At 68.5% G+C, this 99,100-nt stretch carries 92 protein-coding genes and 5 pseudogenes (1 of these 97 only partly in view); 35 read left to right on the plus strand and 62 right to left on the minus strand.

The genetic code is table 11. The features are described from left to right. The 3 genes from ACZ6DL_RS21820 to ACZ6DL_RS21830 all read left to right on the plus strand — a co-directional run. Positions 1 to 460, plus strand: partial view of a TIGR03621 family F420-dependent LLM class oxidoreductase gene (locus tag ACZ6DL_RS21820; protein ID WP_466053621.1) — the 3' end only. It extends 521 nt beyond the left edge of the window; the window shows 460 of its 981 coding nt (coding positions 522-981); its start codon lies beyond the left edge, outside the window; its stop codon occupies positions 458 to 460. 107 nt (positions 461 to 567) lie between these two features. After that, entirely contained in the window at positions 568 to 1,929 is a 1,362-nt protein-coding gene (locus ACZ6DL_RS21825) for an MFS transporter (protein ID WP_466053623.1), read from the plus strand. A gap of 192 nt (positions 1,930 to 2,121) precedes the next feature. Further along, positions 2,122 to 2,742 (plus strand): TetR/AcrR family transcriptional regulator, encoded by a 621-nt coding sequence (locus ACZ6DL_RS21830; RefSeq protein ID WP_466053625.1) that lies wholly within the window; start codon positions 2,122 to 2,124, stop codon positions 2,740 to 2,742. Positions 2,743 to 2,784: 42 nt separating this feature from the next. Here ACZ6DL_RS21830 and ACZ6DL_RS21835 read toward each other — a convergent pair whose 3' ends face one another. Next, the gene (locus ACZ6DL_RS21835) at positions 2,785 to 3,534 is read right to left on the minus strand and encodes an SDR family NAD(P)-dependent oxidoreductase (protein WP_466053627.1); all 750 of its coding nucleotides are present in this window, start codon (positions 3,532 to 3,534) and stop codon (positions 2,785 to 2,787) included. 224 nt (positions 3,535 to 3,758) lie between these two features. Between ACZ6DL_RS21835 and ACZ6DL_RS21840 the strand changes: the two genes are divergently transcribed. Both ACZ6DL_RS21840 and ACZ6DL_RS21845 read left to right on the plus strand, forming a co-directional pair. After that, positions 3,759 to 4,910: a Rieske 2Fe-2S domain-containing protein gene (locus ACZ6DL_RS21840; RefSeq protein WP_466053629.1), complete on the plus strand. Its 1,152-nt coding sequence runs from the start codon at positions 3,759 to 3,761 to the stop codon at positions 4,908 to 4,910. Then, entirely contained in the window at positions 4,910 to 5,191 is a 282-nt protein-coding gene (locus ACZ6DL_RS21845; RefSeq protein ID WP_466053631.1) for a ferredoxin, read from the plus strand. Before ACZ6DL_RS21840 ends, ACZ6DL_RS21845 begins: the two co-directional genes overlap by 1 nt. Positions 5,192 to 5,253: 62 nt before the next feature. Here the strand turns inward: ACZ6DL_RS21845 and ACZ6DL_RS21850 are convergent, their stop codons facing one another. The 3 genes from ACZ6DL_RS21850 to ACZ6DL_RS21860 all read right to left on the minus strand — a co-directional run bounded on the left by ACZ6DL_RS21850 (position 5,254) and on the right by ACZ6DL_RS21860 (position 8,587). Next, positions 5,254 to 5,730: a VOC family protein gene (locus ACZ6DL_RS21850; RefSeq protein ID WP_466053633.1), complete on the minus strand. Its 477-nt coding sequence runs from the start codon at positions 5,728 to 5,730 to the stop codon at positions 5,254 to 5,256. Between the two features lie 9 nt (positions 5,731 to 5,739). After that, the gene (gene hsaA / locus ACZ6DL_RS21855) at positions 5,740 to 6,903 is read right to left on the minus strand and encodes a 3-hydroxy-9,10-secoandrosta-1,3,5(10)-triene-9,17-dione monooxygenase oxygenase subunit (RefSeq protein ID WP_466053635.1); all 1,164 of its coding nucleotides are present in this window, start codon (positions 6,901 to 6,903) and stop codon (positions 5,740 to 5,742) included. A 121-nt stretch (positions 6,904 to 7,024) separates the two neighbouring features. After that, positions 7,025 to 8,587 carry an FAD-binding protein gene (locus ACZ6DL_RS21860; protein WP_466053637.1) on the minus strand — a complete coding sequence of 521 codons (1,563 nt, stop codon included), beginning with the start codon at positions 8,585 to 8,587 and terminating at the stop codon, positions 7,025 to 7,027. A gap of 239 nt (positions 8,588 to 8,826) precedes the next feature. Here ACZ6DL_RS21860 and ACZ6DL_RS21865 point away from each other — a divergent pair, with 239 nt between their 5' ends. Beyond that, positions 8,827 to 9,633, plus strand: coding sequence for an SDR family NAD(P)-dependent oxidoreductase (locus tag ACZ6DL_RS21865; RefSeq protein ID WP_466053639.1), 807 nt, complete (start codon positions 8,827 to 8,829; stop codon positions 9,631 to 9,633). Between the two features lie 27 nt (positions 9,634 to 9,660). Continuing rightward, positions 9,661 to 10,524 (plus strand): MaoC/PaaZ C-terminal domain-containing protein, encoded by an 864-nt coding sequence (locus tag ACZ6DL_RS21870; protein WP_466053641.1) that lies wholly within the window; start codon positions 9,661 to 9,663, stop codon positions 10,522 to 10,524. A gap of 69 nt (positions 10,525 to 10,593) precedes the next feature. Here ACZ6DL_RS21870 and ACZ6DL_RS21875 read toward each other — a convergent pair whose 3' ends face one another. Then, the gene (locus ACZ6DL_RS21875) at positions 10,594 to 12,291 is read right to left on the minus strand and encodes a 3-ketosteroid-delta-1-dehydrogenase (protein WP_466053642.1); all 1,698 of its coding nucleotides are present in this window, start codon (positions 12,289 to 12,291) and stop codon (positions 10,594 to 10,596) included. Positions 12,292 to 12,443: 152 nt separating this feature from the next. Between ACZ6DL_RS21875 and ACZ6DL_RS21880 the strand changes: the two genes are divergently transcribed. Beyond that, positions 12,444 to 12,959, plus strand: a complete 516-nt coding sequence (locus tag ACZ6DL_RS21880; protein ID WP_466053644.1) for a nuclear transport factor 2 family protein — start codon at positions 12,444 to 12,446, stop codon at positions 12,957 to 12,959. A gap of 266 nt (positions 12,960 to 13,225) precedes the next feature. On the opposite strand, the gene ACZ6DL_RS21885 is transcribed toward ACZ6DL_RS21880, so the two are convergent. From ACZ6DL_RS21885 to ACZ6DL_RS21900, 4 genes are all read right to left on the minus strand, one after another. Beyond that, a complete protein-coding gene (locus ACZ6DL_RS21885) occupies positions 13,226 to 13,957 on the minus strand; it encodes an ABC transporter ATP-binding protein (protein ID WP_466053646.1) in 732 nt (243 codons plus the stop codon). Beyond that, on the minus strand, positions 13,954 to 16,731 hold the full coding sequence (locus ACZ6DL_RS21890) for an ABC transporter permease subunit (RefSeq protein WP_466053648.1): 2,778 nt from the start codon (positions 16,729 to 16,731) through the stop codon (positions 13,954 to 13,956). Before ACZ6DL_RS21890 ends, ACZ6DL_RS21885 begins: the two co-directional genes overlap by 4 nt. 37 nt (positions 16,732 to 16,768) lie before the next feature. Then, positions 16,769 to 18,013, minus strand: a complete 1,245-nt coding sequence (locus tag ACZ6DL_RS21895; RefSeq protein WP_466053650.1) for an ABC transporter substrate-binding protein — start codon at positions 18,011 to 18,013, stop codon at positions 16,769 to 16,771. 160 nt (positions 18,014 to 18,173) lie between these two features. Continuing rightward, positions 18,174 to 18,764, minus strand: a complete 591-nt coding sequence (locus tag ACZ6DL_RS21900; protein WP_466053792.1) for a PaaI family thioesterase — start codon at positions 18,762 to 18,764, stop codon at positions 18,174 to 18,176. A gap of 307 nt (positions 18,765 to 19,071) precedes the next feature. Here ACZ6DL_RS21900 and ACZ6DL_RS21905 point away from each other — a divergent pair, with 307 nt between their 5' ends. Next, positions 19,072 to 19,848 carry an IclR family transcriptional regulator gene (locus tag ACZ6DL_RS21905; RefSeq protein WP_396982243.1) on the plus strand — a complete coding sequence of 259 codons (777 nt, stop codon included), beginning with the start codon at positions 19,072 to 19,074 and terminating at the stop codon, positions 19,846 to 19,848. 27 nt (positions 19,849 to 19,875) lie between these two features. On the opposite strand, the gene ACZ6DL_RS21910 is transcribed toward ACZ6DL_RS21905, so the two are convergent. Beyond that, the gene (locus ACZ6DL_RS21910) at positions 19,876 to 20,469 is read right to left on the minus strand and encodes a PadR family transcriptional regulator (protein WP_396982706.1); all 594 of its coding nucleotides are present in this window, start codon (positions 20,467 to 20,469) and stop codon (positions 19,876 to 19,878) included. 163 nt (positions 20,470 to 20,632) lie between these two features. Between ACZ6DL_RS21910 and ACZ6DL_RS21915 the strand changes: the two genes are divergently transcribed. Beyond that, entirely contained in the window at positions 20,633 to 20,980 is a 348-nt protein-coding gene (locus tag ACZ6DL_RS21915) for a hypothetical protein (protein ID WP_396982245.1), read from the plus strand. Beyond that, positions 20,973 to 21,689 carry a Dabb family protein gene (locus tag ACZ6DL_RS21920; protein WP_466053652.1) on the plus strand — a complete coding sequence of 239 codons (717 nt, stop codon included), beginning with the start codon at positions 20,973 to 20,975 and terminating at the stop codon, positions 21,687 to 21,689. The genes ACZ6DL_RS21915 and ACZ6DL_RS21920 overlap by 8 nt, the downstream gene beginning before the upstream one ends. On the opposite strand, the gene ACZ6DL_RS21925 is transcribed toward ACZ6DL_RS21920, so the two are convergent. The 13 genes and pseudogenes from ACZ6DL_RS21925 to ACZ6DL_RS21985 form a co-directional block, all read right to left on the minus strand. Continuing rightward, positions 21,678 to 22,541: an alpha/beta fold hydrolase gene (locus ACZ6DL_RS21925; protein WP_466053654.1), complete on the minus strand. Its 864-nt coding sequence runs from the start codon at positions 22,539 to 22,541 to the stop codon at positions 21,678 to 21,680. The two genes, ACZ6DL_RS21920 and ACZ6DL_RS21925, sit on opposite strands and share 12 nt — an antisense overlap. Before the next feature lie 84 nt (positions 22,542 to 22,625). Further along, positions 22,626 to 22,886, minus strand: a complete 261-nt coding sequence (locus ACZ6DL_RS21930) for a hypothetical protein (protein ID WP_466053656.1) — start codon at positions 22,884 to 22,886, stop codon at positions 22,626 to 22,628. After that, the gene (locus ACZ6DL_RS21935) at positions 22,883 to 23,419 is read right to left on the minus strand and encodes a flavin reductase family protein (RefSeq protein ID WP_466053658.1); all 537 of its coding nucleotides are present in this window, start codon (positions 23,417 to 23,419) and stop codon (positions 22,883 to 22,885) included. Before ACZ6DL_RS21935 ends, ACZ6DL_RS21930 begins: the two co-directional genes overlap by 4 nt. Before the next feature lie 52 nt (positions 23,420 to 23,471). Beyond that, positions 23,472 to 24,738, minus strand: a pseudogene (locus ACZ6DL_RS21940) (NADH:flavin oxidoreductase). Positions 24,739 to 24,749: 11 nt separating this feature from the next. Further along, positions 24,750 to 26,702 carry a flavin-containing monooxygenase gene (locus tag ACZ6DL_RS21945; RefSeq protein ID WP_466053660.1) on the minus strand — a complete coding sequence of 651 codons (1,953 nt, stop codon included), beginning with the start codon at positions 26,700 to 26,702 and terminating at the stop codon, positions 24,750 to 24,752. Next, positions 26,699 to 27,583, minus strand: coding sequence for an SDR family NAD(P)-dependent oxidoreductase (locus ACZ6DL_RS21950; protein ID WP_466053662.1), 885 nt, complete (start codon positions 27,581 to 27,583; stop codon positions 26,699 to 26,701). Before ACZ6DL_RS21950 ends, ACZ6DL_RS21945 begins: the two co-directional genes overlap by 4 nt. Further along, positions 27,583 to 28,470, minus strand: a complete 888-nt coding sequence (locus ACZ6DL_RS21955; protein ID WP_466053664.1) for an SDR family NAD(P)-dependent oxidoreductase — start codon at positions 28,468 to 28,470, stop codon at positions 27,583 to 27,585. The genes ACZ6DL_RS21950 and ACZ6DL_RS21955 overlap by 1 nt, the downstream gene beginning before the upstream one ends. Further along, positions 28,467 to 29,411 (minus strand): alpha/beta hydrolase, encoded by a 945-nt coding sequence (locus tag ACZ6DL_RS21960; protein ID WP_466053666.1) that lies wholly within the window; start codon positions 29,409 to 29,411, stop codon positions 28,467 to 28,469. The genes ACZ6DL_RS21955 and ACZ6DL_RS21960 overlap by 4 nt, the downstream gene beginning before the upstream one ends. Before the next feature lie 33 nt (positions 29,412 to 29,444). After that, entirely contained in the window at positions 29,445 to 31,070 is a 1,626-nt protein-coding gene (locus ACZ6DL_RS21965) for a flavin-containing monooxygenase (RefSeq protein WP_466053668.1), read from the minus strand. Positions 31,071 to 31,242: 172 nt separating this feature from the next. Continuing rightward, positions 31,243 to 32,202 (minus strand): VOC family protein, encoded by a 960-nt coding sequence (locus ACZ6DL_RS21970; protein ID WP_466053670.1) that lies wholly within the window; start codon positions 32,200 to 32,202, stop codon positions 31,243 to 31,245. 26 nt (positions 32,203 to 32,228) lie between these two features. Further along, positions 32,229 to 33,413 (minus strand): acyl-CoA dehydrogenase family protein, encoded by a 1,185-nt coding sequence (locus ACZ6DL_RS21975; protein WP_466053672.1) that lies wholly within the window; start codon positions 33,411 to 33,413, stop codon positions 32,229 to 32,231. A 41-nt stretch (positions 33,414 to 33,454) separates the two neighbouring features. Further along, positions 33,455 to 34,657 carry a Rieske 2Fe-2S domain-containing protein gene (locus tag ACZ6DL_RS21980; protein ID WP_466053795.1) on the minus strand — a complete coding sequence of 401 codons (1,203 nt, stop codon included), beginning with the start codon at positions 34,655 to 34,657 and terminating at the stop codon, positions 33,455 to 33,457. A 115-nt stretch (positions 34,658 to 34,772) separates the two neighbouring features. Beyond that, complete coding sequence (locus ACZ6DL_RS21985) at positions 34,773 to 35,852, minus strand: 2Fe-2S iron-sulfur cluster-binding protein (protein WP_466053674.1); 1,080 nt, start codon at positions 35,850 to 35,852, stop codon at positions 34,773 to 34,775. 244 nt (positions 35,853 to 36,096) lie between these two features. On the opposite strand from ACZ6DL_RS21985, the gene ACZ6DL_RS21990 reads away from it, so the two are divergent. Further along, entirely contained in the window at positions 36,097 to 36,900 is an 804-nt protein-coding gene (locus ACZ6DL_RS21990; protein ID WP_396982271.1) for an IclR family transcriptional regulator, read from the plus strand. A 26-nt stretch (positions 36,901 to 36,926) separates the two neighbouring features. On the opposite strand, the gene ACZ6DL_RS21995 is transcribed toward ACZ6DL_RS21990, so the two are convergent. The 6 genes from ACZ6DL_RS21995 to ACZ6DL_RS22020 all read right to left on the minus strand — a co-directional run bounded on the left by ACZ6DL_RS21995 (position 36,927) and on the right by ACZ6DL_RS22020 (position 42,114). Continuing rightward, a complete protein-coding gene (locus ACZ6DL_RS21995; RefSeq protein ID WP_466053676.1) occupies positions 36,927 to 37,868 on the minus strand; it encodes an AEC family transporter in 942 nt (313 codons plus the stop codon). 31 nt (positions 37,869 to 37,899) lie between these two features. Next, entirely contained in the window at positions 37,900 to 38,865 is a 966-nt protein-coding gene (locus tag ACZ6DL_RS22000) for an alpha/beta hydrolase (protein ID WP_466053678.1), read from the minus strand. 181 nt (positions 38,866 to 39,046) lie between these two features. After that, positions 39,047 to 39,220 carry an SDR family NAD(P)-dependent oxidoreductase gene (locus ACZ6DL_RS22005; RefSeq protein ID WP_466053680.1) on the minus strand — a complete coding sequence of 58 codons (174 nt, stop codon included), beginning with the start codon at positions 39,218 to 39,220 and terminating at the stop codon, positions 39,047 to 39,049. 75 nt (positions 39,221 to 39,295) lie between these two features. Continuing rightward, a complete protein-coding gene (locus tag ACZ6DL_RS22010; RefSeq protein ID WP_466053682.1) occupies positions 39,296 to 40,861 on the minus strand; it encodes an FAD-dependent oxidoreductase in 1,566 nt (521 codons plus the stop codon). 84 nt (positions 40,862 to 40,945) lie between these two features. Continuing rightward, positions 40,946 to 41,359, minus strand: coding sequence for a VOC family protein (locus ACZ6DL_RS22015; protein ID WP_466053684.1), 414 nt, complete (start codon positions 41,357 to 41,359; stop codon positions 40,946 to 40,948). After that, positions 41,356 to 42,114: an SDR family NAD(P)-dependent oxidoreductase gene (locus tag ACZ6DL_RS22020; RefSeq protein ID WP_466053686.1), complete on the minus strand. Its 759-nt coding sequence runs from the start codon at positions 42,112 to 42,114 to the stop codon at positions 41,356 to 41,358. Before ACZ6DL_RS22020 ends, ACZ6DL_RS22015 begins: the two co-directional genes overlap by 4 nt. A 133-nt stretch (positions 42,115 to 42,247) precedes the next feature. On the opposite strand from ACZ6DL_RS22020, the gene ACZ6DL_RS22025 reads away from it, so the two are divergent. Genes ACZ6DL_RS22025 through ACZ6DL_RS22050 form a run of 6 tightly spaced genes read left to right on the plus strand, consistent with a single transcriptional unit; the run spans position 42,248 to position 48,237 of the window. Next, positions 42,248 to 43,048 (plus strand): enoyl-CoA hydratase-related protein, encoded by an 801-nt coding sequence (locus tag ACZ6DL_RS22025; protein WP_466053688.1) that lies wholly within the window; start codon positions 42,248 to 42,250, stop codon positions 43,046 to 43,048. Then, complete coding sequence (locus ACZ6DL_RS22030) at positions 43,045 to 44,202, plus strand: acyl-CoA dehydrogenase family protein (protein WP_466053690.1); 1,158 nt, start codon at positions 43,045 to 43,047, stop codon at positions 44,200 to 44,202. Before ACZ6DL_RS22025 ends, ACZ6DL_RS22030 begins: the two co-directional genes overlap by 4 nt. After that, a complete protein-coding gene (locus tag ACZ6DL_RS22035) occupies positions 44,199 to 45,284 on the plus strand; it encodes an acyl-CoA dehydrogenase family protein (RefSeq protein ID WP_466053692.1) in 1,086 nt (361 codons plus the stop codon). Before ACZ6DL_RS22030 ends, ACZ6DL_RS22035 begins: the two co-directional genes overlap by 4 nt. Next, complete coding sequence (locus ACZ6DL_RS22040) at positions 45,281 to 46,540, plus strand: CaiB/BaiF CoA transferase family protein (RefSeq protein ID WP_466053693.1); 1,260 nt, start codon at positions 45,281 to 45,283, stop codon at positions 46,538 to 46,540. Before ACZ6DL_RS22035 ends, ACZ6DL_RS22040 begins: the two co-directional genes overlap by 4 nt. Continuing rightward, entirely contained in the window at positions 46,537 to 47,265 is a 729-nt protein-coding gene (locus tag ACZ6DL_RS22045; RefSeq protein ID WP_466053695.1) for a GntR family transcriptional regulator, read from the plus strand. Before ACZ6DL_RS22040 ends, ACZ6DL_RS22045 begins: the two co-directional genes overlap by 4 nt. A gap of 3 nt (positions 47,266 to 47,268) precedes the next feature. Beyond that, positions 47,269 to 48,237, plus strand: coding sequence for an alpha/beta hydrolase (locus ACZ6DL_RS22050; RefSeq protein WP_466053697.1), 969 nt, complete (start codon positions 47,269 to 47,271; stop codon positions 48,235 to 48,237). 72 nt (positions 48,238 to 48,309) lie between these two features. Here the strand turns inward: ACZ6DL_RS22050 and ACZ6DL_RS22055 are convergent, their stop codons facing one another. The 5 genes from ACZ6DL_RS22055 to ACZ6DL_RS22075 are packed head-to-tail and all read right to left on the minus strand — an operon-like array spanning position 48,310 to position 53,073. Continuing rightward, positions 48,310 to 49,593 (minus strand): NAD(P)/FAD-dependent oxidoreductase, encoded by a 1,284-nt coding sequence (locus tag ACZ6DL_RS22055; protein ID WP_466053699.1) that lies wholly within the window; start codon positions 49,591 to 49,593, stop codon positions 48,310 to 48,312. Positions 49,594 to 49,596: 3 nt separating this feature from the next. After that, positions 49,597 to 49,917, minus strand: coding sequence for a 2Fe-2S iron-sulfur cluster-binding protein (locus ACZ6DL_RS22060; RefSeq protein WP_466053701.1), 321 nt, complete (start codon positions 49,915 to 49,917; stop codon positions 49,597 to 49,599). Between the two features lie 8 nt (positions 49,918 to 49,925). Next, the gene (locus ACZ6DL_RS22065) at positions 49,926 to 51,155 is read right to left on the minus strand and encodes a cytochrome P450 (protein ID WP_466053703.1); all 1,230 of its coding nucleotides are present in this window, start codon (positions 51,153 to 51,155) and stop codon (positions 49,926 to 49,928) included. 29 nt (positions 51,156 to 51,184) lie between these two features. Next, entirely contained in the window at positions 51,185 to 52,090 is a 906-nt protein-coding gene (locus ACZ6DL_RS22070; protein ID WP_466053705.1) for an SDR family NAD(P)-dependent oxidoreductase, read from the minus strand. 35 nt (positions 52,091 to 52,125) lie between these two features. Next, complete coding sequence (locus ACZ6DL_RS22075; protein ID WP_466053707.1) at positions 52,126 to 53,073, minus strand: SMP-30/gluconolactonase/LRE family protein; 948 nt, start codon at positions 53,071 to 53,073, stop codon at positions 52,126 to 52,128. Between the two features lie 309 nt (positions 53,074 to 53,382). Between ACZ6DL_RS22075 and ACZ6DL_RS22080 the strand changes: the two genes are divergently transcribed. Beyond that, positions 53,383 to 53,754 (plus strand): nuclear transport factor 2 family protein, encoded by a 372-nt coding sequence (locus ACZ6DL_RS22080; RefSeq protein ID WP_466053709.1) that lies wholly within the window; start codon positions 53,383 to 53,385, stop codon positions 53,752 to 53,754. 650 nt (positions 53,755 to 54,404) lie between these two features. On the opposite strand, the gene ACZ6DL_RS22085 is transcribed toward ACZ6DL_RS22080, so the two are convergent. The 9 genes and pseudogenes from ACZ6DL_RS22085 to ACZ6DL_RS22125 all read right to left on the minus strand — a co-directional run bounded on the left by ACZ6DL_RS22085 (position 54,405) and on the right by ACZ6DL_RS22125 (position 63,660). After that, positions 54,405 to 54,626 carry a family 78 glycoside hydrolase catalytic domain gene (locus ACZ6DL_RS22085; RefSeq protein WP_466053797.1) on the minus strand — a complete coding sequence of 74 codons (222 nt, stop codon included), beginning with the start codon at positions 54,624 to 54,626 and terminating at the stop codon, positions 54,405 to 54,407. A gap of 136 nt (positions 54,627 to 54,762) precedes the next feature. Further along, positions 54,763 to 55,098: pseudogene (locus ACZ6DL_RS22090) on the minus strand (alpha-L-rhamnosidase N-terminal domain-containing protein); the annotation flags it as partial. After that, positions 55,095 to 56,567: an FAD-dependent oxidoreductase gene (locus ACZ6DL_RS22095; protein WP_466053711.1), complete on the minus strand. Its 1,473-nt coding sequence runs from the start codon at positions 56,565 to 56,567 to the stop codon at positions 55,095 to 55,097. The pseudogene ACZ6DL_RS22090 and the gene ACZ6DL_RS22095, both read right to left, overlap by 4 nt. Positions 56,568 to 56,720: 153 nt before the next feature. Next, positions 56,721 to 57,455 (minus strand): 3'(2'),5'-bisphosphate nucleotidase CysQ, encoded by a 735-nt coding sequence (locus ACZ6DL_RS22100; RefSeq protein WP_466053713.1) that lies wholly within the window; start codon positions 57,453 to 57,455, stop codon positions 56,721 to 56,723. Further along, on the minus strand, positions 57,455 to 59,383 hold the full coding sequence (cysN, locus tag ACZ6DL_RS22105) for a sulfate adenylyltransferase subunit CysN (RefSeq protein ID WP_466053715.1): 1,929 nt from the start codon (positions 59,381 to 59,383) through the stop codon (positions 57,455 to 57,457). Before cysN ends, ACZ6DL_RS22100 begins: the two co-directional genes overlap by 1 nt. Beyond that, entirely contained in the window at positions 59,383 to 60,312 is a 930-nt protein-coding gene (gene cysD, locus ACZ6DL_RS22110) for a sulfate adenylyltransferase subunit CysD (RefSeq protein WP_466053717.1), read from the minus strand. Before cysD ends, cysN begins: the two co-directional genes overlap by 1 nt. A gap of 50 nt (positions 60,313 to 60,362) precedes the next feature. Further along, a complete protein-coding gene (locus tag ACZ6DL_RS22115; RefSeq protein ID WP_466053719.1) occupies positions 60,363 to 61,106 on the minus strand; it encodes an SDR family NAD(P)-dependent oxidoreductase in 744 nt (247 codons plus the stop codon). After that, complete coding sequence (locus tag ACZ6DL_RS22120; protein ID WP_466053720.1) at positions 61,103 to 62,362, minus strand: alkyl sulfatase dimerization domain-containing protein; 1,260 nt, start codon at positions 62,360 to 62,362, stop codon at positions 61,103 to 61,105. The genes ACZ6DL_RS22115 and ACZ6DL_RS22120 overlap by 4 nt, the downstream gene beginning before the upstream one ends. A 32-nt stretch (positions 62,363 to 62,394) precedes the next feature. Then, on the minus strand, positions 62,395 to 63,660 hold the full coding sequence (locus ACZ6DL_RS22125; RefSeq protein WP_466053722.1) for a sulfotransferase family protein: 1,266 nt from the start codon (positions 63,658 to 63,660) through the stop codon (positions 62,395 to 62,397). A gap of 125 nt (positions 63,661 to 63,785) precedes the next feature. Between ACZ6DL_RS22125 and ACZ6DL_RS22130 the strand changes: the two genes are divergently transcribed. Next, the gene (locus tag ACZ6DL_RS22130) at positions 63,786 to 64,808 is read left to right on the plus strand and encodes a zinc-dependent alcohol dehydrogenase (protein ID WP_466053724.1); all 1,023 of its coding nucleotides are present in this window, start codon (positions 63,786 to 63,788) and stop codon (positions 64,806 to 64,808) included. 56 nt (positions 64,809 to 64,864) lie between these two features. Continuing rightward, positions 64,865 to 65,761, plus strand: a complete 897-nt coding sequence (locus ACZ6DL_RS22135; protein WP_466053726.1) for a helix-turn-helix domain-containing protein — start codon at positions 64,865 to 64,867, stop codon at positions 65,759 to 65,761. Between the two features lie 385 nt (positions 65,762 to 66,146). Here the strand turns inward: ACZ6DL_RS22135 and ACZ6DL_RS22140 are convergent, their stop codons facing one another. The 4 genes from ACZ6DL_RS22140 to ACZ6DL_RS22155 all read right to left on the minus strand — a co-directional run bounded on the left by ACZ6DL_RS22140 (position 66,147) and on the right by ACZ6DL_RS22155 (position 69,200). Further along, positions 66,147 to 67,010, minus strand: a complete 864-nt coding sequence (locus tag ACZ6DL_RS22140; RefSeq protein ID WP_466053727.1) for an LLM class F420-dependent oxidoreductase — start codon at positions 67,008 to 67,010, stop codon at positions 66,147 to 66,149. A gap of 31 nt (positions 67,011 to 67,041) precedes the next feature. Beyond that, positions 67,042 to 67,536, minus strand: coding sequence for a nuclear transport factor 2 family protein (locus tag ACZ6DL_RS22145; RefSeq protein WP_466053729.1), 495 nt, complete (start codon positions 67,534 to 67,536; stop codon positions 67,042 to 67,044). 27 nt (positions 67,537 to 67,563) lie between these two features. Continuing rightward, a complete protein-coding gene (locus ACZ6DL_RS22150) occupies positions 67,564 to 68,358 on the minus strand; it encodes an SDR family NAD(P)-dependent oxidoreductase (protein ID WP_466053731.1) in 795 nt (264 codons plus the stop codon). Positions 68,359 to 68,423: 65 nt separating this feature from the next. Beyond that, positions 68,424 to 69,200: a hypothetical protein gene (locus ACZ6DL_RS22155; RefSeq protein WP_466053733.1), complete on the minus strand. Its 777-nt coding sequence runs from the start codon at positions 69,198 to 69,200 to the stop codon at positions 68,424 to 68,426. 232 nt (positions 69,201 to 69,432) lie between these two features. On the opposite strand from ACZ6DL_RS22155, the gene ACZ6DL_RS22160 reads away from it, so the two are divergent. Next, positions 69,433 to 69,939, plus strand: a complete 507-nt coding sequence (locus ACZ6DL_RS22160) for a nuclear transport factor 2 family protein (protein ID WP_466053735.1) — start codon at positions 69,433 to 69,435, stop codon at positions 69,937 to 69,939. A gap of 103 nt (positions 69,940 to 70,042) precedes the next feature. Here ACZ6DL_RS22160 and ACZ6DL_RS22165 read toward each other — a convergent pair whose 3' ends face one another. Further along, positions 70,043 to 70,408, minus strand: coding sequence for a hypothetical protein (locus ACZ6DL_RS22165; RefSeq protein WP_466053737.1), 366 nt, complete (start codon positions 70,406 to 70,408; stop codon positions 70,043 to 70,045). 260 nt (positions 70,409 to 70,668) lie between these two features. Here ACZ6DL_RS22165 and ACZ6DL_RS22170 point away from each other — a divergent pair, with 260 nt between their 5' ends. From ACZ6DL_RS22170 to ACZ6DL_RS22180, 3 genes are all read left to right on the plus strand, one after another. Then, on the plus strand, positions 70,669 to 72,252 hold the full coding sequence (locus ACZ6DL_RS22170) for an MFS transporter (RefSeq protein ID WP_466053739.1): 1,584 nt from the start codon (positions 70,669 to 70,671) through the stop codon (positions 72,250 to 72,252). Positions 72,253 to 72,449: 197 nt separating this feature from the next. After that, positions 72,450 to 72,752 carry a hypothetical protein gene (locus ACZ6DL_RS22175; RefSeq protein WP_466053741.1) on the plus strand — a complete coding sequence of 101 codons (303 nt, stop codon included), beginning with the start codon at positions 72,450 to 72,452 and terminating at the stop codon, positions 72,750 to 72,752. After that, the gene (locus ACZ6DL_RS22180; RefSeq protein ID WP_466053743.1) at positions 72,745 to 73,080 is read left to right on the plus strand and encodes a hypothetical protein; all 336 of its coding nucleotides are present in this window, start codon (positions 72,745 to 72,747) and stop codon (positions 73,078 to 73,080) included. The genes ACZ6DL_RS22175 and ACZ6DL_RS22180 overlap by 8 nt, the downstream gene beginning before the upstream one ends. 386 nt (positions 73,081 to 73,466) lie before the next feature. Here ACZ6DL_RS22180 and ACZ6DL_RS22185 read toward each other — a convergent pair whose 3' ends face one another. Next, positions 73,467 to 73,916 (minus strand): hypothetical protein, encoded by a 450-nt coding sequence (locus ACZ6DL_RS22185; protein WP_466053745.1) that lies wholly within the window; start codon positions 73,914 to 73,916, stop codon positions 73,467 to 73,469. A 334-nt stretch (positions 73,917 to 74,250) separates the two neighbouring features. Between ACZ6DL_RS22185 and ACZ6DL_RS22190 the strand changes: the two are divergent. Further along, positions 74,251 to 74,712 (plus strand): annotated as a pseudogene (locus tag ACZ6DL_RS22190) (DegT/DnrJ/EryC1/StrS family aminotransferase); the annotation flags it as partial. 28 nt (positions 74,713 to 74,740) lie between these two features. Next, positions 74,741 to 75,202, plus strand: a complete 462-nt coding sequence (locus ACZ6DL_RS22195) for a DegT/DnrJ/EryC1/StrS family aminotransferase (RefSeq protein WP_466053799.1) — start codon at positions 74,741 to 74,743, stop codon at positions 75,200 to 75,202. Here the strand turns inward: ACZ6DL_RS22195 and ACZ6DL_RS22200 are convergent. Together ACZ6DL_RS22200 and ACZ6DL_RS22205 are read right to left on the minus strand one after the other, a co-directional pair. Then, the gene (locus ACZ6DL_RS22200) at positions 75,199 to 76,329 is read right to left on the minus strand and encodes a UDP-N-acetylglucosamine--N-acetylmuramyl-(pentapeptide) pyrophosphoryl-undecaprenol N-acetylglucosamine transferase (RefSeq protein ID WP_466053747.1); all 1,131 of its coding nucleotides are present in this window, start codon (positions 76,327 to 76,329) and stop codon (positions 75,199 to 75,201) included. The genes ACZ6DL_RS22195 and ACZ6DL_RS22200 overlap by 4 nt on opposite strands. Before the next feature lie 343 nt (positions 76,330 to 76,672). Next, a complete protein-coding gene (locus ACZ6DL_RS22205) occupies positions 76,673 to 76,930 on the minus strand; it encodes a helix-turn-helix domain-containing protein (RefSeq protein WP_466053749.1) in 258 nt (85 codons plus the stop codon). A 260-nt stretch (positions 76,931 to 77,190) separates the two neighbouring features. On the opposite strand from ACZ6DL_RS22205, the gene ACZ6DL_RS22210 reads away from it, so the two are divergent. The 4 genes from ACZ6DL_RS22210 to ACZ6DL_RS22225 all read left to right on the plus strand — a co-directional run bounded on the left by ACZ6DL_RS22210 (position 77,191) and on the right by ACZ6DL_RS22225 (position 80,159). Further along, positions 77,191 to 77,637: a hypothetical protein gene (locus tag ACZ6DL_RS22210; RefSeq protein ID WP_466053751.1), complete on the plus strand. Its 447-nt coding sequence runs from the start codon at positions 77,191 to 77,193 to the stop codon at positions 77,635 to 77,637. Next, positions 77,634 to 78,797: a tyrosine-type recombinase/integrase gene (locus tag ACZ6DL_RS22215; protein WP_466053753.1), complete on the plus strand. Its 1,164-nt coding sequence runs from the start codon at positions 77,634 to 77,636 to the stop codon at positions 78,795 to 78,797. Before ACZ6DL_RS22210 ends, ACZ6DL_RS22215 begins: the two co-directional genes overlap by 4 nt. Positions 78,798 to 79,444: 647 nt before the next feature. Then, positions 79,445 to 79,621: a hypothetical protein gene (locus ACZ6DL_RS22220; protein ID WP_466053754.1), complete on the plus strand. Its 177-nt coding sequence runs from the start codon at positions 79,445 to 79,447 to the stop codon at positions 79,619 to 79,621. Positions 79,622 to 79,640: 19 nt separating this feature from the next. After that, positions 79,641 to 80,159: an endonuclease/exonuclease/phosphatase family protein gene (locus tag ACZ6DL_RS22225; protein ID WP_466053801.1), complete on the plus strand. Its 519-nt coding sequence runs from the start codon at positions 79,641 to 79,643 to the stop codon at positions 80,157 to 80,159. Between the two features lie 285 nt (positions 80,160 to 80,444). On the opposite strand, the gene ACZ6DL_RS22230 is transcribed toward ACZ6DL_RS22225, so the two are convergent. The 8 genes from ACZ6DL_RS22230 to ACZ6DL_RS22265 all read right to left on the minus strand — a co-directional run bounded on the left by ACZ6DL_RS22230 (position 80,445) and on the right by ACZ6DL_RS22265 (position 90,278). Then, positions 80,445 to 81,176, minus strand: a complete 732-nt coding sequence (locus tag ACZ6DL_RS22230; RefSeq protein WP_466053756.1) for a DUF6338 family protein — start codon at positions 81,174 to 81,176, stop codon at positions 80,445 to 80,447. Between the two features lie 637 nt (positions 81,177 to 81,813). Beyond that, entirely contained in the window at positions 81,814 to 82,800 is a 987-nt protein-coding gene (locus tag ACZ6DL_RS22235; RefSeq protein ID WP_466053758.1) for a caspase family protein, read from the minus strand. Between the two features lie 9 nt (positions 82,801 to 82,809). After that, entirely contained in the window at positions 82,810 to 83,184 is a 375-nt protein-coding gene (locus ACZ6DL_RS22240) for a TIR domain-containing protein (protein ID WP_466053760.1), read from the minus strand. Positions 83,185 to 83,725: 541 nt separating this feature from the next. Continuing rightward, a complete protein-coding gene (locus ACZ6DL_RS22245; protein ID WP_466053762.1) occupies positions 83,726 to 84,718 on the minus strand; it encodes an IS481 family transposase in 993 nt (330 codons plus the stop codon). Positions 84,719 to 85,112: 394 nt separating this feature from the next. Continuing rightward, complete coding sequence (locus ACZ6DL_RS22250; protein ID WP_466053764.1) at positions 85,113 to 85,430, minus strand: hypothetical protein; 318 nt, start codon at positions 85,428 to 85,430, stop codon at positions 85,113 to 85,115. A gap of 1,169 nt (positions 85,431 to 86,599) precedes the next feature. Next, complete coding sequence (locus ACZ6DL_RS22255; protein ID WP_466053766.1) at positions 86,600 to 87,958, minus strand: recombinase family protein; 1,359 nt, start codon at positions 87,956 to 87,958, stop codon at positions 86,600 to 86,602. Next, on the minus strand, positions 87,919 to 88,548 hold the full coding sequence (locus tag ACZ6DL_RS22260) for a recombinase family protein (RefSeq protein WP_466053768.1): 630 nt from the start codon (positions 88,546 to 88,548) through the stop codon (positions 87,919 to 87,921). Before ACZ6DL_RS22260 ends, ACZ6DL_RS22255 begins: the two co-directional genes overlap by 40 nt. An 872-nt stretch (positions 88,549 to 89,420) precedes the next feature. Continuing rightward, positions 89,421 to 90,278 carry a DUF4253 domain-containing protein gene (locus ACZ6DL_RS22265; protein WP_466053769.1) on the minus strand — a complete coding sequence of 286 codons (858 nt, stop codon included), beginning with the start codon at positions 90,276 to 90,278 and terminating at the stop codon, positions 89,421 to 89,423. Positions 90,279 to 90,722: 444 nt separating this feature from the next. Here ACZ6DL_RS22265 and mobF point away from each other — a divergent pair. The 3 genes and pseudogenes from mobF to ACZ6DL_RS22280 all read left to right on the plus strand — a co-directional run. Continuing rightward, positions 90,723 to 91,930 (plus strand): annotated as a pseudogene (mobF, locus tag ACZ6DL_RS22270) (MobF family relaxase); the annotation flags it as partial. 90 nt (positions 91,931 to 92,020) lie between these two features. Further along, positions 92,021 to 94,243 (plus strand): ATP-dependent DNA helicase, encoded by a 2,223-nt coding sequence (locus tag ACZ6DL_RS22275; RefSeq protein WP_466053803.1) that lies wholly within the window; start codon positions 92,021 to 92,023, stop codon positions 94,241 to 94,243. Between the two features lie 118 nt (positions 94,244 to 94,361). Next, complete coding sequence (locus ACZ6DL_RS22280) at positions 94,362 to 95,363, plus strand: hypothetical protein (protein ID WP_466053771.1); 1,002 nt, start codon at positions 94,362 to 94,364, stop codon at positions 95,361 to 95,363. Between the two features lie 84 nt (positions 95,364 to 95,447). Here ACZ6DL_RS22280 and ACZ6DL_RS22285 read toward each other — a convergent pair whose 3' ends face one another. Together ACZ6DL_RS22285 and ACZ6DL_RS22290 are read right to left on the minus strand one after the other, a co-directional pair. Then, a complete protein-coding gene (locus ACZ6DL_RS22285; RefSeq protein ID WP_466053773.1) occupies positions 95,448 to 96,344 on the minus strand; it encodes a phosphotransferase in 897 nt (298 codons plus the stop codon). Continuing rightward, positions 96,341 to 97,801: a helix-turn-helix domain-containing protein gene (locus ACZ6DL_RS22290; RefSeq protein WP_466053775.1), complete on the minus strand. Its 1,461-nt coding sequence runs from the start codon at positions 97,799 to 97,801 to the stop codon at positions 96,341 to 96,343. Before ACZ6DL_RS22290 ends, ACZ6DL_RS22285 begins: the two co-directional genes overlap by 4 nt. Positions 97,802 to 98,451: 650 nt before the next feature. Between ACZ6DL_RS22290 and ACZ6DL_RS22295 the strand changes: the two genes are divergently transcribed. Continuing rightward, positions 98,452 to 98,850, plus strand: coding sequence for a hypothetical protein (locus ACZ6DL_RS22295; protein WP_466053777.1), 399 nt, complete (start codon positions 98,452 to 98,454; stop codon positions 98,848 to 98,850). A 24-nt stretch (positions 98,851 to 98,874) separates the two neighbouring features. Here ACZ6DL_RS22295 and ACZ6DL_RS22300 read toward each other — a convergent pair. Beyond that, positions 98,875 to 99,100, minus strand: a pseudogene (locus ACZ6DL_RS22300) (hypothetical protein); the annotation flags it as partial.

A 99,100-nucleotide genomic window follows, 5' to 3' on the forward strand; every position in this document is an offset into this window, starting at 1 on the left:
CGGCGGCGGGCAGCGCATGCTGACGCTGGCCGGGCGGTGCGCCGATATCGTCGGCGTGCACTCGAATCTCAAGCGCGGCACCGCCTACGACGCCGCGGTCATCGAGGACATGCTGCCCGCGGCGATGACGCGCAAGATCGCCTGGGCGCGCGCCGGGGCCGAACGCGCCGGCCGCGACCCGGACACGCTGGACTACCTCTCGATCACCTGGACCTGCCGGGTGGTGGAGCGCCCCGCCGACACCGACGCGGCTCTGCGCGAGGTCTGTGAGCGCTACGGCGTCGACCCGGCGATCGGGCGCCGGTCCACCGGCCTGCTGGTCGGCACCGTCGAGCAGTGTCTGGAGCAACTGCATACCCGCCGTGACGAAGTGGGCCTCAATTACGTCGATTTCGGCGCCGCCGACTTCGATGCGATCGCCCCGCTCGTGGAGGCGCTGCACCCGGCGGCCGCGGTCTGAACCGCTGGTGGCGCAGGAATCCCACTGACCAGAAACCGGCGGCAACATTTCCGCGCCGGACGGTCACCATGATCCGGTCGTCTTCCCGGCGAGGAACGGAGACCTTCATGAGTTCGGTAGTGACGCCGCATTCCGATCCGGCGCTGCGGCGCCGTGTCGCTGTGTCGAGCCTGCTCGGCACAGCCATCGAGTACTACGACTTCCTGCTCTACAGCACCATGACCGCGCTGGTGTTCAACAAAGTCTTCTTCCCGGACTCCGACCCGACGCTGGGCACCATCGCGGCCTTCGGCACACTGGCCGCCGGTTATGTGACGCGGCCCATCGGCGGTGTGCTGTTCGGTCACTTCGGCGACCGGATGGGGCGCAAGTCCATGCTGGTGCTGACCATGCTGCTGATGGGTGCGTCGAGCTTCCTCATCGGCGTATTGCCCACGTATCAGGGTGTCGGCGTCCTGGCGCCGCTGCTGCTGGTGCTGCTGCGCGTGGTGCAGGGCGTCGCGATCGGCGGCGAGTGGGGCGGGGCGACGCTCATGGTCACCGAGCACGCCGAGCCGGGGCGCCGCGGTTTCTGGAACGGCATCATGCAGATGGGCTCGCCCATCGGCTCGCTCCTGTCCACCGGCGCGGTGGCTGTGGTGGCGCTGCTGCCGGAGGAGGATCTGCTGTCGTGGGGCTGGCGGGTGCCGTTCCTGGCCAGCATCGTGCTGCTGGCGGCGGGCCTGTATCTGCGGATCGGCGTCACCGAGAGCCCGGTGTTCCGTGACGCGGAGGCCAAAGCGGAACCCACGGCCCGGATGCCGTTCCTGGTGATTCTGAAGCGCCCGGCTACCCTGCTGCTGGCCTGCGGGATCGGGATCGGACCGTTCGCGCTGACCGCGCTGCTGAGCACCTACATGATCAGCTACGCCACCACCATCGGCTACGACCGCTCGAGCGCGGTGAGCGGCCTGCTATTCGTCTCCACCACCGCGCTCATCGCGATCCCGCTGTTCTCGGCGCTGTCGGACCGGCTCGGACGCCGGCCGGTGGTGCTGGGCGGCGCTGTCGGCATCGTGATCCTGGCCTGGCCGATCTATGCACTGGTCGACTCCCGGTCGGTGCCGTTGCTGTTCGCCGCCCTGGTGTTGGGCCAGATCGCGCAGTCGGCCATGTTCGCGCCGCTGGGGGCCCTGCTGTCGGAGATGTTCGGCACCTCGGTCCGCTATACCGGTGCCTCGATGGGCTACCAGTTCGCGGCGCTGCTCGGCGGCGGCTTCACCCCGCTGGTGGCCAGCGCGCTGCTTGTCGACGGGCCGGACAGCACGCCACTGATCCTGCTGGCCGTCGGCTGCGGTCTGGTGACGGTGCTGTGCATCTCTCGGGTGCGCGAGACCCGCGGCGAGGATCTGCGCCACGCCGTCACCGGTTCGGCCGTCGACACCGCCGCGCCGTGGCCGGTCCCGCAGGCCGATCGTTCCGTGCAATGAAATTGCCTCTCACACAACGTATTCGAGGCTGATACAACAGAGGGCGACCGGCACGACGCCCGCGCCGCCGGACCCGGATCCGGCACGGGCTGCCGGCACGTCATATTCTGACGAATCATGGGTGAACACGCCGATACCGTCCGGAGGACAGCTGCGCCGGCCTCCGGCGCGGCGCGACGAGAGGGAGGCCCGGTGGACCGAGAAGCTCGCCCCACCCTCACCGAGCGCCGGGCAGAGGAACTGCGCCGCACCATCGCCCTCACCGCCCGCGATGTGTTCATCGCCGATGGCAACACCTCGGCCACCGTGGAACACATCTGCGACCTCGTCGGCATCTCGCCGCGCACCTTCCACCGGCACTTCCCGGTGAAGGAGGACGTGCTCTCACCGCTGTTTCGGCAGAGCGAACAGCTGATCGTGGAGATCCTGCGGACCGCGCCCACCGAAGCCGACCCGGTCGAGGTGCTCGCGCACGCTTTCACCACCGAGGTCCACCGGCGCGAGGTACCGGAGTTCGACCGCAAGTTCATGGACCTGATGATCAACACTCCGGCGTACCGGCTGCGCTGGCTGGAGTGGGGCGAGGGGCTGTGCGGGGAGATCACCGAATTCCTGGCGCGGCACTACGACCTCGGTGACGATCCGTTCCTGCGTGCGCTGCCCGCGCAGCTGGCGATGCAGACCATGCGCCAGGCCTACATCCACTGGGTCGACAGCGGACACTCCACCGAGTTCGCCGAAGTCGAGCGGCTGCTGCTGCGCGGCATGCGGATGCTGCTGACCGGGCTCGAGGCGGTCACCCTCGCCCGCTGAGATCCGAGGCTCCCGACGGGCGGCCGGTTCCGGTGTACCCGTTCACGCCAGGGCGCCGCCGTCGATCACGAAATCCTGGCCGGTGCAGTAGCTGCTCGCGTCCGAGGCCAGGAAGGCGACCAGCGCCGAGACCTCGTCCGGACGCCCGACCCTGGCGATCGGCAGGTCGCCCACCGCTCCCCCACCCGCCCGAGTCGCCTCGGACACCATCGCGGTGTCGATGGCGCCGGGGCAGATGGCATTGACCCGGATGCCCAGGGCGCCGAGTTCCTTGGCTGCCGAGCGGGTGGCGCCGCGCAGCCCCCACTTGGCGGCGGCGTAGGCGAGGCCACCCGCATAGCCGGTCATCCCGGCGGTCGAGGCGATGTTGACGATGGAGCCGCCGTGCTCGCGCATGAGCGGCAGCACTGCCTGCATGCCCAGGACGGCGCCGATCAGGTCGACATCGAGCACGAATCGCAATTCCTGCTCGGTCAGTTCGCTCAGCGGAGCCCGCGGCGCGACTCCGGCGTTGTTCACCAGCACGTCGAGCCGGCCGAAGCGCTCGCGGGTCAGCTCCACCGCCGCCCGCCAGTCCGCGGCGCGGCGCACGTCCAGCGCGACGGCCGCGGCCGGGTGCGGCAGCCCGGCCGCCACGGCACCGACCTCCGCACGGTCCAGGTCCGCGAGCACCACCCGGGCGCCGAGCGCCGAGAGCCGGCGCGCGTGCTCGGCACCCTGGCCGCGCCCGGCCCCGGTGACGAGCACGACCTTGGCGTTCAGCTCCAACGAAATTCGCGTCGTCGAGTCCATTCCTGCCTTCCTCCTCGGACGGTTCACGAGGAAGTCTGGGCTCCGGCGCGGCGGTCACGGCGCGGCTCGTCCGTTCAGTGGACGCCTACCGAGCAGAGCATTCCGGTGAGTGAAATCACTCCGCGGCGGGGGCGGCGATCACTGTTAGAACAGGTTCGCAGCGCAGGCGGCCGCACTCCGCGGCCGGTACAGCCTCCTGCGCTTGGCATCCGAGGAGGGTGGACATGAACCCGGTAGAGCAGGACTCGCAGGAGATTCGCCGCATCGAGGCGGCCGCGGCCCCGACGCGTTTCGCGCGCGGCTGGCACTGCCTCGGCCTGATCCGCGACTTCGCCGACGGCAAGCCGCACGCCATCGAGGCGTTCGGCACCAAGCTGGTGATCTTCCGCGGCGAGAACGGCGCGCTCAACGTGCTCGACGCCTACTGCAGGCACATGGGCGGCGACCTCAGCCAGGGCACGATCAAGGGCGACGCCGTCGCCTGCCCATTCCACGACTGGCGCTGGAGCGGCAACGGCCGCTGCACGGAGATCCCCTACGCCCGCCGGGTTCCGCCGCTGGCGCGTACCCGGGCCTGGCACGCCCTCGAGCAGGACGGCATGCTGTTCGTCTGGAACGACCCCGAGGGCAAGGGACCCACCGAAGACGTGGCGATTCCCCGCATCGAAGGTGCCGGGGACGATCGGTGGACCGACTGGCACTGGTACACCACTGTGGTGAACACCAACTGCCGGGAGATTATCGACAACGTCGTCGACATGGCGCACTTCTACTACATCCACGGGTCGCTGCCGACCTACTTCAAGAACGTCTTCGAAGGACACATCGCTACCCAGTACTTCAAGAGCGGCGCCCGCGACGACTTCCCGGCCCCTGAGGGCCAGCCGACGATGCTCGGCACATCCTCGGTGGCCTCCTACTATGGCCCGTCGTTCATGATCGACGACCTCACTTACCACTTCGAGTACGGCGATCAGCGGACCGTCCTGCTGAACTGCCACTACCCGATCGACGCGAACTCCTTCGTGCTGCAGTACGGCATCATCGTCGAGAAGCCGCCCAGCCTGCCGGACGAGGCGGCGATGCAGACGGCTGTGGCGCTGGGCGACTGGGTCAAGATCGGCTTTGAGCAGGACGTCGAGATCTGGAAGAACAAGGCGCGCATCGACAACCCGTTGCTGTGCGAGGAGGACGGCCCGGTCTACCAGCTGCGCCGCTGGTATGAGCAGTTCTACGTCGACGTCGCCGACGTGACGCCGGAGATGGTGGACCGCTTCGAGTTCGAGCTCGACACCAGCCGTCCGCTGGAGGCGTGGCAGACCGAGATCCGGGCCAACGTGGCCGCGCAGGCCGGCTCGGCCGAGGCTCCCGCCTGATGGCGCCGCGTGTCGACGACCGGCTGACCGACACCCCGATGGTGCCAGTCGACTGCGCGCAGTGTGGCGCGCAGGTGCTGGCCCGCAAGAGCAGCTGGCAGCAGACCAGCGTCCAGTGGAACGCCGGCGCGGTCATCCGGTGTCCCGAACTCGGCGACGCCGCGCTGCGCGGCCCCTGGCTACCCGGCTGCAGCCGGATGAGCGAGGCCATCCGCGGGGCGGCGGTCGCCGGGCAGATCCCGATGCCCGCGGAGACGGAGACGGAGACGGCGAACAGCTGACACGGCAAACAACGAGGGCCGCAGCGGAAATCCGCTGCGGCCCTCGCTGTCGTCGGGAGCTGTCAGGGGTGGCCGGGGCAGCGGCGCCGATACTCGCCGCGGCGGGCGGCGAGCCGCTCCGCGGTGGCGCGATTCAACACCTCGATGATCTGCCCGAGCGGGTCGCGGTGGTAGCAGGCCCCGTGTGGGACGCTGCCGTCACCGCCGGCCATCCACAGTGGCGCCCCGCGCCGCTCCAGCTCCGCGGAGACAGCCGCCACATCGTCGGCCACGAACCCGAGGTGGTGGATGCCGGTGCCGGTGGGTTGCCAGATCGGCGAGCCGGGGACAGTGCGCAGCAACTCCACGTGCGGCGGCCCGGCCGACAGGCCCATCCGCTGCACCGTACGCTGCGCGACACCGTCGATCCGGCAAGTGAACTCCGACTCCTCGAAGACGGTGACATCGAGCCCGTAGAGGCGGTTCAGCGCCGCCGCCCCGGCCTCGATGTCGTCCACCACGATCCCGACGTGATGCAGCTCCGCCAAGACGTACAGCATGGACACCCCTCAGTACATGCCCTCGTTGATCGGCATCCCGAATTCGCCGCGCCCGAACATCGCCAGCGCCCGCTCCACGTCATTGATGACGTGCACGGTGCCGGCGTGCACGTCGCGCCAGTGCCGCTCGATCGGGTTGCCGCGGGCGATGGAGTGCCCGCCGGAGTTCTCGAACAGCATCTCGACAGCGTGCACCGACCGCTCGGTGCCCAGCACCTGATCGCGGCGGGCCCGCAGCCGCAGCTGCTCGGGAATCTCCTCGCCGGCGTCCACGTAGCGCATCTGCTCGGAGACGTTCTGATCGAGGGTGAGGATCGCCGCGTCGATCTCGCCTGCCGCTCGCGCGACGCGTACGTGCGCGAAAGCGTCTTCGGCGACCTTTTGTCCGCCGTAGGACAGCCGCACCCGCTCCTTCATCCGCTCCACGTGCGCGGTATAGGCGCCCTGGGCGGCGCCGACGATCGCGTTGGTGATGGTGTAGGAGAAGACCATGCCGAACGGCAGCTTGTACATCGGCGCGGTGTTCACCGCCTGGCCGGGCCCGCGCAACTGGTCCTGTTCGAGCGAGCTGTAGGCACGGTGCGCGGGGACGAAGGCGTCCTCGATGACGATGTCGTTGCTGCCGGTGCCGGATAGGCCGACCACGTTCCAGACGTCCTCGACGATATAGTCGCTGCGCGGCACCAGCGCCGTCAGGTACTCCGGCGCCTGGCCGTCGCGGAAGCAGAGGGTGCCCAGCAGCACCCACTGGCAGTGATCGCTGCCGGAGGAGAAGCTCCACCGTCCCGACAGTCGGTAGCCGCCCTCGACCTCGGTGAGCTTGCCGGTGGGGGCGTAGGACGAGGACACCAGAGCGTCCGGGGTGTCTTTCCACACCTCGTCCTGTGCGCGCTCGTCGAACAGCGAGATCTGCCAGGGGTGCACGCCCACCACCGACGCCACCCAACCGGTGGACGGGCAGGCGGCCGCGATGGCGCGCACCGCCTCGTACAGCGCGGCGGGGCTGTGCTCGTAGCCGCCGTACCGCTTGGGCTGCAGCAGCCGGAAGAACCCGGCCTCCTTCAGCTCCGCGATGGTCTCGGCCGGTACCCGTCGCTGCCGGTCCGCCTCGACGGCGCGGTCCCGGATCCCCGGCAGCAGCGGGCGCACCCGGTCCAATACTTCGTTGCTCATGTCGTTCTCCTGATCTGTCTCCGCGCAGCGGAATGCGACGACGGTAGAGGCCGCCGCCTCGGGCGGAACCGCGAAATCTCAGCCACCGGAACGGGGCGGCCGCCCCGGCAGCACCGCGCGTTCACGGCTGGGTCTCGGCCCCTTCGGCCATGTGCCGGGCCGCGCGGTGCGCGAAGACCATCGACGCCCCGATGGGGTTGCCACCACCCGGGTAGGTGGTGCCGCTGACCGCGGCCATCGAGTTGCCCGCCGCGTACAGCCCGGGGATCGGCGCACCGGCGGTGTCGAGGACGCGGGCGTCGGTGTCGGTGCGCAGTCCGCCCTTGGTGCCCAGATCCGACAGGCCGAAGGCGGCCGCCCGGTAGGGGCCGTTCCCGATGGGCACCAGCGGGTTCGGGCTGCCCGGCACCGACCGGTCGTAGGGTTCGCGGCCGCGCCCGAAGTCGGCGTCCGCACCGTCGCCGGCGAAGCCGTCGTACCGGGCCACCGTCTGCACCAGGGCGTCGGCGGGCACACCGATCTTCTCCGCGAGTTCGGGCAGGGTGTCGGCGGTGTGCCAGAGGCCCGCGTGCTCGTAGTCGGCCGGATCGGCGAGCGGGACGCCGGTGAACAGTACCGGCGGCTGCGTGGCGTCACCGCCGTAGATCATCCAGTAGGGCAACGTGATCCGGTCCTGCTCCAGGCCGGCCAGCACGTAGCGCGCCAGCCGGTCGTAGGGCGCGGATTCGTTGGTGAACCGTTTGCCCGCGCGGTCCACGAGGATGCCGCCGGTGAACCAGAGCGAGAAGGTCGAGGAGCCGTTAGGGTGGGTGAGCCCAGGTGCCCACCACGCCTGGTCCATCAGATCGACGTCGGCGCCGATCGCCATCGCGGCCTCGATCGCGGCCCCGTGATTGCCCGCCGGGGACATCGAGTCGCGGCTGCTGCCCGGCACCCCGAAGCTACGGCGCATGCGGTCGCTGCGCTCGAATCCGCCGGCCGCGATGAGCACTCCGTGAATGGCACGGATGCGGCGGCGACCCTGCCGGGTGGCTACCACGGCCCCGGCCACCGCGCCGCCGAGGTGGACCAGCTCGCGGCACGAGGTCTCGCGGCGCAGCTCGACCCGGGGGAAGTTGCGCAGCGCCAAGAGCATTCGCCCGATCAGCGCCTGCCCGCCGATCAGCTCGTCCGGCGCGGGCTCGCCGCCGCGATCGGTCCCCAGCGGCGGACGCAGCGTCGCGGCCTGCTCCCCCAGCGCCGCGGCGGGCAATGGCACCGGGACGATGTGACGGCCACCGGTCCGCGCCTGCGGCTGGGCACCGAAGTAGTCCGGCCACGGCAGCACCTGGAACTCGAAGGCCGGGTCGCGCTCCAGGTACTCCACCAGCGGAGCGCCACCGGTCACGAAGGTCTCCTGCAGCTCGGCCGGGGTACGGTCGCCGACCACCGCGCGGAAGTAGGCCAGCGCGTCATCGAGGGTGTCGTCGTCACCGGCCCGGCGCAGGACGGGGTTGCACGGGAACCACATGCCGCCGCCGGAGTAGGCGGTGGTGCCGCCGAAGCGGTCGGTCGCCTCGATCACGGTGACCGTCAGCCCTTCGCGGGCCGCGGTGTAGGCGCCGATCAGCCCGCCCCCGCCCGAGCCGATCACCAGCACGTCGCATCGTTCGTCCCACTGCACCGCGGAATCGACCCAGTTCATCGGTCACACCTCCCGTTGTCCCGGGCGACACCGGCGTCACCGGGTGCGCCGATGCTAGGCAGCGGGCGATCTGCTGGATCCGTTCCGTTCCGCTCACCGAGACGCCGGGTGCGGCCACGGGGCGCGGACAGTCCATTCAGCGGGACGCCCACGACGCCGCGCATGCGCGGCGCACCATTCTCATCAGTCGGGCCGTTTCGTCCGGCCGCACCTCGCTCACGGGAAACAGGAGAGATCGCATGTCTCAGCTTCAGCGCTACGAGGGCCGCCGTGTCCTCGTCACCGGTGGTGGTTCCGGTATCGGCCAGGCCAGTGTGCTGCGCATCCTCGCCGAGGGCGGTCGCGTAGTGGCCGCGGACATCAGCGAGGCCGGGCTGCAGGACACCGTCGCCAAAGTCGGCGACGCCGACGAGCGCCTGCACACGGTAGTCATGAACGTCGGGGACGAGCAGTCGGTGCGTACCGCCATCGACGACGCGGTGAGCTGGCTCGGCGGGCTGGACACACTTGTCAACGCGGCGGGGGTGCTGCGCTCGGCGCACTTCGAACAGACCACGATGGCCGAGTTCGAGCAGGTGCTGCGGATCAACCTCGTCGGGACCTTCCTGGTGACCCGGGAGTCGATATCGGCGCTGCGCGCGGGCACCAGCCCGGCGGTGGTCAACTTCAGCTCCACCTCGGCGGTCTTCGCGCACCCGTACATGTCCGCCTATGCCGCGTCGAAGGCGGGTGTGCAGGCGATGACGCACGCGTTGGCATCGGAGTTCAGCGGCGAGGGTATTCGGTTCAACAGCGTGCAGCCGGGCTCGATCTCCTCCGGGATGACCGACGGCACCGGCGAGGCCAAGCAGAGCATCGGGCCCGGCCTCCCCGCCGACGCCGACTTCACCCTGTTCACCAAGATCACGCCGACACTGCCGCTTCCCGGCGGAGCCATCTTCGCCGGACCCGACTCCGTCGCCTCCGTGGTGGCGATGCTCGGCTCCCCCGATGCCTACTTCATCACCGGAACCGAAGTACGCATCGACGGCGGCACACACATGTGATCCTCTCGGATAGGCGAGGAGTTTCCCGTGCCCATCGACCCTGACGTCGCGCTCGGCGCCGAGCTGCCTAGTCGCGAATTCTCTTGGACCCCTTCGGATGTGCAGATCTACCACCTCGGCCTGGGCGTCGGGCACCGCTGGACCGACGCCGTCGAACTGTCTTATCTCGACGACCGCAACCCCCAGGTATTGCCCACCTTCGCCACGGTGGCCGCTGGTGCCCGCAATACCGGAGCGCCGAAAGTGAGCTTGCCCGGAGTCGACATCGACCTGGTCAAGGTGGTGCACGCACACCAGGAAGTGCTGGTACACCGGCCGATTCCGGCCGAGGGCAAGGCGAGCAGCATCGGTCGGATAGCCGAAATCTGGGACAAGGGATCGGCGGCGGTGATCGTGCAGGAACGCACGGTCACCGGGTCGGACGGCCAGCCGCTCTGGACCGAGCGGTCGTCCCTCTTCGCCAAGGGTGAGGGCGGGTTCGGCGGCGAGCGCGGCCCCAGCCCCAACACCGAGATTCCAGGCCGGGCGCCCGATTTCGAGGCGCTCGCCCCGACCCTGCCGCAGCAGGCCCTGCTCTACCGGATGAGCGGCGACCGCAACCCGCTGCACGCCCACCCGGCATTCGCCCAGGCCGCCGGGTTCCCCAACCCGATCCTGCACGGGCTGTGCACCTACGGCATCGTCTGCAAGATCGCGACGGATGTCGGCTTCGACGGGGATGCCTCGCGCGTCGCCGGCTTCCGGGCACGCTTCGCGGGCGTTCTGTTCCCGGGTGAGACACTGTGCGTGCGCGGCTGGCGGGACGGCGACGTGCTCACGCTCGGGGTCACCGTCGTCGAGCGCGACGACGCACCAGTCCTCGCCGACGCGGTGCTGACCGCCGCGTCCTGAGACCGGAGCGGCCCCCGTGCCGGAGCACCCGAGGTGTCTCCGGCACGGGGGGCCGTCTCTGTGCGTCTGCTATCCGTGGATGCCCGCCGCGTGTCGGGCGGCGATGTAGCCGTAGACCAGACCCTGGCCGATGGTGGCGCCGGCGCCGGGATAGGTGGCGCCGAAAGCGTTCGCGGCGGTGTTGCCGATGGCGTACAGGCCGTCGATGACACTGCCGTCCTCGCGCAGCACCCGTGCGTTCCGGTCGGCCACCACGCCACCGCAGGTGCCGAGGTCGCTGAGGACCATCTTCACCGCGTAGAACGGTGCGGTCTCCAGCGGCGCGAGGTTCGGGTTCGGGGAGATCGTCGGGTCGCCGTAGTAGCGGTCGTAGGCACTCTCGCCGCGGGCGAAGTCCGGGTCGGTGCCGCTGTTTGCGTACCGGTTGACGCTGCGGAACGTTTCGGTGAAGGCGTCCTCGGGCAATCCGATCTTTCGTGCGAGTGCCGCGGGATCATCGGCCTGGTAGGCGATTCCGGCCTCGAACCAGGACTCCGGCAACGGCTGCTTCGGAAAGACCCGGCCGGCCATGATGTAGCTGTTGCGGTACCGCTGGTCGAACACCAGCCACATCTGCTCGACCGGATCGCCCGCTCGCTCCCGCTCCAGCAGTGCCTGCCCGAACGACATGTAGTCGGTGGCCTCGTTGATGAAGCGGCGGCCCGTCTGATCGACGACGAACGAGCCCGGCAAGGACCGTTCGGCAAGCATGACCTGGGGGGCGGCTCCGGGCAGCGGCGCGAAGGCGGGGAACCACCATGCCTGGTCCATCAGCGCGATGCCCGCGCCGAGTTCCTGTGCGGCGACGATGGCATCGCCGGTGTTGCCCTCGGAGCCGAGGCTCGCGCCGTCCTCGAGCTTCGGCGACTGGAACTTGTGCCGGGCCGCCATGTCGTGATCGAACCCACCGGCGGCCAGAACCACGCCGCGTCGCGCGGTCACGGTGACCTCCCTGCCGCCCTGGCGCAGCACCGCGCCGGTCACCCGATCGCCGTCCTGGATCAAGCGCACCAGGCTCGTCTCCGTCCACACCGGAATACCGGCCCGCAGCACTCCGGCGAACAGGCCGGCCGCGAGCGCCTGTCCACCGGCCAGGTACTCGCGGCCGATCACCATACCGCCGATGCCGAGCGCCGCCCGGCGCAGGATGCGCGAGAACGCCTTGGCGGGCTTGCGCGCGACCAGGTTCATCCACTTGTAGTCCGCACCGGTCACCGGCATGGGGAACGACGCCTTCATCACGCCCGCCCGCAGCCGCGGACGCTCCGCACCGAGCACTGACGCGTTGAACGGGCGGCACTCACAGGTACGGCCTTCGGCCCGGCCACCCGGCTCCTCCGGGTGGTAATCGGAGTAGCCCTTCGCCCAGAAGAACCGCATCGGGGTGGTGCGCTCCATCATGGCGACGGTGGCGGCGCCGGAATCGAGGAACGCTTGCCCTCGCTCCGTCGGCGCCGAACCACCCACCACCGCCTCGATGTACGTCTGCGCCTCGGCCACCGCGGCGGCCCCATTGTCGGGCAGGATGGAGCTGCCCGGAATCCAGAACGCCCCGCCGGAGCGCGCGGTGGAGCCACCGACGTAGGTGGTCTTCTCCACGACGAGACTGGACAGTCCCAATTCGTGCGCGGCCAGCGCGGCGGCCATACCGGTGCCCGACCCCACGACCAGGAAATCGACTGTCGTATCGCGGGCGGTGGTGAGCGGGGGCATCGGCTTCTTCGCCATGATCGGGAACTCCACTCTCAGAGATCGGGATGGAAAGCCTCACGGTAGGTTCGGCGCGGGTCCCGACCGGCTCGCCTTTCCATTCAGCGGGAGGTCCCGCTCAATGGAATTTCGCGCTGCCCAGCAGCTGCGCGATTGATTAGCGTCCGGGCATGAGCAGCACCTGGAGCAGAGAAGAACTGGAAACCGCCTACGAGAAGTGGCACTCGACGGTCGCGCGCGCCGCCTCGGGTGAGGGCAGCTGGCGCGAATTCGTGGACCTGTTCACTCCCGATGCCGAGTACCACGAGCAGATGGTCGGCGTGCTGAAGGGCCGTGACGCCATCTGGGCCTGGGTCGAGCCGACGCTGGCGAAGTTCCCCGGTGCCGCGATGACCTCGTTCCCCGCCTACTGGCACCTGATCGACGACGTCAACGGCGTGATCGTGGTGAAGCTGAACAACCTGATGCGCGATCCGGGCGACGGCTCGCAGCGAGGCGCGGACAACATCAGCATCCTCACCTACGCCGGGGACGGGAAGTTCTCCAAGGAGGAGGACATCTACGACCCCGCCGAGTTCGTCAAGCTGGTCCCAGAGTGGATTCAGCGCGCCATGGAGCTGGGCACGCTCAGCGAGGACGAACTCGCGTGGTGCACGCAGCAGGCCGCCGCGGCCGGAGCCTCCTGACCTTGTCCTTTGGCGCCGAGGCGGGGCACCGCGAGAAGCGGTGGCCCGCCACGCGCGCGTGTGGGTTCGCGTTCCGCGCGTCGGCTTCCCATGCGGCCAGCTGCTCGTGTGGGGCGGCGTCTCGCGGGCCGGCGTCTCGTGCCGGCCCGGCTTTCCCTTGGGCCGGCTTCTGTTGCCGCCGACACTCCCGCGAGCCCGTGAGCCGACCACGGACAATGGCCGCGAGCCACCGCATGGCGCGGTGACTCGCGGCCGTTATGCCTGCTTCAGGAAGCGACCGGGGCCGCATCGGTGCCGAGGTAGGCGCGCTCGATCCGACCGGGATCATCGCGCAGCTCCACCGCGGTGCCCTGATCGGCGATCCGCCCGTGCACCAGCACGGCGGCGTTGTCGGCGATGCCGAGCGCCAAGTGCACGTGCTGCTCTACCAGCAGCACGCTGGTGCCCTCGGCGGCGGCGAGTCGCTTCAGCACGTCCAGGATCTCGGTGACGATGACCGGGGCCAGGCCCATGCTCAGCTCGTCGATGAGTAGCACCGCGGGCCGCTGCAGGACGGCCCGGCCGATGGCCAGCATCTGCTGCTCACCGCCGGAGAGGCGACCGGCCTCGACCGACAGCCGCTTCTCCAGCGCGGGGAAGTACGCGAGCACCTGCTCCAGCCCGGAGCGCCGCCGCGACCGCTCGGCGATCGCGAGCTGAAGGTTCTGCCGCGTGGTCAGCTGCCGGAACAGCGCCCGGTCGTCGGGAACCAGCACCATCCCGGCGCGCACCGCATCCCGCGGACGGCCGCTGCGCACCTCCCGATCGCCGACCCGGACCTCGCCGCCTGTGCGCGGAAGCAGCCCGGCCAGAGTCTCGAGCAGGGTGGTCTTGCCCGCGCCGTTCGGGCCGAGCAGGCAGGTGATCTCGCCCGGCTCGAGGGTCAGATCGATCTCGCGCACGCAGGGGCGTTCCTTCAGATAGCCGCCGGTGACACCGCGGCATTCCAACGTGGTCACAGCGGAGCCTCCTGCGTGCTGTGCGGGCGGACGTGCAGTTCCGGGACCGCTTCGTGATCGAGGTCGACGGTGTCGGCGGGCACTCCGAGGTAGGCCCGGAGCACCTCGGGATGGGCACGGATCTCCTCGGGTGTCCCGGTGGCGATGACGGTGCCCAGGTCCAGCACGATGACCCGGTCGCACACCGTCAGCACCAGCTCCATGTCGTGATCGACCAGCAGGATTCCGGTGCCGTCGTCGGCGACTGCGCGCAGTTTCTCGCCCAGCCACCGGCTCTCGGCGCTGTCCAGACCGGCCGCCGGCTCATCCAGCAGGGCGACCACCGGTTCGGCCGCGAGGACCCGTGCCATCGACACCAACTGGCGCTGTCCCTGGGACAGCAGCCCGGCGTCCCGATCGGCGAGGTCGCCGAGCCCGAGTACCGCGAGCGTGCGCGAAACACGCTGTGCCACAGACTGTTCCGATCGCGATCGCGCCGCACCGACCCTGACGTTCTCGGCGACGGTGAGATCGTCGTACAACTCCACGTCCTGGAAGCTGCGCCCGAGTCCGGCCCGGCTGCGCGCGTGCGGCGGCTTCTCGGCCAGTACCGTGCCGGCCAGTGTCACCGAACCGGTCGCGGCGGCGAAGCCGGTGACCGCGTCGATGACCGTGGTCTTGCCCGCGCCGTTGGGACCGATGAGCCCGACGATCTCGCCGGGACACACGTCGAAGGTGACGTCCGTGGCGGCCTTGACCGCGCCGTAGGTGACACCGATGTCGCGCACCGACAGGATCGGCTCGGCCCGGTCGGGGACCACCCGCGCCGCGGCGGGCAGGTCCGGGAGGTCGCCCGCCGAGCCCAGGCGCCGGAGTGCGGGCCACGGAATCCGCGGCAGCTTGCTCGCGATGCCGTCCGGGTTTGCCATGACGGTCACGATGAGCAGGATGCCGCTGAAGACCGTGTAGTAGTCGCCGCCGCCCAGAAGGCGCTCGACCAGCAGGAACATAATTCCGCCCGGTGCAAGTACCCCGGCGAGGATCGCGCCGGTGATGGAGGTGATGCCCGCGACGTAGAAGGTGGCGAACAGCGAGATCCCGAGGAAGACCGTGAACGGCTCGTAGGCGGCCTGGGTCTGCTGGTAGCCCATCAGAGCGCCGCACAGCCCGGCGATGAAGGCGCCGATCCCGAAGGTGATCAGCTTGGTCCGGGCCACGTCGATGCCGGCGGCCGCGGCAGAGCGCTCGTTGGCCCGTACCGCGAGCATGTCGGTGCCGAGGCTGCTGAGCCGCAGCCGGGCGACGGCGAGCCCGACGGCGGTGAGCACGGCCAGGCACAGCAGGGCGAAGGCCAGGCGCGGGTACGACTCGCCGGCTCCGATCCCCAGGTCGATGCCGAACGGTCGGGGCGTGTCGATGGGGGCGCCCGCCACGCCGCCGTTGAGATCGGCGTTGCGGAACCAGAACGCCTCGACGAATACCGCGAGCGCGAGGGTCACCACGGTCAGCGGCAGACCTCGCACGCGCAGTGCGGGCAGTCCGACGACCACGCCGATCAGGGTGGCGAACAGCGCGGCCAGGATCGGGGCGAACGGGAAGGAAATGCCGAGGTGTTGGTTCAGCACGCTCAGCATGTAGGCCGATACCCCCGCGAGGGTGAGCTGGGCCAGCGACACCTGGCCGGCGTAACCGGTGACGACCACCTGGGAGAGCGCGAGCACCGCGAAGATGATGCTGCTGACGATCGCGGCCCGGTAGCTGCCCGAGGTTGCCAGCAGCGCGATGAACGTGACGGCGAGCGCGATCACGACCGGCACGAGGATGCGGTCCGGACGCGGGGCCCGGCCCAGCGTCTTGTGTATGACCGAGCCTCGATCGGGCAGCGGGCGGCCCTTCACGAGCAGGAAGCCGAGGATCAGCAGCAGCGAGATCGCCTCGGCGGTCCCCGATCTCGGCCACCAGTCGTAGAGTCCCTGCAAGTTGGTGGCCTCGGCTTGGAGCGCGCCGATGGCCAGGCCCGCGGTCAGGGTCAGCCAGATGGAACTGAAGTTACCGACCAGGGTGGCCGCGAGAGCCGGGACGATGAACAGCGAGTAGGCGATCGGGTTCAGCGCCACAAGCGGGGCGATGAGGACACCGGCGAGACCGGCGACCAGCGATGACAACGCCCAGTTGGCGAACGCGATCCGATCGGGCGACAGCCCGGTCAGGTAGGCGCCCTTCTCGGATTCGGCCGCCGCCTCGGTCGCCGTGCCGAACCGGGTGAAGCGGAAGACCAGCGCCGCTACCACGGCCAGCGCGACGATCGACACCGCCAGGTAGATGCGGTCGGCGGGCACCGTGCGCTCACCGACCCGGAAGGTGTCCAGCGCGAAGATCGGCTGGACGGCGACGAGGTCGGTGCCCGCTTTCTGGGCGATCAGGGCCTGGATCACGATGATCAGGCCGATCGAGGCGACCGCCTTCGCCACCACGGGCGCGGTGCGCAGCGGGCGGAAGACCAGGGCATAGCACAGCACCCCGAGCAGGGCCGAGACGGCCAGAGAGATCGCGATGGCAGGTCCGGCGCCGAGCGGCGACCCGAGGTCGATCGTGTCGGGCAGTCCGGGTATCGGCACCAGCAGCTCACCCTTGCGCAGCAGCGCGTAGGTGTAGGCGGCGTAGAGCGCGACGGTGCCGGTCGCGAAGTTCACCACCCCGGAGCTCTTGAAAGTCATCACGAGCGCGAGCCCGAGCGCGGCGTAAACTGCCCCGTTGCCGAGGCCGAGCACCAGGAACGAAAGATGGTCTGTCATGGCTGATCTCTCCGGCCGAATACTGTTGCGGCGTCGGCTATCCGGTCACCGTGAGGTTCACCGGTACACCCTGGTCGTTGATCTGGCCGTACAGCATCTGACGGGAACAGATCGACGCCATCTGCGGCATGGCGGTGCCGTCGCAGGTGAAGGTGATGCCGCCACCGGCGGGCATTTCGACGTTCCGCGCGGTGCGCAACGCCGCCTTGATGCTCGCCGGGTTCACTTCGCCCTGGATGCCGTCGGCGGCCAAGGCGAAGGCCATCACGACCTGGTAACCGGACGAGGCGGCCCCGGTGATGTTCAGCTCGGGGGCGTAGTTCCGCAGCACCGAGCGGTACAGGACCGAGTCCGGCCGGTCCGACAGATAGTCGGTCGCGGTGATGCCGATGCTGCCCCGCACGGCGTCCATGCCGATGATCTTGGTGACGTTCGGGTCGAGACAGACCGGGATGTAGACCTTCTGCGCGCTCGGATCCGTGGTCTGCACGGCCTTGTACACCGAGGCGCAGGTCGCGGCGTCGGCGATGACGCCGACCCCGTCCGGGTTGCCGGACAGTCCGGAGGTGACCGTCGCCGTGGGATCGGGAATACCGACCGGGAGCGGAACCACCTTCAGTTCGACCTGGGCCGCCTGGAACACCGGCTTGCCGATCGCGTCGACGATCGCGCCGAAGCCGCCGCCGTCACTGGCGAAAAGGGCGAAGCTCCTCATGCCCTTGCCCTTGGCGGCTGCCGCCATCGCGGTGATGGTGCCGGGAAGGCCCGCGGAGAGCGCCGCGGAGTCCGGTGAGGTGAGTTCCTGCGCGGAGACCCCGTTGAGAGTGATGTAGGGAATGCCGGCGCCGGCGACGATCGGCAGGATGGTGCCGCCCTGTCCGGTGCCCGGGGAGAGCACGGCGGCCACCTTCTGCTCCACGAAGTCGTTGGCGCACTTCGTCGCCGAGGTCGGCTCCTCCTGCTGCTTGCACACCACCAGCTCGATCGGCCGGCCCGCGATGCCGCCGCCGTTCTTGTTGATGTACTCGGCGGCGGCCTCGGCGCCTTGGCGCATCTCCGGGATCGACACCGCGGGGCCGCCCTCGGTGGACACGAAGCCGATCCGGACCGGTGCACCGGTCGCCGCATCATCCGGCAGCGATGTGGTCGACGCCCCGGCCACCGCACTGTTCTTCGACTCGTCGTCGCCTGCGCATCCCGTCGCCGCGAGGGCGGTGCACAACACGACGGCGCCGATCGCGGCGGCAGCGCGCCGCTGACGACTCAGACCACCAATTCTCATGATCTGGTTCTCCTTCCGAAGGCGAGGCCGCACCGGGTGGTCCCCGACACAACGAAGGTCCTCGCGTGAGCCACATCACCGATGGATGCGGCGGACGGATTATGTGTTCACCGCGGCGTTGCCTTCGAAGGGCATCTCCCGGTGACTGGGACAAACGCGGCTACGGATGCATCCGGGGCCGAATGAAGACGCCTTCGGCCATCACCGTCACGTCTCCGGCGACGGTGATCTGTCCGGTCGCGAACGTCTTGACTCCCTCGTGCCGCTCCACTCGCGCCATCCCCTGAACCCGGCCGAGGGGTGTCGGGCGCAGATACCGCACGGTGAGGGTGCCGGTGAAGGCGGGCTCTCCGAGCCGGTGCGCCGTGGCGCCGAGCAACTGATCGAGGACGAGCGCGGTGATACCGCCGTGCACGCAGCGGGGCGGGCCCTCGTAGGCGGCGCCGAGGTCGGCCTCGCACCACACCGAGCCGTCCGGCGCCCGGTGGATCACCAGCGGCGGCGCGACCGGGTTGCGCAGACCGATCGCGACATTGCCCCACGGCATAACACGGCCATCGCCGGACTGCCGAACGCCGAACGAGCCGGGGACCAGCTTTTCGGACAGCAGCCGACATGCCTCCTCGATCAGAACGCGTGCCTTGGTCACTGTGTTCTCGTCGACCTCGGTGCGGATGGTGGTGTCGACGAGCCGGCGCACCGATTGCGTCAGAGGTTCGTACGTCCTTCTGGCAACGTCGAATTCGTCCATCTGGTGGTCGTTCACAGGGCTCTCTTTTCCTCTCCGGCCACTTCCGTCCTCTCCGGCCACTTCGGCCACCGACGGCGCCGGGCCGCAACGTGCGGTTGCGGTCGGCGGGTGCCGAACCCATGAAGATGTTCGGCCGCTTCGCACGCGCTGTCCGGTGGCGAGCGCGGGCCCGCGGAAAACGCCGAAGGACCGCCGATAGCCACCATTCCTTCGTGACCTGCTTCACAGACCGCTGCGGGTATGGCAGCATTTCCTATTAGAAATTGCCATGTCAGAGTAGTGGCACGGATGACGAAGGAGTCAGCGCATGACGATCGTGCAGGACATGCGGCCCGATGAGGCGAACACCCCCAGCGCCCTGCTCGACCGGTTGTCGCTCGTCCTCGACGCCTTCGACGGGCGTGAGAGCCTGGGGCTGGCGGAGGTCGTCGCACGGACGGGCCTGCCGCGCTCCTCGGCGCATCGGATGCTGGATCGGCTGGTCCAGCTCCGGTGGTTGCGCCGAGAGGGCCGCAACTACAGCCTCGGCATCCGGCTGGTCGAACTCGGCTCGCTCGCTGTGCACCAGGACCGGGTCCACGCCGCCTCCGTCGAGCACCTACAGCACCTTTACCGCGCCACCGGCATGGTGGTGCACCTAGCGGTGCTCGACGGCGCCGACGTGGTGTACCTCGACAAGATCGGCGGTCGCCTCGCCGCGCATGTTCCGACCCGGGTCGGTGGGCGGCTGCCCGCCTCGAAGTCGGCGCTGGGCAAGGCCCTGCTGGCCGCGGTCGGGAAGGACGAGCCGGGCGACGCGCTGATCCGCGAGCTCGGCTATGCGATCGAACGCAACGGCGCACTGCCCGGTTTCGGCTGTATCGCCGCCCCGATCGGCCCGTCCGGCGAGACGACCACCGCGGTGTCCATCTGCGGGCCGCTGACCCGGATGACCTTCGACAGCCGGATGACCACGCCGGTGCAGCTGACCGCGCATGCCATCTGGCGCAGCATGACCTCCGGGATGCGCGTCACCCCGACCCTGCAGCGCCGCAACATCCTGCGCTCGCTACCCACAGCCCCCAGCGTGCTCGCCGAAGGCTGACCCGCCGCGGACCGCGCCCCGCCGGGCTCAGTCCTCCCCCACTGTGCGCCAGATCCCCGGATGGCGTGGCACCGGCAGATCGTTCTCGTCGCGCACCGCCGACTCCCGGTAACGTGCCGCCGCCGCGTCGATGTCCTCCAGCAACTGCTCGGCCAGCGTGATCTCGGCCTCGAAGTAGCGCTGCGACCACCGCAAACTCATCTGGGTGAACGCCCACCCCGGCTCCGGCTCGGAGCGGTCGGCGTGCCGCGCGGCCCGCTGCGCCTGCTCGCGCAGGTTCTCGATGTGGGTGTGGACGATCCGCTTCAGGTGATCCGGATCGTGCAGATGACCCATCCAGAGTCGCAGCATCACACCGTGCTTCAGCACCGGCATGTCCACCCCGGCGTCCCGGGACCAGTTGCGCAGTGCGCGCAGCCCGACATCGGTGATGCCATACAGCCGCCGGCCGCGCACCCCTTCGTCGGCGACCAGGCGGGACCGCACCAGCGCGAGCTCCTCGAGCTTTTTCAGCTCCGCGTAGACCTGGCTGACCGAAGGGCTCCAGTAGAAGAAGCCGATACTCCAGTCCGCCCACTTCTTCAGGTCGTTGCCCGTCAGTTCCTCACCGAAGGACAGCATGCCCAGCACCGCCCAGCTCGTCGCCGGCAGATTGGGGTAGGAATCCTTGTGGGCGGTCACGATCGGCAGCCTACAAGGGCGGCAACACCACTCGGGGCCACCGTCTCCCGGCCACTGGGACGGCGCGCCGTCGGTCATCGGCCCAGTGCCTACGTTCGAGTGCATGGACGATCCCACCCTCTACATCATCGACCGAGTCGTGCTCAGACCCGGGACCGCACGGGCGTTCATCGACGCCTACCTCGCCGGATACGTCCCCGGCGCGCGGGCCCGGGGCTTGACCCTGGAGCGGATCCTGGTCAGCCCGCCGGTCTGGATCGAGGGTGAGACGAACACCGTTACCGCCACCTGGACCGTATCGGGCACGGCGGCGTGGTGGGCCGCCGCGGTCGGCGGCAGGCACGACCCCGCGCCGATGCGGTGGTGGGAATCGATGGCCCCGATGATCCTCGAGCGCTCCCGCTCGACGGCGAGCCGCTTCGAGGACGTGGAAGGACTGTGCGATGTATAAGGTGACCCGCCTGCTGCATCTGACCGATCCCGGCGACGAGATGACCGCCGCGGTCACCGTCAAGCACATCACGGCGGCCGCGGAGTCCGCCGGCGCGCGGCACACGCTGGCCGCCCGCACCCTGCCCGGCGTGCGCAACGGCGGAGACGTGCTTGCGCACCTGCAATTCGATTCCGAGGCGGAGTGGGCACGGCACCGCGGCGCGATCGACGAGGCCACCTCCGGGCCCGCGATCCGCCACGTCGACGCCGTCGAGTACGAGAGCGCGGCCGACGACCGCGCCGGACGCCGGTGGGACGCAGGCGCGCCGCGGCTCTACCGGACTCTGCTGCTGCGCGTGGACGCCGCGGCCGACCCGGCCGAGGTGCGCCGCTTCGAGCACGCCACGCTGCAGATGCCGGTGCACATCCCGGCCATCCTGGCCTGGCAGCTGAGCCCGGTGCGGCAGGCCACCGGCGCCTCACAGTGGACGCACGTGTGGGAGCAGGAGTTCGCCGACGTGGACGCGCTGCTCGGGCCGTACATGCACCACCCGATCCACTGGGGACACGTGGACCGGTGGTTCGATCCGGAATGCCCGGAGCAGATCGTCAAGGACCGGGTCTGCCATAGTTTCTGCGCGATCCCGGCGCCGGTCATCGACACGGCGCCAGGATCCCGCCGGTCGCCTGGTAGGGCTGGGGCCGTGGGGAAAGGGTCAGCGGGATAGGAAAGCCAGCACCACGGCTTCCCATGCCTTCTTCTGCTCGATCATCACCCAGTGCCCACAGTTCGGGAAGATGTGGATCTCCCCGTTGCGCAGCGTGCGCATAGGCAGCAGTGCCATGTCGACCGGGGAAACCCGGTCGTCGCGGCCCCAGGTGACCAGCACCGGCGCCGTGATCCGGCCCAGCTTCGCCCAGCCCGGCGTCTCCGCGGCCCGGGCCGCCTCCGCCATCCGCGCCAGCGCCGCGCGGCCGTACATGCGGCGCGAGTTCTCCAGCGTCGCCGGATCGGTGGCCTGCTCCCAACGCTGCTCGATCAGCTCCTCGGTCACCAGCGCCGGGTCGTAGACCATCGAGTGCAGCCAGGCGATCAGGGCTTCCCGAGTCGGATTCTCGACGAACTCGCTCAGCCGGACGATCCCCTCGCCCGGGTAGGCACTGAACAAGGGCGTCCCGATCCCGCCGATGGTGACCAGCCGGTCGACCCGTTCGGGGGCGCCCAGCGCGAAATCGGTGGCGACGAAGCCGCCCATGGAATTGCCGACGATCCGCACCCGGTCCAGGCCCAGCCCGTCGAGGAAGGCGCCGACCGCCCGCTGAGCGGACATCATCGGGTGTGGGGCGCCGAAGTCGTCGCTGACCCCGAAGCCGGGGAACTCCAGCACCAGCGTCCGGTAGTGCTGCGCGAAGGCAGGGACATTGTTGCCGAAGTTGCGCCATCCAGTGACCCCCGGGCCGGAGCCGTGCAGCAGGAGCAGGGGCGGGCCGTCGCCGCTTTCGCGGTAACGCAGCACGCCATGCTCGGTGGAAAGTTCCCGCAGCTCGGGAATGACTCGAGTTTCGACCGGTGTACTCATGGCTCGACCCTGCCACCGCGGCGGTCGGCTCCGGACCCGGAATCCCGATGAGCGGCACACCTTTCCAGCTCGCCGCCGCGCGGCTCAGTGCAGCCGCGGGATGGCGTCGCCGGTGGGGAGTTCGATGCGGGACTCGGGCAGCGCCTGCTCGCGCACCGCGCGGTCGATGGTGCGGTGCAGCACCTCGCAGCCGCGTTCCTGGTGCCCGACTCCGCGGTTCTGGGCCGCGATCACCGGGCACCGGCCTGCGTCCCCGGTCCACTGCACCGAGGTGTGGGCGGGGCTGAACTTCTCGATCAGCACGCGCTGGCCGCAGCGCTCGCAGTCGATCGGGCGCATGGTCATCGCGATCCCGCCGCGCCGACACCGCCGTAGCGGCCGCGGAAGAAGATCAGCGGCGCCAGGTCGGAGGCATACAGGTGGCGCACCCGCGAGACCACGATGGTGTGGTCACCCGCCGGATGCTCGGCCTCCATCTCGGCCTCGATCCAGGCCAGGCAGTCGGTCAGAATCGGCGCCCCGGCAGGCGACGGCTGCCACTCGATGCCCCGGAACTTCTCGGCCCCGCGCGCCGCCAGCTGCCGGCACACCGGCTCCTGGACCTCGGAGAGGATGTTCACCGTGTAGTGACCGGCCGCCCGGACCCGCGGCCAGGAGGTGCTGGTCGCGGCCACACAGAAGGCGACCAGCGGCGGGTCCAGCGACACCGACGTGAACGAGTTCGCGGCCAGGCCGGTCGGGGCCGCGGTCTCCGGATCGATGCCGGTGATCGCGACGACGCCGGTGGCGAAGTGCCCGAGCACGGTGCGCATCAGCGCCGGATCGAGTTCCGGAAGGTCCGCAGCCGCCGTTGCGATTCCGCTGCCGATGGAGGTCATCCCCTGCTCCTCATGGGTCGACGAACACACGCGGTGACGGTATCGGCCCAACTCACGCCGGAGCCGGGCCTCTCCCGTTGGCCGGAACACCCGCCGCAGCGCCCACGGCCCGCAGCACCGGGTCGGCGAGGGGAACCGCCCGCGGCTTCGCCAGCACGCAGTGGGTGTCGTAGAAGATCGTGGGCATGCACTTGTTGCAGTGGATGCACAATGACTTCGCGTCGTGATCGGCCTGGATCTTGTTGATCAGGTCGGGCTCGCGCAACAGCGCCCGTGCCATCGCCACGAACCTCGAACCCCTCTGCCATCGCGGTGTCCATCGCGGCCTTGTCGGTGATGCCGCCCAGCAGAACCAGCGGCATCGAGACGGCGGCCCGGATCTGCCGGGCCGCGTCCAGCATGAAAAGGTCGTGGTAGGGGTAGCTGTGCAGGAAAAACTTGCCGGCCATCTTGACGCCGAACTTCATCAACGGCGACATCACCGCGGCGAACTCGGCCAGTGGTGCGTCGCCTTTGAACAGGTACATCGGGTTCAGCAGCGAGCTGCCGATGGTCAGCTCGATGGCGTCGAGGCTGCCGTCTTCCTCGAGCCACCGCGCGACCCGCACCGCCTCGTCGAGCCAGAAGCCACCCGGCACCCCGTCGTCCATGTTCAGCTTGGCCAGCACCGCGATCCGGCCGCCGGATGCCTCGCGGACCTCGGCGGCCACCTCGCGCACCAGCCGAGCCCGGTTGCGCAGCGACCCGCCGTAGGTGTCCTTGCGCTTGTTCAGCACCGGGCTCAGGAAGGAGCTGGCGAAGTAGTTGTGCCCGAAGTGGATCTCCACGGCGTCGAAACCGGACTCGATGGCGAGCCGGGTAGCGGTGCCGTGCGCAGTGCGGATGCGGGCGATGTCGGCCAGGGGGGCGGCGTGGGTGACCTGCGAGCCCATCGGGCTGATCCGCCGAGAGACAGACAGCGCCGACAGGCCGTTGGACTTCGCGCCGGCGGCCGGCCCGGCATGACCGATCTGCGCCGAGGCTGCCGCACCCTCCGCGTGTACCGCGTCGGTGAGCCGGCGCAGGCCCGGCACCGCCTCATCGCGCATCCAGATCTGGTCGGCCTCGGTGCGACCCTCCGGGGCCACCGCGCAGTAGGCGACGGCCGTCATGCCGACGCCGCCCGCGGCGACCTCCCGGTGGAATTCGACGAGCTGGTCGCTGACCAGCGCGCCGGGCGCCATGTGCTCGAAGGTGGCGGACTTGATGATCCGGTTGCGCAGCCGCACCGGGCCGAGATCGGCCGGAGCCAGCACATCGGGGACCTGGGCTGTGGTCACGACCGGGCCTTTCAGTGGGAGATGAAGGTCAGATCTTCGGGATGCGGCTCGCGCAGCATCGTCCAGTAGTCGACGAGGCGCCACGGGCACGGCACGACAGCCCGGCCCGCGCTGTTGCGGTAGTACCCGTTGACCTCCGCGCCCGGATGCACCCAGACCGTCTCGTCGAGTGCCTCGTCGACACGGCGGTTGTAGTCGTCCAGCGCCTCCTGGGTGACCTCCATGGCGGCATGGTCGTTCTCCAGCAGGTACTGCAGGCACTCGATCAGGTAGTGGACCTGTTCCTCGCCGGTGATGTTGTGGCCCGCACCATGATTGGGCGCCGAATTGGGGCCCGCGGTGACGAAAAGGTTAGGGAACCCCGCCACCTGCACGCCCAGATAGGCGCGCGGGTCCTCGCCGCCTTTCCATACGTTGGCCAGCTTCCGGCCGTCCCGGCCGATGATGTCGATGGTGGTGGTGAACTGCAGCTTGAACCCGGTAGCCAGGATGATCACGTCGGCCGAGACGAACTCGCCGTCGGTGGTGTGCACCCCGTCCGGGGTGATCTCGCGGAACGAGGCGCGATGCAGGGTCACGTGCTCGCGGTTCAGCGCCGCGAAGAAGCCGGGATCCTTGACGATCCGCTTGGCGTACGGGCGGAAGTCCGGGGTCAGCTTCTCGATCAGGTCGGGCCGGTCCGGGAAGCTCTTCTGCAGGTACTCCTGCGCGGTGCGCAACACCATGTCGTTAGCCGGTGAGGCGGACAGGTGCGTGGCGGCCCACTCCTTGTCGATCCGCGGCAGCGGATACAGGTTGTCAGAAGCGAACCAGTAGGTGCGCAGCCGGAACCAGCGATCATAAAAGGGCAGGTGGGTCATCGCCCACTTCTCGCCCTCCGGCACGTCGCCGCCGACGGCCTTCTCCGGCACCAGCCAGTGCGGGCTGCGCACAACTACGTCGAGGGATTCCACCTCGTCGACGATGCTGGCCACCACCTGCACCGAGGTGCAGCCGGTGCCCAGCACCACGACTCGTTTGCCGCGCAGGTCGAGCCCGGTGTCCCAGTTCGCGGTGTGCACCACGGTGCCCGCGAAGGTGTCCATGCCCGGTACGTCCGGGATGTTGGGCGCGTTGAGCATGCCCAGCGCGGTGACGACGGCGCGGGCCCGGTGCCGGGAGATGGCGCCGTCGCGGTCCTCGGTCACCACCTCCCAGCGGTTCTCGTTCTCCAGCCAGGTCGCCGACCGCACGCGGGTGCCGAACCGGATGTGCTCGCGCAGGCGGTACTTCTCGACCACGCCGAGCAGGTAGTTCTGGTACTCCGGGCCGGTCGGGTAGTAGCGCGTCCAGTCCGGGTTCAGCTCGAACGAGTAGGAGTAGTAGTGGCTCGGGGTGTCCACCGCGGCGCCCGGGTAGGTGTTGCGGTGCCAGGTGCCGCCGATGTCGTCGCGTTCCTCGAAAACGGTGTACGGGAAACCCGCTTTTCCCAGCTTGATCGCGGCGTTGATGCCGACGATCCCGGCGCCGATCACGATGACCTCGAAGTCGGCGGGTGGCGTCACCGTCACCGGGACGTGACGGCGGTCCTCGGTGAACCCGGCCTGCTCCAGCAGGATAGGGACGAATTCGGCGTCCACTCGCTGTGCGGTGCAGATCGTGGCCATCCGGCGGAACAGGTCGTCATCCGGAACCTTCAGCGCGGCAACAGCGTCCGGCGTCAGCACCTCGCGGGCCCGGGCGCGGATCTCCGCGGCGATGTCCTCGGGGTAGGTGCCCGGCGGCACTGTCGGGCGGGTCCCGGTGCGGTAGTGGTTGCCCGGCTCCTCGATCGTCAGGCGCGCGCCGAACTCGTCGAGCAGCCCGGTGTCGCCGGTCACATGCACCAGCGACATCAGCAGCGGGGCCGGTTCGCACTCCGCGATGGCCTGGTGCAGAGCGGCTTCGGACGTGGCGGAGACGCCGGCGACGGCGGTGTCGGTCATGAGCTACCTTCCGGAAGTGGAACGCCCATCCGGGCGAGCATGTCGCGGGGATTCGCGGGCGGGCTGAGGGTGCGCAGCTGTTCGCTGCGCCGGGTCGCCGAGGCGGTGCACATCGTGTCGTCGGAGAAGACCCAGAAATCGCCGCGAGCGATCTGCTCGATCATGTGCTCGGCGGCCTCGAGCGGGTCGAGTCCCTTCTCCACGTTGTCCCGCTGCATGGCGGCGAACACGGCGTTTGCGGTGGGATTGGTGGTGGGCGCATCGCGCTGGGCGGCGAGGAAGATCTCGCTGCGGATCGAGTGCGGCACCACAGCGCTGACCTGGATGGGAGCGCCGACGACCGACAGATCCTGGTGCAGGCACTCGGTCATCGCCTGCACGGCGAATTTGCTGACGATGTACGGCGACTGCACGGCGACGGTGTTGAGGCCGCCGACCGAGGACAGGTTGGCCACGCAGGCTGGGGTGCCGGACGCGATCATGCGCGGCACGAACGACTTCAGGCAGTAGAAGACGCCGTCCACGTTGATCTGCATCAGTCTGCGCCACCGGGTGGAATCGATCTCCCACAGCAGGCCCGCCGACTCGATCCCGGCATTGTTGATCAGCAGTTCGACGCTGCCGTGCCGGGTGAAGATCGTCGCGGCCATCGCCTCGACCTCGTCCTCGTCGGAGACGTCGACCCCGAATCCTTCCGCGGCGCCTCCGTGCGCGACGATCTCGGCGGCCACCGCGGCGGCGCGGGCGTCGTCGATGTCGGCGACGACCACGGTCATACCGAGTGCTCCGAGGTGCTCGGCCAGACCCCGGCCGATGCCCGCCGCCGCGCCGGTGACGACGGCGGTGCCGTGCGCGAAGCGTTCTCGTGCGACGGCGCCCATCACGCGCCCTCCGGCAGGATGTTCGGGTTCGCCCAGGCGGGCGGTTCCCGCCGCGGCAGCTCGCTGCGGCCGTCGAGTGAGCACACAGGGATGTTCGTCGCGTACGGGTAGTGCAGGCTGAAGGCGACCAGCCCGGTGCGCTCGGCGGCCGGGGCGGTGCACATCTCCAGCACCGTCTGCGCCAGGTACTCCACCGGCTCGGTGTCGTAGCCCTCCGGCAGCAGCGTCGCCGCGCCGGGAGTCATGATCGCCGTCGAGGGCCCCACCGCGTTGACCGCGATGCCGTCATCGAGCAGCTCGGCCGCCAGCCCCTGGGTGAAGCGGTGCAGCGCGGCCTTGACCGAGGCGTACACGACGTCGCCGGAGGTCTTGTTGTACTCGCGGAACGGCCGAATGGGGCTGAGCCCGGTGGACGAGCCGATGTTGACGATCCAGCCGCCGCCCTGCTCCCGCAGGTGCGGGATCGCGGCGCGGGTGAGCACGAACGGCACCTCGAGGTAGTGCGCGACGGTGCGATGGAAGGTCGCGTCGCTCATCTTCTCGATCACGCTGTAATCGGCGAAACCCGCGTTGTTGACCAGGATGTCCAGCCCGCCGAGTTGTCCGGCCACTCGATCGACCAGCGCGGCGCGTTGCTCGGCGTCCTCCAAGTCGGCGGGGACGGCGATCGCCCGGCCCCCGGCCGCCTCGATCAGCTGCACGGTCTCGGCCAGGGTGCCGGAGAGCACATGGGTCTCGCCGTCCCGGACCGACGGGCTCGGGTTCAGCGAGCGCGCGGTGACCGCGACGGTCGCGCCTTCGGCGGCCAGCCGCTGCGCGATGGCCCGGCCTATCCCCCGGCTGCTGCCGGTGACCAAGGCCTTACGGCCCTCGAGTCGCGGTGTCATGACACCTCCAGCACGTCGCGCATCAGCTTCCAGACCAGTTCTCGCGCGGGGCCGGTCAGTGACAGGCTCGGGAAAGTCAGGAATCCATGGAACAGACCGTCGAAGCGGTGCGCGGTGACCGGGACACCGGCGGCAGCGAGCAGGCGGGCGTAGTCCTCCCCTGCCGAGCAGGGTGGGTCCAGCTCGGCAGTGGCGACCACTGCGGGCGGCAGCCCGGCCAGCGATTCGGCCTTACTGGGCACCAGGTAGGGACTGTCGGTGCCGTTCGGCGCGTACTGCTGCCAGTACCAGCGCATCGCCGAGGTGGTGTTGTAATAGCCCTCGCCGTAGCGCTGGTAGGACTCGGTGGTGAAGTCGTCGTCGATGACCGGGTAGAGCATGATCTGCGCGGCGATCCGCGGTCCGCCGCGGTCGCGTGCGGCCAGGCTCACCGTGGCCGCGAGATTGCCGCCCGCGCTGTCGCCGGCCACCGCGATCCGTTCCGGGTCGCCGCCGAACTCGGCCACGTTGTCAGTGGCCCAGACCACGGCCGCGTACACATCCTCCATCGCCGCGGGTCCGGGGCTCTCCGGTGCGCGCCGGTAGTCCACCGAGACGACCACGGCGCCGACCGCGGCGGCCATCGACCGGCAGAACTCGTCGTGGCTGTCCAGATCGCAGAAGACGAATCCGCCGCCGTGCGCGAAGACCACCACCGGCAGCGGGGCACCCTGCTGCACCTCGGGCACGTAGACCCGTACCGCCAGGTCACCACCGGGGCCCTCGATCAGCCGGTCCTCGGCCCGCTGCATCCGCGGCAGCCGGGTCAGCGGGGCGCGCCGGGACACGATGATCTCGCGCAGTTCGGCCGCTTCGTGCTTTGTCACGTCGGGGAACGACTCCAGCGCCGCGAGCATCGCCTCGACGTCCGGGTGCAGGTCGGACCGTCGCTGTCCGCCCATGTCGATCACGTCCTTCTCGTCGTTGGTAGGGAATCAGCCGGCTGCGGGCGCCGGGGCGCCATCCAGTTCGAAGCCCTTGTATCCGGCGGCGGCCACCTCGGCGCAGAACGCGTTGTAATTGCCGAACCCGCCGATGTAGGGCATGAACACGCGCGGCTTTCCGGGGATGTTCGCGCCCATGTACCAGGAATTCGCGGTGGGGAACAAGGTGCCCGCGGCCTTGGCGTTGCACTCGGCCACCCACTCGTCGACGGCCTGCTCGCTCGCCTCGACGGTGTCGAAGCCGTGCTCATCGAGATGGTTCAGGCAGCCCGCGATCCAATCCACGTGCTGCTCGGCCATCAGCACCATGTTGGCCAGCACGCTGGGGCTGCCGGGGCCGGCGAGGATGAACATGTTGGGGAACCCGGCCACCGCGAGGCCGAGATAGGTCCGGGGGCCCGCCGCCCACTGCTCGCGCAGTTCCCGGCCGTCGCGGCCGCGGATGTCGATCCGCGACAGCGACCCGGTCATGGCGTCGAAGCCCGTCGCGAAGATCAGCACGTCGAGGTCGTAGGACTCCGCCGTGGTCCGCACCCCGGTCTCGGTGATCTCCTCGATCGGGGTGCGCCGCAGGTTCACGAGGGTGACGTTGTCGCGGTTGTAGGTCTGGAAGTAGCCGCTGTCGGTGACGATGCGCTTGGTGCCGATCGGGTGATCGTTCGGAATCAGCTGATCGGCGAGCTGCTGGTCGCGCACCATCTCGCGGATCTTGGCCTCGACGTACTCGCGCGCGGTGTCGTTGGCGGCCAGATTCGTCGTCTGGTCCGGGAACGCCTTGGCGAACAGGTAGCCGCCGCGTTGCCACCATTCGTCGTAGATCCGGGTCCGCTCGGCGGCATCGATCTCCAGCGCGCTCTTCGGGTACGGGCTGTTCGGTGTGCCGCCGCCGCTGAGCCGGGAAAGGCGGCGGCGCTCGGCGTAGTTCGCCTTGACCTCGGCGATGAATTGCGGATCCAGCGGGCGGTTGCCGGCCGGAATCGAGTAGTTCGGCGTGCGCTGGAAGACGTAGAGGTGCTCGGCCTGCTCGGCGATCACCGGGATGGCCTGGATGGCGGAGGAGCCGGTGCCGATGACGCCGATCCGCTTGCCGCTCAGATCGACGGGCTCGTGCGGCCATTCGCCGGTGTGGTAGATCTCGCCGGTGAAGGTGTCGCGGCCCGGAATGTCGGGCTTGTTCGTCGCGGACAGCACGCCGGTGGCCAGGATGCAGAAGCGCGCGGTCGCGGTGCGGCCGGTGTCGGTGGAGATGGTCCACCGGCGGGCCTGCTCGTCGTAGAGGGCGGAGGTCACCCGGGTCAGGAATTCGTACGCCGAGCGCAGATCGTGCCGGTCGGCGACGTGATCGAGGTAGCGCAGGATCTCCTCCTGGGTCGCGAACCGCTCCGACCAGGTCCACTCCTGTTGCAGTTCCTCGTCGAAGGAGTAGGAGTAGTCGATGCTCTCGACGTCGCAGCGGGCGCCGGGGTACCGGTTGTGGTACCAGGTGCCGCCCACACCCTCGGCGGATTCGAAGCCGTGCACGCGCATTCCGCGTCCGCGCAGCTTGTGCACCGCGTACAAGCCGGAGATCCCCGCCCCGACGACGACGGCGTCGAAATCGCTGTCCTGAGTTGTCACTTGATTCACTTCCCTCGATGAGGTTGTCGTCGGCTGAAGCCACACCGTAAGTCGCGCAATCGCTTCCGGGACGGTGCGCTCCCATCCAGCGGTCCTCGGGTTCCGCGAGCCCGCGGGGCGCCGGGGCGGCACACGCCCACCCCGGCGCTGATCATCCGGTTCCGGTCGTGCCTCAGGCGCCGACCGTCTCTCCCGTGGCATCCGCGGTCTGCTGCGCCGCCTGTTTCTGGGCTTCCTTCATCTCCCGCATCCACATCCACTCGTGGCCCCAGTAGCTGTCCGCGGTGATCTCTTCGGCGGTGTAGTAGCTCTCGTCGACGAGCTTGCCGCCGTAGCCGTACTCGATGTCCCAGCCGCCGGGCACCCGGACGTAGAAGGAGATCATCTTGTCGTTGGTGTGCCTGCCCAACGTGGAGGACACCGGGAAGTCCCGGGCCAGCACCTGGTCGTAGGCGCGGCCGACCGCGTCGAGTTCGTCGACCTCGACCATCACGTGGATCAGGCCCGGATCGCGGCCCGCCAGGCTGGGCATGATCGCCAAGCTGTGGTGGCGCTGGTTGACACCCATGAACCGGATCCGCATCGGCGGCGCCTCCGGCGGAGTGGGCATCCGGAATGCGCCACGGGACAGGAAGCCCAGCGTCTCGTTGTAGAAGGCGAACGACTCGTCGAAGTTGGTCGTCGGCATAACCACATGGCCCATGCCCTGCTGTCCTGTGACGAAACGCTGGCCGTACTTGGTCAGCACCGGGCTGTGCTCCAGGACCGGGCCGTGGAAGAACTCGAGCGGCGTACCGCCGGGATCCTTCATACTGAATCCGGCCTCGACCTTGCGGCGGTCGGCCAGGTCCTGCGGCATCGGGGTGATCTCGAACCCGGCGCCCCGCAGGTGCTCGGCCAGTCGGCGCAACGCGAGTCCGTCCCGCACCTCCCAGCCGACGGCGGTGACCCGGTCGACCTCACCGCGCTCGACGGTGATGCGGGCCGGTCGCTCATCCATCCGGAAGTGCAGGGCATCCTCCTCCGGGCCGAAGCCCGGAGCGAATCCCAGTACCTCGAAGCCGAGTTCGCGCCAGCGATCCATGTCGGTGGCGAGAACCCGGACGTAGCCGAGCCCCTTGATTTCGGTCATCGTTGCTCGCGTTCCTTTCGAACCGGTCAGATCATCACGCGCAGCGGTCCCGGCGGGACCTCCACGCCCAGCGACGCCATCGCGGCGGCGTGGTAGGTGGTGCTCGTGACGTGGATGGCGTGGTGCAGGCCCGCGTGCGCGTCGCGCCAGAACCGTTGCAGCGGGTTGTCCATACGCAGCGCGTTGCCACCGGCCCGGTCGAAGATCTCGTCGGCGGCGCGGACCGCGCGCCACGCGGCCCGTGCCTGGTCCCGGCGCACCCGGGCGCGGGTCTCGAAGTCGATCTCCTCGCCCCGGTCGACACTGTCGTAGATGCGGTCGACGTTGGCGAGCAACTGCTGACGGGCGGCGTCGATCTCGGAGGCGGACTCGCCCAGCGCGTGCAGCACGTACGGGTCGTCCTTGACGACGGTGCCGGTGGCGCCGACGCGATTGCGCTGGTAGGCGACGCCGGCCGCGAGCACGCCCTCGCAAATGCCGATCGTCGCCGAGGTGATGCCGAGTGGGAACATGGTGGACCACGGCATCTTGTACAGCGTCTCGGTGACGCCGTACTCCTTCGCAGCGGTGCCGTCCATGACCTTCGCCGAATCCATCACGCGGTAGCTCGGGATGAACGCGTCCTTGACGACGATGTCCTTGCTGCCGGTGCCCCGCAGGCCGACCACGTCCCAGGAGTCGGCGATGATCTCGTAGTCGGAGCGGGGCAGGATCACGTGCAGTCCCTGCGGTGGCATCAGCGGCTTGCCGTCCGGGCCGCCGATCATGGCGCCGAGGAAGATCCAGTCGCAGTGGTCGGTGCCCGAGGAGAACTGCCACCGCCCGTTCAGGATGTAGCCACCGTCGGCAGGCACCGCGACGCCGCCGGGCATGTAGGGCGAGGCCTGCCAGGTGTCGCCGTCAGTGCCGAGGACTTCCTCCTGCACCTTCGGGTCGGCGAAGGCGAGCTGCCAGGGATGCACGCCGACGATGCCGCCGACCCAGCCGGCGGAGCCGTAGATGCTCGCGGTCTTCATGACGGTCTCGGCGAACTCACGCGGGTGCGCCTCGAAGCCGTTGTACTTCTTGCGCTGCAGCAGCCGGATGAGACCGGCCCCCTTCAGCTGCTTGGCCATACCGTCGGTCAGCCGGCCGAGCGAATCGGACTCTTCGGCGCCGGCGCGGATGTCGTCGGCGAGGGCGACGATGTTGTCGAGAACGGTGTAGGACATCAGGACTCCTGGTCCGAAGAAGCGGGAAGGGAAGAGAGTGCTCAGGAACCGGTGGGGGCGGTCTGCCGGTTCGCGGCGAGGTTGGGGGCGATAGCACTGCGGCCGGCTGCCAGATTGGCATCCACCTCGGCCTGCCAATTCTGCAGGGCGCGCTCGGTGTCGATCTCGAACTCGAACCGGTTGGTCATCTCCGGCTTGATGTCCTCGACGTCGACGTAGAACTGCTCGTACCAGCGGCGCAGCTGGTAAACCGGGCCGTCCTCCTCGCACAGCAGCGGGTTGTCGATGCGCGCCTTGTTCTTCCAGATCTCGACGTCCTGCTCGAAGCCGAGGGCGATGCCCCGGCCGACCGCAGCGGCCATCGCATTCGCCGACTCGTCGTCCATTCCCGCGGGCTTCTCGACTATCACGCCGTACTGCAGCCGGAACGAGGTGGGGGTGACCGGGTAATGGCAGTTGATCAAGTAGATGTTCGGCTCGGCGCGGTCGGCGTACTGCGCGCTCCACAGCTTGTCCACCATGTAGGACGGGCCGTAATAGGTGGCGTCGGAACGGCTTTCGATGCTCAGGTCGGTGGTGTTCGTGCTGACTCCCACCGCGTCGGCGCGCGGCCGCGAGCGCATGAGCTGGGTGGCGGTATGGCCCTCGAAGATGTTGCGGAAGTAGGTCGGCATGCCGTAGTGCACGTAGAAGAAGTGCGCCATGTCCACGACGTTGTCGACGATCTCCCGGCAGTGCGAGTCCTCCACCAGAATCGAGCTCCAGACCCAATCCGTCCAGCCCGGATCGCCGAAGGTGGGGATCTCCGGGATGGTCAGCTCGACCGGGGGCTTGCGGCCCTGCGGGTCGTTCCAGATGAACAGCTGCCCGCTGATCTCCATCGTCGGCCACGCCTTGGTGCGGGCCAGCGGCGGAACCCGCCGGGCGTACGGGATCGCGGCGCATTTGCCGTCCCCGCGCCAGCGCCAGTCGTGGAACGGGCAGGCGATCGTGTCGCCCTTGACCGTGCCGTGCGCCAGGTTGCCGCCCATGTGGGGGCAGAAGGCGTTGAGCACATTGATCTTTCCGTCCTCCCCGGCGAACACGACGAGCTCGGTTCCGAACGCAGCGATCTGGTGCGGCTTGCCGTCGGCGAAGTCACGAACCAGACCCAGGCAGTGCCAGCCGCGGGCGTACCGCTCGGGTGGCAGGCCGGTGTCGATGACACGGACCCGATCTCCGGCTGCGGGGGTGGAAGTCACGATTCCTCCTGGTCAGATGGGCTGCGACCGCAGAACTCGGTGCACTGTCACCAGCTTGGCAAGCGCCACCGCCGGTGTGACGTGTGTCTCCTGCTCAGTGGGACGGCGATTCGGTCCCTCAGTACTCGATCGCGATCTCGTCGCTCACCGGTTCTGCCTGGCAGGCCAGGATGTAGCCTTCGGCGAGGTCGTCCGCGGTCAGGATCTCGTTGCGGGCCAACGTCACCCGGCCCTTGGTGAGCGAGCAGACGCAGGCGCTGCAGGCGCCCTCCCGGCACGAGTACGGCGCCTCGACTCCGGCATCGAGCAGCGCGTCGAGCAGCTTGCGTCCCGCAGTCCACGGCACCTCGCGCGCGGCGCCGTCGATACTCACACGGACCTGGCAGACGACCTCTCCCGCCTCCAGGTCAGCCTCGGTGGCGCGTTGACCGAATGGGTTGCTCTGTAGCGACAGGAACCGCTCGGAGTGCACTCGGGTAGCCGGGAAGCCCTCAGCCGCGCACACTTCCGCAGTGAGATCCATCAGCGGTGCAGGCCCGCAGATGTAGACCGATCGGTCGACGAAGGGGCGCAGCAGCAGTGACATGGTGCGCCGGGTCGGGTACCCCTGAACCGACTCCAGCACGTGTATGACCGACAGCCGGTCGGCGAACCGCTGCTCCAGCTCCCGCAGTTCGCGACCGAAGATGACCGAGTCCTGGTCGCGGTTGGCGTAGATCAGCACCACGTCGCCGGCGCCGGCGAACAGGATGGACTTGGCGATGGCGATCACCGGGGTGATGCCGCTGCCACCGGCTACCAGCACCACCGGCTCGTCCAGCGACGCAGGGGTGAAGGTGCCCGCAGGCAGCAGCACCTCCAGTTCGTCACCGGCCGAGATGGTGTCGCACAGCCAGTTGGAGCCGTGGCCGCCCTCGACCCGCTTGACGGTGAACTTCATCGCCGCGTCGCTGTGCGGTGAGCTCGACAGCGAGTAGCAACGCGCCGAGCCGGTGCCGACGTCGGGCACCCGTACGGTGAGGAACTGCCCGGCCCGGTAGCCGGCGTCCGCCTCGTCGAGCGGCTCCACGACGAAGGAACGTGCGTCGGCCGTCTCCTCGACGACCTCGAGCACCCGGACCCGGCTGCCGCGCGACACCGCCGTGCTCGTCACCGAGTCCGCGAGGGCTTCCGGACCGGCACTCGTCTCCGTGGACATCCGCCCTCCTGGTCGTAGTCGATCGTGCATGCTCCGGTCCGGCCGGACCGGAGCACCCGGAAGGCTAAGCGCGGGATCGCGCCCCAGTGCGGAACGTCTCGCTGATCGGGAAAGTTGTTCAGATGTGACGGCGGCCTCATGCGATCCTCGTGCTCATACGCCGTGCGGGCACTTTGGAACGCACATGTACGTGGTAGTACCGTGACTCCAGTCACAGTGATGTGACGAGGTACTGGGAGGTCGAGTGAGAACATCAAGCCCCGCGGGCGTGCCGGTCTCGGTCGTCGAGCGGATCGCGCTGGTATTGGAGACGTTCAACGGTGTGGGCCCGTTGACCCTGGCCCAGGTGACGTCCCGAACAGGCCTGCCCCGCTCGTCCGCGCATCGCCTGCTCGAGCAGCTCGCCACCGCCGGGTGGCTCGCTCGTTCGCCCGAGCAGACCTACGAACTCGGCGTCAAGGCATACGAGATGGGCCAGGCCGCGCTCAACCAGAACCGGCTACTCCAGGGAGCGCGGCCGGTCATGCAGGCATTCGCGCACCGGACCGGTCTCACTATCCAGCTCGCCGTGGTCGACCACGGAGACACGGTCTATCTCGCCAAGTTCAACGGTCGCGCCTCCGGCCCGACTCCCACTGCCGTCGGGCAGCGAGTGCCCGCGCACCTGACCGCCGTCGGCAAGGTTCAGCTGGCGATCACCGAGACGACCCGGAATCCGCACGTCGTGCAGGGGCTCGTGCGGACCGGCGCCGGGGAGCTGGTCCGGCGAACGACGCAGAGCGTCGGCACCGACGCCCAGCTCGAGGAGGAGTTCGCCGTCATCCGCGACCGGGGAGCGGCCTTCGATCGCGGGGAGGCTTTCTCCGGCCTCGGCTGCGTCGGCGTTTCCATCGGCCCGCCGGACCACCTCTACGGCAACCTAGCCGGTCTCTCCGTGTGCGCCCCGGTCACCGCGCTCGACTACCGCAAACTGGTCGGACCCGTGCGCGTAGCCGCCCGCGAGATCTGGGACCGCTGCACAGCCGCCGAGCTGGCCGCTCATCCGTAGCGCCCGGTTGCCGGGTCGCACACGGGTCAGACGAGCAACTGCCACACGGGAAGCAGGCACAGCGCCACGATCGTCGACTTGACCACGGCCGCAGCCGCTAGGCCGACATCGGTGTCGTAGGCCTGGGCGACGGTGAACAGGTTCTGCGGCGCCGGCATGGCGGCGATCAGCACCAGCGAGCCACGCCACGGGTCGGGGACTTCGGCCAAGTTCATAGCGGCCCACATCAGCAGCGGGAACAGCACGCATTTGACAACCACCAGAGCGTTTTCATCGGCGGTCGCACCACGCCACCGCAACCCGACCCCGCCGAGGTAGAGACCGAGCGCGAACAACGCGACGGGCGCGGCGGCCGCTCCGGCGAATTCACAGCTCCGCAGGATCACCGCGGGCACCGGGACGGTGGCGGCATTGAGCGTCACCGCAGCCAGGCAGGCCAGCACCACCGGGGTGAGCAGCGACCGGCCCGCTCCGAGGATCACGCGCCGCCAGGTAGGCGCCGGCGCATTGCCCGCTGCCGTGGCTTCCATGACCGCGACGACCAGCATGGTGAACACGAGAACCTGGAACAACAGCACCGGGAAGATCGGGGTGGCATCGCCGAAGAACAGCATCAGCACCGGGATCGCGAAGTAGGCCGAGTTGACCTGCACCGCCGCCATGATCCGCAGGGCGATCCCTCGGACATCGGCCCGATGGACGAACCGTGCCCACGCCGCGACGAGCGCCGCGGCGAACAAGGCGGTTGCGGCGTACACCGACAGCGAGTGCGGCTCGAACAGCACCGCCAGGTCCGCCGAGTAAAGCTCGGCGAACAGGTATGCGGGCACCGCGAGGCGGAACACGAATTCCGACAGCACGGACGAGTCCGTGGCGGAGATGATCTTTCGTCTCGCGAAGATCACACCGCCCACGAATACCGCCACGATCGGCACCACCGAGGCCGCCGCTTGCAGCACCGCGCTCATCGGCGGCTTCTCTGGACGAAATGTACGGGATTCACTCTCCTCGGGCGGTTTCCGACCACGGCAGCACACAGCCGAACTTCGCACGCAGCAGGGCGCCGATCTCGGCGATGGCGAGCATCGCGCGGGCCGAGTTCTCCGGCCGCATCAGGAAGCCGTGCAGCACACCAGGATACCGGGTGAGCGTGGTCTGCACGCGGGCGTCGCGCAGCCGCGCGGCGTAGCGCTCGCCCCAGTCCCGGATCGGGTCGCCCTCGGCGGTCACAACGATCGCCTGCGGCAGACCGGAGAGGTCGGCGGCGTAGGCGGGAATCCGGTAGCAATCCGGTGGCGTGGTGGCACCGGTGTCTGCGAGTTCGTGCAGATACGTGATGTCCTCGCGGAGCAGCATCGGCGCGTCGGGCATCGCCACCACCGACGCCGCCCCCATGTCACGATCCAACCCCGGATACAGCAGCACTTGGGCGAACAGCGCGGGCCCGCCGCGGTCACGGGCCAGCAGGGCCACTCCAGCGGCGAGACCGCCTCCGGCGCTGTCCCCGAGCACCGCCAGGCGATCGGGGTCGACCCGCAGGTCACGGCCGTGCTCGGACACCCACACGGCAGCCGCGTAGGACTCCTCCACCTGCACCGGGGCCGGCCACTCAGGTGCCAGACGGTAGTCCACCGCGACGACCGTCGCACCGCTGGCCATCGCGAGGTTTCGCGCCAGCGGTTCGAACGATGCGTTCGAGCCCATCGCCAGCCCTCCCCCGTGCAGATGCACCACGACGGGCGCGGCCGGGTCGGTCGTCGGCCGGTAGACCCGCAGCTCCAGCGGGCCGTACGGCCCGGGGATGGTGAGGTCTTCGATCTGCGCCATCGCGGGCATGGACTCCGGTGCCCGCATGGCCTCGACGCCCGCACGGACCGCCTCGATACCGCGGGAGCGCATCGACGGCGTCGGCCCGAGTGCCGCGATGCGCGCCGCGACGTCGGGATCCAGCGGGGGAACGGGCATGAGCACTCCTCGAGATCTCGTTTATGGAAGCAGCTCCGCCTGGGCCGTGACGCGGTCCACCCGCTCGGCCCACAACCGAAGCCATTCGGGATGCGAAAAAAACGGGTTCCGCGCTCCGCCATACCGCGCACGACCATATCGGCGATGGCCGAGGTCGGCATACCCTGCTCAACGGAGCGGTTCACCTGCTCGCGGTGGTCGGCCGGCGAGGGGTCCGCCTCGGCTCCGGGAACGTGAGCGGACGGTCGAGATCGCGGCGATCGTTGTCCGCCACGATGACCCGCATGCCTTCTTCCAGAAACCGGGTCGCCAGCCCCTTGCCGATTCCGTTCGCACCACCGGTGACGACGGCCACCCGGTCTCTCAGTTCACGTACAGCGCTGCACTGCTCACTGGTTGCGGACGCCCGCGCATCGCGGTCGGTCTCCGGTCAGGAAGCGGTGGCGTCGGCACCGCTGAGCCGTCCGGCCATGTCGGCCACGGCGCGGTAGGCCATGACTATGCCGGAGCCCAGCGGCACGCCCGGGCCCGGATACACCGGCCCGGCCACCGAGGCTGCGGAATTGCCCGCGGCGTAGAGACCGGGGATCACGGTCCCGTCGGGACGCTCGACGGCGCCCTCGGGGTCGATCACCGCACCGCCCTTGGTGCCCAGATCACCGAGGACCAGACGCACCGCGTGGAAGCGCGAACCGTTCAGCGGCCGCAGGCACTGCTCCGGCGACGCCGCGCCGACGAAGAAGCGGCCGAACGGGTCCTCGCCGCGGCCGAAGTCCTCGTCGCATCCACGCTCGGCGAACTCGTTGAACCGACGGACACTCGCGCTCAGCTGTTCTGCGTTTACGCCGATGGCGGCCGCCAGTTCGGGGATGTCACCGGCGGTGTGCCACAGGCCTGCGGCCGACAGCTCCTCCCGCTTGGGTGCGGGCGTGCAGATGGCGGGCAGGTCGTCGCCGGTCCGATCATCGAAGATGTACCAGAACGCGTCGCCGTGGCCGTGCTGCATCCGTTCGCGCATCGCGCGGCCCATCCGGTCGTAGGGCAGCATCTCGTTGGCGAAGCGCCGGCCGGTGCCGTCGACGACGATCCCGGCCCGCAGGCCGAGGGTGAACGCGGCGTGCCCGTTCGGGAAGAGGGTGGCCGGGCACCACCACGACTGGTCCAGCAGATCTGTTGCGGCTCCGACGGATTCGGCCAAGGTGAGGGCGTCGCCGGAGCCGGTGTCGGGGTGCGAGGAGGTCCAGTCGGCACTCGGCATGCCCTGCCACTTCGCGCGTAGTTCCGGTGACCGTTCGAAGCCGCCGGCGGCCAGTAGCACGCCCGCACGTGCCCGGACGCGGGACTCTGCGCCGTCCGGACCTGTGACTACGACGCCGGTGACCCGGCCGGACTCATCCTGCACCAGACCGGTGACGCGGGTGCGCAGCCTCAGCTCGGCGTGGCCGGATGCGTCGAGGGCGAGCAGCATCCGGGCGATCCAGGCCTGGCCGCCGTCGAGCACCGACCGGTCCATCTCGATGCCGAACTGGTCGACCGGCACCATCGGCCGGATGTCGACGAGCCGGTCACCGACCTCCTCGGCCGAGATCGGGTGAGCGAAGATGCTGCGCCCGTTGGCACTGCGCCCCGGCGCGTCGAAGTAATCCGGGAAGGGGCGGTGCTCGAGCGGGATGCCGATCGTATTCTCCAGGAAGTCGGCGACGACCGGGCCGGTCTGCAGGTAGGCGCGCTGCACCTCGGGCCGGGTGCGGTCACCGACCAGGGCCGAGAAGTAGGTGAGGCCCTTCTCGGCGGAATCCTCGACGCCGTGCCGGGCCAAAACGTGGTTGCCCGGAAGCCATACGCTGCCACCGGAATACGCGGACGTGCCGCCGAAACGATCGGTCTTCTCGAACACACAGACGGACAGACCGCGATGGGTCGCGGCCAGGGCACCGGCCAACGCGGCGCCACCCGAGCCCACCACTACAACGTCATAGCTACTGCCCCAGGTCATCGTCGACTGCGCTCCATCTCTGCGTCCGGTGTGAACGGCGTCACGCTAGCCCGCGCGCAGCGCCGTCCCCCGGGGCCGTCCCGCTCAGCGGTCGGGCGATTGCGGCACCGAGCTGGTGACCTCGATCAGGTGGCCGTCTGGATCGCGGACCTTGCCGATGGTGTGTCCGCCGAAGCGGGTGAACATGGTGGCGGGCATCTCCTCGGTGCCCCCGTGCGCGCAGGCCGCGGCCAGCAGCCCGGCCACATCCGCGGTGTTGAGCACCAGCTTCACGAACATCGTGCCGTGATCGACCAGGGCGGCTTCGCCGTGCGGTGCGATGAGCTCGACACCCGCCCTCCCGGCCCGCAGGATCACCGCGTCGAATGTGTCGGTGGAGAACGCGTTCTCCTCGGCGAAACCGCAGCCCGCAGTGTAGAACTCGGTGGATCGGGCCAGGTCGGTGACCCGGATCGCGGTGAGGGAGAGGATGACCGGCGCCGTCGGCGTACCACTCATCGGGTCTGCGACCCGCCGTTGAAGTCGAGCGTCTGCCCGGTCATGCCGCCTGCCTCGTTCGACGCCAGGTACGCGCAGAACGCGCCGACCTCGATCGGATCACCCAGCCGTCCGATCGGAATGCCCGCGACGAGCCGCTCGATCTGCTCCGGCGGCATCTTGTGCGCCAGGTTGGCCTGCAGACCGAGGGCGACGATGTTGGCGGTCACGCCGTACTGCCCGGTCTCGGCGGCGAGGTGGCGGATGAAGCCCTCTACGCCGCTCTTGCCGGTGGCGTACATCGACACGTTGATGTTCTGCCCGGTGCGCGCAGAACCCGACGAGATCTGCACGACCCGACCCCATCCGTTGTCGCACATCCCGTCGATTACCGCCTTGATGCAGTTCAGCGCGCCGTAGATGTTGAGGTCGATCGACGGCGGCCACTGCTCGGGAGTCAGTTCCCGGAACGGCTTGGTGACCCGGTCCTCGGCGACACCCGCGTTGTTCACCAGGATGTCCACGTGATGGCCGAGTTCCGCCTCGGCGGAACGGACGGCGTCCACCGTCGCCTGGTAGTCCGTGACGTCGAAGGCCCGGGCGATGGCCTTGTTGCCCTCGGCGACGATGGACTCGGCCACTCGCTCCGCGCGATCGGCGAACAGATCGTTCACCACGACCGTGGCACCCTGGCGCGCGAGCACCGTCGCGATTCCCTCCCCCACGCTCTGACCCGCGCCCGTGACCAGGGCAATTCGTCCGTCCAACTCGAACACGAGTTCACCTTTCCATCGATGTGCCACCGAATCGCAGGGGTGGCGTCCTGCCTCAGCCACTCTCCGAGGCCGGTGACCGAATTGTCAATCATTATTGGATTTTATTTTGGATCCAATCTGTTACGGTGCCCTCATGATGCCCGATGAATCGGTCGATGCCCCGTCCGAGCCGCCGGTCCTGAGCGACTTCGCGGACGGTGTCGCGCAGCTGACCCTGAACAACCCCCGCCGCAAGAACGCGATCAGCCTCGAGATGGCCGCGCTCATCGATGATTTCTGTGCCCGGGTGGAGAGTGACCCCGGCATCGGCGCGGTCGTGGTCCGCGCCGCCGGCGCGTACTTCTGCAGCGGCGCCGACACCAGGGATCTGGCCACCTCCTCGGCCGATCCGGCCTCGCCGGAGGCGGTGAGCCGCACCTCCGCGGTCTACGGCTCTTTCGTCCGGGTGGGCATGCTGCCTGTTCCGACCATCTCACGGGTGGTCGGCGGAGCGGTCGGGGCCGGGCTCAACCTCGCCCTGGCCACCGACCTCATGGTGGTCACCCCGGAGTCGCGGCTGGAGAGCGGGTTCCTGGCTCGCCGGATTCATCCCGGCGGCGGGCACTTGGCCCTGCTCGGCCGCGCCGTCGGCTGGTCCAGCACCATCGCGCTGGCCGCCTGCGGCCTGTCGCTGACCGGTACCGAGGCGGTCGCCCGCGGGCTGGCCCACCTCTCCGTCGACGAGCCCGAACTGGATGCGCGCATCGCCGAGTTGACCGCACCGGCTGCCGCCGATCCCGAGCTCACCCGCCGGATCATGAACAGCGCCCGGCTCGAGCTCGGCCCGCCCGCCGTGAGCTGGTCCTCGGCGCTGGAGATCGAGCGCGGCGTGCAGATGTGGTCGATGTCGCGCAAGGGCGAAGGCTCCTGGTCGTCGCGGGGGCCGGGCCGATGACCGCCCTCGCCACCGCGCCCCTTGCGGACGACCCCGCCCTGCGGCGGGTCCGCGACGAGGTACGCGCCTTCCTGCGCGCCGAACTCGATGGGGGTGCCTTCTCCCCCGCGCCGGACAACTGGATGAGCGGCTTCGACCCGGCCTTCAGCGCCCGGCTGGGAGCCTGCGGCTGGTTGGGCATGACGCTACCGCGGCAGTACGGCGGGCACGAGCGGCCGCTGGCCGAACGCTTCGTGGTCACCGAGGAATTGCTCGCCCACGGCGCGCCGGTGGCCGCGCACTGGGTGGCCGACCGCCAGATGGCGCCGGGCATACTTGCCAACGGAACCGAGGAACAGAAGCAGCGCTACCTGCCCGGTATTGCCGCGGGCGAGCTGTTCTTCGCCATCGGGATGAGCGAGCCCGACGCCGGCTCCGACCTCGCGGCGGTGCGCACCAGGGCAGTCGAGCAGCCCGGCGGCTCGTGGACGATCAGCGGCACCAAGGTCTGGACCACCGGCGCGCACGTGGCGCACGCGATGGTCCTGCTGGCCCGCACCGAGGGCACCCCGGCCGACCGGCACAGGGGGCTCTCCCAGTTCCTGGTCGACCTGGATCACCCCGGTATCGAGGTGCGCCCGCTGCGCAGCATCGATGGCGGCGCGCACTTCAACGAGGTCGTCTTCCACGACGCCCATGTCGGCGCGGATGCCCTGCTGGGCCGGCGCGACGAGGGCTGGGCCCAGGTGATGAGCGAACTCGCCTTCGAGCGCTCCGGCCCGGAGCGCTACCTGTCGACCATGCCGCTGCTGCGTGCCTGGGCGGCCGAACTGCGCCGCACCGGCGCCGGCGAGCAGCAGCGGGTCACTCTCGGTGAGCTGACCGCGCGCGCCTGGTCGCTGCGCAGGATGTCGCTCGCGGTCACCACCGAACTCGCCGCAGGCCGCAAGCCCGATGTGCTCGCGGCGATGGTGAAGGATCTCGGCTCCACCTTCGAAGGAGACGTGGTCGAGGCGATCCGCGCGTGCGCGGACATCGAGCCGCGCCGTGACGGCGGCGATCCGTTCGCCCGACTGCTCGCGACCGGAATCCTGCACATCCCGGCCTTCACCCTGCGCGGCGGCACGAACGAGATCTTGCGCGGAATCGTCGCGCGCGGAATGGGTTTGCGATGACGAGATGGAACACCGAACTGCTCGAGGCGGTGGCCGCGATGGCCGCACGCGTCGGGATCGATGCCACCACCCCGGCTGCCGGAGCCGATGGTCCGCTCTGGGCCGCGCTCACCGAGGCGGGCTTCACCGAGATCGGGATCCCGGAGGAGCAGAGCGGCAGCGGCGGCACCGCTTCCGACGCGCTGTCGGTGGTGCACGCCGTCACCGCGCAAGGCGCTCTCACGATGCTGATCGAGCACACCGCGCTGGCGAGCCGCCTCGTCGCCGAGTGCACCGGCAGTCCCGCCCATGGGCCCGCCACCCTGGCCATCGCCGGCGACGGCTGCACCACGCGCGACACCGCCGAAGGGACCGTGCTCGACGGCACCGTCACCGGCGTCGTTCACGGTTCCGACGCCGACGTGCTCGTAGTGCTGCTACCCGCGTCGGCCGCGGGCGAGCGGCCCACGGTCGCCGTCGTCGCCGCCGATGCCCCCGGTATCTCGGTGGAGCGCGGCAGCGACCTGCTCGGCGCCGCGCTCGACGACTTCCACTTCGAGGCCACCCCGGCCCGACTGCACGAATCCCCCCTTGATGCAATGGAACTGGAGGAGCGCGGGGCGCTCGCCTACGCGGTGGCGTTGACCGCCGCCGCCGGCGCCGTCCGGGACCGGACGCTGCGCTACGCCACCGAGCGGGTCCAGTTCGGCCGCCCGCTCGCCAAGTTCCAGGCCATCCAGCAGCGCCTCGCCGGGCTCGCCGCGCTGACCGCGCTGATGGAGACGGCGACCGAGGCAGCTACCGCCGCCGACGACGCGACCAGGCGCACCGCGATCGCGGCCGCCAAGGTGGTCACCTCCGCATCCGCGCGGGAGGTGGCCGCGGCAGGCCACCAGATCCACGGCGCCATCGGCTTCACCTCCGAGCACAGCCTCGGCCGCTTCACCACCGCACTGTGGAGCTGGCGGGACCGCTACGGCTCGGAGCGGTACTGGTCCGAAGTCCTGGCCGGGCAGATCCTCGACGAAGGCGCCGACCCATGGGATCTGATCACCGGCGCGTGTCTCAACGAACATGATGCCGCAGAAGGGATTTCACGATGAGTATCACCACCACCGAGGAGACGGGCGTGAACGGCCGTGCCGCCTGGCGCGCCGCCGACACCGCGACCGACAACGGCGTGCTGAGCGGGGTGCGCGTACTGGATCTGAGCCGGGTGCTGGCCGGCCCGTACACCGCGCAAATGCTGGCCGACCAGGGCGCCGAAGTCATCAAGGTAGAGGGGCCCGGCGGTGACGAGACCCGCGGCTGGGGCCCGCCTTTCGTGGACGAGGGCGCCAGCAGCGCCTATTACGCCAGCCTGAACCACAGCAAGGACAACATCGGCCTCGACCTGCGCACCGACGAGGGCCGCGAGATCCTCGCGCACCTGCTCGCCGGTGCCGACGTCGTGATCGAAAACTTCAAGGCGGGCACCATGGCGCGCTGGGGGTTTGATTTCGAGTCGGTTCTCGCGCAGCGTCATCCGCGTCTGATCTACTGCCGCATCACCGGTTTCGGCGTGGACGGACCCATGGGCGGGCTGCCCGGCTACGACGCGGTGTTGCAGTCCTTCGGCGGCCTGATGAGCATCAACGGCTACCCGGACGGCAACCCGCTGCGGGTCGGGGTGCCGATCGTCGACATCGTCACTGCCAACCTGGCGGCCAACGGCATCCTGCTGGCACTGCTCGAACGCGAGCGCAGCGGCCGCGGCCAACTGGTCGACATGGCGCTGCTGGACTCGGTCATCTCCATCCTGTATCCGCACGCGGCCAACTGGGTCGCCAGCGGCAGAGTGCCGCAGCGGACCGGGGACTTCCATCCGACAGTGGTGCCGTACCAGGTGTTCCGCGCCGCCGACGGGGACTTCTTCGTCAGCGCGGCCAACAACCGCCAATTCCATTCGCTCGCCGCCACTCTCGGGGTGCCCGAGCTCGCCGACGACCCGCGCTTCACCGACAACGGACAGCGCCACGCGCACCGCGAGGAACTCGTCGCGATCCTGGCCGAGCGGATCGCTCCATGGCCGCGTGCCGAGCTGGCGCTGCGGCTCGAGCAGGTCGGCGTGGCCGCCGCACCGGTGAACACGGTGGACGAGGCATTGCAGGCCGAGCAGACGCGTCATCGCGGCCTGTTCCTGGAGACGCAGGACTACCGGGGTGTCGGGGTGCCGGTCAAGTTGAGCCGATCTCCGCACCGCACCCCCCGCCCTGCGGTGCAGCGCGGCGCCGACACCGCGGGTGTTTTGAGCGCCATGGGCTACAGCGCCGAGCGAATCGAGGCACTGCGGGCGGCTGGTATCTTCGGGGATTCGTGAGCAGGCGAACCGGCAGTACAGCAGCGACGGAGGGCGGGCGCGACGTCGGCCGGGCCACCGGACGGGTGGTCGAAGAGATCGAACGGCTGATCGTGAGCGGTGAGTTGCTGCCCGGTCAGCCGATCCGGCAGGTGCTGATGGCCGAACGCCTCGGCGTCAGCAGGCTGCCGATCCGGGAGGCCTTGCGTCACCTCACCGCCGAGGGCTTGGTCGAGCACGAGCACAATGTCGGTTACACGGTGGCCAGGCTGCAGCAGAGCGATTTCGATCAGATCTACCTCATGCGGGCGGCACTGGAGCCGGAAGTGCTGCGCTCGCTGCCGCCGTTCCCCGATGACGCCGTCGCCGAGGTCGCCCGCGTCGGCGACCTGGTGGTCGAGGCCGCCGAGCAGGGTGACGTACTCGCCATGCGGTTGCACAACCACACCTTCCACTTCCTGATCTTCGAGCGGTCACCGCTGAATCTGGTGGTCGCCGAAGTGCGCAGGTTGTGGACGCTCGCCATGCCCTACCACGCCGCCTACCTCTACGACCCGGCCGCCCGCGCACGCGTGGTGGCCGAACACGACCAGATGATCGAAGCGCTCGCCTGCCACGACCACGAACGACTTGTCGCATTGATGAACGAGCACCGTCGCGGCGGGGAGACGAGCACCGGGATCATGCTGCGCGCCACGCGAACGGCCGCGGCTCACCCGGCCGATCCCGCCGATCCCGAGGAGTAGACCGTGACCGTTCCGACCGGGCACCCGCCCTACCGTTTCGCCTGGGATCCCGACGTCGCCGCGCTCGTCGCGCGGATCGAGAGCAGCGGGACCGGCTCGCTGCGAGCCGGCGGGGTGGAGGCCGCACGCCGGACGTTGGAGTCGATCGTTCGCCCGACCGGCCCGGCGATGTCGAGTGTGCGCGACGCATCGCTCGACGGCCCGCACGGCCGCATCCCGCTGCGCGTCTATCGACCGTACGCCGCCCCGGAGACCGACGCCTCCGCACTGGTGTGGTTCCACGGCGGCGGCATGATCATGGGCTCGCTGCAGTCGTTCGACCGGCTCGCTCGCGACGTCGCCCAGGCCACCGGCGCGGTCGTGTTCAACGTCGAGTACCGGCTCGCCCCCGAGTACCGCTACCCCGTCGCCAACGACGAGGCGTACGCGGCGCTGTGCTGGGTGTCCGAGAACGCCGCGCAGTGGGGCGTCGGGACGACCCGGATCGGGGTCGGTGGCGACAGCGCCGGCGGCGGCCTGGCGGCGGCTACCGCCCTGCGCGGCCGCGATTCGGTCGGGCCACGCATCGCCCAGCAGGTGCTGTTCTACCCCGGTATCGAACGGCGCACCAACCGCCCGTCGATGCGGGAATTCGGCGACTCCCCCTTCCTGACTGCCTCGGACATCGACTGGATGAAGAGCCTCTACCTCGGCGAGGACTCCTCCACCGACGACGCGTACGGCGTTCCGGCGCTGGCGACTTCGTTCGCGGACCTGCCCCCGGCGATCATCGCCGTCGGCTACGGCGATCCGCTGCGCGACGCCGTCGAGGCCTATGGCGACCGGCTCCGCGAGGCGGGCGTGCCCACAGCGCAGCTGCGCTACCCGGGAGTGGGGCACGGCTTCGCTATGCAGACCGCGAACAGCGCCCGGGCCCGCGCGGCGATGGCCGAGGTCGGCGCGCTGGCCGCGGCCCGGTTCGCCCAGATGTAGGCCCGCAGACGAGACGGAGCTGGCCCCGGAGCGATGCTCCGAGGCCCGCTCTCCTCCTTCGCGAGCCACAGGTCAGCCACGCACCGGCGCCAGCAGTTTCTTGAGCGGGACGCTGGTGTCCGACAACACATCCGGTCCGGGCCGGTGGCCCCGGCCCAGCGCCGAGCGCAGCGCCACGAAATCCGCCGGGGAGTTCAAGCACTCGGCGGCGACCAGGGCGTCACCGGCGAAGTACAGCGCGACCCGGCGGCGCGGGCGCTCCGGGTCCACCCGCACCAGCATGGAGGTATGCCCTCCGATGAGACCAGTGATCTGCAACTTTTGATCACCCTGATCGGACCAGAACCAGGGAGCCGGCCGGGCCGGGACGGGACGGCCCAGCAACACCGCGGCGGCGGTGTTCGCCTGCTCGACCGCATTGTCCACCGACTCGAGCCGATAGCGGCTGCCCGTGCCGGAGACATGGGTGGTGCAATCGCCGACAGCCAGGGTCCACCCGTCGGAAGCCTGGCACCACTCGTCGACGACGACGCCGCCGTCGCACTCCAGCCCCAGCTGTTCGGCCAGCTCGGTGCGCGCCTGCGCACCGATGCCCACCAGTACCGTCGCCGCCGGGATCTCCCGGCCGTCGTCGAGCCGCACCGCGCGAATCCCGTTGTCACCGTGCAGAATCTCGGCCGGAGCCGCACCGAGCACGACCTCAGTCGACATCGCCCGGTGCGCGGCGAGCAGGGTGCTCGCCGTATCCGGCCCGACAGCGCGGGCGAGCAGCCGCTCGCCCGCCTCGATCACGGTCACCTCGGCCCCGAGAGCGCGCGCGGTAGCGGCGACCTCGAGCCCCACGAATCCGCCGCCGACGACGACGATCGGACCCGCCTGCACCCGGTCGGCGAGCGACCGGGCGTGGTCCAAGTCGCGCAGCACCAGCACGCCGGGATGGTCCGCGCCCGGCAATGTCAGCCGCCGCGCCCGGGCTCCCGTCGCCAGCACCAGGCGGTCGAACCGCCGGGCCTGCCGCTCGCCGTCCCGGGAGAACCGCACCTCGACCCCTTCCGGCATGCGCTCGAGGTGCTCGACCCGCGCGCCGGTGATCAACTCGATCTTCTGGTCCGCGTAGTGCGCGGGGTCGCGCAACAGCACCGAATCGCTGCTCGCCTCACCCTTCAGCCACGCCTTGGACAGCGGGGGCCGCTGGTAGGGCAGGTGAGGCTCGTGCGAGATCAGCGTGATATCCCCGGTGTAGCCCTCGGTGCGGAGGCGGTCGGCGAGCTGCACCCCGGCGTGCGAGGCGCCGACGACCACCACGCTGTGCGGCACCGGCGATTCCGCACCGGAGGTGTCCTGTGCTCCGGTCATCGATCAGACCTGCTCGTCGGGGATCGTCACGTGCAGATCGATCCCATCCGACAGGGCCAGTTGGCAGGACAGGCGTGAGTTGTCCTCCCGGTCCGAGGCGGTGCAGTCCAGCATGTCCTCCTCGTCCTCGCTGGGATCGGGGAAGTGCGCCAGCTCGCTGCGGTCCAGGTAGACATGGCAGGTGGCGCACGACAGTGTGCCACCGCATTGGCCGACGATGCCGTTCACGCCGTTCTTCACAGCGGTCGACATGACCGAATCACCAGCGGCGCCGTCGACGATCTTCAGCACGCCGTCGGGCTGGGTGTAGAACACTTTCGGCATCGCTGCTCCTACCAGCTGACCGGCAGATCGACGATCGGCTGGGTCAAATTGTCCATGTCAACGACGGCGTCGCCCTCCAACTTCAGCCCTGGCAGGCGCTTGAACAGCTCGGCCAGGCCGACCTGCATCTCCATCCGAGCCAGCGGCGCGCCCAGGCAGTGGTGCAGGCCGTAACTCAGCGTCAGGTGCGGATTGTTGCTACGCCGGATGTCGAAGACTTCATCACGTTCGAGGGCCACCCCGTCGTGATTGGCGCCGGCGGGATCGACGAGCACGGCTTCGCCCCGAGCGATCAGCTGACCGTCCAGTTCGATGTCCTCGGTGGCGACGAACGGGACGAGCGCGCCGGAACCGGTGACGGTGTCGCCCAGCGCCATTCGCCCGTGCCGGAGGATCTCCTCGACCGCGGTCGGCGCCACGCCGTCCGGGTCCTCCAGGAACAGTTCGAGCTGATCGCGGTTGCGCAGCAGCGACAGCACACCGGCGCAGATGAAGTTCGCGGTGTTGTCGAAGCCGCCGATGATGAGCACCAGCGCGATCGGCAGGATCTCTGCGTCGGTGAGGCTGTCGTCCTTGTCGCGGGCGTTGGCCAAGTCGCTGAGCAGGTCCTCGCGCGGGTTCTTCCGGCGTTCCTCGATCAGCCCCATCATGTACACGACCAGCTCGGTCATGTTCGCGACGATCTCTTCCTCGGGCATGTTCGCCACGGCGAGGGTCGAGGAGCTCCACTTCTGGAACTTGGGCCGGTCCTCCGGCGGCACACCGAGCAGGTTGGCCAGCATCTGGATCGGCAGCGCCACCGCGTAATCGTGCACCAGGTTGGTGGGCGCCCCCTTCGCGATCATGTCGTCGATCAGATGGTTGGCGAACTCCACCGCCGAATCCCGCATGGTCTTCACCCGCTTCGGCGAGATCGAGCGCTGCACCAGCTTGCGTAACTTGGTGTGATGCGGCGGATCCTCGAACTGCAGCGTGGTCCGCAGAAAGTCCGGAAACTCCACGAAGTACGGGGTGACGCGCTGCCCGGTGCGGAAGGGCTCACGCACGAAGCGAGGATCGCTCAGCATCTGCCGCGCCGCGGCGTTGCGGTGGATGATCCAGGCGTCGCCGCCGAACGGCATCGTCATCTTCGTCATCGGACGATCCGCGGCGATAGCGTGGTACCGAGCGGACGCTTCTTCGGGAGTGACCTCGCCGAAGGGGTATTCGATGCCGGCCGCTGACTCGGTTGTACTCATGTGATGGCTCTCCAGGGGAACGTCGGGACTCAGGAGACCGGCAGCTGGGCCGGGGCGACGACCTGCGGCACGGCCTGCGGCGTGATCGCCATGATCTGCTCGAACTGCTCGGCCACGGTCTCGACGGTGAGCGCGGGATCGTGGATGCCGATGGTGTTGACCAGGGCCAGCCGGTTCACGATGCCGCCGGCCACGTTGAACACCTCGCCGGTGACCTGGCAGTCCGGATGCACCAGGTAGGCCACGACCGGGGCGATGTGCTCGGGCAGCATCGCCGTGCGCATGTACTCGATGATCTCGGGCGTGAGCGTGTCGGCTGCGGCCTCGAGCATCCGTGTGCTCGCGCCGGGGGCGATGGCGTTGACCTTGATGCCCGCCTCCAAGCCCTCGAGGGCCAGGTTGCGGGTCAAGCCGAACAGCGCGCCCTTGGAGCCGCCGTAGTGCGACATCCCCGGGTTACCGAGCATGGCTTGGGAGATGGTGTTGACCACCCGCGGGGCCTCGGCCTCGAGCAGGTGCGGCCAGGCCGCGCGGCACAGCCGCATCGCGCCGAAGTAGTGCACGTCCAGGTGGCGCTGGTACTCCTCGTCCGGCACCTCGCGGAACGGCGCGGCGCGGACGATGCCGGCGTTGTTGACGACGGCGTCGATCGCGCCGAACGTCGAGATCGCGGCGTCGACCAGGGCGCGGGCGCCCTCCTCGGTGGCGACGTCGGCGGCGCAGGCGACGGCCTTGCCGCCGGCGGCGGTGATCTCGGCGACCACAGCCGTGGCCGGGTTGTCATCCTCGACGCCGGAGCCGTCGGTACGCGCGCCCAGGTCGCCCACCACTACGGCCGCGCCGCGCGAGGCGAGCAGCAGCGCGTTCGCCCGCCCGATGCCACGGCCCGCGCCGGTCACGATCACGACGCGATCGCTGAAATCCAGAGTTGCCATTGTCTTTCCTCGTGTTCTCGGCTGTGTCGGTCGGATCAGGGCCGGGTGTCGCCACCGCGGTGCGCCACATCGGCGACCCAGATGCTGCCCAGGGCCTCCCGCGCCGACTTCTCGAAGTCGAATACCTCGTGGCCGACGGTCATGTAGAGCGTGTTCCGGTCCGGGCCGCCCAGCAGGCAGGCCGAGGCGATGCCGTTCTCCAGCGGCATCGGGACCGCGTCGGTGAGGCCCTGCTCGGTGAAGCGCGCGACGTAGCCGCCGCCCGGCAGCGCCGCCCACACGCCGCCGTCGGCGTCCAGCCCGATGCCGTCGGGCATGAACGGGCAGATGGCGAAATCCCGCGGGTTGGACAGGGTGCCGTCCGGGGCGCGGTCGATCACGGTGATCTTCGAGGCCATGACCTCGGCGGTGTAGACCTTGGTGCCGTCGGCGCTGACGGCGATTCCGTTGGCGCACAGGAGCGGGCCGACCTTCTCCGGAGTGCCGACGGACCCGTCCGGCTCCACCACGATCAGCGGCGACGGCTTCGGCTCCTCGCCCTTGAAGATGTCGAAGCCGAGCTGCGTGATGTAGGCGCGGCCGTCGGTGTCGACGACCATGTCGTTGGCGGCGGCCGAACAGTACTGCGAGATGTCGGTGTACACCGACAGGTCGCCGGGCCCGCCGCCACCGTGCACCAGGACCAGCTTCTCGTGCATGGACACCACGATCAGGCGGCCATCGGGCAGCCAGCCGAACCCACCCAGCACGATCGGGACGTCGGTGTCCGCGGCGCGGCCGGTCGCGTCGACGACAACGGCGGCGTTGCCGTCGGCGTCGAGCGTCTTGAGGGTTCCGGTGTACATGTCGGAGAACCAGAAGGTGCCCTGGTGCCACCGCGGGCACTCCGGCCAGGAGTATCCGGTCGAGACCTTGCGGGCCTCGAATGTCGTGGCGCCGGCGGCGGTGACGGCGGCAGCGACGGTGTCGGCGGGATTGGTCATGGTCTGGCCTTCCGGGAAACGGTGACCTCTGTCGGCTCCGCCTGCGGCGGGAACCGGGGTGTCCGAGCGTGGGAATCACGCGTGAACTGGGTCACAAGGACGTGGCATGTCAGGACGATAGGGCCCGGCTCATGCAGCGGAGGGCCAGCTCCCATTCAGCGGGAGCCGAGCCTCGTCCCTCTCCGGGCGCCGGGGCCGGGCCGCGACGTCCGCATCCCACGGAACGGAACTTGGCGCACCGCACGCGCGCGGCGTCTGCTCCCCTGGGTCGGACAGACGGCCACGCGCGCCGTCGGGAAAGGAAACCCGATGCCCTCCGTCGAGCAGATCACCGCCGCGGTCACCGAGTACGCGAAGCGGATCAGTACCGGCACCTCCGCCGAGATCGCCGCGCTCTACGCCGAGGACGCCACCGTCCAGGATCCGGTCGGCGGCGAGGTCCGCGTGGGCCGCGCGGCCATCGCCGCCTTCTACAGCGGCCTCGATGGCGTCAACTCCGCCATGGAGGTACTGACACTGCGGGTGGCCGGAGACACCGCCGGCTTCCACTTCCGGGTGACCACGACCCTGCCGGATCGGCTGATCACCGTGGAGCCGATCGACGTCATGACCTTTGACGAGCAGGGACAGATCACCAGCATGTGCGCCATCTGGAATCCCGCGGACGTGGTGACGAGCTGAAGAGGCCGCCCAGCGCGTCGTTCGGCGGCCGGGCGGCCCGCGGTGCGGGGTTCAGCGGCGCGCCGCTGGCGGGACGAGCGCGGCCCCGAGATCGGCACACAACCGCTCGGAGGCCTGGGGGCACGCACCCCGAGTAGCGTGTTCAGCGAGATCGCCGCGGCCTCGGGTGCCTCGCCAACGATCGAATCCCGGGCAAGTGCTCCGCGAACACCTCGCTGACCGCCCGCCGGACCGGCCCCGGTCGTCGGCGAGCGTCTGCAGCGGCGTCTTCATAGCGTCTCCGGCCGCCGCGGCGAGAACCGACATCGGGTACTCCCAGTGGTGCTCCCCGTGCCGACTGGTCAGTATCCGGGCATCCGGGTCGGCGGGCAGCGCGACGGTCGCCTCCGCCCCGGGCGACCTCAACCGCCATCTGGCAGGCCGGCCAGCCACGATCCAGCACGCCGCGTGCGTCGTAGAGGAACGCAGCTATCAGGCGCGAAGGTGCGCAGATCGCCGGTCAGCCAAGGCATCGTCGCGCTGCGAACAGTCTGGAGGCACGCCGACGAAGTTGCCGCGCATCGACCAGAGGCCCGTTCGAGTGCAGCTGGTGCCACCACTCGTGGCTGATGTCCAGCCACCCCGTGCGCGGCGCATGCCGCTGTGCACGACTAACGACCGAGTGCCCTGGCGCGAGCCCCCGGCCAGCCGTCGATCTCGACGTAGCGGAAGCCGTGGAAGGTAAACGCTGCCCCAGCTCTCGGGGCCGCCACCGCGCAGCCTGTAGCGGTCGGTGAGCGCGGCGCGCAGCGTGGCGTGGTCGCTCTCTGCGTGCGCAGCAACCCCGCGTGGCGGAGGGGCACCATGGCGCCTGCCGGTCCGTCGCCGGCGATCCGGACTCAGCCGCTGAGGATGCGCCCGAAATCCACCACGTGGCGGCCGCCGGGCCGCTGCGCCACCGAAGGTCCTCGATCCAGCGGATAGGCGGCGCGCTCCGCTCGACGAGAACATCGCGGTCGCAGCGGATTCGCGGACCGGCTGCCAGCCGGTGGCGTCTAATCCCGGCTCGTACCATCCGCGCGGCTCGCGCCACGCATCGACGGTCTCGCCGTCGTAGCGGCTGTGGGCCGGGACAGCCGCCGTCGCCGCGGTGAATTCCGGGCGCGCGGCGATGCTTTCGGTGTGGTCGCCGTGATCGCGGTCCAGTTTCGGTCCCGGGCCCGCTCCTGCCCGGGCCGGGGCCAGACCACGGCACCGACCAGCACGGCCAGGGGCAGGCCGATCGCGATTCCGAATCCTGCGGCGAGTTGCGCCTCGTTCAGCATGTCGTCTCCGTGCTGGCCTGGGGCGGGCCTGGCCGGTCAGGACTCTGCGGCGGCGCGGCCGGCCCGGCGGCCGTAGAAACTGCCGTCACCGAGCGAGGCGCCGCTGACGTAGCCGCCCGCGCAGATCCCCGAGGTGCAGCGGCCGGCGGCGAACAGTCCTGGTATCGGTTCGCCGGACACGTGCAGGACCCGGGAATCCAGATCTGTCCGCAGCCCACCGAGAGTGAAGCCGCCGGTGCGGTTGCGCAGGTCGTAGGCAGCCAGCGGGGCGCCGACCGGCTTGACCCACTGCGGCTTCTTGCCCAGGAGCGGATCGGTGCCCGCCGCGGCGTGCCGGTTGTACACCTCGATCGTCGCCTGCAGCACTCCCGCCGGGAAACCGATCTCCGATTCCAGCTCCTCGACCGATTCCGCGACCCAGGTGGGCGGCTGGGCGCGCATGGCCGCGCTGGAGGAGACCGTGCCGTTCGCTTCTTCCAGCGCGGCTTCGTCGATGATCAGGTACGCCTCGTTGTGCTGGCGGATCAGCGTCGACTGGCCGATGTGGCTGGGGTAGGAGTCCTCGGGGATGTAGCGCTGCCCACGACCGTTGACGAGAATGCCGCGCGCGATGACCTGCGGATCGGCGAAGATCGCGACCTCGATCGCGTCCATGTGCGCGAGCTGGGCGCCGAGGGCCTGCGCGACCAGGATGCCGATGCCGTCGTGCTCCTCGACGGCGGCCGCGGGCCGGTTGATCAGCAGCGGCGTGAAGGCCTCGACCATCTGCTGGTTGTAAGCGAAGCTGCCGGTGGCCAGCACCACGCCCCGCCGGGCGCGGATGGTGACCTGCTTGCCGTAGCGCTTCGCGACGACACCGGTGACGCGGCCTGCCTCGTCGACGATCAGGCGCTGCAACCGCAGGTCGTACTCGGCCCGCACGCCGAGCGACTCCGCTGTGTCGGTGAGCGGCTTCATCAACATGTAGCCACCGCCCTTCTCGCCGGTGTGCTTGTCGGCCATCCGCGGCAGGTGACCGCGCGGCGCGGGGGTGGCGATCGTGTTGTAGGGGGCGGCGTTCTCGCCGCCGGAAAACATCAGGCCCTGGTCGGCGGGCGGCTCCCAGCCCGGTTCGCCCCAGAACTCCTCCTTGAACGGCACCCCCTGGGCGACGAGCCAGTCGAAGTGCTCCACGCTGCCCTGGCAGTAGTCGCGGATCTTGGCCGCGTCGACACCGGGCCCGAGGGCCGCGGTCAGGAACTTCTCCATGTTCCCGGGGCTGTCCTCGAAGCCGAGGGCTTTCTGCAAGGCGGTGCCACCCCCGAGGTAGATGAAACCGCCCGACAGCGCCGCGGCGCCGCCCCACCCACCGGTGCGTTCGACCACCAGGACGTCCGCGCCTGCCCGGGCCGCTTCGATCGCCGCGCTGGCGCCCGCGACGCCGTAGCCGACGACGACCACGTCGGACTCGTGATCCCACTCGGCGATCGCGGACATCCGCTCGGGATGGACACTCCCGACATTCGACATCAATAACTCTCCTGTTCGATGGCGCCGACCGGCGATCGAGGCCGCGGCGCTGGGCATGAACGGACCGGCGAGCCGGTTCGACAGCCGGAACCGGCGGCTCGATCGGGCCTCAGCATCGTCGGCGCGCACGCGCAGGACGCGCCGACGTCCCACTCAGCGAGAGGGAATCCCCGCCAGGCCGGCCCGGGCCGCGGCGAGGATGACGGGGGCGAACGCGGGCAGACAGATCAGCAGATCGGGCAGGTAGGGATCGGGCTGGTTGTAGCGCAACGCGGACCCGTCCAGCCGGGAGACGTGCAGGCCCGCGGCGGCGGCGACCGCCACCGGCGCGCAGGAGTCCCACTCGTACTGTCCGCCCGAGTGCAGGTAGGCGTCGACGTCGCCGCGCACCACGGCCATCGCTTTGGCGCCCGCCGAGCCCATCGGCACGGTGGTCGCCGACAGTGCGGCCGCGACGCCTCGCACCAGGTCGGAGGGGCGGCTGCGGGACAGCGCCAAGCGCAGCGGCCCCGACGATCGCACAGGCAGCGGCGGCGGCGCGCCGGTGTGCAAGACCAGCCCGTCCCCGGGCAACGCCACCGCACCGGCCACCGGGACGTGATCGACGGCGAGCGCGACGTGTACCGCCCAGTCCGCGCGCGGTGGTTCCCCGTACTCCCTGGTGCCATCGAGGGGATCGATGATCCAGACGCGGCGTCGGTCCAGGCGGGCGCGGTCATCCGGGCTCTCCTCCGACAGGATCGCGTCTTCGGGGCGCAGCCGGCGCAACTGCTCGAGCAGGACCTGGTTGCCGTGCCGGTCGCCGGCAGCGCCGCCCTGTTCGCGCATCGCGAGCAGGGCCCGGCCGGCGCGCTCCGCTGCCGCTGCGGCCACCGCGTGGTCGTCCATCACGCCTCCCGCCGAACGACGGGGTCGAGCTTGCCCGCCGCCCGCAGCCGCGCCACGACCTGCTCGGCGAGCGCTTCGGGGGCGAGGGCTCCGCTGGAGTCGAGCCGCAGCTCGGGCGCTTCCGGCACCTCGTAGGGCGAGTCGATGCCGGTGAAGTTGGTCAGCTCGCCGCGGCGGGCCTTGGCGTAGAGGCCCTTGCTGTCGCGGGACTCGGCGACCTCGAGTGGGGCGTCGACGTGCACCTCGAAGAAGTCGCCCGCGCCGATACGTTCGCGAGCCAGTTCCCGCTCGGCGCGGAACGGTGCGATGAACGAGGTGAGCACGATGAGCCCGGCGTCGGCGAACAGCCGGGCGACCTCCACCACCCGGCGGATGTTCTCGACCCGGTCGGCGTCGGTGAATCCGAGATCGGCGTTGAGCCCGTGCCGCACGTTGTCCCCGTCCAGCAGGTAGGTGTGGAAACCCTCCTCGTGCAGGCGCTTCTCCACAAGGTTGGCGATCGTCGACTTGCCCGCGCCGGACAGGCCGGTGAACCAGACGACCGCGGGCTGCTGCCCCTTGGCCTGCGCGCGCACCTGCTTGTCGATGTCGACGTGCTGCCAGTGGATATTGCCCGCGCGGCGCAGCGCGAACTTCAGCATCCCCGCCGCGACCGTGTCCCGGGTGAGCCGGTCGATGAGGATGAAGCCGCCCATATCCCGGTTCGCCGCGTACTGGTCGAACGGGATCCGCCGATCCAGATGCAGGTCGCAGACGCCGATCTCGTTGAGCCCGAGGGAACGGGCCGCGGTGTGCTCGAGGGTGTTGACGTTGATCGTGTACTTCGGCCGGGCCACCTGCGCGACGGCACCGCTGGTGGCCAGCTTGAGTTCGTAGGTGCGGCCGGGCAGCATCGGCTGCTCGCTCATCCATACCAGGTGCGCTTCGAACTGGTCGGCGACCTCGGGGGGCTGATCCGCGGCGGCGAGGACGTCACCGCGGCTGACGTCGATCTCGTCGCCGAGGACGATTGTGACGGACTGACCGGCGACTGCGCGGGATAGGTCGCCGTCCGCGGTGACCACCCGCGCGACGGTGCTGTCCCGGCCCGAGGGCAGGACCCGGACCCGGTCACCGGGGCGGACCGAACCGCCGACGATCTGCCCGCTGTAGCCGCGGAAGTCGAGATCGGGGCGGTTCACCCACTGGACCGGCAGGCGGAAGGCGTCGCTGTCGCCGTCGTCGCCGATCGGGAGCGACTCGAGATGCCCGACCAGCGTGGGTCCGGTGTACCAGGGCGTTTCGGCGCTGTTCTGGGTGATGTTGTCGCCCCGCAGCGCCGAGATCGGGATACAGGTGATCTCGGTCAGGCCGATGCCGGCCGCGAACTCCCGGTACTCGGACTCGATCTTGTCGAACCGCTCCCGGGAGTAGCCGACCAGGTCGAGCTTGTTCACCGCCAGCACGATATGCCGGATGCCGAGCAGCGACACCAGGAAGCTGTGGCGGCGGGTCTGGGTCAGCAGCCCCTTGCGGGCATCGACCAGGATCACCGCCGCGTCGGCGGTGGAGGCGCCGGTGACCATGTTGCGGGTGTACTGCTCGTGACCGGGTGTGTCGGCGACGATGAACTTCCGCTTCTCGGTGGAGAAGAACCGGTAGGCGACGTCGATGGTGATGCCCTGCTCGCGCTCGGCGGCCAGCCCGTCGACCAGCAGCGCGAAATCCAGTTCCCCGTTCTGCGTCCCGACGGTGCGGGAGTCCTGTTCGAGCTGAGCGAGGTGGTCGGAGAAGACGAGCTTGCTGTCGTAGAGCAGCCGACCGATCAGCGTGGACTTACCGTCGTCGACACTGCCGCAGGTCAGGAAGCGCAGCAGCGACTTGCGCTCGTGTCTGCGCAGGTATTCCTCGATGTCGGTCGAGATGAGGTCGTCGGTGGTGTGCGCCATCAGAAGTAGCCCTCCTGCTTCTTCTTCTCCATCGACGCCGAGCCGTCGTGGTCGATCATGCGGCCTTGTCGCTCGGAGCTGGTGGTCAGCAGCATCTCCTGGACGACGGCGGGCAGGGTGGTGGCCGTGCTCGGGATGGCGCCGCTGAGCGGGTAGCAGCCCAGGGTGCGGAAGCGCACCATCCGCTGCTGCGGGTGCTCACCCGGCGCGAGCGGCATCCGGTCGTCGTCGACCATGATCAGCGTGCCGTCGCGTTCCACCACCGGTCTCGGCGCGGCGAAGTACAGCGGGACGAGCGGGATCTGCTCGCGGTGGATGTATTGCCAGATGTCGAGCTCGGTCCAGTTCGACAGCGGGAACACCCGCACGCTCTCCCCGGGCCGCTTGCTCGCGTTGTAGAGCCGCCACAGCTCCGGTCGCTGCCGCTTGGGGTCCCAGCGGTGCCGGTCGGATCGGATCGAGAACACGCGTTCCTTGGCGCGGGACTTCTCCTCGTCGCGGCGGGCGCCGCCGAAGGCGAGATCGAAGCCGTGTTCGTCAAGGGCCTGCTTGAGGCCTTCGGTCTTCCACATCTGGGTGTGCAGCGCCGAGCCGTGGTCGAAGGGATTGATGCCCTGCGCCACGCAGTCGGGGTTGCGGTGCACGATCAGGTCCAAATCGGGTTCGGCGGCCACCGCCTCGCGGAAGGCGTACATGGCCTGGAACTTCCAGGTGGTGTCGACGTGCAGCAGCGGGAACGGCAGCCGCGAGGGCCGGAACGCCTTGCGGGCCAGATGCAGCAGGACCGAGCTGTCCTTGCCGATCGAGTACAGCATCACCGGGCGCTCGCTCTCGGCGACCGCTTCACGGATGATCTGGATGCTGTCGGCCTCCAGGCGTTGCAGGTGAGTGAGCCCGGTGCCGTGCTCGTCGTCGATCAGGGTCGTCATGGTGACTCCGGTGGGTTCGAGGTTGGGGCGTCGCGCGGGGAGACCGGTGGTCAGACGCAGTCCGAGGCACCGTCGACGACGAACACCGCACCGCTGGTGTACGCGCTGTGCTCGGTGCACAGGAACGCGATGGTTGGGGCGATCTCATCGACGTCGCCGAACCGGGCGAGCGGGATGTGCGCCAGTTCGGCCGCGGCCGTCTCGGGTCGCATCGGCGCGGTCATGCGGGTCCGCACGGTTCCGGGAGCGACAGCGTTGACGCGGATGCCGTCGGGAGCCCAGGCGACCGCGAGGTTGCGGGTCAGGCTGATGATGCCCGCCTTGGCGGCGCCGTAACCGGGCACGACCGGCACCGCGCGCAGCGCCGCCATCGAGGCCAGGTTGACCACGCTGGCGCCGCCCGGGACGGTGGAGGCGGCGAGTGTCTCCCGCAGCCCGTGGGTGATCCGGAACGTGCCGGTGAGATTCAGCAGAACCGAGCGTTCGAAGCCTTCCGGCGAGCGCTCGTCGAGCCCGCCCGGGAAGTTGGCGCCCGCGTTGTTGATCACGACGTCGAGCGCGGTGATCTCGGCGACCAGCTCGGCGATCGACCGCTCGTCGGTGAGAACGAGCTGCCGGTAGCGCATTCCGGCGAGGTCGGCGTCGTACTGCTTCGCCTCCGGCCGGGTGCCGGTCACGATCACCTCGGCGCCTGCGTCTCGGAACAGCACCGCCGTGGCGTGCCCGATGCCGCTGGTGGCGCCGGTGACGAGCACGGTGGTGCCGGTGAAGTCGAACTGCACGTGGGCGGTCACGACAGGTCTCCGATCTGCTTGGTGAGCCAGGCCGACTCCCAGAAGTTGGTGCTGGCGTCGAGTAGCTGCCGGTGTGCCCGCACCAGCAGTTCCCTGCTCTCTCGGTGTCCCGGGTGCAGCCGCTCGACCGCCTCGGCGAGGTGGATGGCGTGGACGGGGCGTCCGGCGTCCAGATGCTCGCTCGCGCGGGCGAGGACGGCGTCCGCGCCGGCGAGCTCCACCAGATCGGCGGTCGCCGCGTCGGTCGGCACGTCGTAGAGCTCGGTCGTCGAGCGATGGTGGAACCACCCGGAGTAGTGCTCCCAGATGGCCCGCACGTTCCAGGAGACCTTGCCGTACCCCTCGCCCACCGCCAGCTCAGGCGGCAGGGCGATCTCACGCATGAGGGTGTGCACGTCCTTGCCGCCGTTCATGCCCGCGACGACGGCGTCGTGCACGCACTGCACAGCATCGCGCACCCTGGTCAGCTCGGTGCGGATCCGCGCGGCGCCGACGATCGGCCCGAAGTGACCGGTCAGCAGGATCTCGGGCTCGAGATCGCGCACCCTGTCGATGGAGTCGATCACCGTGAGCGCGTCGCGGTAGCGGTCGCCGCGCATCGTCACCAGATTGGGGATGTGGCCGAACAGGGCGCCGAAGGTGTTGCCGGAAAGGCAGACCCGCTCCTGCGGCAGCCACACCACCAGCGAGTCGGTGGTCTCGCCGCCGGGGGTGGACAGCAGCCGGATCGTCCGGCCGCCCACCGTGATGGTCATGCTGTCGTCGACTTCGACGTCGGCCACCGGGGTGCTCTGGCCGGGGACGTAGCCGAAGCGCTCCTGGATCGCGGCCCGGCCTGCACCGACCTTGTCGCGGAAGGCGAAGGAGCTGCGGCTGGCCCGGTAGGCGGCCAGCCGGTGGTTGTCGTCGCGCCAGGTCCGCCACTCGGCGTGCGCGACGACCACGCTGCCAGGGTCGCGCAGCAGATCCAGGCCGCCCACATGGTCGTAGTGGCCCTGGGTGAGCAGGACGTAGCGGATCGGCGAGTCGTCCACGGCGTCGAAGTTCGCCCGGTGCACCGGGGCTTCGAAGCCCATGCCGGTGTTGACCACGACCCGGCCGTCGCCGGTGGTCAGTAAATAGGCGTTGCTCAGTCCCGGTGAGCACCACACACCCGGCGCCACCTCGGTGGCCTGTTCGGCGGATGCGGCCATCATCGCGTCGGCGCCGGGCCGCTCGAGGTGGATGGGTGGGACCGATGTGAGATCGGAGCTCATATCATTCCTTCCGGTGTGCGGCGTGGCCGCGGTCAGGCGTCCTCGACGCGCACGTCGTGGGCGTCGAAGTAGAAGTCGAAGCGCGGGCGCAGCTCGGCGGCGGTGACGCCGAAGTGGCCCGGCAGGTCGTAGCGGATGCGCCCGTGCTTGCCGCGGGGGTTGCCGTCGAGATAGGCCTGGAACCTCGTCTTGGCCTCGGTGGTCAGCTCGGTCCCCGACCGCTCGTACAGCTGCTCGAGCAGCGGCATCTCGTTGCCGTTCAGGTGGTGGAAGCCGATGTCGATCCGCCGCTCGGCGGGAACCAGGTCGCGGTCGCGCACGCTGGCGGAGAGCAGCCGGTGGATCCGGTCGGTCCAGTAGCCGAGCAGCCAGTCCGGGTCGATGGCGCGGCGGCGCAACCGATCCGGATAGGCCATCATGGTGATCGTCGACTGGATCACCGCGACCGGGTCGCGGTGGGTGAAGGCGACGGTGGCATCCGGGAACGTGGCCATCAGGGGGCCGAGCTGCTCGCTGTGCTGCGGCGATTTCAACACCCAGGTCCGCGGACCACGCAGGAAGGTCAGCGCCTGCAGCACCGTGCGCATGTAGGCGTAGTGGTGCCGCTGGTCCAGTCCGAGGTAGTGGTCGCGCCAGCCCGGGGACCGGATGGACCACTCCAGGATGTAGCTGGCGCAGTCCAGATCAAGGAGTTCGACCTCCTCCTCGATCGCTTCGGGGTAGCGGTCGTGCATCGCCGCGAGCAGCGGTGAGCTCACCTGGAGTGCGTCGTGCTGCTCCTTGGCCTGCCGGTAGCGCACATCCAGCCCGTCCGAGCCCGGGCCCTGGCCGGGCAGCGGCATCGGGTCCTGGCTCTCCCAGAACGGCATCGACCGCCGACGCGGATCGGCGGCGATCAGGTTGACCAGGTGGGTGGTGCCCGAGCGCGGCATCCCGACGACGATGATCGGCTTCTCGATCGGGATCGACTCGATCTCCGGGTAGCGCTTCAGCAGATCGACCAGCGACAGCCGGTTGCGCAGCAGGCGGACGATCCGCGTGCGCAAGGTGCGCCTGGCGAGCTGGGTCAGTCCCTCGTCTTGCTCGACGGCGCCCACGTACGCGGCCAGTCGCGAGTCGAAACCATCGGCGGTGCCGAGATCGTCGGCGCGGGCCTGGGCGGCGGCCTCCTCGACCAGCCGGTCGATGCGCAGATCCACCGGATTGGCCTCGGCGTAGTCGAGGGCTCGGCGCTGAAACTCGGTGAGGCGGGGAGCGGTCAGGTCATCGAGGACTATCAGTTGGGCGGCGTCGGCCATCCAAGTGCCCTTCCTGTCTTGCCTTCGGTCGAATATTCGACTTAACATTCGAAAGTACGACGCCAATATGGCAGGTGGCCGCCCGGATCGTCAAGGGTTCCACCACTTCCGACCAGGAGGTTGCAGTGAGTTCCACCATCAAGCAGGTCCGCGTGCACGGCCCCGGCGCCATCGGCCTGGACCTGGTCGAGCTTCCGGAGTGCGGGCCGCGCGATGCCGTCGTCGAACTGCGTGCCTGCGGCATATGCGGCAGCGACCTGGGCTACATCCGGCTCGGCGGCCTCGGCGGTCCCGCCGCAGAGCCCATGCCGCTAGGCCACGAGATGGCCGGCGTAGTTTCGGTCGTCGGCGCGGAGGTGACCGGCCTGCGGCCGGGTCAGCGGGTCATCGTCCACCCGGGCCGCGACGACATCGGCCGGATCGGAAACGGTTCGCCGGAAGGTGGATTGGCCGAGGCCGTGCTCGTCCGGGACGCCGCGGCGGGTGATCGGCTGTTCCCCGTGGCCGACGACATGCCGTTCGAGATCGCCGCGCTGGCCGAGCCGCTCGCGGTCGGCATGCACGCCGTCGACCAGGCCGAGCTGTCCCCCGCGGACCCGGTGGCGGTCTTCGGCTGCGGACCGATCGGGCTTGCGGCCATCGCCACCCTGGTCGACCGCGGGCACAGCAGTGTGGTGGGCGTCGAGCTGTCGGCCACCCGCCGCCGGCTCGCCGAAGCGCTCGGCGCCACGGCCACCATCGACCCCGGGACCGAGAACGTCTGGGAGCGACTGCGGCACCTGCACGGCTCACGTCCCGGAATGACCGGCGACGCAGCCGCCACCGCGGGTTTCATCGAGGCGACGGGAGCCGCGGCCGTGCTGAGCGACATCGTCGACAACGCCGGGCGCGGCGCCCGGATCGCCGTGGTCGCGGTGCACTACGCCCCGGTGGCGGTCAATTTCCTGCGCGTCCTCACCGGGGAGCTCACCATCCGCGGCTCGATCGAGTACCCGCCCCGGTTCCGCGATGCCATCGACGTGCTCGAGCGACGCGATCTCTCGACGCTCATCACCCACCGCTTTCCCCTGGACCGCATCGAGGAGGCCATGGACACCCTGCGCCGGGACAAGGAGTGCGGCAAGATTCTCATCGAGATCAACCGCTGATGAGGACGCTCGGCGGCCGAAACGGGGCGTCGAGTATGCGACGTATAGTGCGCGCCATGACTACCGACGCCCCCGCGCACACCGACCGCCGGTCGCCGTCGCCACCGACCGACCGGGTCGTCGCCATCATGCAGCTGCTCGGGCGCACCCCGCATCGGTCCTATTCACTGGGTGAGATCGAACGCACCCTCGGTATAAGCCGGGCCACCGCGCACGCGATCCTGACCGCGCTCGTGGGCCACGACTGGATCGTGCGCGACCCCGCGAGTGGCCACTACAGCTGGGGCCCGGCTATCGCTGCCCTCGCGCGCCCGGCCGGCGCGACGGCTCGCCGGATCCGGGTGCGGCTCGGGGAACTCGCCGACGCGATCAGCGGCCAGGTTCTGCTGTTCGAGCCGCGCGGCGAGGCCCTGGTGGCCATCGACGCCGCCGGTTCCACTCCCGACTCGCCATCGGTGACAACCGGTTTCACGGTGCCGCTGGTGGCGCCGTTCGGCCGCGAGTTCATCGCCTTCGCCGCCCCCGAAACGCAGCAGGCGTGGCTGGACCGCCTCGGCCCGATCGAACCGGCCTTCGCCGCCCGGATGGGCGAGGTGCTCGCGCAGGTCCGCGGCCGTGGCTACGCCATCGAGCGGCGCAGCCACGCCTTCTCCCGCGTCTACACCGCGATGCACGCACTCAGCGGCGAGATCGACGCGATCACCGCCCGGCTGGCCGGTGCGGTCGCCGACCTGACCGTCGTGGACTTCCTCGACGGTGAACTCGGCGACGGCGACCACACCATCGCGACAGTGTCGGCGCCGATCTTCGCCCGCACCGGCGACGTCGCCCTGACACTCACGGCGGTGGTGGTGCGTCCCCTGACCGCACCCGCAGTGGCGGCGCTCGGGGCCGAGGTGTGCCGCGCCGCCAGCGAGATCGGCGAGGTGATGACCGCCTACGGCGACGCCTGATCCTCGGACGCCCGCCGGCGGTTGTCGCTCCTAGGGCCGCCGGGCGTTCGTCCGCGCGCGACCGTCGAACCACTCGTGGGAGCGTTCCGCGATCGTCCGCAGCATCGCGGCGAACACCGCGCGTTCCGGCTCGTCCCACCCGTCCAGCAGCTGCGCGACGAATTGCGGAAGTTCTTCGGAATCCCCGTCCAGGTGTCGATCCGGGAGGGCGGTGCACCGTCATGCCCGCCCCCAACGGGATCGACGGCGTGTCGGTCACCGGTTCGCCGTTCCACTTGTCGCATCTGCTGCGCGAGGAATACGGCTTCGACGGCCTGGCGGACCGGCACATCGCTCTCGTCCCGTCGAGCGCGATGCCGACCTGCCGGTCACAAGCAGCGAGTGGTCACCCGGAGGAGAGGAGTTCGCGACCGAGATCGGCCAAGGCGGCGAGCTGGTCGCAGTAGTGCCCGGCCGAGGTGGCGCTCACCGCCACTGTGGCGACGGTCGCCCCGGCCCGCGCCACCGCCGTCAGCTGCGCGCGGGCGGCGGGCGCGTCCCCGAGCGGATCCAGCGGTCCGGTGGACAGCACCACTTCGAAGCCGGGCGGGGGCTGCCTGCGGGCCAGCATGGCCTCCATGTCGCCGAAGGACAGGCCGAACGGCACCCAGCCGTCGGCCAGCTCCACCGCCCGGCGCAGCGACCGGGCCGATCGCCCGCCGATCCACAGCGGAACCCGGGCCTGCACCGCGTGCGGATCCACCACCATGTCCGAGAAGCCGTGGTAGCGGCCCTCGTACGACGGCAGCCGCTGCGACAGCGCCGCCCGCAGCGCGGCGAGGGAATCGTCGGCGCGCGCACCCCGGTCCTCGAAGGGCACCTGAAGCAGGTCGAACTCCTCGCGCAGCGAGCCGACGCCCAGGCCCAGAATCAGCCGGCCCCCGCTGACCACGTCCAGCGTGCCGTAGCGCTTGGCGATCTCGAGCGGGTGGTGATAGCCGAGCACGAGAACCTTCGTGGCCAGCCGGATGCGCTCGGTCACCGCCGCCAGATAGCCCAGCGTCGCCAGCGGGTCCCAGTACGTCCCGCCCCGCACCGCCGCGACCGGGGCCGGGACCACAACGTGCTCGCTGCAGGAGAGGTGGTGGAACCCGAGCCGGTCGGCCACCACCGCGATCCGGGCGAGTTCGGCGATACCCGCCGTCTCCTCCCAGGCGCCGTGCGCACCGGGCACCCGGGTGACCACCGGAGAATCGATGCCGATCCTCATCGGCGGGGGCACCCTGCCGCCGCGATCCCGTTCATGCCGATGCCCGATCGACGGCTTCGCCGATGCGGAGCAGTTCCCGCGCCTGCGGGTCGCCGTTCAGCTCCCGGGTCACCCGGTGCCTGATCTTCCACTCGCCGTCGATGCGGGAGAGCGCGATGCGGTGGCTGCCGGAGAGCAGAATGCGGTAGGAATCGGCGTCGCGCAGCACGAGGATCGATTCGCACACCGCGATCGCTTCGTCCCCCTCGACCTCGATCTGCGCCGGACCGATGAAGTGTGCGCTACCGCCCTCGATCAACCGGCGGTGGGCCGGCGAGAGCACCATCGACCGAATCGCGTCCCGGGATCGCATGTGGAGTCCGGGAACGTCGTACTCGCCGTCCGGGGCCCACAACGCGGCGGTCGCGTCCGCGTCTCCGCTGTCGACAAGGGGCCCGTAGGAGGCGAGCAGGCGGCCGATCGCCAGCTGGTCCTCGACATGGACGAGGCGGCGTTCGAGCGCGGCGAGGCGATCACTGTCGTTCATAGGTTTCCTTCTCCGGGTGCTGCTGGCCTACTCCGACGGGGGCGGGAGCAGCTTCTTGGCGGCCGCCCGAGCCTCGAGCAGCAGTTCGGCCCGGTTGTGCCCGCTGTTCTTCACCACCGCCTGCTCGAACTCCTTCACCACCACTACGGGACCGTTGGTGATGTTCGCCAGGCCCTGTGCGGCGACATCGGCTGGTTCGGAGATGAGCAGGCCGGGGGTGTCCATCTTCAGCCCGGCCCGCGACATGGCGGGGGTGCGCGTGAGCCCGAGCACCAGTTCCAGGACGTCGACGTTGTAGTCGCGCATCTCGAGCCACAGCCCCTCGGCGAAGGTGCGGCAGAACGACTTGACCGCGGAGTAGATGCTGATCTGCGCCGAACCCAGGAAGCCGCTGAGCGACCCGACCAGGATGATCCCGCCACGGCGGCGCTCGCGCATCGGGGCGCCGAAGTGCTGCAGCAGTTTCAGCTGCACCGTGATGTTGAGGTCGATGACGGCCTGGAAGCGGTCGAGGTCGCCGGTGACGAATTCATGCCCGTAGGTGTTGGCGCCCGCGTTGTAGATGAACAGGCCCACGATCAGGTCATCGGTGAGCTGCCGGATCCGGTCGAGCGCCTCCGCGGCGAGCAGATCCACCGACAGGGCCCGCACCTCGACACCGTGGGCACGACATTTCTCGGCGGTCTCCCGCAGCGGGCCCTCCTTGCGGGCGAGCAGCACCAGATTCAGGCCCTGCTCGGCGAGTTGTTCGGCAAATGCGGCGCCGACACCCTCGGAGCCTCCTGCGATCACGGCCCAGGGCCCGTACTTCTCGATGTTCATGTGTGTTTCCTCCTGATACGAGGGTTCTCTGGTGTCCGGGTCGGCGCATGACGTGCACGCGCGGGTCACCAGTCCTGAAAGGGGATGATCGAGCGCAGCGGACCGTGGAACAGCGTCCGGCCTACCGCCGGGCGTCCGCTGCCGTCCGCCGGCTCCCGTTCCACGCCGGCGACGGCGCGGGCGGTGTCGGCCGGATCCGCGTCGAGGTAGAGCAGCCGGATCCGCAGCGAGCCAGGGCCGAATTCCGGGCGCTCGTCGTGCAGGCCGGGCAGGGTCGGGTGCTTCTGCAGCGACAGCAGGGAGAACGTCCAGGCACCCGCCACGCCGGGGCATTCCAGCAGTGCCGGGATGCCGACGCGGTCTTCCCACTGGAACAGGTCGTGGACCTCGGTATTGTGCGCGTCCTCGAAGTGGGTGACCGACAGGTGCAGGCCCCTGTTCGGCCGGAACGGCAGCGCATCCGGCGAGACCCGGATCCGGGGAGCCGCGTACCCCTTCACGGGCGTGAAGAATCCGAGGAAGCGGCGGCGCACACCGGGTAGCAGGGGTCCGCGGCCCCACTGGAAGGAGTCCTCCCCCAGCTTTGTCCACGCCGCGACGCTCTCCTCGTACGGCGGGCGGAACCAGTACATGGCCGCGTAGTCGAAGTCTCCCAGTTCCGCCGTCGGCGGCTCGCCCACCTCGGCGTACTCGGCGGGGCGCGCCCACCGGTCGCCCCACGCGACGCCCGGCAGCAACAGATTCTCCGGCCGGTGATCCAGCGCATGCCACTCGTTGTAGGCGCGGTGCCCGGCGGGGTCGCCTAGTTCGACGAAGGAGAAGAACGCTCGTTCCGAGAACATCCGGCCTTCCGATCGGTGGAGGGGACGATGACAGTGGTCACCATGCCAAGCGATCAAGGATTCTCCGCCGCACCTTCCCGCTGAATGGTCACTCAGAATCCGGGGGTCTGCCGCCAATCGGTGTCCCGCAGACCGGAACAGCGCCGCCGCCGCAGGGCCGCGGAAGCGCAGAATGCGCGGCAACGGACGGCTGCGCACCTGCCGATGCCGCGACGAGGCCGAGGAGGGACCCATGGAAGACCGCCTGGTGGCGCTGGAGGCTCGAGTGCGCGTGCTCGAGGACGAACACGAGATCCGGCGGCTGATCGCGTCCTACGGCCCGCTGGTAGACGACGGAGCTGCGGACGACGTCGCCGCGCTGTGGACCGAGGACGGCGTGTACGACGTCGACAGCGGACTGCTGTCCGGCCGCGCGGATCTGGCCGCGATGGTCCGCTCAAACACCCATCAGGGGTTCATCGCGGGCGGGTGCGCGCACTTCCTCGGACCGGCCCACATCACCGTCGACGGCGACTCCGCCACTGCGGCCTGCCATTCGCTGCTGGTGCTGCACGACCACGGGCGGTTCACCGTGCGGCGCGCCACCGCCCACCACTGGTCGCTCACCCGCACCGCGGAGGGCTGGCGGGTACACCGCCGGACCAGCCGCTTACTCGACGGCGCCGCCCTCGCGCACCTGCTGCTGGCAACCGGGGTCCGCGGCGAACCGGCGCCGGGCACACCCGCTGACCGGAGCTGAACAGGTCTTTCCACTTCCGGCGTCTTCGTCACCGCAGGCGGTGCCGGGTCCCGAGTCGCCCCAGGCCAGCACAACGGCACCGGCGCAGCGCAAGATGAAGGGCTCAACCCCGCGCGCCGTGCCGCGCGCGACGCGGGCTCAGACCGCAAGATCCGGGTGAGGGCCGCCCGGCGCGCGCGCCGTAGCGTTCGATCTCCGCCGAAAGAAATCCAACGGTGCCGTCATGGTCGTGCCCGGCCGCAGCGCCTCTTCGACGTGTTCGTCTGGCAACCAGCCAATACACCTCGAACTCGATGCCATCGGGGTCGCGCGCGTAGAGCGCCTTGGTGGAGCCGTGGTCGGATGGGCCGGTCAGCGTCCGCGCCCCGGCCAGCCGCTCGCGGGTCAGCCGACCGAGCTGGTCGTCGGCATCGGATCGCCGCCTTGAACTGCGGGAACGTTTGATGGGCCGGGCGCGGCGCTTCCGCACGGATCGACGCGCGGCTTCCCGGTGCCCGCACCCGTGATGGACCCCCTCCCCTTTCGGGAGAACGAGCTCGGCCTCCTCCGGGTCCGGGGGCGTGCGGTCCCGAGCGTCCCGCTGAGCAGGAAACAGTGCCGACCCGCAGGCGCAGCTTCCCGCTGAACGGAAAGCGCACCGATCGGCAAGTCAGATGCGCCCTACGGTGCGGATCGCCCCGGCCGTTCCGCCGGTGCCGCGACGCTCGCGCCAAGAGGAGAGGAAACGGGATGTTCGATCCAGCATCCGAACCCGCGCGATCGGGTCCCACACCGACGAGTGCCCGATCCACCGTGCTGATCGTGACGGCGCTGATCCTGGCCGAATGCGTCAGTGCGTTCGAGGCCGGGATGATCTTCATCGCGCTGCCGCGGTTCGGCGAGATCTTCGGCGCGCCTGCCTCCACCACCGGCTGGGCGGTGACCGCCTACATGCTCGTCGCGGCTACCGCTGCCCTGGTCGGCGGACGCCTCGGCGACCTCCACGGCCGCAAGAAAGTCCTCATCGCCGTCATGCTGCTGTCCGCCGCCGGGTCGCTGGTCAGCGTCGCCGGGGACTCGATGGCCGCGATCATCGCCGGCCGCGGCATCCAAGGCGCGGCGGGAGCGATCCTGCCGCTGTGCTACGGCCTCGCCCGCGAGGCCCTGCCACCCGGAAAAGTGTCGCTCGCAGTCGGATTCATCAGCGGCGCCGCGCTGCTCGCCGGGTCCGGCGGTTCCCTGATCGCGGGCGTACTGCTCGATATCACCGACTGGCACATGATCTTCGTCTTCGCCGCCGGACTGGCCGTGGTGGCGGCGGTCGTCGCGACGGCCGGACTACCGCCCTCCCCGGCCTCCGGACAGCTGCACCGCTTCGACTACCTGGGCGCCGCGCTGCTCACTCCGGGTCTGACCGCGCTCCTCTACGGCATGACCCAGGGTCCGCGATGGGGCTGGTCCAGTCTTGCCGTCCTCGCCTTCCTCGGCACCGGCCTCACGATTTTGGCAGGGTGGGCCCTCTGGGAGCTGCGACAGGGAGACCCGCTGGTCGACCTGCGCGTCCTGGCCGACCGGCAAATGGCGCTCAACCTGATCGCACTGTCAGTGCTCGCACTAGGCCCGGCGGGCGCCGTGCAGATCGTCACCCCGATGATCCTGCAGTCCCCGGCGACACTGCCCGTCGGGCTCGGCATGTCGGCTACGGTTACCGGTCTGGTGGCCGGACTCGGCGCGATCGTCGGATTCGCGGCCTCCCCCGTAGCCGGACTGGTGGCCGGGCGATGGGGCGGGCGGACCGCGTTCCTCGCCGGTGCGGCGCTGTTCGCGCTCGCCAATGTCATGATCCTGCTGGGCCACCGGTCATTCCCGGTAATGATCGCGGTGTTCGTGGTCGGCGCGGTCGCCACTGCCTTCGCCTACACCGGGTACCCGAAGATCGTCATCGAATCCGTGCCCGAGGACGTCACCAGCGTCAGCACCGGCGTGCTTTCCACCGCCCGGCAGGCGTTCTCGGCGGTCGGGGTGGCGATCGTATCGGTGATGCTGTCGCTGTCTACCATCCCGGGAACGACCTCCCCCACGCTGTCGTCGTTCACCCTGGCCATCGGGTGGTTCATCGGATGCTCGCTGGTCGTGGCCGTGATCTGCCTGTTCATCGGCCGCCCACGACGCGCCGCCACCACGGCCCGCGAGGACACCACCCCCGCACACCCGCCGCACACAGATGAGCAGCGCGATGGCCGCGGCGATCACCCCGCGGTGCGTCCCGCGGCAGTCCACTCAGCGGCAACCGAGCGCCCACGCCGCCGGTGTCCGCCCGATGCTGTCACATGACCGATGACCGCACCACTTGCAGCGAGGCTCGCTGGTAGCTGCCGCGAGCCCGGTCCTCGATGTCGGGCCGTCGCTGCGGAGCGCTGGCGAATCCGATCGGAAAATCAGAATCCGTACGCCGGCATGTGTTGTGATTTGGGATGACGTGCCGGTTCTCCGACCTTCCGGGCGGGTAGTCCGTGGGGTAGTCTCAGAATGTGGCGATCGAGTGGTACTGGGCGCTTGCCCAGGTGCTGGCGCGAACAGGAGTCGATCCGGACGACGTATTCGACTTCGTGGATGCGTGGATGAAAGGAAATCGGCCGGTCTGGCTGCGGGCGGCCGTCGACCCGGCAACCGGGCTGAGGTCCCTGGTGGTCTGGGGCCGCGCCGACGACGGCACACCGTTGTCGGTCTTCGCCCGCCGTCTCGGTCGCGACATCGAGGTGTACAGCGCCGCATACCTGACCGCCGACCAGGCTGCGGACTTCGAGAAGTGGGAGGCGACCCGCAATGACTGATCCGTTCTTGAACATGAGCCCCGTCGAATTAGCGGCGATGACCGAGCGCCTCGAGTTCACCGATGAACCGGTCACCCCGCCGATCGAGACCGGCCCGGGCACCGAACCGGTCCTCATCCCCCGATCGGTGAAGCTGACACGTGACCTCGATCAGGCGTGCAAGCGCCGCGCCGCGAACCTCGGCATGTCGCAGTCGGCCTATATCCGCTCGCTGATCGAACGCGACGTGGCCGAGGCCGGAACCGGCGAGCAGCGACCGGCGTGGGTGCGCGAACTGCTGGCCGTGATCGCTCAGCACGAGAACGACGAGCACCGCAAGGCATCCTGAACCAAGATCCGAAGGCGCCCCTCGGCGGGTCGTCGGACGGCAGAGTTGTGTTAGCGGGAGGGCGGCCCGCGTCGGCTGTGCTGGCATATTGCGGTGGGACGCACCCACAGACGTCGGCCACCCAGAGCCCGAGCACGTCACAGGCACGGTCGAGGCCAATACCGACAGCCACGTAGACCGGCCGGGACGACAGCTGACCAGCGCGGATCTTAACCAGATACAGTCGATCATCACGACCGCGTACACGCGATCGAGTGTGCTGGTCCGACCACCCGCCCGCCCCGGTCGGGCAAGGGCGCGGCGACGTGTAGCTCAGGGCGAGAGCCGATCCGGACGGGTACGCCGTCCAGGATCAGCGTGCCGACAGTGCCGCGGTCGGCCAGATCCTATCCCCCGGCACCCGGCGGTGGGCTCACCTGTGTGACTGGTAGTTCCACCGGTACCCATTGCTGGTTTTCGGCGTTCCAGCCCAACACCTTTTTGTGCAGGGCAGGCTCGGTGGGGTCGAGGTCGAGCAGAGCCAGGCGGGCCTCGTCCGGGAGGTCCGCGGTGACTAGAATCGCCGCCGCATCCACGTTCTCGATGTCGAGCACCGTCACCACCTCGGCGCCACTGTGGGATCGCCGTGCCCGCCGAAACCAGCGTTGGCGTAGCTTGGCCGGAAGCGCTGCCGCACCGTCGGCCGTACGCTCACCCAGCGTTTCCAGGAACGCCTTACCGAACACAGTCGCCGCGGGCGCAACCGCGCCGAACGCAGCCGCTGACCACTGCAGCACGTCATGCGGCAGTGAGCCGATATCTACCGGCGGCGGGCCAGCTCCGTACGATGGTTGCACGGCATCTCCGCTACCGGGGTGTCCCGGGCTCGAATGTGCTTGACTCACGGTCACCCCACCCTCATCGGTTCAGTGCGCACCGATAGTACGTCACTCGGCTTCTGCTTCAGGCGGTGCAATCCGACCCGTACCTAGATGTCGCCCGCGGCCACTTCCCCGAGATCTCGCCTTGACCGGCCCCGCGGCGGCGCCGCCTGAGTTCCTCAGAGGTGTAATGGCTGGTTCGATTTCGCGAAACGGGACCAGTCCTGAGCCGTTGCGGCGTTGTGATGTGGGATTGTCGCGTTACTGGTAGCTCCAGTTGCGGCCGGTCTGACGGTATTCGGTTTCCTCGTGTACCGCGGCACTGCATCTCGGACTGCTGCTGGCCGGTGTAGGACCCGGTGATGAGGTCGTGGTGCCGTCCCAGACGTTCTGCGCCACCGTGCATGCGATTCTGATGACCGGCGCGCACCCCCGTTTCGCTGACATCGACGCCACCACACTGTGCGTCACCAGCACCACAGTGCGCGAAGCGATCACGCCCCGCACCCGCGCGGTGGTGCCGGTCCTCTACGGCGGCCGCGCAGTCGATCTCGGCGACCTGCGGCCGGAGCTGGACGAGCGGAGCATCACGGTGGTCGAGGACGCTGCACACGCCTTCGGTTCGCGCCTCGGCACGGTCCGAGTCGGCGCGACCGGCGCGCTGACAGCGTTCTCCTTCGGACCGATCAAGAACTTGACCTGCGGCGAAGGTGGGGCGTTGATCCCCCGCACACCCGAGCAGGCTGACCGAGCACGGAGCCTGCGCCTGCTCGGGGTCAGGCCAGTCTCAAGCCGCCCGCATCCGCTCGACCACCTACAACGTGGACACCGTCGGGTGGCGCTACCACCTCTCAGCCCTGCACGCGGTGATCGGGAGCGTGCAACTGGCCCGTTTCGACTCGATCGAGACCACCCGCAAAACGTTGTGGCGGGCCTATGCCCGCGCGCTGGCGGGTGTGGACGGCGTGAGGTTGGTCGACGTCGACGTGCAGCACAGTGTGCCGTTCAACTGCGTGATCCGAGTTGCCAAGCGCGACAGCGTTTTCGAGTTCATGCGTGACCGCGGGATCGGTGTCGGGGTGCATTACCCGCCCAACCACACCCAGCCTGCGTTCGCCCGATGGTCGCGGCCGCTGCCGGTCACCGAGGCGACGGCCCGCGAGATCATGAGCCTGCCGTTCCATCCGGCCATGACCGAACCGGACGTTGCCCGGGTCGCAGCCGCACTCCGGGATGCGATCACCAACAGTCAGCGGTCCTAGCCGGCGACGGACATCAGCAGGCTCGTCAGCGCCCTGGCTGCGTCAGGTCGCCCGTGCTCGCGGGCACGGGCGGCGATCGCTGCTCGGCGGCCAGGATCGCCCAGCAGCGGTTCGATCGCTTCCCGCAAGACCTGTGCCGAGACGTCCCCGAGCGGCGCGACTGCCGCTCTTTGTTCAGCCAGAGTGGCGGCGTTGTGGGCTTGCTCGTTGCCGGCCGAAGACGCCAAAGGGATCAATACCGATGCTTTGCCGAGCGCGGTGAGCTCTGCGATGGTGCCCGCGCCGCTGCGGGAAACGATTACATCAGCCAACGCGAACACATCCGCCAACTCCGGGCCAACGAACTCGGTGAGCACATACCGTGCGCCCATCACTGCGTCGAGGGTGGCGGCTTGCTCGCGGAGTTCAGTGATCGATGTCTTGCCGCATTGGTGGATCACGTTGGCGCGCTGTAGCAGCCACGGCAACAGTTCACGCACGACCCGATTGATCTGTACGGCGCCTTGGGCACCACCGGTGACATAAATGGTCGGCAAGCTGCGGTCGAAACCGTCTGCTCCCAGAGCGACGACAGCTTTGTCAGCGTCGCCGTCGAACAACTCCGGCCGCACAGGGTTACCGGTGACGGCGGACTTCGCCGCGGCGCGTCCCGGTAGCAACGTCAGACTGGATTCCGACGACAGTGCCACGCGGGTGGCAAGACGGGCAAGCACCCGATTGGCCAGGCCCACACGGACAGTCTGCTCGTGCACCACCAACGGCCGACGCCGCAGCCACGCCGCCAACCCGACCGGCACGGTGACATACCCACCGGTCGCGAGCACCACATCCGGCCGGAACCGGCCCACCGTCCGCCAAGCCTCGGCGATACCGCGTGGGACACGCAACATGTCCGTAGCGTTGGCGCGCGTCACCATCTTCAACGGGTCGGCCGCGCGACGGATCTTGCCTGTCGCCACCGCAGCGAACCGGATACCCTCGCTGGCCGCGATTCTCGATTCCAATCCGCCGGCCTGCCCGATCCACAACACGTCGAGGCGACGCCCGCTGCTGGCCAGTTCCTCACGCAGCGCGCGCACTGTGGTGACCGCGGGATAGATGTGCCCACCGGTACCACCAGCCGCCACGATCAGCCGAACATTCGAATGCGGCGGACCTGTTGAGTTCCCGTTGATGGCTGTGCTCCCAGTGATCGCGTCGAGGTCCGTTCTAGGTGAGTGCACGAGATTATCAGTCGGGTTGGCCCGTCAGGTGTGAACGGCGCGAGCTGCGTAGGTCTGCCACCAGCTACGAGTACAAGACGCCAGGGGACGACTTTGCAGCGGTGCTGCAAGGCCCTGCGCTGTCAGCAACCAAACAGACTACTAACCGGACGGCTCGAACCCAACCGCTCGCACCGCCTACTCCCCGATCGGTCAATTGGGTGACTGCACAGTCCCTTACGCCACAGATTCGCCCGGTCGAGACTGCCTACGTCAAGTCCTCGGGGACCGGAAGCTCATCCATCAGCTGCCCCGGCGTGGTCTGCAGACCAGCAGCAAACTTCATGATGTTCTCCACCCGGGGGCTGCGTTGCCCGCGTTCGACTTGCCCGAGGTAGGTCCAGTGGACTCCGCACGCATGCGCGGCGGCTTCTTGGCTCCAGCCGAGTTCGGTGCGGCGGGCACGCACGCGTGCTCCGAACGCCGCAGCGGTCGGATTGAGCGCGGGCTTGCCTGGGCTGGACATGTCGGCCCAAGCACATACGTCCCACGCGTATTGATCCAGAGCGTAATCGTCCTATGCTCTTCCATCCCATGCATAAACGTCCTATAATCCTGGTCCGCGGCGATGCGACCCCTCACGCGAAGCGCATCAGCTCGCCCTCCTCAGCACGACACCGTGTCAGAACCACTTCTCGGCAACCTTGCAGTGAATGCACGTCCGTTTTCAACGAAGAGATCGGAGCTCGAGATGCAGCTGATTGGCGCTGGCCCGGTGGGGGTCGTATGACGCCGATTACCCGGCCCGCGGGTACAACCGCTGCGGCGGTTCCCGCAACGATCGCGGCGCTGCCGTTGCCGGATCTGGCTGCGCTGTCGCCTATTCGCGGCGAGCGCGAATACTACGCCGTGTCGGCCATGACTCACCACGGCCGCTTGTGCTTGAAGCGAATCACCGACGGGCTGGGCTGGTCGGATCTGCGAACTCTCGCGGTGGGCCTCGATGCCGGCGCAGTCGTGCTCACGCCGGGATCGACGCCACGATTGGCGGCCCTGCGCGACGGCTGGATCTTTCTCTCAGCCGACATACGCCGCGGCTGTCTGCTGCGCCCCGGCGATCAGGTCCTGATGGTCGGGTCCGTGAGCCGGTCATCGGTGAGGCTCTATCCCCCGCACGTGCTCGCAGCCATCCTCACCGCCCACCACCGATACACCGCAAAGGAGTCGCAGTGAAAGACAAGTCTGCGGTCGCCGCCGCCCGCATGCTTCTCGACCAACTCGGCATCCGACCCGAACAACTGCTCGACATCACGCACGCAACCGAATCCGCACACGCCGACCAACCGCCCCCAGCCGAGGTGAGGCTTGCCGAGGCACCGGGGTCGACGACGATTCCGACCTTCTCTGCCTACGTGGCGTTGGTCGAGGCGGCGGCTTCCCCGGGCTCGTTACGCAACTACGGGCCGTATTGGAAGCGGCTTGTCGAGGTGTGGGGCAGCCGGTTGATCACCGAGCCGACCGCCCTCGAGATTCGGGCCTTGGCCGAACACGCGAAGAAACATGCTGTGGTGCGGCGCAACTCTCGCGGCGGACACAGTGCCTACGAGCACATGCTCGCGGCGATCCGGCGGGTGTACCGGCACGCCGATGACGACGGCTACCTCACCGACAACCCCGCCCTGCTAGTGCCCAAGAGCCGGCGGCCGCCCAGCGGCCGCCACGCCCTCAACGACCAGCAGCTGTCGGAAATCTTCCATGCCGCGGCCACCACAGGCAACGACCGCGAACTCGACGCGCTCATCCTGCGCCTGCACGTTGAAACCGCTTGCCGCCGAGGTGGAGTACTGAATCTTCGAATCCGAGACCTCGACCCCCGCTACAGCCAGGTCTACCTCCGCGAAAAGAACGATACGACACGATGGCAACCGATCTCCCCCACCCTGATGCACCACCTGCAGGACCACATCCGCCAACGTCCCTGCTCCAGCGCCTCTGGCCAGGACCGATCCGACAATGCTTCGGTCCTGCGTTACAGCAACGGGCGGCATCTCACTTCCCGTCGCTACGACCACCTTTGGAACCGGCTGCGTGAACATCTGCCCTGGGTCGCCGCCTACGACGTCAGCGCCCACTGGCTGCGTCACACCACCCTCACCTGGGTCGAACGCAACTTCGGCTACGCCGTCGCCCACGCCTACGCCGGCCACACCGATGCCACCGGCGACACCGGATCAACGACGACCTACATCCGCGCCACCCACGAAGAAGTCGCCCACGCGCTCGCGACACTCACCAACGAACCCCACCCACTCGACCGCGGACCCACACAAGCACCGAGACAGCCCGCAACCCGCACCCGTCACCCGTGGGCCGACAACGCGTCTCTGCGGTGAGCTCCAGGCCACCCTCCAACTCGGGGACTAAACCTCCGAGCTCACGGGCCCGACTGCCCTACCGAGGTGGGGCGAGGGCGCCCCGGATCCTCGGAGGTCGTCGTGGTGGCGGTCTCTTGTCGCCCAGGCTGACATCACCCTAGGCGGCGACCTCACGAACGGAATACTTCGTGGAATGGCCTCGAAGCCGTCCGGGACTTAACCGGACGGGGACGCACTCATTCTCCTTGGCGGGTATGCCTCCGAACGCTGCGACGGAGCGTCATTGATGACGGCAATCTGCGATATCGCGTCGCATCCATCACGTGCAAAATCAGCCCGCGAACGCCGAGATCGTTGCGGGACCACCGGCGATAGCGCTGATCGTCCCTGTTCGCTCGTCGGCGACTACGCCGCTACCCATGATCAACAGCTGGTGGGCGATAACCAATCGTGGCCCTTGAACCAGGCAAACCGGTCCAGGAGCCGCGATCTGGGGTATTCGTACCTGAGCGTTCGCTCGGTAACTGACAAAGCAACTGTATGCGAAACCCTGCGAGGCATACAAACTCGGGCCGAACGACTCAGCCGATGGCAAGCCGGTCTGCGACGGTGTGTCTCGAGCAGAGTATCGATTCCGGCCCAGCGGGTTGTGCTGCAATATAGCTATGAGCACGCCGCCGGCCGATGTTCAGCAACAAGCGTCTCAGCTGGGTGCCGCTGTAGCCGCCACGATCCCCGCGGCAACCGCCGACAATCTCCTTATCGGCAGCTGGAACCTGCGCATGTTCGGCAACCTCAGCCGCACCTGGCAGGCCACCTCCACCGACTCCCCCCAAACGTGACTGGCGTGCGGTCACCCTCATCGCCGAAGTGATCTCCCGCTTCGACGTCGTTGCCCTGCAAGAAGTCCACCGCAACACCACCGCTCTCACCTTTCTCCTGGAGCAGCTCGGCCAGCACTGGCACGTCATCGCATCCGACGCCACTGAAGGCGACGCAGGAAACGACGAACGCCTCGCCTTCGTCTACAACTCCCGCCGCGTCCACCCCTCCGGACTCGTCGGCGAAATCGTGCTGCCACCCGTCGCGGACACACCGGTCCGCCAGTTCGCCCGCACACCCTACGCGGCCAGCTTCGTTCGCGGCACGACCGAATTCATTCTCACGACCGTGCATGTCCTGTGGGGCGACAATCCAGCGCAACGGCTGCCGGAGGTCACCGCGTTCGCGCAATGGATGCGCTCATGGGCAGACCGCAAATCCGATTGGAACGACAACCTACTGGTCCTCGGCGACTTCAACCTCGACCGAAGTGGTGCGCTGATGCGGTTTCGCAGTCGCGGTAATCGGGAGGATTCTCCGCCGCACCCGTGTGCTTGATTCGACCGGCGGTAGTGTCGGTTGCGGGGCGTACGATCACTGCATGTCGCAGAACGACGAGCGGTCCCGCTTGCATGGAGGCCGAAAGGGCCCCGCCGCCGCAGCCTTCGAACGGACGGGGCCGACCTCGATAGCCGGAATCAGCGAGAAGAGGGGGAAGCAGACCCGCAACCCGTCGCATCAAGGTGGCCGCCGGCCCGCTCCGAACGTTCCGCCGCTGCCGGCTCCGCCGCCGCCTCCGCCGAAACCTTCTGAGGGTGGCGGTCGGCCGCGGTGACTCGACGCTTACTGCTCCCTTTCATCGCCGGTAGGGCTGGGCGGATTGCTCCCTTCCGGCGTCGGCTGGTGGTCGGGGGCGAACCAGTACACCCGTTCGCTGCCGGTGAGCGGCACGAACAATCCCCGCCCGTTCGGTACGGGCGCGACGAAGGCGATATCGTCGTCGATCTCGAATGGTTGGGGAATGAAGATATCGCGCGGTTCGGGGTAGGTGGACACGTATCCGCCATTATCCGGCAGATAGCCTCCGACCCACGCTCCGTCATTGGTGCGGATGGCCACGTAGTGACCGCCGAGATCAGGCGCGTGAGCGTCCCACGCGCTCGGAGCCGGATGCCATATTGGCGTCCAGCCGAGGGAGATTCGTTCCCACCACTGCCTCTGTCCCTGGGGGCAACGCTCCTCTAACAGTCGGATTTGTCCGGCTAGTGCCAGAAGACCTGGTATCACGAATGCCAGCATGAGGACCATCAACGCAGCCTCCTGCGGGTGCTGCAGGTACCCGGGTGTACCTTGTGCGTCCTTGCTCCAGAACTTATTTATGAGGGGCCACCCGAGTGCGATGTAGAGGCAGTCGAGGACGACGCTGACCGCGATAGCTCGGGCGAGGCGGATGCTGAAGTCTTTCTCGTCTGTCCCCGGCCCAACGAGTCGGCGGCGGGTAACCGAATAGGTGATGCCAGGAACCACGAGTGCCAGCAGTGCAAGCAGCTGAAACATGGTTTGCGGGATGCTCATCGGTCATCCTCCCTCTCGCCGGATTGAACGCGCCGGAGCATACGCGGTGTACATTGCCGACACCGCCAAACCACCACATTCGGTCTGGGAAACCCTGCGGGCTCTCGCCTCATCACCGAGACTGACGGCGCCCGGCTCCGAACTCGGTGTGCAGGCCATGACGGTTCCCGGCCCGATTCGGAAGATAACTATCCCCCAGAGCAGTGCTGGCCGCGCATGAGCCGAATGGTGCCATCAGCGACCAAGATGCGCCGTTCGCATTCGGGCGCAGACACTGTCAGGCCGTCATTGTGGGGCTCGCCGACGGCGGACCGCCAAGACGAGCTGATACGTGGGCATTACGGGGCATGTTTGGAGGTAAGTGCGTTCTCGATGACGGGCAGGTATCGACGCACCTGCTCCCGGTCGCTCTCCCTCTGATCTTCAGGCAGATCTTCGTACGAAGTCGTCATTTGGCTAGCCCAGCGTTCGACCAACTCGGCAGGGATCGTCAACGAGCCGTCCGCGGCGACTATGCACCTGGAGTGCATGTATCTCTGCCAGTGGGACCACCGATCGTGTTCGATCGCCGCAAGACGCTCCACTAGCTCAGGCGAGCGAAGCACATCCAGGTAACGCTGTTGGTCGTCGGACATTGTTAGATCAGAGCACGTTTGACGAGGTTCCAGTAGTGCTGCCCCAGTACTGTGAGCTCACAGGCCTTGCTCTCCATGGCGGCATGCCACATGTGCGGGACGCCACTGACAGGGCGGACCAAATTCACACGTACGAGCTTCTGCAGAACTGCGAAGGTGCGGGTGTTCTCTTCATCCGGTTCGGGGACGCCTTCTGCCCGTTGGTCGGAGTTCCGTTCCGGCTCGTAGGTGGGGTCCAGGGGGAATTGGTAGTCCGGGGTGGGGAAGAGCGTGGTCAAGGAGTGCAGGTGCATCAGATCGATCGGAGGTTCTGCCTTCCTGAGCGAGACGAACGTCTTGACGTTGGTCTTGAATACAGGCCGCTGCTGCCACGGGCCGAGCGATTGATCGATGTGGGCGTACACGCTACCAGGGGTGATGTCCCCGACCAGGTTCGCCGCTGATCCACTCAGCGCGTCGACCAGAAGGGTCGTGAAAACACCCGATCCGGCCTCCTCCGCGGAGTATTGGTGATCCGACGAGGCCGTAAGAATGGTCACTCCTTCGGATAATACGCTGGTGCTGGGAGTCAGTGGCTTGCTGCCAGCCGCGCCGCTGTGGCAGCTGTCGAGAATGATGATCTTGTTCTTGGCCTTGGAGCTGTTGGCGTAGGTCATAACGTCGTTCAGCGACAGACCGTCGTCATCGGGACCTGTGTCGCTGGCGACCAGATAGCCACCCGTGGATTCGATGTAGCCGTGGCCGGCGAAGTACAGCAACGCGATGTCCGAGTCGTCAACGAACAACTCTTCTACGGACTGCTTGAGCTCCTTTTTGGTCACTGCTTGGTCGGGCGCTGACGCGGTAAGCACCTTCGGTGAAAGGAAATTGGCCCTCCCATCGGCGTGCCTTTCAAGGAGCATTTTCACCGCGAGAGCGTCGTTGACGCAGCCGTACAGACAGTCCTCGTACTCGTAGTAGTCGATACCGACTATGAGTGCCTTACGCACCGCAGTCTCCTAGAGCGAGTCGATGAAGTCGCTGATGTTCTTATCGCTCCACTCGACTGTGGGTACGCCGGGCAGGTTCGTCCGGTCGTTCTTGTAGGCCCAGATTCCGCGGATCTTCTTGCCCTCTTCCTTGGCGCACTGGATCTCCCAATCCTGACCGGTCGACGTGAGAGAGTTCTTGCTCACGAGCACGATCACGCCGTGGGACCGCTTGATGCGCGTCCGCACCTTGTCCTTCCAGTCGGTCTCGTACGCCTCCTTCACGGACATGTCGATGAACTCGTATGGAGAACGAGGACTCAGTGACTGCCCTTTCAGAAAGTCCCTCTGACGCTCGTCCTCGATCGCGAACGCAACGAAAACTATTTTCTTGTTATCAGCCACGCGTCTTCCTCCCTCGAACCGGCAATCGACGAAGTTTAACGCTGTCGACCGCCGAGACGAAGACGCGAACTGAATGGTACGAAAGGTCTGGACAATCCATCTCGGACTCAATGGTCGGTGCGTCACCCTAGGTGAGGAAGCGGCGTAAGCTTCTGCTGGGCTTCGATTGGTGGATCTTGCGGGCCGGTTGCTGAGCTCGTCGGCGATGTTGTCGAGGTCGGCTTGACTGAACCGGCGTACGTCGGCTTCTTGGGCAGGTATTGGCGCAGCCGCGGGTTGATTCTTGTTGGCGCCGCGCAGTTGAGGGCCGCGTGGTCTGGGCAGACAGATTGGCATGCTTGTAGCTGCGACGATAGCCTTGTGGCCAGTGATTCTCGGCCGCGATTCCCGGCCAAACTGCGTCACATCGGCGCCGGGAGATCAAGCAGGCGTCGCGTCAAGTGCAAAGTGACTTGGTCAGCTTGATGCTCTCCGGCAGCGTGAGAAGGAAGGTACCGCTGGGCCGTTCCACCAATATCGCGATGGCTGATGGGCGCACCCGCTAGTTGTATTGACCTGAGAGGTTAGGAACGCGGCTGGCTGGTGGGTGTCCGCCGAGTGCGGTGTGGCCGCGGTGGTGATTGTAGGTGTGTAGCCAGTCGGGGAAGGTGTTGCGGCGTTCGGTTTCGGTGCGGTAGGGGCGGGCGTAGGCCCATTCCTCGAGCAGGGTGCGGTTGAAGCGTTCGACCTTGCCGTTGGTTTGTGGCCGGTAGGGGCGGGTGCGTTTGTGGGTGATGCCGGTCTCGATGAGGGTGTCGCGCCAGAGTTGGGATTTGTAGCAGGAGCCGTTGTCGGTGAGCACCCGCCGGACAGTGATTCCGTGGGTGTGGAAGTAGTTGCGTGCGCGTCGCCAGAACGCGACAGCGGTTTCCTTGCGCTCGTCGCTCAGGATCTCTGAGTAGGCCAGGCGGGAGTGGTCATCGACAGCATTGTGCAAATAGCTGTTGCCGACATGGCTGCTTCCATTGCGGCGCAATACTTTTCCGGGTGTGCGCGCGCGGTTGCGTCCGCCGGTGCGGCGGCCCACGGCGCGGTGTCCGCCGCCGTCGGGAATGTTGCCCAGTTTCTTGATGTCGACATGCACCAGGTCGCCGGGTTCAGGGTGTTCGTAGCGGCGGATCACCCGGCCGGTGGCGCGATCGAGCCACCGCAGCCGTGCCAGCCGATAGCGGGCCAGGACCCGATGCACGGTGGCCGGGTGCAGGCCGAGCAGGTAGGCGATCCGGGCCGGTCCCCACCGGCGCAGAGGGCGGAGTTTGATGATGCGCCGCTCGGTGCGCACCGGGGTTCGTCGCGGACTGCGGTGCGGGCGGCTGGATCGATCGGCCATACCGGCAGCGCCGTCGGTCCGATAGCGGTCGGCCCACCGTTTCGCCGTGGTCGCTGAGACCTGGAATCGTTCGGCGGCTCGCCTCAAAGGCCAACCGTCCTCAACGACACAACGAGCAAGCCGCAGTCGGCCCAGTTCTGACAACGGGGCATTACGGTGGGACACGAAGACCTCCGATTGGTGAAGGCGTTCCTAGACAGCTCGCACTTCACCCGGAGGTCTTCGCCATGTCAGCCCGACACGCCGTCACCAACCTCTGTGGTCAGGACACCTAGGTGGCGTCGCTGAGATAGCCAGCGGCGGCATCGCGCAGCAACGTGAACGGCAACACGTTCGGATGCCCCATCCGCGCGGCGTCCATCGCCGCCTGGATCACCGCCCGCCCCGTTGCACTCGCCTCCTTGTCATGGAAGTGGATGAGTTCCGGCCCCCCGGCCAGATGCTTGGGTGATCTGCCCGTCCTCGGCTCGCTTACATGCCAGCTTCAGCCGCGGATCCCTGTCGACAGCGGCACGCACCGCGGCCAGATCGGCGCCGGTGAATCTCGGAGGCACCTTGATCACGGCCGGACCGAGCAATTTGCGGGTTGCCGAGCCGGGATCGTTGCAAAGGCGCTGTAGTGCTCGTGCCACAAACTGCCCAGGATCAGCACCGGCGCTCGTCGAGGATCGGCGAGGACCACATGCAGCTGCTCGGCCAGACGGCCGCGTTCCTGCTCGTGCGCGGGCAGAAAATAGCGCTGAGCCTCGTTGAGCCACACCACCGTGCGCGGCCCGATCCGCTCCAGTTGTCCGCTCAGTTCCTCCCGGCGAAACGACGACGGATGCCACAACCGCCACCCACCCCGTCCGCGCAACCGGTCCAGTGCCTCCCACAACGCACGGGTCTTACCGGTCGAGGAGTCACCGAGCAGGAACGCGGCCCCGCTTTCCCGTCCAGGGCCCGCTCCACCACTTCAGCTAGTTGATCATCGTGAGCACGGCCGATGCACGGCGGCAACACCTCCGCCTCGCCACCGACTCCGATGGCGGTGATCGGTTCATGCACTTCCAGCCCGAACGGATCCTGCACCTGGGTCAGCCACACCCCCGGCCGGTTCCGGGATTCGTTGCCGACTCGAGTGTGTGCGTCCTTCCACGTTTGCACCGCCCCAGGTTCGGTGATGCCCCAAGCCCGCAGGACCAGAGCCAGGTTCGCCCACTGCGGGAAGCTATTGCCGTGCGCCCAGTCGTGGATCGTATTGTGCGCGGCCGTAACCCCCGCTGCTTCAGCCAGCTGTAAGTAGCTGATACCGGCGCCGGTATGGAGCATGTGCAGTGCCTGTGCCATGTCCTCGCGGGTATGGACGTCGTGCGGATCAGTTACCACCATTCCTTCTCCCTAGGAGCGTGTTCGGTGTCGTTCGGCAGACTATGCCCGCCCGGGCCACTAACCTGGGATCGGGCGCGACCTGCCCGCACCGGATGCACCGAATCCGGTGATCGAGCCGCGCTAGCCAGCATGGTTACCGAAATCCTCGCTGGCATCGCCGTCATCGTGCTCATCTTTCAGAACGCCGCCCGAATCCCCGCCGCACTCACCGAACTCCTGAATGCCTGCCAGCCACTTGTGTCCACGCCGCTCACGCCCTCGCGGCCACCCTCGACACACTGGCAACCGGCATCGAAGTTGACGCTGCCGACGCCGACCCCGACGTGGCCGGTGGGTGGTGAACCAGCCGCGGCCGAGCCGGGGCTGCAGGTTCAGCGGCCGAACTCGTCTACGCAGACCCCGCGCCCGTCAGCGGGTGGGTGTTCGATAAGGCAGGTCATCTACTCCGCCAACGCCTTCGAGTCCCTCAACGCCCTCTACCGCAGGGAGGAGAAGGCGCATATCGGTGCACGGCCATACGGTGTGCCGGAAAGACCCTTCGTCAGTTCAGTTCGAGACTGCCTCGGACTCGTCTCATCGACTCGCTGAAGATTTGCGAACTGGTCAAAGTCATTCGAACTGGATGACCTTGAACCATTGACACGAGTACCGGCGTGTAGCAATGCTGAAAGCGTGTCAAGTCAGCATGATCCAACCCCTGCTGCTGTAGGAGCCGCTACAGCAGCGGCATTCGGTCGTGCATTTGCGCTTCGGGCCGCACCCTCGGCTCCGGCCGCGTTCGAACCAACGCAGAAGCGATTGCCCACTCAGTCCAACAGCATTGCAGCACAGGCCACTTCGTCGATCCTTGTAGCTGCGCATTCGTGCTGCAGGGAGGGTGTCCGGCGACCGCCCTGGACGCGGAAAACGTGTATGGTGAAGCCATGTACACGAAAAGTGTGCATATTTGCCGCAGTTTCGGTGTCCTTTTCCCCCTCCGGACACAGACACTACGCACACGGGTGGTTGTGGAGCAGTTTCTGCCACAATCACCCGTTTTTCGTGGTCGTAGGTGAGCTTCAGGCCGAGTTGCCGGTAGACCTCGAGTTTGTCGGTGGGGTCAGCCGCCTTCAGTATGTGAACTAGGCCGCCCAGTGAGGTCACAAGCTGGTGGATCTCCTCCTTGTTCAAGTGGTGATCCGAGCGTTGCTCGGCTTCCAGCGCGGTGAGGTGTGCCGCGGTGGCCTGGCGTTCGCGCTGAACTTGTTGGGTCCAGCTCGCCACAAGGGCCGGGTCGGTGCCCGCTTCCAGTGCTGCTCGGTACCGCGACAGTTTGCGGTCGTGTTCGGCAAGCGATCGTCGCGCACTCTCGATGGCATGAGTGTTGTCGGTTTGCGCGTCCTCGAGCATGGTCAGCGAATGCTCGATCTGGTCGGCGTGAAAGATGTCGGCCAACCATGAATCGATCGGGCCGCTGAGCTGGTCTTCGCGCAGGTAGACGGTCGTCGGGTGATCGAGCTTATTGGCGAGGGCGTACTCGGAGGGGTAGCGGCAGCGGTAGTGCGGCAGCCCGTGGTTCCAGTTGCCTTGCATCCTCCGTCCGCAGGCCTCGTGGAACAGCAGCCCCTTGAAGGCGTACGGGTGCTGACGACGGGTCGTGGTCCTGCCCGTCGATTGCGGGCCTTGGGCAGCGAGCCGTAGTTGCGTCTGCTCGAAGGCGTCCTTGCTGATGAGCGCGCTATGGGCAGGTTGGTCGGAGTAGACCCACTCGGTCTTCGGGTTCCACGCCAGGCGGGTGTGATGGCCCAGGGCGACGTCATCGACGTCGATGAGGGACTCCTGTTTGCGCTGCTTGTTCCATACCTCGTAGCCGGTGTAGCGCGGATTGCCCAGGATGGCGCGCACCGCGCTCTTGGACCACGCGGCGCCGGAGCGATGGCTGTTGCGTCTACGGTCGTAGGCCGAGGGGCACAAGATGTTGTCGGCGGTGAGTCGTTGCGCGACGGCGAAAATCCCTATGCCGGAGAGGTATTCGCTGAAGATTCGTTGCACCACCGGTGCGGTGACAGGGTCGGGTTCAAGGGTATGCAGCCGTTTACCATCGGCGGCTTTGCCCGGGTTGGGATGAGGCCCGGCGTTGGCGAGACGATACCGTAAGGTGGTCGGCCGCCGAGGTAGCGGCCCTCGACTTGCGCTTGCGCGGCCATGGCGGCGCGGACGCGGATCTTGATGCGGTTGCGTTCGCCTTTGGACATGCCACCGAACACCGACATGATCAGGTCGTGTGCTTCGGAGTCCGGGTCGATCGGACCGCCGACCTCCGGCACCCACAGCTGCACGCCGTAATGGACGAAGACCGGAAACGTTAGCCCGAACTGGTTGCCGTAGAACGCGCGCTGCGGTTCGCCGATCACGACCGCGTCGAACCCTCGCTCGGGTTCTTTGAGCAGCTCGAGCAGCCGCCCGGCCGCGGGGCGGCGCTTCCACGGGATCGACCGCGACTGCCCGATGTCGAAGAACTCCGCGACGATCCGCCCGTGCTGACCGACCAGGGCGTTCGCGCGTCCGAGCTGCCAGTTGCGAGACGCGTCCGGATCTTGCTGGTCTTCGGTGGAGACCCGCCCGGCGAAGGCGAACCTGATCATTGCTGCGATTCCTCCTGCTGGTTGAGAAAGACATCGGCGTTCGGTGGTGACCTGGCCGAACTGCCCCATCCTCGGGAGTTGCGATGGAGGGAGTCGGCCGTGGATCTGACACTGGAATCGGTCGGGGACTATCGACAGTCTCGCCACGAGTCTCGCGGACATGTCGGAGAATAATCTCCAGCAACACTTTAGCGGCTACGGTATTCAGCTCAGGCGGGTCGCCCGGAACGAAGACGGTGACGTCCTTCGTGCTGCTTCGGGCGCCATCATGCGCGTTGCCGCGATCAAAGCCCACGACGCACGTCCTCGGCTACGGTCGCCGACCGGTAGCTGTCCGTTGACGACCGGTACCTCGTTCGGTACCAATCATGAGCCGGGCCTGGCCATCCCTACGCCAAGAACCAAGGACCGACGCACTGCCGTGGGTAGTCGTGAACGATGAGCGCGTCGGCGCGGGAGACAAAAGCCCAGGAAGAGCTCTGGCGCCAAGATGACCAGTAGAGAGCTGACTGTGGAGATCGAAGGGCATGGTTCCTCCAGGCCTGCCGATTCTCCGCTTCCATGAAAGCTGAAACACGGCGATTCCGCCACCACTTGTAGCCGAGGGTCCGCCAGAGTGCCGACAGATATGCACTCGCGATAGCCAGCCGAACAGCTCCGTTCTCTGACCACGCTCAATGGAAGTAATTGCTGCGCAATACAACTCGTTGCCCGAACCGCCGCGGTGCTCAGGACATGGCCGACCTGCGACCCGAAATCTCGACAGAACAGTTTGTCGGTGCAGGTGTTCGGATCTACCTTGCGGATCCGGCAGGCTGACGATGGCTTTCGTGCCTCACTGGCCACGTTGCTCGACGAGGCACCGATCCGGATCAGCGCCAATAGAAGATCCAGATCGCTTTGTTGATCAGCGTTTCGGCATATTCCGCGAGCACCGTGCCCGAGCAGGGCACTATCTCGTTGTTGATGAGCGCGAAGTCCGTATTCCAGGTGTCTTCCGGGCAGAACGCATAGTGCTCTGCCGCGAGACGCAGGGCCTCGTCGCGGTTTCCAGGTGGTGCGGACACACTCAGGTGCAGGCCGCCATCCATGATCGCTACGACGCGGGCCCCATAACGCCGCTCCCAATCCCGCAACACCGCCGATATCTGGGCGATGTCAGTGGTGTGGTCGGCAACCCCCCGCCAACCGATCGCAGCAACGGAATCGGAGGAACTCGCTGCGACCAGACCGAGTCGCAACTGAAACGGGTAGTCGTAGAGCAGTGTGCCGCCCAGGGTTTCAGCATCGTGACCAGGATCTGACCGTTGCTGCGGAGTCGGTGCTCGACCAGTCGGCCAGTGCGGGCCGAACGGAGCCGTGTCCACAGGGCCGGGTACAACGTAGCGGTCCCACCACTCCCGCAGCACGGCCTCCGGATCGTGGTCCGCAGGCGAAGTCACACCCACGAACGACACCTCGCCCGTGGCCCACGGGCCGCCTTCGTCATCGACGCCGAGCAGCAGCGGCCAGAACCCGGTCTGCTCATACTCGGCCAGCAACCGCTTCCAGAGAAAATAGTCGGCCGGACCGTCGCTGAGCCAGAACGCCGGCTCGCCAGCGCCCTTGTCCGACACCACCAACCGCCCCGGCTGCAGGTCAACGGGCAGCGTTCTGCCTGTTCCATCACCACCCGGCAGTAACGGATGCAGGTCCCAGGGTAGCGAATAGGGCGGCGGGAACCCATCCATACGCCTGTACCTCAACCATCTGTTCTGTATCAAGCACGAGGAACGCCCCACACTAGCCCCGTATTGGTGGATTGGCCGCCAGGTAGACGATACGCGTGGCTGTGGCCATCACAAGATTGAGTCGTTCGCTGCCCACCACGGCCAGGCGTAACTCTGCCCTCCGGCGGCATCGGCGCGCCCCCCGCCCTGGACTCGGACTCCGCACGGGCGCGCAGTTTGCCTCCCCAGCGGCCCACCATCCTCAGAACCCGCAAGTTACACCTGAACTCCGCAACAACCCCCGCAAACTATCCCCGAAAACCGAAAGGTGCACCCGAACAGGACAACTGAATAAGAATCAGCCACTACCAGCACAAATAGATAGATTTCGTCACACCTCATGCTCCCTGGTCGCGGAAACATCACGGCCACTTCGCAGTCGGAGCGCGTACGGTGGATTGTGTGATGTCACTGGCGAAGCTCGGCAGTGGCGACGGCTACACCTATTACCTCCGCTCGATCGCCACGCACGACGTGAATGATCGCGGTCCGCAGAATCTTTCGACCTACTACAGCGAGCGCGGCGAATCCCCTGGTCGCTGGCTGGGTTCCGGCCTGCCGAACGTCGGCATCGAGGCCGGTGAGGTGGTGACCGAAGCGCAGATGCGGGCATTGTTCGGTCACGGCCTGCACCCGAACGCCGAGGCAATGATCGCCGCCGAGGTAGAGGCACTCGCCGTGGAGGGCATCTCGCGACGCACGGCGCGGGCGCACGCGGTACGCCTGGTCCGGCTGGGTGCCCCCTTCACAAAACACGTGGCCGCGGAGTACTCCTACCGCTACGAGCGGGCCCGCGCCTATGCCGCCTACAACGCCGAGCACGGCCGCGTCGACTACGCCCCGATCCCCGCGGAGGAGCGCAGCCGCATCGCCACCGACGTGGCGGGGCGCATGTTCGCCGAGGAGTACGGTCGCCCACCCCGCGACGACAGGGAGTTGTCGGGCTGGGTGGCCCGCGCCAGCCGAGCGCCGTCGAAGCGGGTCGCCGGGTTCGACCTCACGTTCTCGCCGGTCAAGTCGGTGTCGACGTTGTGGGCGCTGGCCCGGCGCGAGGTGTCGGAAAAGATCGAGGCCGCCGTGGATGCCGCCCTGCGCGACGCTGTGACCAATCTTGAGGAGCACGCGGTGTTCACGCGGGTCGGGCGGCACAGCCGCCGCCAAGTCGACGTCGTCGGCGGCCTGATCGCCACCGCCTTCCAGCACCGCGATAGTCGCGCTGGTGACCCGAATCTGCACGTCCACGTAGTGATCTCGAACGCGGTCAAACGCCACGACGGGCAGTGGGTGCACTCGACGGCAGGATGATCTACCAGCACAACGTCGCCGCCTCCGAGCTGTTCAACACCCGGCTGGAGCACTACCTCGAACAGTCGCTCAACGTGCAGTTCGCCGAACGCCACAGCAGCAACCGACACGGGCGCGGGAAGCGACCAGTACGGGAGATCATCGGTGTCAAGGAGCGCCTGGCGCAGGAGTGGTCGAAGCGATCGGCCGCGGTGGATGCCGAGCTGACCGCCCGCACCACGCGGTTTCAGGCCGAGCGTGGCCGCGAACCGACACCGGCTGAACTGCACGACCTCGCCCAAGAAGCCACCTTGAAAACCCGCGGGCACAAAGTGGCGGCGCGTTCGCGTGCTGAGCAACGCGCTGATTGGCGACGTGATGCCGCGCAGCTGCTGGGTGGTGAGAGCGCAGTCGATGCGATGGTCGCGACGGCCCTGGGACAGCCGGTCCTGGAGCGGGAGGCCACCGACGCCGCGTGGGTCGCCGCGACCGCCGCACGGGTCGTCGAGGTGGTCTCCGATTCCCGGTCGACCTGGCAGTTCCGCCACATTCGCGCCGAAGCCACTCGCCAGCTGCGCGGCAGCATCAACCCAGCCGACTGGCACACTCTCATCACCCAGGTCACCGACACCGCCTTGAGCGAACCGCGGTCGATCCCCCGCGGCACACCGGAGGCCGAGGACATCGCACCCACCGTCGAGGCTTCGACCCGCCGCGACGGAAGCAGCGTATTCACCACCTCCGGCTCCCAGCTCTACACCAGCCCACAGATCCTCGCTGCCGAGGAACGACTGATCGCGGCGAGCCTGCTCGAAGGCGGGCGCACCATCGCGGCGCCCGCGGTGGATGCCGCGATCATCGAGCACGCCGCCAACAACAACGGCCAGCTGCTCAACGACGGCCAAGTCCAGTTGCTGCGTGAATTCGCCACCTCCGGACGACGGTTACACGTCGCGATCGCCCCCGCCGGGACCGGGAAGACCACCGCCATGGCCGCGCTGGTACGCGCCTGGACCGCCGAAGGTGGCACCGTGCTCGGGCTGGCACCGGAAGGACCGGCCGCCGGTGTCCTGGGCAGCGAGATCGGCGCGGACTCCAAGACCGTGGACATGCTCGTCACCGTGATCAACGACATCCGGTCGGGCGAGCGGGCCCTCGACGACGCACCGGACTGGGTGCGGGCGATCGGACCCCGCACCCTCGTGGTACTGGACGAGGCGGCGAAGACTCCCACCCTGAAACTGGATTCGGCCGTGTCCTGGCTGATCGAACGCGGGGCCAGTGTGCGGTCGGTCGGTAATGACCGGCAACTGTCTTCCGTGCAGGCCGGGGGTGTGATCCGCGACATCGTCCACCACGCCGGAGCCGCCACCCTCACCAGCCTCGGCGCCGTAGTGCACGCCGCGTACCGGGCCTGGCGGGTCGACTACGCCCAAGGCCGCGACGTCGCGCTGCTGGCGCCGACCAACGAGCTGGTGCGCCAGCTCAACGCCCTCGTCCGAGACGAACGCCTCCGCCGCGAAGGGCTGCACGGACCGGAAACGCTGCTGTCGGACGGGCTTTCGGCATCAATCGGGGACATCATCACGACCAGGGAGAACAACTATCGGCTGCGGATCTCGCAGACCGATCACGTCCGCAACGGCTACCGGTGGAAGGTTCGGGCCGTCCACCCGGACGGGCGGATCACCGCTACCCACATCGGATCCGGCCGCAAAGTCACCCTGCCGACGGACTGCGTGCGGGAATGCGTCGAAATGGGCTACGCCCGCACGATCAACTCCGCGCAAGGGCTCACCACCGACACCTGCCACGGCGTGCTGACCGGCAGCGAGAACTGCTTCCAGCTGTATGTGCTGGCCACCCGCGCCCGCGCCGGCGGACACCTCTACCTCGCCACCGCAGGCGACGGCCAAGACGCACCCGCCGAGACGTGGAGCGCGCTGCACCCGCCGACCGCGATCGACATGCTCACCCAGATCCTCGGCCGTGACGGCGGCCAAGTCTCCGCGACCACCCAGGCCCGCCAAGCCGCCGACCCCCAACGCCAGTTCGCCGGAGTCGTCGACGCCTACCTCGAGGCACTCGGCGCGGCCGCCGACGCAGTGCTCGGCGACGAGCACCACGCCGCCGTCACCGCGGCCGCCGAACGCTTGAATGCCGGTCTCACCGATGAGGAGGCGTGGCCAGTGCTGCGCCAGCGCCTGGCCATGGTCGCCCTGGCCGGGCGCGACCCGATCACGACGCTCAGCGACGCCATCACCGGGCGGGAACTCGACACTGCCGACGACAAAGCCGCCGTGCTGGTTTGGCGCATCGGCATTCGAAGCATCGACGACGGCCCGCTGGGATGGATCCCGGTGATCCCGCCGGTGCTGCGCGACAACTCCGACTTCGGCGAACACCTGCGGGTACGCGGCCCAGATCAAGGACCTTGCCGCCCAAATCGGCGCTACGACCCACACCTGGACACCCGAAACTGCACCAGGGTGGGCGCGGCAGCTCGTCGAACGCGACCTGAACCTCACCGCCTCACTCGCCATCTGGCGGGCAGCACACGCGGTCCCCGACCACGACCGCCGCCTGACCGGACCGGTGCAATACCCAGTCGACGAACGCCGCACCCAGTTCCAGCTGGATGACGCAGTGCGGTCGCGTCTGAGAGATGTCGACACAAACACCCGCCGCTGGGCAGCGCTCGCCCAAGAAGTCGACAGACGGATAACGACCGACCCGTACTGGCCACAACTGGCCGAGGAGTTGTCCCACGCCGCCGACACCGCCCTGGACGTACCGACTGCCGTCCGCACCGCCGCCGCGCAGCGCCCGCTACCGGACGAACAGCCCGCCGCCGCGCTGCACTGGCGACTGGTTGAAATGCTCGACGACGCGCAGCGCCGCGACGCCGACCAAGTCGCCCGCGCGGTCTCTGAACTCCGGGTCGACCAGTGGCGCCGCATGAGCGATATGGAACTGGGAGACGAGATCCAGTGTGCTCGGCGCTCTTTCGATCTCGACCCGATCCTGGACATGGGTCTCATCATCGAACGCAGCCAGCGATATGAGCGGGGCAGCGACGCCGACGCTATACGCCGCGCTCACGCCGAACTCGATAGACACGCGGCAGCGATCCGCTCCGCCCGCCACGCACAGGCTGCAGTCGTGACCGCCGAACACGCCTTCACCCTCGCTCACCGGCAACAAGCGACCGCACAGAACAACCCGCCAAAGACCCCCTGGTGGCGCACCAGCACCGACTCCGCACGCACCGCACGCGCGGAGCACGCTGCCCGCCTCGAGTACCTACGCCCAGCCCTCAACAATGCCGAACAAGACCTGCTTGCCGCCCGCGAGACCGCCCGCCGCACCCGTGCCGCAGTGCCCCTCGCGCATGACACCTGGGACGCGACGCTTCACCGCGCTGACAACCACGCCGCGCGCGCCGCCGAGCTGGCCGCCGCAGACCACAGCGACAACGCCTTCGCACGCAAACTGGCGCAGGCAGAACAACGCTGGCTTCGCGAGGAACGCCAACTCGACGACGCGTTCACCGAACAACAGCGCCGCACGCAGCTGACACCGCGGCAACGCGACCTCGAAGGCCGGGCTCGCCGCCATCTCGACCTCAATACCCACCACGGACCGGCCTCTGCGCAACCAACAGTTTCCACCGAGAACGGGGCGAGCCGCGATGAGCCCTTCGACACTCCGGAAACAGACACTAACTACGAGTACAGCCACGACTACGACTACGGACTGTAGTGCTGCTCCTTCAGCGCCAAGCACACCGAGCTGGTAATTGCTCGGACTGACCACTGCGATGGTCGCCGAGAACGACGCACGAGATCACGACACCGCCTGCCAGACTGCGGCTTTGTCCCCTATTCGCAACGATCGGATGCGCTGTCGCAGTTCTTCGGCCGCCGCGGGCTTGGTCGGCGCGAGCCGAATGTAGGCGCCGAGGGAGTGCAGCTCGGTGATGTCGCGCAGCAAGGTCCATCCGGGCCAGTCGAGAAGGTCATAGCCGTAGGCCGCGGCGAAGCGTGCCCGCTCCTGTTGTGGTTGATGAAAGTGATCAGGCAATCCGTTCACCAGGTCGAGTTCGCGCGGCCCAATGCTGCATTGGTCCCAGTCGATCAGCACCCACTGCCCGTGATCGCAGACGGCGTTCTCGCTGTGGACATCGACATGCACCAGGCCTTCCCCGAGCGGGAATTCGGTCTGGGTGAACTGGCCGACCAGTGCTTCGGCGCGGGCGCGCACCCACGCGCGGTCAGAGTCGGTGAGTGCGTGTGTCGTCCGCTCGCCATCAAGAGCCAGGGCTTCGAACAGCCGCCGCAGCGGCTGGTATCGCGGCACCGGAAACGGCGGTCGCGCCACCGAGTGCAGCCGCCGCACCAGTGTGCCGAGGTCGGCCGGACCTGGCCGATCTGGCGAGGGGCGGTAGGGCCAGAACGTAGCGATCGCGCCGTCGGCGGTAACTGGCTGGGTTCCGGCCGTTGGAGTGAGCGCGATGGGTTGGACTTCGGCTGCCAGCCACCGTGTGACGGCGACGGCGGTGTGCGCGCGCTCGCGGCGGTATGCGGTGTCGGGTGCCAGGCGCACGACGAGATCAGCGTGCGGCAGCAACCACACTGCGTTCGACCGATGATGCAGCAGTTGCGCGTCGCGGTCCTCGACGCCGAACGTTTGACATGCGGCGCGCACGGCTGCGCGACCAGGGAGCTGGCTCTCGGTGGTCATGAGGCCGCAGTGGCGAGGACCGCTTTTAGATCGCTGCGCAATTCAGCGACGATCGGGTCGCCGTCGTGTCGGGTGGCAATAGTGTCCAGGTCGCGGAGGCGGACGTAGCAGCGGGGTGAAGACAGCTCGGTGATCGCCGTGATCGCCTCGCGCCCGTACCGGTTGGCCGACTCGTAATCACCCGCCTGCAAACAAGAGCCGGCAAGGGTGGGCAAGGCGACTGCGCGGCTGCGCGCATGTTCGCTGGCGTGTCCAGGGATCGCCGTGGACAGACGCTCGACCGCCGACGGCGCAAATCTGGGATCGGAGAGCGACAGCAAATACATCGCATGGCCGTGTTGAGCGGCGATTTCCGCGGGCGTGACGAACCATGCCCAGGAGGGAATGGTGTCGGGTTCGGCTGTTGCGTAGCGGTCTTCGGACAGTCCCAGGGCGCGCTGGGTGGCTGCGGAGTCGTTCAGGGATGCCCAGCACCAGCCCATTACTGTGGCGATGTACCCGGCGGTGATGGTGCTGATCGGATGGCGCCTGTTGGCGGCGGTCGATGAGGCGAGCTGAACGAATTTCAGTGCTTCATTGGGTCGTTTCAGGTGCAGGGACTGGTGGGCCATGTCGAGCAGAATGCTGACCGTCAGGTCGGTGCTGCGCGGATGGTCTTGGCCGCGGTGCGCGGTTTGCAGGGCGTATGTCCACAGTTTGCGGGCCGAGTCGTGTTCTTCGATGTCGTAGGCCAGCCAGCCGGCCATGCTCGCCAGGTCGGCGGTGGCGATCCATAGACGCGTTCGAACGTCCGCGGTGCATGCGGCGCCTTCCAGGGCGCGGACTTGGTGTAGTTGGGTGAGTGCCGCGGTCCGGCAGAGTCCGCCGCCGTGTGCGAGGTCCCATCGCCGGAATCCTTCGGTGATGGCTTCGATCGCGTCGATGTCGGCGTATCCGATGTGTGGTCGGGTGACTGGCTCGAGCCGGTCAGGGAGGATGCTGCCCAGCCGGTCGAGTTGCGGGTGAAGATGGGAACCGAGTGCAGCTGCGGTTGCCAGGGTGATGAAGTCTCTGCGTTCCACCCACGTCACCTCCTCGCGGGCCAGATTACTCGCAGAGCCGGAGCCGAACCCGAGTAGCGAAGCAGGGATCGCGAAGGTATCGGCGATTCTTGCGACCAGCTTGGCACTGGTCAGACGGCGTTCTCCGCGTTCGACGGCTGACACTCTGGACTGCGTGAGGTCGAGCAACGCGGCCAGTTGAAGTTGTGAGAGGCCGGTTGCGTCGCGAATCGAGGTGAACACGACGCTGAAGTCGTGGTCTGCAAGCGCCGCGCGGATCGTGGGGTCGTCGAAGAAGTCGGCGGTGAGCGCGTGCTTGAACCCGGCAGCTGAGGCGCAGTCGGGGCAGAGGTTTCCGGCGTGTTGTGTTGGCAGCGCCGTGCGGCATGTGCGGCAGATACGTCCCCCAGTGTTCACATCTCACCTCAGTCGGTTGACCGCAGTCTGTCTCACAGTATGCGGTCGATGGCTTCTACGTGCACAAATGATCCTTTCGCCTGATCCCAGCCAGTTGTTTGCGATGCGCAAGCCCCAGTGGGGCTAGTCCCGTCGGGCGTTGGGATGGCAAGCCGCAGCCGCGAATCTGGGACCAGCACCCGATGCCGGGGCATGCGGTCGAGGCTGTTCCGCCCTCGCAAGGAAACAGCAACGGGCGGAGCCGGATTCGGACGCTGTGCGACTGGGCCCCGGCATCGGCGTGCCCACCCACCCACCCACCGACTGTCAGGGAGCTGTCGTGAGAATTTCGCAGAACACACGGGATCTGTGGGCCGTGCAGTATTGCGACTGCGCGGTCGAACCTATCGATTTGGATCTGGACCGCGCCCGCTTCATTCTCCACGCTCACGCTGCCCACGGGGGCGGATGTCTTCCCTACCTCGCGGCGATGGCCTACTCGTTCGGAACCGAGGCGTAGCCCGAGCATGCCCACCGAACGCCCCACATCCATACTCACGCGTTCATCGCAGATGACAGCGGCTGTGCGACAGGGTGTCTCGCTCTCCGGGCCGGATTCTCGGCTTCCTCGGATTCCGGACTGACGCCAGCTCTGCGCGGCGTTCCGCGGCGTGACGGGCCACAACCCGGGCGACCATCTGATCACGCGGTGGGCGCAGGCGCTGGCGCATCTGCACCGCACCCGCCGCGTCATCCCCGAACGCGCGGCCGAAGTCGACCAACGCCGAGACGATGTGGTCACGTTGATGGACAACTGGGTCAGCACCCACATTCAGCCACGACGCGGCACCGACTGCATAGGACCGGCAGTGGATGCCCTGGCCGCCGCGTACGTCGATGCCGAACTGACGTTGGCGGCTGCCGAGCACGCGTCCGAACCCGCCGTGCATGAGGCATGGATCCACGTCAGTGCCCTGGCTGTCGACTGGGCTGACCTGATTACCGAAGTCGTCGACGGCCAACCGCCCGCACCGCGGCCTACCGGGTCCACCACTCCGATACATCCCTGATCGAAAGGACTCTCAATGAAGTTGTCAAGCTGCGGCGGTGGCGGGGGCTGGTCCGGTGAGGGTGAATTCGCGGCCGTCGCGCAGCAGGGCCCAGAGCACGTCGACCAGGCGCCTGGCCAGGGCTAGGAGGGCTTGGGTATGGATGAGCCGTTCGTCGCGCTTGCGGTCGTAGAACTGCCGCGACGGGCCCTGGACGCGCAGGCTGGACAGTGCTGCCATGTAGAACACGTGACGCAGGCGCCGGTTGTAG

The organism is Nocardia sp. NPDC041819, from assembly GCF_055590505.1.

Bases quoted from the DNA above. Each gene is read 5' to 3' on its own strand.
- ACZ6DL_RS21825 (WP_466053623.1), top strand. From the start codon at position 568: ATGAGTTCGGTAGTGACGCCGCATTCCGATCCGGCGCTGCGGCGCCGT.
- ACZ6DL_RS21835 (WP_466053627.1), bottom strand. From the start codon at position 3,534: ATGGACTCGACGACGCGAATTTCGTTGGAGCTGAACGCCAAGGTCGTG.
- ACZ6DL_RS21840 (WP_466053629.1), top strand. From the start codon at position 3,759: ATGAACCCGGTAGAGCAGGACTCGCAGGAGATTCGCCGCATCGAGGCG.
- ACZ6DL_RS21845 (WP_466053631.1), top strand. From the start codon at position 4,910: ATGGCGCCGCGTGTCGACGACCGGCTGACCGACACCCCGATGGTGCCA.
- ACZ6DL_RS21850 (WP_466053633.1), bottom strand. From the start codon at position 5,730: ATGCTGTACGTCTTGGCGGAGCTGCATCACGTCGGGATCGTGGTGGAC.
- hsaA (WP_466053635.1), bottom strand. From the start codon at position 6,903: ATGAGCAACGAAGTATTGGACCGGGTGCGCCCGCTGCTGCCGGGGATC.
- ACZ6DL_RS21860 (WP_466053637.1), bottom strand. From the start codon at position 8,587: ATGAACTGGGTCGATTCCGCGGTGCAGTGGGACGAACGATGCGACGTG.
- ACZ6DL_RS21865 (WP_466053639.1), top strand. From the start codon at position 8,827: ATGTCTCAGCTTCAGCGCTACGAGGGCCGCCGTGTCCTCGTCACCGGT.
- ACZ6DL_RS21875 (WP_466053642.1), bottom strand. From the start codon at position 12,291: ATGGCGAAGAAGCCGATGCCCCCGCTCACCACCGCCCGCGATACGACA.
- ACZ6DL_RS21880 (WP_466053644.1), top strand. From the start codon at position 12,444: ATGAGCAGCACCTGGAGCAGAGAAGAACTGGAAACCGCCTACGAGAAG.
- ACZ6DL_RS21890 (WP_466053648.1), bottom strand. From the start codon at position 16,731: ATGACAGACCATCTTTCGTTCCTGGTGCTCGGCCTCGGCAACGGGGCA.
- ACZ6DL_RS21895 (WP_466053650.1), bottom strand. From the start codon at position 18,013: ATGAGAATTGGTGGTCTGAGTCGTCAGCGGCGCGCTGCCGCCGCGATC.
- ACZ6DL_RS21900 (WP_466053792.1), bottom strand. From the start codon at position 18,764: ATGGACGAATTCGACGTTGCCAGAAGGACGTACGAACCTCTGACGCAA.
- ACZ6DL_RS21905 (WP_396982243.1), top strand. From the start codon at position 19,072: ATGACGATCGTGCAGGACATGCGGCCCGATGAGGCGAACACCCCCAGC.
- ACZ6DL_RS21910 (WP_396982706.1), bottom strand. From the start codon at position 20,469: ATGCTGTCCTTCGGTGAGGAACTGACGGGCAACGACCTGAAGAAGTGG.
- ACZ6DL_RS21915 (WP_396982245.1), top strand. From the start codon at position 20,633: ATGGACGATCCCACCCTCTACATCATCGACCGAGTCGTGCTCAGACCC.
- ACZ6DL_RS21920 (WP_466053652.1), top strand. From the start codon at position 20,973: ATGTATAAGGTGACCCGCCTGCTGCATCTGACCGATCCCGGCGACGAG.
- ACZ6DL_RS21925 (WP_466053654.1), bottom strand. From the start codon at position 22,541: ATGAGTACACCGGTCGAAACTCGAGTCATTCCCGAGCTGCGGGAACTT.
- ACZ6DL_RS21930 (WP_466053656.1), bottom strand. From the start codon at position 22,886: ATGACCATGCGCCCGATCGACTGCGAGCGCTGCGGCCAGCGCGTGCTG.
- ACZ6DL_RS21935 (WP_466053658.1), bottom strand. From the start codon at position 23,419: ATGACCTCCATCGGCAGCGGAATCGCAACGGCGGCTGCGGACCTTCCG.
- ACZ6DL_RS21945 (WP_466053660.1), bottom strand. From the start codon at position 26,702: ATGACCGACACCGCCGTCGCCGGCGTCTCCGCCACGTCCGAAGCCGCT.
- ACZ6DL_RS21950 (WP_466053662.1), bottom strand. From the start codon at position 27,583: ATGGGCGCCGTCGCACGAGAACGCTTCGCGCACGGCACCGCCGTCGTC.
- ACZ6DL_RS21955 (WP_466053664.1), bottom strand. From the start codon at position 28,470: ATGACACCGCGACTCGAGGGCCGTAAGGCCTTGGTCACCGGCAGCAGC.
- ACZ6DL_RS21960 (WP_466053666.1), bottom strand. From the start codon at position 29,411: ATGGGCGGACAGCGACGGTCCGACCTGCACCCGGACGTCGAGGCGATG.
- ACZ6DL_RS21970 (WP_466053670.1), bottom strand. From the start codon at position 32,202: ATGACCGAAATCAAGGGGCTCGGCTACGTCCGGGTTCTCGCCACCGAC.
- ACZ6DL_RS21975 (WP_466053672.1), bottom strand. From the start codon at position 33,413: ATGTCCTACACCGTTCTCGACAACATCGTCGCCCTCGCCGACGACATC.
- ACZ6DL_RS21985 (WP_466053674.1), bottom strand. From the start codon at position 35,852: ATGTCCACGGAGACGAGTGCCGGTCCGGAAGCCCTCGCGGACTCGGTG.
- ACZ6DL_RS21995 (WP_466053676.1), bottom strand. From the start codon at position 37,868: ATGAGCGCGGTGCTGCAAGCGGCGGCCTCGGTGGTGCCGATCGTGGCG.
- ACZ6DL_RS22000 (WP_466053678.1), bottom strand. From the start codon at position 38,865: ATGCCCGTTCCCCCGCTGGATCCCGACGTCGCGGCGCGCATCGCGGCA.
- ACZ6DL_RS22010 (WP_466053682.1), bottom strand. From the start codon at position 40,861: ATGACCTGGGGCAGTAGCTATGACGTTGTAGTGGTGGGCTCGGGTGGC.
- ACZ6DL_RS22015 (WP_466053684.1), bottom strand. From the start codon at position 41,359: ATGAGTGGTACGCCGACGGCGCCGGTCATCCTCTCCCTCACCGCGATC.
- ACZ6DL_RS22025 (WP_466053688.1), top strand. From the start codon at position 42,248: ATGATGCCCGATGAATCGGTCGATGCCCCGTCCGAGCCGCCGGTCCTG.
- ACZ6DL_RS22030 (WP_466053690.1), top strand. From the start codon at position 43,045: ATGACCGCCCTCGCCACCGCGCCCCTTGCGGACGACCCCGCCCTGCGG.
- ACZ6DL_RS22035 (WP_466053692.1), top strand. From the start codon at position 44,199: ATGACGAGATGGAACACCGAACTGCTCGAGGCGGTGGCCGCGATGGCC.
- ACZ6DL_RS22040 (WP_466053693.1), top strand. From the start codon at position 45,281: ATGAGTATCACCACCACCGAGGAGACGGGCGTGAACGGCCGTGCCGCC.
- ACZ6DL_RS22055 (WP_466053699.1), bottom strand. From the start codon at position 49,593: ATGACCGGAGCACAGGACACCTCCGGTGCGGAATCGCCGGTGCCGCAC.
- ACZ6DL_RS22060 (WP_466053701.1), bottom strand. From the start codon at position 49,917: ATGCCGAAAGTGTTCTACACCCAGCCCGACGGCGTGCTGAAGATCGTC.
- ACZ6DL_RS22065 (WP_466053703.1), bottom strand. From the start codon at position 51,155: ATGAGTACAACCGAGTCAGCGGCCGGCATCGAATACCCCTTCGGCGAG.
- ACZ6DL_RS22070 (WP_466053705.1), bottom strand. From the start codon at position 52,090: ATGGCAACTCTGGATTTCAGCGATCGCGTCGTGATCGTGACCGGCGCG.
- ACZ6DL_RS22075 (WP_466053707.1), bottom strand. From the start codon at position 53,073: ATGACCAATCCCGCCGACACCGTCGCTGCCGCCGTCACCGCCGCCGGC.
- ACZ6DL_RS22080 (WP_466053709.1), top strand. From the start codon at position 53,383: ATGCCCTCCGTCGAGCAGATCACCGCCGCGGTCACCGAGTACGCGAAG.
- ACZ6DL_RS22095 (WP_466053711.1), bottom strand. From the start codon at position 56,567: ATGTCGAATGTCGGGAGTGTCCATCCCGAGCGGATGTCCGCGATCGCC.
- ACZ6DL_RS22100 (WP_466053713.1), bottom strand. From the start codon at position 57,455: ATGGACGACCACGCGGTGGCCGCAGCGGCAGCGGAGCGCGCCGGCCGG.
- cysN (WP_466053715.1), bottom strand. From the start codon at position 59,383: ATGGCGCACACCACCGACGACCTCATCTCGACCGACATCGAGGAATAC.
- cysD (WP_466053717.1), bottom strand. From the start codon at position 60,312: ATGACGACCCTGATCGACGACGAGCACGGCACCGGGCTCACTCACCTG.
- ACZ6DL_RS22120 (WP_466053720.1), bottom strand. From the start codon at position 62,362: ATGAGCTCCGATCTCACATCGGTCCCACCCATCCACCTCGAGCGGCCC.
- ACZ6DL_RS22125 (WP_466053722.1), bottom strand. From the start codon at position 63,660: ATGGCCGACGCCGCCCAACTGATAGTCCTCGATGACCTGACCGCTCCC.
- ACZ6DL_RS22135 (WP_466053726.1), top strand. From the start codon at position 64,865: ATGACTACCGACGCCCCCGCGCACACCGACCGCCGGTCGCCGTCGCCA.
- ACZ6DL_RS22140 (WP_466053727.1), bottom strand. From the start codon at position 67,010: ATGAGGATCGGCATCGATTCTCCGGTGGTCACCCGGGTGCCCGGTGCG.
- ACZ6DL_RS22145 (WP_466053729.1), bottom strand. From the start codon at position 67,536: ATGAACGACAGTGATCGCCTCGCCGCGCTCGAACGCCGCCTCGTCCAT.
- ACZ6DL_RS22150 (WP_466053731.1), bottom strand. From the start codon at position 68,358: ATGAACATCGAGAAGTACGGGCCCTGGGCCGTGATCGCAGGAGGCTCC.
- ACZ6DL_RS22155 (WP_466053733.1), bottom strand. From the start codon at position 69,200: ATGTTCTCGGAACGAGCGTTCTTCTCCTTCGTCGAACTAGGCGACCCC.
- ACZ6DL_RS22160 (WP_466053735.1), top strand. From the start codon at position 69,433: ATGGAAGACCGCCTGGTGGCGCTGGAGGCTCGAGTGCGCGTGCTCGAG.
- ACZ6DL_RS22170 (WP_466053739.1), top strand. From the start codon at position 70,669: ATGTTCGATCCAGCATCCGAACCCGCGCGATCGGGTCCCACACCGACG.
- ACZ6DL_RS22180 (WP_466053743.1), top strand. From the start codon at position 72,745: ATGACTGATCCGTTCTTGAACATGAGCCCCGTCGAATTAGCGGCGATG.
- ACZ6DL_RS22205 (WP_466053749.1), bottom strand. From the start codon at position 76,930: ATGTCCAGCCCAGGCAAGCCCGCGCTCAATCCGACCGCTGCGGCGTTC.
- ACZ6DL_RS22210 (WP_466053751.1), top strand. From the start codon at position 77,191: ATGACGCCGATTACCCGGCCCGCGGGTACAACCGCTGCGGCGGTTCCC.
- ACZ6DL_RS22220 (WP_466053754.1), top strand. From the start codon at position 79,445: ATGAGCACGCCGCCGGCCGATGTTCAGCAACAAGCGTCTCAGCTGGGT.
- ACZ6DL_RS22230 (WP_466053756.1), bottom strand. From the start codon at position 81,176: ATGAGCATCCCGCAAACCATGTTTCAGCTGCTTGCACTGCTGGCACTC.
- ACZ6DL_RS22260 (WP_466053768.1), bottom strand. From the start codon at position 88,548: ATGATCAGGTTCGCCTTCGCCGGGCGGGTCTCCACCGAAGACCAGCAA.
- ACZ6DL_RS22265 (WP_466053769.1), bottom strand. From the start codon at position 90,278: ATGGATGGGTTCCCGCCGCCCTATTCGCTACCCTGGGACCTGCATCCG.
- ACZ6DL_RS22275 (WP_466053803.1), top strand. From the start codon at position 92,021: ATGGTCGCGACGGCCCTGGGACAGCCGGTCCTGGAGCGGGAGGCCACC.
- ACZ6DL_RS22285 (WP_466053773.1), bottom strand. From the start codon at position 96,344: ATGACCACCGAGAGCCAGCTCCCTGGTCGCGCAGCCGTGCGCGCCGCA.